81 protein-coding genes, 2 tRNA genes and 1 pseudogene (1 of these 84 running past the window's edge) are annotated in these 87,360 nt (G+C 67.6%); 53 read left to right on the top strand and 31 right to left on the bottom strand.

Annotated features, from left to right (window positions below; all coding sequences use genetic code 11):
* Window positions 1-90: 90 nt before the first annotated feature.
* A protein-coding gene (locus tag ASF22_RS22710) for an IS3 family transposase (protein WP_156647889.1) occupies window positions 91-1,271 on the top strand; the annotation gives its coding sequence in 2 pieces (ribosomal slippage) (window positions 91-352 and window positions 352-1,271; 1,182 coding nt in all).
* A 42-nt stretch (window positions 1,272-1,313) separates the two neighbouring features.
* Window positions 1,314-1,505: pseudogene (locus tag ASF22_RS23550) on the top strand (integrase core domain-containing protein); the annotation flags it as partial.
* A gap of 257 nt (window positions 1,506-1,762) precedes the next feature.
* Here ASF22_RS23550 and pqqA (ASF22_RS22705) read toward each other — a convergent pair.
* Window positions 1,763-1,852 carry a pyrroloquinoline quinone precursor peptide PqqA gene (gene pqqA, locus ASF22_RS22705; RefSeq protein ID WP_056092902.1) on the bottom strand — a complete coding sequence of 30 codons (90 nt, stop codon included), beginning with the start codon at window positions 1,850-1,852 and terminating at the stop codon, window positions 1,763-1,765.
* Between the two features lie 59 nt (window positions 1,853-1,911).
* Window positions 1,912-2,001, bottom strand: a complete 90-nt coding sequence (gene pqqA / locus ASF22_RS22700) for a pyrroloquinoline quinone precursor peptide PqqA (protein ID WP_055952695.1) — start codon at window positions 1,999-2,001, stop codon at window positions 1,912-1,914.
* A gap of 523 nt (window positions 2,002-2,524) precedes the next feature.
* Between pqqA (ASF22_RS22700) and mgtE the strand changes: the two genes are divergently transcribed.
* From mgtE to ASF22_RS22635, 13 genes are all read left to right on the top strand, one after another.
* On the top strand, window positions 2,525-3,895 hold the full coding sequence (mgtE, locus tag ASF22_RS22695; protein WP_056268569.1) for a magnesium transporter: 1,371 nt from the start codon (window positions 2,525-2,527) through the stop codon (window positions 3,893-3,895).
* Window positions 3,896-4,136: 241 nt separating this feature from the next.
* Entirely contained in the window at window positions 4,137-4,679 is a 543-nt protein-coding gene (gene petA / locus ASF22_RS22690) for a ubiquinol-cytochrome c reductase iron-sulfur subunit (RefSeq protein WP_056174967.1), read from the top strand.
* 48 nt (window positions 4,680-4,727) lie between these two features.
* Window positions 4,728-6,014: a cytochrome b N-terminal domain-containing protein gene (locus ASF22_RS22685; RefSeq protein WP_056174369.1), complete on the top strand. Its 1,287-nt coding sequence runs from the start codon at window positions 4,728-4,730 to the stop codon at window positions 6,012-6,014.
* A gap of 22 nt (window positions 6,015-6,036) precedes the next feature.
* On the top strand, window positions 6,037-6,933 hold the full coding sequence (locus ASF22_RS22680; RefSeq protein ID WP_056268566.1) for a cytochrome c1: 897 nt from the start codon (window positions 6,037-6,039) through the stop codon (window positions 6,931-6,933).
* Between the two features lie 107 nt (window positions 6,934-7,040).
* Window positions 7,041-7,916: an S-methyl-5'-thioadenosine phosphorylase gene (locus ASF22_RS22675; protein WP_056268563.1), complete on the top strand. Its 876-nt coding sequence runs from the start codon at window positions 7,041-7,043 to the stop codon at window positions 7,914-7,916.
* A gap of 137 nt (window positions 7,917-8,053) precedes the next feature.
* A complete protein-coding gene (hisB, locus tag ASF22_RS22670) occupies window positions 8,054-8,641 on the top strand; it encodes an imidazoleglycerol-phosphate dehydratase HisB (protein ID WP_056174374.1) in 588 nt (195 codons plus the stop codon).
* A gap of 28 nt (window positions 8,642-8,669) precedes the next feature.
* On the top strand, window positions 8,670-9,155 hold the full coding sequence (locus tag ASF22_RS22665) for a DUF2628 domain-containing protein (protein ID WP_056268560.1): 486 nt from the start codon (window positions 8,670-8,672) through the stop codon (window positions 9,153-9,155).
* A complete protein-coding gene (gene hisH, locus ASF22_RS22660) occupies window positions 9,152-9,814 on the top strand; it encodes an imidazole glycerol phosphate synthase subunit HisH (RefSeq protein ID WP_056174379.1) in 663 nt (220 codons plus the stop codon). Before ASF22_RS22665 ends, hisH begins: the two co-directional genes overlap by 4 nt.
* A 47-nt stretch (window positions 9,815-9,861) precedes the next feature.
* Window positions 9,862-10,608, top strand: coding sequence for a 1-(5-phosphoribosyl)-5-[(5-phosphoribosylamino)methylideneamino]imidazole-4-carboxamide isomerase (gene hisA, locus ASF22_RS22655; RefSeq protein WP_056174970.1), 747 nt, complete (start codon window positions 9,862-9,864; stop codon window positions 10,606-10,608).
* Window positions 10,609-10,631: 23 nt separating this feature from the next.
* Window positions 10,632-11,408 carry an imidazole glycerol phosphate synthase subunit HisF gene (hisF, locus tag ASF22_RS22650; protein WP_056174381.1) on the top strand — a complete coding sequence of 259 codons (777 nt, stop codon included), beginning with the start codon at window positions 10,632-10,634 and terminating at the stop codon, window positions 11,406-11,408.
* 97 nt (window positions 11,409-11,505) lie between these two features.
* Entirely contained in the window at window positions 11,506-11,829 is a 324-nt protein-coding gene (locus ASF22_RS22645) for a phosphoribosyl-ATP diphosphatase (protein ID WP_056268557.1), read from the top strand.
* Window positions 11,826-12,845 carry a type I pantothenate kinase gene (gene coaA / locus ASF22_RS22640; protein WP_056174385.1) on the top strand — a complete coding sequence of 340 codons (1,020 nt, stop codon included), beginning with the start codon at window positions 11,826-11,828 and terminating at the stop codon, window positions 12,843-12,845. Before ASF22_RS22645 ends, coaA begins: the two co-directional genes overlap by 4 nt.
* Window positions 12,846-13,020: 175 nt before the next feature.
* On the top strand, window positions 13,021-14,280 hold the full coding sequence (locus ASF22_RS22635; protein WP_056268637.1) for a hemolysin family protein: 1,260 nt from the start codon (window positions 13,021-13,023) through the stop codon (window positions 14,278-14,280).
* A 12-nt stretch (window positions 14,281-14,292) separates the two neighbouring features.
* Here the strand turns inward: ASF22_RS22635 and thpR are convergent, their stop codons facing one another.
* Window positions 14,293-14,835, bottom strand: coding sequence for an RNA 2',3'-cyclic phosphodiesterase (gene thpR / locus ASF22_RS22630; protein ID WP_056174387.1), 543 nt, complete (start codon window positions 14,833-14,835; stop codon window positions 14,293-14,295).
* Complete coding sequence (locus ASF22_RS22625; protein ID WP_056268634.1) at window positions 14,835-15,464, bottom strand: arylesterase; 630 nt, start codon at window positions 15,462-15,464, stop codon at window positions 14,835-14,837. The genes thpR and ASF22_RS22625 overlap by 1 nt, the downstream gene beginning before the upstream one ends.
* A 182-nt stretch (window positions 15,465-15,646) precedes the next feature.
* Between ASF22_RS22625 and ASF22_RS22620 the strand changes: the two genes are divergently transcribed.
* The 3 genes from ASF22_RS22620 to ASF22_RS22610 all read left to right on the top strand — a co-directional run bounded on the left by ASF22_RS22620 (window position 15,647) and on the right by ASF22_RS22610 (window position 19,923).
* Window positions 15,647-16,366 carry an ABC transporter ATP-binding protein gene (locus ASF22_RS22620; RefSeq protein ID WP_056268631.1) on the top strand — a complete coding sequence of 240 codons (720 nt, stop codon included), beginning with the start codon at window positions 15,647-15,649 and terminating at the stop codon, window positions 16,364-16,366.
* A 2-nt stretch (window positions 16,367-16,368) separates the two neighbouring features.
* The gene (locus ASF22_RS22615; RefSeq protein ID WP_056268556.1) at window positions 16,369-18,951 is read left to right on the top strand and encodes an FtsX-like permease family protein; all 2,583 of its coding nucleotides are present in this window, start codon (window positions 16,369-16,371) and stop codon (window positions 18,949-18,951) included.
* Between the two features lie 204 nt (window positions 18,952-19,155).
* Entirely contained in the window at window positions 19,156-19,923 is a 768-nt protein-coding gene (locus tag ASF22_RS22610) for a Bax inhibitor-1/YccA family protein (RefSeq protein ID WP_056268553.1), read from the top strand.
* A gap of 74 nt (window positions 19,924-19,997) precedes the next feature.
* On the opposite strand, the gene ASF22_RS22605 is transcribed toward ASF22_RS22610, so the two are convergent.
* Window positions 19,998-20,372 carry a DUF2794 domain-containing protein gene (locus tag ASF22_RS22605; protein WP_056268551.1) on the bottom strand — a complete coding sequence of 125 codons (375 nt, stop codon included), beginning with the start codon at window positions 20,370-20,372 and terminating at the stop codon, window positions 19,998-20,000.
* A 441-nt stretch (window positions 20,373-20,813) separates the two neighbouring features.
* Here ASF22_RS22605 and bluB point away from each other — a divergent pair, with 441 nt between their 5' ends.
* Complete coding sequence (gene bluB / locus ASF22_RS22600; protein WP_244474401.1) at window positions 20,814-21,446, top strand: 5,6-dimethylbenzimidazole synthase; 633 nt, start codon at window positions 20,814-20,816, stop codon at window positions 21,444-21,446.
* Window positions 21,447-21,632: 186 nt separating this feature from the next.
* Complete coding sequence (locus tag ASF22_RS22595) at window positions 21,633-22,142, top strand: L,D-transpeptidase (protein ID WP_056268547.1); 510 nt, start codon at window positions 21,633-21,635, stop codon at window positions 22,140-22,142.
* A gap of 18 nt (window positions 22,143-22,160) precedes the next feature.
* On the opposite strand, the gene ASF22_RS22590 is transcribed toward ASF22_RS22595, so the two are convergent.
* Complete coding sequence (locus tag ASF22_RS22590) at window positions 22,161-22,388, bottom strand: DUF1674 domain-containing protein (protein WP_244474402.1); 228 nt, start codon at window positions 22,386-22,388, stop codon at window positions 22,161-22,163.
* Between the two features lie 88 nt (window positions 22,389-22,476).
* Between ASF22_RS22590 and ASF22_RS22585 the strand changes: the two genes are divergently transcribed.
* The 4 genes from ASF22_RS22585 to ASF22_RS22570 all read left to right on the top strand — a co-directional run bounded on the left by ASF22_RS22585 (window position 22,477) and on the right by ASF22_RS22570 (window position 27,987).
* Window positions 22,477-23,847 carry an RsmB/NOP family class I SAM-dependent RNA methyltransferase gene (locus ASF22_RS22585; protein WP_056268541.1) on the top strand — a complete coding sequence of 457 codons (1,371 nt, stop codon included), beginning with the start codon at window positions 22,477-22,479 and terminating at the stop codon, window positions 23,845-23,847.
* 254 nt (window positions 23,848-24,101) lie between these two features.
* The gene (locus ASF22_RS22580; protein ID WP_056268538.1) at window positions 24,102-25,640 is read left to right on the top strand and encodes a DUF4173 domain-containing protein; all 1,539 of its coding nucleotides are present in this window, start codon (window positions 24,102-24,104) and stop codon (window positions 25,638-25,640) included.
* A 38-nt stretch (window positions 25,641-25,678) separates the two neighbouring features.
* Complete coding sequence (locus tag ASF22_RS22575; protein WP_056268628.1) at window positions 25,679-26,380, top strand: response regulator transcription factor; 702 nt, start codon at window positions 25,679-25,681, stop codon at window positions 26,378-26,380.
* On the top strand, window positions 26,377-27,987 hold the full coding sequence (locus tag ASF22_RS22570) for a HAMP domain-containing sensor histidine kinase (protein WP_244474400.1): 1,611 nt from the start codon (window positions 26,377-26,379) through the stop codon (window positions 27,985-27,987). Before ASF22_RS22575 ends, ASF22_RS22570 begins: the two co-directional genes overlap by 4 nt.
* A 125-nt stretch (window positions 27,988-28,112) precedes the next feature.
* Here the strand turns inward: ASF22_RS22570 and ASF22_RS22565 are convergent.
* Window positions 28,113-28,188 (bottom strand) — tRNA-Ala (locus ASF22_RS22565).
* 122 nt (window positions 28,189-28,310) lie between these two features.
* Here ASF22_RS22565 and ASF22_RS22560 point away from each other — a divergent pair.
* Complete coding sequence (locus tag ASF22_RS22560; protein ID WP_056174402.1) at window positions 28,311-28,613, top strand: YggT family protein; 303 nt, start codon at window positions 28,311-28,313, stop codon at window positions 28,611-28,613.
* A gap of 133 nt (window positions 28,614-28,746) precedes the next feature.
* Entirely contained in the window at window positions 28,747-29,793 is a 1,047-nt protein-coding gene (locus ASF22_RS22555) for a MaoC family dehydratase (protein WP_056268533.1), read from the top strand.
* Window positions 29,794-29,808: 15 nt separating this feature from the next.
* Here the strand turns inward: ASF22_RS22555 and ASF22_RS22550 are convergent, their stop codons facing one another.
* Window positions 29,809-30,612: a TSUP family transporter gene (locus ASF22_RS22550; protein ID WP_056268531.1), complete on the bottom strand. Its 804-nt coding sequence runs from the start codon at window positions 30,610-30,612 to the stop codon at window positions 29,809-29,811.
* 99 nt (window positions 30,613-30,711) lie between these two features.
* On the bottom strand, window positions 30,712-31,281 hold the full coding sequence (locus ASF22_RS22545) for a L,D-transpeptidase (protein WP_056174407.1): 570 nt from the start codon (window positions 31,279-31,281) through the stop codon (window positions 30,712-30,714).
* A 326-nt stretch (window positions 31,282-31,607) separates the two neighbouring features.
* Between ASF22_RS22545 and ASF22_RS22540 the strand changes: the two genes are divergently transcribed.
* From ASF22_RS22540 to ASF22_RS22530, 3 genes are all read left to right on the top strand, one after another.
* A complete protein-coding gene (locus ASF22_RS22540) occupies window positions 31,608-31,997 on the top strand; it encodes a hypothetical protein (protein WP_056268529.1) in 390 nt (129 codons plus the stop codon).
* Between the two features lie 405 nt (window positions 31,998-32,402).
* Window positions 32,403-33,689, top strand: a complete 1,287-nt coding sequence (locus ASF22_RS22535; RefSeq protein WP_244474399.1) for an efflux RND transporter periplasmic adaptor subunit — start codon at window positions 32,403-32,405, stop codon at window positions 33,687-33,689.
* Between the two features lie 3 nt (window positions 33,690-33,692).
* The gene (locus ASF22_RS22530; protein WP_056268526.1) at window positions 33,693-36,857 is read left to right on the top strand and encodes a multidrug efflux RND transporter permease subunit; all 3,165 of its coding nucleotides are present in this window, start codon (window positions 33,693-33,695) and stop codon (window positions 36,855-36,857) included.
* A gap of 75 nt (window positions 36,858-36,932) precedes the next feature.
* On the opposite strand, the gene ASF22_RS22525 is transcribed toward ASF22_RS22530, so the two are convergent.
* The 7 genes from ASF22_RS22525 to ASF22_RS22495 all read right to left on the bottom strand — a co-directional run bounded on the left by ASF22_RS22525 (window position 36,933) and on the right by ASF22_RS22495 (window position 44,874).
* Window positions 36,933-37,736: a succinate dehydrogenase iron-sulfur subunit gene (locus ASF22_RS22525; RefSeq protein WP_056268524.1), complete on the bottom strand. Its 804-nt coding sequence runs from the start codon at window positions 37,734-37,736 to the stop codon at window positions 36,933-36,935.
* Window positions 37,737-37,800: 64 nt separating this feature from the next.
* On the bottom strand, window positions 37,801-39,615 hold the full coding sequence (gene sdhA / locus ASF22_RS22520) for a succinate dehydrogenase flavoprotein subunit (protein WP_056268521.1): 1,815 nt from the start codon (window positions 39,613-39,615) through the stop codon (window positions 37,801-37,803).
* 31 nt (window positions 39,616-39,646) lie between these two features.
* Complete coding sequence (gene sdhD / locus ASF22_RS22515) at window positions 39,647-40,051, bottom strand: succinate dehydrogenase, hydrophobic membrane anchor protein (RefSeq protein WP_056268519.1); 405 nt, start codon at window positions 40,049-40,051, stop codon at window positions 39,647-39,649.
* Window positions 40,052-40,062: 11 nt separating this feature from the next.
* On the bottom strand, window positions 40,063-40,464 hold the full coding sequence (gene sdhC, locus ASF22_RS22510; RefSeq protein ID WP_056268517.1) for a succinate dehydrogenase, cytochrome b556 subunit: 402 nt from the start codon (window positions 40,462-40,464) through the stop codon (window positions 40,063-40,065).
* Between the two features lie 169 nt (window positions 40,465-40,633).
* On the bottom strand, window positions 40,634-41,953 hold the full coding sequence (locus ASF22_RS22505) for an SLC13 family permease (protein ID WP_056268515.1): 1,320 nt from the start codon (window positions 41,951-41,953) through the stop codon (window positions 40,634-40,636).
* 126 nt (window positions 41,954-42,079) lie between these two features.
* Window positions 42,080-44,302 carry a glycosyltransferase family 2 protein gene (locus tag ASF22_RS22500; RefSeq protein WP_244474398.1) on the bottom strand — a complete coding sequence of 741 codons (2,223 nt, stop codon included), beginning with the start codon at window positions 44,300-44,302 and terminating at the stop codon, window positions 42,080-42,082.
* A 71-nt stretch (window positions 44,303-44,373) separates the two neighbouring features.
* Window positions 44,374-44,874: a hypothetical protein gene (locus tag ASF22_RS22495; protein WP_056268512.1), complete on the bottom strand. Its 501-nt coding sequence runs from the start codon at window positions 44,872-44,874 to the stop codon at window positions 44,374-44,376.
* Window positions 44,875-45,069: 195 nt separating this feature from the next.
* Between ASF22_RS22495 and argC the strand changes: the two genes are divergently transcribed.
* Both argC and ASF22_RS22485 read left to right on the top strand, forming a co-directional pair.
* Window positions 45,070-46,008, top strand: coding sequence for an N-acetyl-gamma-glutamyl-phosphate reductase (gene argC, locus ASF22_RS22490; RefSeq protein ID WP_056268509.1), 939 nt, complete (start codon window positions 45,070-45,072; stop codon window positions 46,006-46,008).
* An 89-nt stretch (window positions 46,009-46,097) separates the two neighbouring features.
* Window positions 46,098-47,141 (top strand): cytochrome c peroxidase, encoded by a 1,044-nt coding sequence (locus ASF22_RS22485; RefSeq protein ID WP_056268507.1) that lies wholly within the window; start codon window positions 46,098-46,100, stop codon window positions 47,139-47,141.
* Window positions 47,142-47,243: 102 nt separating this feature from the next.
* On the opposite strand, the gene ASF22_RS24585 is transcribed toward ASF22_RS22485, so the two are convergent.
* On the bottom strand, window positions 47,244-47,405 hold the full coding sequence (locus ASF22_RS24585) for a hypothetical protein (RefSeq protein WP_200927171.1): 162 nt from the start codon (window positions 47,403-47,405) through the stop codon (window positions 47,244-47,246).
* 291 nt (window positions 47,406-47,696) lie between these two features.
* Between ASF22_RS24585 and ASF22_RS22480 the strand changes: the two genes are divergently transcribed.
* Complete coding sequence (locus tag ASF22_RS22480; RefSeq protein WP_056174427.1) at window positions 47,697-48,734, top strand: hypothetical protein; 1,038 nt, start codon at window positions 47,697-47,699, stop codon at window positions 48,732-48,734.
* Window positions 48,735-48,795: 61 nt separating this feature from the next.
* Here the strand turns inward: ASF22_RS22480 and ASF22_RS22475 are convergent, their stop codons facing one another.
* Complete coding sequence (locus tag ASF22_RS22475; RefSeq protein ID WP_056268505.1) at window positions 48,796-49,137, bottom strand: hypothetical protein; 342 nt, start codon at window positions 49,135-49,137, stop codon at window positions 48,796-48,798.
* A 282-nt stretch (window positions 49,138-49,419) separates the two neighbouring features.
* Between ASF22_RS22475 and ASF22_RS22470 the strand changes: the two genes are divergently transcribed.
* The 4 genes from ASF22_RS22470 (at window position 49,420) to ASF22_RS23540 (ending at window position 58,097) form a co-directional block, all read left to right on the top strand.
* The gene (locus ASF22_RS22470) at window positions 49,420-52,212 is read left to right on the top strand and encodes an EAL domain-containing protein (RefSeq protein ID WP_056174431.1); all 2,793 of its coding nucleotides are present in this window, start codon (window positions 49,420-49,422) and stop codon (window positions 52,210-52,212) included.
* 16 nt (window positions 52,213-52,228) lie between these two features.
* Window positions 52,229-54,229, top strand: a complete 2,001-nt coding sequence (locus ASF22_RS22465; protein ID WP_056268503.1) for a matrixin family metalloprotease — start codon at window positions 52,229-52,231, stop codon at window positions 54,227-54,229.
* A gap of 308 nt (window positions 54,230-54,537) precedes the next feature.
* Window positions 54,538-56,712 (top strand): glycosyltransferase 61 family protein, encoded by a 2,175-nt coding sequence (locus tag ASF22_RS23545; RefSeq protein WP_162239597.1) that lies wholly within the window; start codon window positions 54,538-54,540, stop codon window positions 56,710-56,712.
* Window positions 56,713-56,795: 83 nt separating this feature from the next.
* Complete coding sequence (locus ASF22_RS23540) at window positions 56,796-58,097, top strand: class I SAM-dependent methyltransferase (protein WP_156647888.1); 1,302 nt, start codon at window positions 56,796-56,798, stop codon at window positions 58,095-58,097.
* 277 nt (window positions 58,098-58,374) lie between these two features.
* On the opposite strand, the gene ASF22_RS22460 is transcribed toward ASF22_RS23540, so the two are convergent.
* Window positions 58,375-58,450: transfer RNA gene (locus tag ASF22_RS22460), tRNA-Thr, on the bottom strand.
* Between the two features lie 221 nt (window positions 58,451-58,671).
* Here ASF22_RS22460 and ASF22_RS22455 point away from each other — a divergent pair.
* The 3 genes from ASF22_RS22455 to ASF22_RS22445 are packed head-to-tail and all read left to right on the top strand — an operon-like array spanning window position 58,672 to window position 60,262.
* On the top strand, window positions 58,672-59,139 hold the full coding sequence (locus tag ASF22_RS22455) for a TerB family tellurite resistance protein (RefSeq protein ID WP_056268501.1): 468 nt from the start codon (window positions 58,672-58,674) through the stop codon (window positions 59,137-59,139).
* Between the two features lie 14 nt (window positions 59,140-59,153).
* Window positions 59,154-59,549 carry a CidA/LrgA family protein gene (locus tag ASF22_RS22450; protein WP_056268499.1) on the top strand — a complete coding sequence of 132 codons (396 nt, stop codon included), beginning with the start codon at window positions 59,154-59,156 and terminating at the stop codon, window positions 59,547-59,549.
* Window positions 59,546-60,262 carry an LrgB family protein gene (locus ASF22_RS22445; protein WP_056268496.1) on the top strand — a complete coding sequence of 239 codons (717 nt, stop codon included), beginning with the start codon at window positions 59,546-59,548 and terminating at the stop codon, window positions 60,260-60,262. The genes ASF22_RS22450 and ASF22_RS22445 overlap by 4 nt, the downstream gene beginning before the upstream one ends.
* A 7-nt stretch (window positions 60,263-60,269) precedes the next feature.
* Here the strand turns inward: ASF22_RS22445 and ASF22_RS22440 are convergent, their stop codons facing one another.
* Entirely contained in the window at window positions 60,270-62,372 is a 2,103-nt protein-coding gene (locus tag ASF22_RS22440) for an ABC transporter ATP-binding protein/permease (RefSeq protein ID WP_056268619.1), read from the bottom strand.
* 133 nt (window positions 62,373-62,505) lie between these two features.
* Window positions 62,506-62,844 carry a hypothetical protein gene (locus ASF22_RS22435; protein ID WP_056174442.1) on the bottom strand — a complete coding sequence of 113 codons (339 nt, stop codon included), beginning with the start codon at window positions 62,842-62,844 and terminating at the stop codon, window positions 62,506-62,508.
* A gap of 132 nt (window positions 62,845-62,976) precedes the next feature.
* On the opposite strand from ASF22_RS22435, the gene ASF22_RS22430 reads away from it, so the two are divergent.
* Entirely contained in the window at window positions 62,977-63,609 is a 633-nt protein-coding gene (locus ASF22_RS22430; RefSeq protein WP_056174444.1) for a 2OG-Fe(II) oxygenase, read from the top strand.
* A gap of 263 nt (window positions 63,610-63,872) precedes the next feature.
* On the opposite strand, the gene groL is transcribed toward ASF22_RS22430, so the two are convergent.
* The gene (groL, locus tag ASF22_RS22425; RefSeq protein WP_056174446.1) at window positions 63,873-65,528 is read right to left on the bottom strand and encodes a chaperonin GroEL; all 1,656 of its coding nucleotides are present in this window, start codon (window positions 65,526-65,528) and stop codon (window positions 63,873-63,875) included.
* A 99-nt stretch (window positions 65,529-65,627) separates the two neighbouring features.
* Window positions 65,628-65,915 (bottom strand): co-chaperone GroES, encoded by a 288-nt coding sequence (gene groES, locus ASF22_RS22420; RefSeq protein ID WP_056094907.1) that lies wholly within the window; start codon window positions 65,913-65,915, stop codon window positions 65,628-65,630.
* Between the two features lie 213 nt (window positions 65,916-66,128).
* Between groES and ASF22_RS22415 the strand changes: the two genes are divergently transcribed.
* From ASF22_RS22415 to ASF22_RS22400, 4 genes are all read left to right on the top strand, one after another.
* On the top strand, window positions 66,129-67,139 hold the full coding sequence (locus tag ASF22_RS22415; RefSeq protein ID WP_056174448.1) for a magnesium transporter CorA family protein: 1,011 nt from the start codon (window positions 66,129-66,131) through the stop codon (window positions 67,137-67,139).
* 103 nt (window positions 67,140-67,242) lie between these two features.
* A complete protein-coding gene (locus tag ASF22_RS22410; RefSeq protein ID WP_056268494.1) occupies window positions 67,243-68,733 on the top strand; it encodes a polysaccharide biosynthesis C-terminal domain-containing protein in 1,491 nt (496 codons plus the stop codon).
* Between the two features lie 59 nt (window positions 68,734-68,792).
* A complete protein-coding gene (locus ASF22_RS22405; RefSeq protein WP_056268491.1) occupies window positions 68,793-69,995 on the top strand; it encodes an FAD-binding protein in 1,203 nt (400 codons plus the stop codon).
* A 193-nt stretch (window positions 69,996-70,188) separates the two neighbouring features.
* Entirely contained in the window at window positions 70,189-71,544 is a 1,356-nt protein-coding gene (locus ASF22_RS22400; RefSeq protein ID WP_056268490.1) for a heterodisulfide reductase-related iron-sulfur binding cluster, read from the top strand.
* A gap of 9 nt (window positions 71,545-71,553) precedes the next feature.
* On the opposite strand, the gene ASF22_RS22395 is transcribed toward ASF22_RS22400, so the two are convergent.
* Window positions 71,554-72,522, bottom strand: coding sequence for an MBL fold metallo-hydrolase (locus tag ASF22_RS22395; protein WP_082483968.1), 969 nt, complete (start codon window positions 72,520-72,522; stop codon window positions 71,554-71,556).
* Between the two features lie 91 nt (window positions 72,523-72,613).
* Here ASF22_RS22395 and ASF22_RS22390 point away from each other — a divergent pair, with 91 nt between their 5' ends.
* Entirely contained in the window at window positions 72,614-73,372 is a 759-nt protein-coding gene (locus tag ASF22_RS22390; protein WP_056268487.1) for an AraC family transcriptional regulator, read from the top strand.
* Window positions 73,373-73,377: 5 nt separating this feature from the next.
* Here the strand turns inward: ASF22_RS22390 and ASF22_RS22385 are convergent, their stop codons facing one another.
* From ASF22_RS22385 to fumC, 3 genes are read right to left on the bottom strand one after another with little or no spacing between them, the layout of a single operon-like run.
* Window positions 73,378-73,602 carry a ribbon-helix-helix domain-containing protein gene (locus ASF22_RS22385; RefSeq protein ID WP_056174456.1) on the bottom strand — a complete coding sequence of 75 codons (225 nt, stop codon included), beginning with the start codon at window positions 73,600-73,602 and terminating at the stop codon, window positions 73,378-73,380.
* A gap of 13 nt (window positions 73,603-73,615) precedes the next feature.
* Window positions 73,616-73,804 carry a DUF4169 family protein gene (locus ASF22_RS22380; protein WP_056174459.1) on the bottom strand — a complete coding sequence of 63 codons (189 nt, stop codon included), beginning with the start codon at window positions 73,802-73,804 and terminating at the stop codon, window positions 73,616-73,618.
* 11 nt (window positions 73,805-73,815) lie between these two features.
* The gene (gene fumC / locus ASF22_RS22375) at window positions 73,816-75,243 is read right to left on the bottom strand and encodes a class II fumarate hydratase (RefSeq protein ID WP_056174461.1); all 1,428 of its coding nucleotides are present in this window, start codon (window positions 75,241-75,243) and stop codon (window positions 73,816-73,818) included.
* A 139-nt stretch (window positions 75,244-75,382) separates the two neighbouring features.
* Between fumC and ASF22_RS22370 the strand changes: the two genes are divergently transcribed.
* The gene (locus ASF22_RS22370) at window positions 75,383-76,780 is read left to right on the top strand and encodes a cytochrome P450 (protein ID WP_056268486.1); all 1,398 of its coding nucleotides are present in this window, start codon (window positions 75,383-75,385) and stop codon (window positions 76,778-76,780) included.
* 57 nt (window positions 76,781-76,837) lie between these two features.
* On the opposite strand, the gene ASF22_RS22365 is transcribed toward ASF22_RS22370, so the two are convergent.
* Window positions 76,838-77,512 (bottom strand): ClpXP protease specificity-enhancing factor SspB, encoded by a 675-nt coding sequence (locus ASF22_RS22365; RefSeq protein WP_056174465.1) that lies wholly within the window; start codon window positions 77,510-77,512, stop codon window positions 76,838-76,840.
* A gap of 300 nt (window positions 77,513-77,812) precedes the next feature.
* On the opposite strand from ASF22_RS22365, the gene ASF22_RS22360 reads away from it, so the two are divergent.
* The 6 genes from ASF22_RS22360 to ASF22_RS22335 all read left to right on the top strand — a co-directional run bounded on the left by ASF22_RS22360 (window position 77,813) and on the right by ASF22_RS22335 (window position 84,126).
* Window positions 77,813-78,622 (top strand): CPBP family intramembrane glutamic endopeptidase, encoded by an 810-nt coding sequence (locus ASF22_RS22360; protein ID WP_244474397.1) that lies wholly within the window; start codon window positions 77,813-77,815, stop codon window positions 78,620-78,622.
* A 90-nt stretch (window positions 78,623-78,712) separates the two neighbouring features.
* Complete coding sequence (locus ASF22_RS22355; protein ID WP_056268483.1) at window positions 78,713-79,507, top strand: thymidylate synthase; 795 nt, start codon at window positions 78,713-78,715, stop codon at window positions 79,505-79,507.
* Entirely contained in the window at window positions 79,507-80,004 is a 498-nt protein-coding gene (locus ASF22_RS22350) for a dihydrofolate reductase (RefSeq protein ID WP_056268480.1), read from the top strand. Before ASF22_RS22355 ends, ASF22_RS22350 begins: the two co-directional genes overlap by 1 nt.
* A gap of 345 nt (window positions 80,005-80,349) precedes the next feature.
* The gene (gene hflK / locus ASF22_RS22345) at window positions 80,350-81,510 is read left to right on the top strand and encodes an FtsH protease activity modulator HflK (protein ID WP_056174470.1); all 1,161 of its coding nucleotides are present in this window, start codon (window positions 80,350-80,352) and stop codon (window positions 81,508-81,510) included.
* Window positions 81,507-82,454: a protease modulator HflC gene (locus ASF22_RS22340; protein ID WP_056174472.1), complete on the top strand. Its 948-nt coding sequence runs from the start codon at window positions 81,507-81,509 to the stop codon at window positions 82,452-82,454. The genes hflK and ASF22_RS22340 overlap by 4 nt, the downstream gene beginning before the upstream one ends.
* A 136-nt stretch (window positions 82,455-82,590) precedes the next feature.
* Window positions 82,591-84,126: a DegQ family serine endoprotease gene (locus ASF22_RS22335; RefSeq protein ID WP_082483951.1), complete on the top strand. Its 1,536-nt coding sequence runs from the start codon at window positions 82,591-82,593 to the stop codon at window positions 84,124-84,126.
* A 58-nt stretch (window positions 84,127-84,184) separates the two neighbouring features.
* On the opposite strand, the gene serB is transcribed toward ASF22_RS22335, so the two are convergent.
* Window positions 84,185-85,081, bottom strand: a complete 897-nt coding sequence (gene serB, locus ASF22_RS22330) for a phosphoserine phosphatase SerB (protein WP_056268477.1) — start codon at window positions 85,079-85,081, stop codon at window positions 84,185-84,187.
* A 17-nt stretch (window positions 85,082-85,098) separates the two neighbouring features.
* On the opposite strand from serB, the gene miaA reads away from it, so the two are divergent.
* A complete protein-coding gene (gene miaA, locus ASF22_RS22325; protein ID WP_056268476.1) occupies window positions 85,099-86,061 on the top strand; it encodes a tRNA (adenosine(37)-N6)-dimethylallyltransferase MiaA in 963 nt (320 codons plus the stop codon).
* Here the strand turns inward: miaA and ASF22_RS22320 are convergent.
* Entirely contained in the window at window positions 86,039-86,905 is an 867-nt protein-coding gene (locus tag ASF22_RS22320) for an NAD(P)-dependent oxidoreductase (protein WP_056174477.1), read from the bottom strand. The two genes, miaA and ASF22_RS22320, sit on opposite strands and share 23 nt — an antisense overlap.
* A gap of 77 nt (window positions 86,906-86,982) precedes the next feature.
* On the bottom strand, window positions 86,983-87,360 hold the 3' end of the coding sequence (gene moaA, locus ASF22_RS22315; protein WP_244474396.1) for a GTP 3',8-cyclase MoaA. It continues 765 nt past the right edge of the window; only the last 378 of its 1,143 coding nucleotides appear in the window; its start codon lies beyond the right edge, outside the window; it ends in the stop codon at window positions 86,983-86,985.

Here is an 87,360-nt window from a genome sequence, read left to right as displayed (position 1 = left end):
CTTGCCCGCCTCACGGCCGAGGGCYGTGGTCCGCCCCCATTGAAGTGGTCCGCCCTTTGGTATGGCTTTTAAGCCTGGAGGACGGACAAGATGGCAAAGCACCCGAAGCCCGAGGAGATCGTTGCCAAGCTACGGCAGGCGGATGTGCTGATCTCACAGGGCCAGAGCGTGGCCGATGCGATCCGCGCGCTCGGCGTGAGTTCAGTGACATACTACCGGTGGCGGCGTGAGTTTGGCGGGCTGAAGTCAGATCAGGTTCGACGGATGAAGAGCCTTGAGACTGAGAATGCTCGGCTTCGAAAGGCAATCGCCGATTTGACGCTGGACAAGCTGATCCTGCAGGAGGCGTCCCGGGGAAACTTCTGAGCCCCGCGCGCCGACGCGCTTGTGTCGAGCATATCCTGCTGACGATGAACATCTCCGAGCGCCGCGCCTGCCGGGCGCTCGGTCAGCATCGCTCGACACAGCGCAAGGTGCCGCGGGGCCGCGACGACGAGGAGGCGCTGACAGCCGATCTCGTGGCATTGGCCGAGAAGTATGGACGCTATGGCTACCGCAAGATCAGCGCGTTGCTGAAGGCGGCCGGTTGGTTCGTCAACGACAAGCGCGTCGAGCGCATTTGGCGGCGTGAAGGTCTGAAGGTCCCAGCCAATCAGCCCAAGCGAGGGCGGATCTGGGACAACGACGGCTCCTGCGTCCGTCTTCGCCCGGAACACCGCAATCACGTGTGGTCGTATGACTTCGTCGAGGCACGCACGCATGACGGGCGCAAGATCCGGATGCTCAACGTCGTTGACGAGTTCACCCATGAATGCCTGACGATACGGGTCGCTCGTAAGCTCAAGGCGATCGACGTTATCGACGTGCTCTCGGACCTATTCATCCTACGTGGCGTACCTGGCCATATTCGTTCGGACAACGGGCCGGAGTTCGTTGCGAAGGCCGTCCAAGCTTGGATTACCGGCGTTGGAGCAAAGACGGCCTACATCACGCCAGGCTCACCATGGGAAAATGGCTACGTCGAAAGCTTCAATGCACGGCTTCGCGACGAACTTCTCAACGGCGAGATCTTCTACACACTCAGGGAAGCGCAGGTCGTCATCGAAAGCTGGCGACGTCACTACAACACCGTGCGCCCGCATGCCTCGCTGGGATACCGGCCGCCGGCACCGGAGGTGTTCATGCCAGCCTTCTCCGCTTGGCCGGCTGCGCTCGCCCGACCAGCTCCGCCGGCCAAGCTACCCGTGGCGGAACGGCCCACCGTGCACTAACTTTACCCTTGGACCACCTCGTGGGGGCCGATCAGCCCCGCGGCCCAGGCACAGGCGAGGGCCGTGGCCCGCTGGCGACGTCACTACAACACCGTGCGCCCGCATGCCTCGCTGGGATACCGGCCGCCGGCACCGGAGGGGTTCATGCCAGCCTTCTCCGCTTGGCCGGCTGCGCTCGCCCGACCAGCTCCGCCGGCCAAGCTACCCGTGGCGGAACGGCCCACCGTGCACTAACTTTACCCTTGGACCACCTCGTGGGGGCCGATCAAGTTGCGTTCCAAGGCGATACGCAAGCCCTTGATGCAGCCGAGTAGAGGATTTTTGGACCGACCAGATCCGCTACCGCCTCTAGGCGAGACCCCGCGGACGCTGCAAGAGACACGAAAAGGCCCGGACCGCATACGGTCCGGGCCTTTTCGTCATGGCATCCGACACAATGAAAAAGGGGTGCCGCTTTCTCGAGCGGCACCCCCTTCCAGGCGACGACCTTCTTAGTTGAAGGTGTCGATCTCGGCGGACTCGTAGCTGGTGACTTCCATGCCGACGCAGATTTCCTGGACGATGGGGGCAGACCACTTCATGGTGTTTCTCCTAGTTGAGGTTGGCGGGTTTAGCTGACACCCCGAGGGGCGCCGATCCCTCAGTTGAAGGGATCGATTTCTGCCGACTCGTAGCTGGTGACTTCCATGCCGACGCAGATCTCTTGAACGACGGGGGCGGACCACTTCATGGCTGAACTCCTTCGTGTTCGACGCCCTTGATATGCCGTTACATTGGGCGCAATACAAGTGGGCGCTACACTTATATTTCTCATAGATCGAGACCGGGAGCCCCGGGATCGCCCAGCCCGCCGGCCAAGCGGCAGCCCCGGTGATATGGTGCCACAATGATGCGCGTCCCTGTCCGCGATCCGCGGCCAAATCGCATCGCAACCGGTTCCGATGAGATTGTATCTCGGTCGAAAGTGTTGGAGCGCCTCGCATCTTCGGCTTGACGGCTGGGGCTCGCGGGCGCACTCACGCGCCGCCCACCGGTCGTGCCGGGACGCGCGACTCGTCGCATCCCGGCCGAGCCGATCGGGCACTCCTTCAAGCCAGCCAATGCCCAGCGACACTCCACGACGATCTTCCGCGCCCTGCGCGGCCGCGAGCGGGGTCTCCCCAGAATCCTGAACGGGATCCGGGGCGGCTCACCGACCCCGGTCGTCCAGGGCTGTGTGCCCTTGGCCGTGCGCCCCCGCGCGAGGTGAGCCCATGAACGCGATCCTTTTCGCTCCACCCAACGTCGACCCCTCGGTGCTCGCCGCCCGCCTGTCCGACGAGCGCGCGCCCGACATCGTAGAGGCCCTGAACGAAGAGGCGCCCGAAGTCGCCGCCGCGATTCTGTTGGGGCTGCCGCACGACCGCGCCGTCGAGGTTCTCGATCAACCCGAACTCGACTGCGCCGCCGACATCGTCGAGATGCTGCCGCGCGACCGCGTCGCCTCCTACCTCTCGGGCATGTCGGCCGACCGCATCACCGACATCTTCCGCGAGATCGAGGAGCCCGGACGCTCGGACCTGCGCGCGCGTCTCGACGCAGAGACGCGCGGCGCCGTCGACCGCCTCAGTGCCTACGGCGAGGAGAGCGTCGGCTCGCTGATGACCACCGAATTCGTCACCGTGCCGGGCGACTGGACGATCGGGCAGACCCTCGACCACGTCCGCCACGTCGAGAAGACCCGCGAGACCATCTACGCGATCTTCGTCCTCGATCCGCGCACCCGCGCCCTGACCAAAGCGGTGCCCCTGCGCCGTCTCATCTCGGGCGATCCGCAGGACAATGTGCTGTCCGTCGCCCCTGATCGGCGCCCACTCGCGGTCTCACCAACGGCAAGCCGCGAAGAGGCGGCCCGCCTGATCTCCAAATACGATCTGCTCGCGCTACCCGTCATCGACGCGGTGGGCCACCTTATCGGCATCGTCACCGTGGACGACATGATCGACGCCATGGTCGAGAAGCAGACACAGGACGTGCAGCGCTTCGGCGGCATGGAAGCCCTGCCCGAGCCCTACATGGATATCGGCTTCTTCACGATGATCCGGAAACGGGCCGGCTGGCTCTGTGCCCTGTTCCTCGGCGAGATGATGACCGCCACCGCCATGCAGGGCTTCGAGGGCGAACTCGAGAAGGCCATCGTCCTGACCCTGTTCATCCCCCTCATCATGAGTTCGGGCGGCAATTCGGGCAGTCAGGCGACATCGCTCCTCATCCGCGCGCTGGCTCTCCGTGAGATCCGCCTGCGCGACTGGCGGCGGGTGGCGGCCCGCGAGTTGCCGACGGGCCTCGTCCTCGGGGCGATCCTCGGCCTCATCGGTATCGTCCGAATCGTCGTGTGGCAGAAGACCGGCCTTTACGATTACGGCGTGCATTGGCCCCTCGTGGCCGCCACCGTCGGCGCGGCGCTGGTCGGCATCGTCACTTTCGGATCGCTGACGGGCTCGATGCTGCCGTTCCTGCTCCAGCGCCTCGGCTTCGACCCGGCGACGGCCTCCGCCCCCTTCGTCGCCACCCTCGTGGATGTGACCGGACTGGTCATCTACTTCTCGATGGCGATGCTGATCCTCAAGGGCACGCTTCTGTGACAAATCCCGTCCGGTGAACTTCCGGTGACGCGGGGTCGCATTGCAAAAAATTGCCGGAGGGTGCTTGCCTCCGGCGGGCTGACTTTCCTTCGAAAGCCTCTAATGTCCCGGCCGGCCAGGGTCCGCTCAACGGGCGGTGGCCGCACCCGTATCCTTGCTCGGAGTCCGACACTTGGCGAACCACTCGGCGACCCCCTTGGCGAACCCCTCGGCGAACCCGGTCGTCAATGCCGACGGGACCGTGCCGGGGACGGACGGCACGCGGCGCGACTTCATGTTCCTCGCCACCGGCGCGGCCCTTGCCGTCGGCGCCGGCGCCCTGGCCTGGCCCTTCGTCGCCTCCATGGCGCCCGATGCCGAGACCATCGCGGCCGGCGCCCCCCTCGAAGTCGACCTGTCGCCGATCCAGGAGGGCCAGATCGTCAACGTATTCTGGCGCGGCAAGCTCATCTTCGTGCGTCACCGGACGGAGAAGGAGATCAAGGAGGCCGCCGCCGTGCCGATGGCCGATCTCATCGATCCGCAGGCCGACGCCGCCCGAGTCAAGGAGGGTCACGCCAAGTGGCTCGTGGTCTACGGCAACTGCACTCATCTGGGTTGCGTGCCGATCGGCCATCAGGGCCAGTACGAGGGCTGGTCGTGCCCCTGCCACGGGTCCCTCTACGACACCTCCGGCCGCGTTCGCCGCGGTCCCGCTCCGACGAACCTGCCGGTCCCGCCCTACGCCTTCGAGACGGACGCAAAGATCCGGATCGGCGAAGAGGGTGGCAAGGCTGCGGCCTGAGGAAGGGCGACGGAATTTCATGCAACAGTTTTCGAAGCGGGTAGCCCCATGAGCGCACACGCCAACACCTACGTTCCGAAGAGCCGCGTGGCGAAGTGGTTCGAATCGCGGCTCCCCTTGGTCGGGCTGGTGCATTCGTCGTTCGTTGCCTTCCCGGTGCCGCGCAACCTCAACTATTTCTGGACCTTCGGCGCAATCCTCATCGCCATGCTGATGTCGCAGATCGTCACCGGCATCTGGCTGGCGATGCACTACGATCCGTCGGCCGCCAACGCCTTCAATTCCGTCGAGCACATCATGCGTGACGTGAATTACGGCTGGCTCCTGCGCTACATGCACGCCAACGGCGCGTCGATGTTCTTCGTCGCGGTCTACATCCACATGTTCCGGGCGCTGTACTACGGCTCGTACAAGGCCCCGCGCGAGATCCTCTACATCCTCGGCGTGATCATCTATCTGCTGATGATGGCCACCGCCTTCCTCGGCTACACCCTGCCGTGGGGCCAGATGAGCTTCTGGGGCGCCACCGTCATCACCAGCATCCTCGGCGCGATTCCGATCGTCGGCGAGACGGTGCAGAGCCTGCTCTGGGGCGGCTACTCGGTCGGTAGCCCGACCCTCAACCGCTTCTTCTCACTGCACTACCTGCTGCCGTTCATGATCCTCGGCGTCGTCGTGCTCCACGTCTGGGCGCTGCACGTCACCGGACAGAACAATCCCGCCGGCATCCCGATCAAGTCGAGCAAGGATGCGGTCCCGTTCACGCCCTACGCCACCGTAAAGGATGTGTTCGCCACCGTGGTGTTCGGCATCTTCTTCGCCTACTGGATCTTCTACCAGCCGAACTACCTCGGCCACGCCGACAACTACGTCCCGGCCAACGCCGCCGTGACCCCGGCCCACATCGTGCCGGAATGGTACTTCCTGCCGTTCTACGCGATCCTGCGCGCGGTGCCGGACAAGCTCGGCGGCGTGATCCTGATGTTCAGCGCGGTGATCATCCTGGCCTTCGCGCCGTGGCTCGACACCTCGCGGGTGCGCTCGGCCAATTACCGTCCGATCTACCGTCAGTTCTTCTGGCTGTTCGTGGTGGTCACGATCCTGCTCGGCTGGCTCGGCGCCAAGCCGCCGGAGGGTGGCTACGTCATCGCCGCACGCCTGTGTACGGCCTACTACTTCCTCCACTTTCTCGTCGTGATGCCCCTCGTCGGCCTCTTCGAGACACCCGACCGACTGCCGGACTCGATCCTCGAGAGCGTCACCGGTCCGGGCAAGCAGGTCTCCGGGTCCGGCATGCCGGCCGGGGCCACGGCCGCACCGTCGTCCAAGGGTTGAGGGCAGGGGACTTTTGAGAACCATGAAAACGACCCGCCTCCTCGCCGCGACCCTCGTCGCGGCCACCCTCGGCATCACCATGGCTTCGGCGGAAGAGGAGCATGGCGCTCCGCAGCCGCCGCGTCAGACGTGGAGCTTCGCCGGCATGTTCGGCCGGTTCGATCAGGCGCAGTTGCAGCGCGGCTTCCAGGTCTACCGTGAAGTCTGTTCGAGCTGCCACGGCATGAGCCTCGTACGGTTCCGCAACCTTGCGGAGCCGGGGGGACCGGGCTTCAGCGCCAGCCAGGTCAAGGCGCTGGCGGCTGAGTACAAGGTCAAGGAACAGAACGATTCCGGTGAGGATGCCGAGCGCCCCGCCCGGGCCGCCGATGCCTTCCCGTCGCCGTTCCCCAACGAGAAGGCGGCCGCGGCCGCCAATGGCGGCAAGGCGCCGCCGGATTTCTCGGTGCTCGCCAAGGCCCGCACCTTCGAGCGCGGCTTCCCGAAGTTCCTCACCGATGCTCTGCCCGTCGTCGGCTACACCGAACACGGCGTCGACTACATCCATGCCGTGCTCGACGGCTACGAGGACCCGCCGGCCGGCAAGGAAGTTCCGGCGGGCACGTACTACAACAAGTACTATCCCGGGCACCTCATCGCGATGCCGAAGCCATTGAGCGACGGGCAGGTCACCTACGCGAAGACCGACAAGGGCGAGCCGGTGGTACCCGAGACGGTCAGCCAGTACGCCACGGACGTCGCCGCGTTCATGGCCTGGACCGCCGAGCCGCACATGATGGCGCGCAAGGCACTGGGTCTACGGGTGATCCTGTTCCTTATCGTGCTTTCCGGCCTGCTCTACTACGTCAAAAAGAAGATCTGGGCGAAGGTCGGCGGCGAGGTTCACGGCCTCCAGCCGGAACTGCACAAGACCTACTAGCCACGCGCGCCGACCGGGGCTCGACACGAGCCTCGTTCCCACCGAAACACCACAGCGCCGGCGTCCCCCTGGGGGGCGACCGGCGCTCGCTGTATGGAGCCATGAGAATGTCGCAAGCGGTACTCGGCGTGATGGGCGGGTCCGGGGTCTATGATCTGCCGGGTCTGGAAGACGTGCGCGAAGAGGCGGTGCAATCCCCCTGGGGCGAGCCCTCTGATGCGCTCCGCATCGGCCGGATCGGCGAGACCCAGGTGGTGTTCCTCGCCCGCCACGGACGCGGCCACCGCCTGTCGCCCTCCGGCATCAACTACCGCGCCAACATCGACGCCATGAAGCGCGCCGGCGTCACCGACCTCGTGTCGCTCTCGGCCTGCGGCTCGTTCCGCAGCGAACTCCACCCGGGGTTGTTCGTCCTGGTCGACCAGTTCGTCGACCGTACCCATGGCCGCGCGTCCTCTTTCTTCGGTAACGGCTGCGTCGCCCACGTGTCCCTGGCCCACCCCGTCGGCCCGGCCTTGCAGAACCGCATCGCGGAGGCGGCGCAGGCGGAAGAGATCGCGGTCCATCGCGGCGGTATCTACGTCTGCATGGAAGGCCCGCAATTCTCGTCCTACGCCGAATCCACAACCTACAAGGCGCAGGGCTACGACGTGATCGGCATGACCAACATGCCGGAAGCCAAGCTCGCCCGTGAGGCGGAGATCACCTATGCGACCATCGCCATGGTGACGGATTTTGACTGCTGGCATCCGAGCCACGATGCCGTGGACGTCGCTGCCGTGGTCGCCGTCGCGCGTGCCAACGCGGACAAGGCCGCCCGCCTCGTCGCGCGGCTCGCCCGCGACTTTCCACAGGAGCGCGAGGCCTGCCCCATGGGCTCCGACCATGCCCTCGACGGCGCCATCATGACCGCACCGGCCCAGCGCGATCTGGCTCTGCTCGCCAAACTCGACGCCGTCGCGGGCCGGGTATTGAACGGCTGATCCGCCCTCGGGTCCGGGGCGCATTCGATCGAATCGCCCGATGAATCGCGAGCCCGCTCCCTTCACAGGCGGGCCTCGTTGGCTCTAGAAGGCGGGTTCGTTCCAAAGATCCAACGTCACAAGAGCAAATTTCAGGCATGCGCGCCGCCAGTATCGACCGCCGCACGGCGGAGACCGACGTCCACGTCGCGGTTAATCTCGACGGGACCGGCCGCGCCACCATCGCGACGGGCGTCGGCTTTCTCGATCACATGCTAGAATTGCTGGCGCGCCACGCCCTGTTCGACATCGAGGTCCGTGTGACGGGCGACCTCCATGTCGACCAGCACCACACCACCGAGGATGCCGGCATCGCCCTCGGACAGGCCTTCGCCCAGGCGCTCGCCGACAAGCGCGGCATCGCGCGCTACGCGGACATCCACTTGCCCATGGACGAAGCGCTGACACGGGTCGCCGTGGACATCTCCGGGCGGCCGTTCCTCGTCTTCCGCACCGCCTTCCGGGTCGAGAAGATCGGCCAGTTCGACACCGAACTCGTGCGTGAGTGGTTCCAGGCCTTCGCTATGAATGCCGGCATCACCCTCCACATCGAAACGCTGTACGGCGACAACGCCCATCACATCGCCGAAAGCTGCTTCAAGGGTCTGGCCCGCGCCTTGCGGCAGGCCGTCTCCATCGATCCGCGCGAGGGCGGCCGCGTCCCCTCGACCAAGGGCTCGCTCTGACCGGTCAGGTCGCAGGAGAGGACACGCCATGCGCACCTACACGCTGCACCTCGACCGGGACGCCCAGACGGGTGAGGCCCATGGTCTCGAGCGCGCGCATCTCGTGCCCGATGGCTTCTCGTGGACGGCCTTCGCCTTCGGACCGCTGTGGTTTCTGTTTCATCGGCTGTGGCTGGCGGCGCTCGGCGTCTTGGCCCTCCTCGTCGCCACGGCCTATCTCGGCCGCATGGCCGCCCTGAACCCATTCACCGGCCTGGTGGTCACCCTGCTGGTGCTGCTTCTGATCGGGCTGGAAGCCTCGTCCCTCCGTCGCTGGACCTACGCCCGCAGGGGCCGACCCGTGCGTGACGCCGTCCTGGCCGCAAGCTTGGAAGAGGCCGAGATGAAGGCCGCGAACCGTTGGTTCGACGGTGTCGTCCCGCCGCGTCCGGCGCCGGTCCCTTACGCGAACGCCACCTCCCGCCCGAGCGAGGTCGCCATCGGGATGTTCCCCACGAGTGAGGGCCGGCGGTGAGCGGACAAACCGTCGCGATCATCGATTACGGCTCGGGCAACCTGCATTCGGCGGCGAAGGCCTTCGAACGCGCCGCCCGAGAAGCTGGCCTCGACGACACCCGCATCGTGTTGACCTCGCAAGCCGAGATCGTCGCGGGCGCCGACCGCGTCGTGCTGCCGGGCGTGGGCGCCTATGCCGATTGCCGCGCCGGCCTCGACGCCGTGCCGGGCATGGTCGATGCCATGACACATGCGGCCAAGGTCCGCGCCCGACCGTTCCTCGGTATATGCGTCGGCATGCAGCTCTTGGCGACACGGGGGCTCGAATACGCCACCACGCCCGGGCTCGATTGGATCTCCGGCGATGTCGGCCCGATCCGCCCGTCCGATCCGGCGCTGAAGGTGCCGCACATGGGTTGGAACACCTTGGCGCCCGACCGCGACCACCCCCTGCTGTCCGGCATTCCCCTCGGCGAGAACGGTCTGCACGCCTATTTCGTCCACAGCTTCGCATTGCATCCGGCGCAGGCGTCCGACACCGTCGCCCACAGTGATTACGGCGGCCCGGTGACCGCCATGGTGGCACGGGACAACATCGCCGGCACCCAGTTCCATCCCGAGAAGAGCCAGCACCTCGGCCTTGCCCTGCTGGCGAACTTTCTGGCGTGGCGTCCCTGATCGGGGACCGCCCTCATCCACCGAACGATTCGAAAGCGAACCGACGCGTGATCCTGTTTCCGGCCATCGATCTCAAGGAAGGGCGCTGCGTTCGCCTCGTACAGGGCGACATGGCCCAGGCCATCGTGTTCAGCGACGATCCGGCCGCCCAGGCGGCCGTCTTCGAGGAGCAGGGTTTCCCATGGCTGCACGTGGTCGACCTCGACGGGGCGTTCGCCGGCGCGCCGATGAACGCCGACGCCGTGGATGCGATCCTCGCCCGGACGAAGCTGCCTGTGCAGCTCGGCGGCGGCATCCGCGAAATGAAGACCCTGGAGGCCTGGCTCGCCAAGGGCGTCAGCCGGGTCATCATCGGAACGGCAGCCGTGCGCGATCCCGCTTTCGTCCATGAGGCGGCCCGGCTCTATCCGGGCAGGATCGCCGTCGGCATCGACGCCAAGGACGGCCGCGTCGCCGTCGAGGGGTGGGCCACCACCTCCAGCATGACCGCGGAGGAACTCGGGCGCCGGTTCGAGGATGCCGGCGTCGCGGCGCTCATCTACACGGACATCGCCCGCGACGGCATCCTCAAGGGCCTCAACATCGAGATGACCCTCGGGCTTGCCCGCGCCGTGACGATTCCGGTGATCGCCTCCGGAGGCCTCGCCTCCATCGACGATGTCCACCGCATCCTCGAGCCGGATTGCGCCCTGCTCGCGGGGGCCATCACCGGCCGTGCGCTCTACGACGGCCGGATCGACCCGCGCGAGGCCCTGGCCGCCATCGCGAAGGCCAAGGGAAGATCGGCGGCCTGACCGCACCGTCAGGAGGGACGCCCATGCTCAAGACCCGCATCATCCCCTGCCTCGACGTCAAGGACGGCCGGGTGGTGAAGGGCGTCCAGTTCCTCGAACTGCGCGACGCCGGCGATCCCGTCGAAGCGGCGAAGGCCTATGATGCGGCCGGAGCCGACGAGCTCTGCTTCCTCGACATCACCGCGAGCCACGAGGATCGGGGCACGCTCCTCGACGTCGTCAGCCGCACGGCCGAAGCCTGCTTCATGCCCCTCACCGTCGGCGGCGGCATCCGCACGGTGACCGACATCCGCACCCTGCTGCTGGCCGGGGCCGACAAAGTCTCCATCAACACGGCCGCCGTCAACGACCCCGATTTCGTCGCACGCGGGGCGGAAAAATTCGGCAGCCAGTGCATCGTCGTCGCCATCGACGCCAAGCGTACGTCGGCTCCAGGCGAACCCGACGCCTGGCAGATCTTCACCCATGGCGGCCGCAAGCCCACGGGGCTCGACGCCATCGCGTTCGCCCGCACGGTGACGGCCCTCGGGGCCGGCGAACTCCTAGTCACCTCCATGGACCGCGATGGGATGCGCTCGGGCTACGATCTCGCCCTGACCCGTGCCATCGCGGATGCCGTGAGCGTGCCGGTGATCGCGTCCGGCGGCGTCGGCAGCCTCGATGACCTCGTGGCCGGAGTGCGCGACGGCCATGCCAGCGCGGTCCTGGCCGCTTCGATCTTCCATTTCGGGCAGCACAGCGTCGGTGAGGCCAAGGCCCATATGGCGGCGGCAGGTCTTTCCATGCGCCGCGACGCTTGACGCGAGGCCTGGAAGCGGCTCTTGCCGCATGATCAGGAATGCAACCGCCCGCCGTCGGGTGGAACGATAAGTCCGGCCCGCCGGAATCCAGGACCGTATGACCCAGTTCACCCTCGCCGATCTGGACGCCCTCGTCGCGGCCCGCGCCGCGGCCCCGGCCGACCAATCCTACACCGCCAAGCTCCTCGCCGGCGGGCCGGCCAAGCCCGCCAAGAAACTCGGTGAGGAAGCCGTCGAGGCGGCCATCGCTGCGGTGCAGGGCGACCACGCCGGTCTCGTGAGCGAGGCGGCGGACGTGCTCTATCACCTCGTCGTGCTGCTGCGGGCCGGTGGCGTCGCCCTCGAAGAAGTCATGGCCGAGCTGGAACGGCGCACCGCACAGAGCGGGATCGCCGAGAAGGCGGCCCGGAGGCACACGTGAGCGAGAATGCTGCCGTGGGGCCCTCGCCGGAGCGTGATCCGGCCGTTGGGCAGGACCCCGTCACCGGCTTCGGTCCCGAGCGGCTCTCGCCCTACCGCCTCTTCACCCGCGAGGAATGGGCGCAGCTGCGCGCCGACACGCCCCTCACACTCACCGCCGAGGACGTGACGCGCCTGCAATCCCTCAACGATCCGATCTCGGTGGAGGAGGTCGAGGCGATCTACCTGCCGCTGTCGCGCCTGCTCTCCCTCTACGTCGCGGCGACGCAAGGCCTGTTCAAGGCGACCCAGCGCTTCCTCATGGCCGAGCGCGAGGCCAAGGTCCCGTACATCATCGGGGTCGCCGGTTCGGTCGCGGTCGGCAAGTCCACCACCGCCCGGGTGCTGAAAGCCCTGCTGGCACGCTGGCCCAATACGCCGAAGGTCGACCTCATCACCACCGACGGCTTCCTGCTGCCCAACGCCGAGCTGAAGGCCATGGGCGCCATGGAGCGCAAGGGCTTCCCGGAGAGCTACGACACCGCAGCACTCCTGCGCTTCCTCACGGACATCAAGGCGGGCAAGAAACGTGTCGCCGCCCCGCTCTACTCGCACCTCGTCTATGACGTCGTACCGGGCGAGGAACGGGTTGTGGAATCCCCCGACATCCTCATCGTCGAGGGCCTCAACGTCCTCCAACCGGCGCGCCTGCCCCGCGACGGCACCGCGATTCCGTTCGTCTCCGACTTCTTCGACTTCTCGATCTACCTCGACGGCCACGAGGACGACCTCCACCGCTGGTACGTCAACCGCTTCCTGCGCCTACGCCAGACCGCGTTCCGCGATCCACTGTCCTACTTCCGGCGCTACGCCGAGGTTACGGAGGCCGAAGCCCTGGAGATCGCCGACAATCTCTGGACGACCATCAATTTGCCGAATCTCCGCGACAATATCCTTCCGACCCGCCAGCGTGCGAGCCTGATCCTCGCCAAGGGCGCCAGCCACCGCATCGAGACCGTGGCACTGCGCCGACTGTAGGGTCGGCACCCGGGGGGAACTACCGTGCCTCATATTGCTGCGGGTGGACTGTCCGGGGCGATTGGCCCCGTGCGGCACAACTGTTAGATCTCCCGCCACGACCCGAGCGGTGGAGACGACGATTTCCGATCAAGTGTGGGCAACCGGCCTCGGCCTTGTTGCCGTCCTCGTCCTCGTGCTGGCCAACGGGTTCTTCGTGGCCGCCGAGTTCGCCCTCGTTTCCGTCCGCAGGAGCAGGGTGACTGAACTGGTCACCGAGCGCCGGACCAACGCCACCGCCCTGCAGCGCGCCACCGATCAGCTCGATGCGCATCTGGCCGCGACGCAGCTCGGCATCACCATCTCGTCCCTGGCGCTCGGCTGGGTCGGCGAGCCGGCGTTGGCCCACCTCATCGAACCCGCTCTGTTCTGGCTGCCGGACTCCGTAAGCGCGGTGGCCGCCCACACCATCGCGGTCGCGATCTCGTTCGTCATCATCACCGCGCTGCACATCGTTCTCGGCGAACTCGCTCCGAAGAGCCTCGCCCTTCAGCGCAGCGAGCGCACGGCGCTGGCCGTGGTGCGGCCCCTCAGCCTGTTCCTGTTCATCTTCCGTCCGGCGATCCTGTTCCTCAACGGGCTCGGCAACGGCGTCGTGCGCCTGTGCGGCCTCAAGGCCGGGCATGGCGAGGGGTCGCTGCATTCGACGGCGGAACTGAACCTCCTGATCCAGGCGAGCCAGGAGGCGGGCCTCATCCGCGAGGCGCAGCAGGAGGCGGTGGAGCGTATCTTCTCCATCGGCGAGCGCAAGGTGCGGGACATCATCACCCCCCGTCACGAGGTCGAATGGGTCGATGCCGACGACGACCGCGAGGCGATCCTGAAGGCCGTGCGCGAGTGCGATCATGCCCAGATCGTGGTCAGCCGAACGCAGGTCGACGAGATCGTCGGTGTGGTGCGCAAGCAGGACCTCCTCAATCAGGTTCTCGATGGGAACGCCATCGACGTTCTGGCCGCGACCCAGGCGCCCATCGTGGTGCACGAGAGCCTGTCGATCCTGGCGGTCCTGGAGATCTTCCAGGCCCAGCCCGTCCGCATGGCCATCGTGGTGGACGAGTACGGCAGCCTGGAGGGCATCGTCACGCAGACCGACCTCCTGGAGGCCATCGCGGGCGACATCCCGGAGATCGGCGACGAGCCGGCGGTGGTCGAGCGCGAGGACGGCTCGCTCCTCATCGACGGGATGATGCCGGCAGGGCAGGCTTTCGAGCGGCTTGCCTTCGCCGAACACCCGGACACAGAGGATTTCGCCACCCTGGCGGGCTTCGTGATCTTCCAGCTCGGGCGCATTCCGTCGGCCGGCGATCATTTCGAAGCCCATGGCTGGCGATTCGAAGTGGTCGACATGGATGGCCGACGCATCGATAAGGTGCTGGCGACACCCCGCCCGGCCTGACCGGCCGGACGATCATCCGTCGAGGGGGTAGGCCGCCTCAACGAGGTAGGGTCCGCCGCCCTTGGAGGCGCGGGCCGAGAACAGAGCCACCCGCTTCACGGTGAAGCGAAGGGGCGGGAAACCGCCCGTTTCCGTCAGATACTGCGCCACCGCGAACGCATCCGCCTGCCGGTTGAGGCGAGCCAATGTCACGTGTGGCGTAAACCGCCGGGTGTCGGGCGCTGCATCCGCATCCCGGGCGATTCGTTCATGCTCGGCCTGAAGTTCAGCAAGGTCCGGATTCGCTGCGACATTCGCCAGGATCGAACGGGGTTTCGCGCCCCCGAACACCCCGAGCCCATCGAGGACGAGATCGAGGGGCGGGCGCGCCCGGGCTTCGACGAGGCCATCGTGGAAGGCTTCCGCCACGGTCTCGTCCACGTCGCCAAGGAACCGAAGGGTGATGTGATAGTCGCCCGGCTCGATCCAGCGTGAGCCCGGCAGGGCGGCGCGCCGCAGGGCCAGCGTTTCGGCGATGTCGGCCGGGATTTCCAGACCGGTGAACAGCCGCGGCATCAGCGGCCCGCGGCCTGTACCCGGTCGAGAAAGGTCTCGACGCTCGGCAGGATGCCGGTGACGATGGTCTCGACACCCTTCGCGTTGGGGTGGAGCTTGTCCTCAAGGTTGTAGGCCTTGTCGCCGGCGATGCCGGCAAGGAAGAACGGGTAAAGGACGAGACCGTGATCCCGGGCGAGGTCCAGATAGATCGCGTCGAAGCGCGCGACGTAGTCCGGCCCGAGATTCGGCGAGGCCCGCATGCCCGCGAGCATCACCGGAATGTTGCGCGCCCTCAGCCGCGTGATGATGGTCTCCAGGGCCTTGCGGGTCACGGCCGGGTCGGTGCCGCGCAGCATGTCGTTGGCGCCGAGCTCCAGGATCACCCCATCAGTTCCGTCGGGCACGGACCAGTCGAGGCGATCGAGACCGCCTGTGGTGGTGTCGCCGGAGACCCCTGCATTGGCGACGGTGACGGCGCGGCCCTTGGCCTGCAACGCCCGCTCCAGCACGGCGGGAAACGCGGCCGAGCCGGGCAGCCGGTAGCCTGCCGTGAGACTGTCGCCGAACGCCACGAGAGTGACGGGCCGCTCGGCCGGGGCGGTCCGTGCCGGGGCTCCAGCCAGTCCGAGTGCGGCAAAGAGTGTCATCAGGACGACCTGCAGAGGGCGGATGTGGCGCCGCGCGACCCAACGGACCATATCGGCGAAACGTGACCGCTCGGCTCCGGGAGCCATTTCGGTGGTACGTGACAATGAGCACCGACGCATTCCGGATGAACCTCGACCCTGACGCTTTCGACCCCAACTCCCTACAGATCGGTTTCCCATCGATGTCCGGCAAGGCCGACCCCGTCCGCGACCCGCACGCCATCGCCCATGCCATTTCACTGGCTGACCTCGATCTCAGCCTCGGACGCGGCGCGGCGCGCGTCCATGTCCTGCGCGGCATCTCCCTCGATGTCGCAAAGGGCGAGGCGGTGGGCCTCGTCGGTCCCTCGGGTTCCGGCAAGTCGACCCTTCTCATGGTGATGGCGGGCCTCGAACGGCCGGATTCCGGCTCCATCGTGGTGGAGGGCACCGATCTCGGACGGCTCGACGAGGACGCCCTGGCGCGGTTTCGCGGCCGGCGCATCGGCATCGTGTTCCAGGCCTTCCACCTCGTTCCCACGATGACGGCCCTGGAGAACGTGGCCCTGCCCCTCGAACTGGCCGACAAGCCGGACGCCCATGCACGCGCCAAGGCCGAACTCGAGGCGGTCGGCCTTGGCCACCGGCTTCACCATTACCCGGCGCAGCTCTCGGGCGGCGAGCAGCAGCGCGTCGCCATTGCCCGCGCCATCGCGCCGGACCCCGCGATCCTCGTCGCCGACGAACCCACGGGCAACCTCGACGAGGCGACCGGCCGCCAGATCGTCGACCTGCTGTTCGCCCTGAAGCGCGACCGGGGCGCCACCCTGGTCATCGTCACCCACGATCCGGGCCTGGCCCGACTGTGCGACCGGACCGTGAGCCTGCGCTCCGGCCGGGTCGAAGCGGCCCTGGCGGCCTGACCATGCACGGAACCCTCGTCCCCGCGCAGCCCGCGAAGCGCAATTCCGGCTTGGCCTTTCCTCTGACCCTGCGGCTCGCACTGCGCGAATTGCGTGGCGGTCTCGCGGGCTTTGCCGTGTTCCTCGCCTGTATCGCGCTCGGTGTCGCCGCCATCGCGGGCGTCGCCTCCATCGCCCGGTCTCTCACGGACGGGCTCGGGCGCGAGGGCGCGCGGATCCTCGGCGGGGATCTGACCTACAGCTTGATCAACCGCGAGGCGACGCCGGCCGAGCGCGACGCGTTGACAGCACAGGGCCGCGTCAGCGTGGTGACGACGCTGCGGGCCATGGCGCTCGCCGGCGACAAGGGCGCGGCGTTGGTCGAACTCAAGGCCGTCGACGACGACTACCCGGCCACCGGGGAACTCGTCACAGATCCAGTCGCTCCCCTGGCCAGCCTGGTGGCCCAGGGGGAGGGGGCCTACGGCGCCGTGGTCGATCCGGTGCTGCTCACCCGCCTCGACCTCAAGATCGGCGACCGTATCACCGTGGCGGGAACGCCCATCGTGCTCCGTGCGACCCTGATTTCCGAGCCGGACCGCATCGCCAACGGTATCGGCTTCGGCCCCCGGATGCTGGTCTCCCGCGCGGCCCTCGATGCCACGGGCCTGATCCAGCCAGGCAGCCTCAACCGGTGGAGCTACCGCCTTCAGTTGCCGGACGCGAGCGATGCCGACATCGAGCGCCGGGCCGCCGCCATCGCGGCCGCCGCGCCCGAGGCCGGCTGGGAGATGCGGGCGCGGTCCAACGCCGATCCGCGTTTCGCCAAGAGCATCGAGCGCTTCACCCAGTTCCTCACCCTGGTGGGTCTCACCGCCCTCATCGTCGGCGGTGTCGGTGTCGCCAACGCGGTGGCGGCCTTCGTCGAGCGCAAGCGCGGTTCCATCGCCACCCTCAAGAGCGTCGGTGCGCCGGGCGGGCAGGTGGTCGCCCTGTACCTGACCCAGGTGATGCTCATCGCCGGCCTCGGCACAGCCATCGGCCTCGGCCTCGGCGCGGGTCTTCCCTTCGTCATCGATGCCCTGTTCCACACGTCCTTGCCACTGCCCCTCAACCCCACTCTGGCGCCGGGCGAACTCGTGCTCGCGGCCGCCTATGGTCTGCTGACCGCACTCGCCTTCGCGATCCTGCCCCTGGGTCGCGCCCACGATATCCCGGTCTCCGGGCTGTTCCGCGACGTGGTCGATCCCGGCTCGGTGAAGACACGCCGGCGTTACAAGCTGATCCTCGCTGCGGCCCTCGCGGGACTCGTCGGGCTGGCACTCGCCACGGCCTTCGACCGGCGCCTCGCCCTCATCTTCATCGCCGCGGCCGCCATCGCGTTCGGCCTCCTGCGCATCGTCGCCTTCGGTCTGATGGCGCTGGCCCGGCGTTTGCCGCGCCCGCGCTCGGCCGCGCCCCGGATGGCGCTCGCCAACCTGCACCGGCCCGGCGCGCTCACGCCCGCCATCGTCCTGTCCCTCGGACTCGGGGTGACGCTGCTCGTCACCCTGAGCCTCATCGACGCCAATGTCCGCAACACCCTCAGCAACTCTTTGCCGGCGCGGGCCCCGAACCTGTTCTTCCTCGACATTCCAGCGGCCGATTCGGAGGGTTTCCACGCCTTCCTCGGAACCCAGGCACCGGGGGCCAAGATCGAGCGCGTGCCGATGATGCGCGGGCGCATCACCGCCATCGACGGCGTCCCCGCCGCATCGATCAAGCCGCCGGAGGACGCCGCCTGGGTTCTCGACGGCGACCGGGGCATCACCTACGCGGAGGATATCCCGGAAGGCTCCCGCCTCGTCGCCGGAACCTGGTGGAATGCCGAGGATGCCCGCACGCCGCTGGTCTCTTTCGACGCCGAACTCGCCCGCAGCCTCAACCTCGCCGTCGGCGGCACCGTCACGGTCAACGTGTTGGGCCGGACTCTGACGGCCAAGGTCGCGAACCTGCGCAAGGTCGAGTGGCGGTCCCTCGGCATCAACTTCGTCATGGTGTTCTCGCCCGGCACCTTCCGGGGCGCGCCGCACTCGGACCTCGCCACCCTCACCCTGGCGGGTGGTCCGGACATGAAGGCCGAGGCAATCATCCTGCGCGATGTCGCGCGCGCCTACCCGTCGGTGACCAGCATCCGGGTCAAGGAGGCCCTGGAGGCGGTCAACGATGTCGTGGGCAAGCTCGTGCTCGCCATTCGCGGCGCCAGCGGCATTGCCGTGGTGGCGAGCCTGTTCGTCCTCGCCGGCGCCCTCGCGGCCGGCCACCGCGCCCGGCTCTACGACGCCGTCGTCCTGAAGACCCTCGGTGCCACCCGCGGGCGCCTGCTCGCCGCCTACACTCTGGAATACGGAGCGCTCGGTTTCGCCACGGCGGTGTTCGGGCTGCTGGCCGGTACGCTCGCCGGTTGGGTCATCGTCACCCGGGTGATGAAGCTCGAATTCACCCTCGACCTTACGGGCGCGCTCGTCGCGGCCGCACTCGCCGTGGTGTTCGCCGTCGTGCTCGGGCTTGCCGGCACCTGGCGCATCCTCGGGCAGAAGCCGGCGCCCTACCTACGACAGTTCTGACGAGCTTGGTTTTAATCCCGAAAAACGCAAATAAAATCAGCCCCCCGGGGGTCGAGATTCCCATGGGTGAAGCTCAGCCGGCCTCTTGTGCGAAGCGGGAGGACGGAACATATTTGTGTCCGAGGCACTCATGGTGCCAGAGGTCCCGTGCGTGAGCCTCCTTCCTGAAATCACACGCTGAGAGAGCTTCCAAAGGAAACTCCCATGGCATTCGACAACAGCCCCTTTCGGGTCGGCGCCCAGCCGACAGGGTATGCCGGCACCCAGGTCGATATCGACCAGGGCCTGCGTACCTTCATGCTCGGCGTCTACAACAACATGGTCATCGGCCTCGGGATCTCCGGTCTCGTGGCGCTCGGCCTCAACATGGCCGCCGTCGCGCAGACGGCGACGGGCCGCGTAGCCCTGACCCCGTTCGGTCAGCTTCTCTACACGAGCCCGCTCAAGTGGGTGATCATGCTGGCGCCCCTTGCCTTCATCTTCATCTTCTCCATGCGTATGGACCGCATGTCGGCGGCCTCCGCCCGCATGACCTTCTTCGCCTTCGCGGCGGTGATGGGGGCGTCCATGTCGTCGCTGCTTCTCGTCTTCACGGGCGCCAGCGTGGTGCGGGTTTTCTTCATCACAGCGGCCACCTTCGGCGGACTCAGCCTCTACGGCTACACGACGAAGCGTAGCCTGTCGGGCATGGGCTCGTTCCTGATCATGGGCCTCATCGGCCTGATCATCGCGTCGGTGGTCAACATCTTCATGGCCTCGTCGGCCCTGCAGTTCGCGATCTCGGTGCTCGGTGTGCTGATCTTCGCAGGCCTCACCGCCTACGACACGCAGAAGCTCAAGGAGATGTTCCTTTACAGCGGCCTCGACGCCGAGGGTGCGGCCAAGATGTCCGTCAACGGCGCCCTGACCCTGTACCTGGACTTCATCAACATGTTCCAGATGCTGCTCTCGCTGCTCGGCGACCGCCGCTAAGTCGAATGGACCAAGCATAAGAAAGGCCCCGGCGGGTAACCGCCGGGGCCTTTTTGTTGCGGGCCTCCAGCCCCCTATACGGCGCGCAGGGGCGGTTCCAGCACGGCGAGCACGCGGGCGAGGTCCTGGCCGCGCTTCAACACCAGCCCGGACGCCGACAACACCGCGTAGGCGCCCTGGCGCCGGGTGAGCTTGGGGTCCTTCTCGACTCGATAGAGGGGCATCTCGGAGCTGCGCCGGTAGATCGAGAACACCGCCTTGTCGCGCCGGAAGTCGAGGGCGTAGTCGCGCCACTCGCCCGCCGACACCATGCGGCCGTAGAGATTGAACAGCACGCGCAACTCCGCCCGGTCGAACGCGATCTGAGGAGGGACGGGTGCCGAGGGAAAAGGGATGACCCGGGCCGCAGGCTCGGACGATCTGGGTTCGGCGCTTGTCCGCTCGCTCATCGTCGCTCCTGTTTCCGGCTGGCCCAAACCCCGATGATGGTCCTGCGTCGGTGCTTCCGCAAGAGTCGCGGCGCCATCATCGGAGTGCGGTAAACCAGCAGAGCGGACGGGACCCGACGTCACGCCCGATGCCATGCCGAACTTGCCGCAGTACGGTGCGCCGGCGCACCACCACCATTCCGCCGCGAAGATGCCCTGCCCATGCCGCGTTGGAAGGGCAGACCTGTTGCCGAACCTCGTCGCATCCGCCGGTCGACGCGGTACCCGAAACTTACGCTCCCCAGCGCTCGGGTACCGCCCGACCTCCGCGAATCGACACTCCAGAGGTTTCGAGACCCAAGGACTTCAGGCCGCCTCTCCGGAGCGCGGCCTTTTTTTCGCCCGTCCTCCCGTTGCCCGGTCTATGACGGACCCACGCACTCTGCCGTGGGACGATCGGTCGTGGTCCATTTCGATGCCGATTTCCGTCAGACCCTCGCGGACCTGTTCGCGTGGCGCCGCGACGTGCGCCGCTTCCGAACCGATCCGGTGGACGACGCCGTCCTGCGCCGCTGCCTCGATCTCGCGGCCCTGAGCCCGTCGGTTGGCAACAGTCAGCCTTGGCGGTTCGTCCGGGTGGCGGACCCGGCCCGGCGCGGAGCCGTTACGGCGAGCTTCGAGCGCTGCAACGCGGCGGCGGCGACGGACTACGCCGCCGAGCGGCGCGACGCCTATATCCGCCTCAAACTCGCCGGGCTCACCGAAGCACCGGTGCACCTCGCGGTATTCTGCGACGAGGGAACCGAGACAGGCCACGGCCTCGGCCGGGCCACCATGCCCGAGATGCTGCGCTACTCGGTGGTGAGCGCCGTGCAGACGTTCTGGCTCGCCGCTCGCGCCCACGGCCTCGGGGTGGGATGGGTGTCGATCCTGGAACCCGAAACCGTGTGTACGGTCCTCGACGTGCCCTGCGCCTGGCACCTCGTCGCCTACTTGTGCGTCGGGTTCCCCGTCGAAGAGCATGCCGATCCCGAACTCGTCCGCCACGGCTGGCAGGATCGGATCGCGACGGCGGCGGATCTTATCGAGCGCTGAATTCGTCAAGGTTGATCGAACCTTGCGAGAGCCCGTTGCTTCGCGTCGAAACGGCAGGAACGATCCTTTACCGTGACGGCAAGTCCTTCGCAGTTATCCCCCAGCGCTGGCAGGCGTTAAGCGGAACGGCAACCTTGGCCGTCGATTGTCGTCGTCAGCAAAGTCAAGCTGACGGGGACGAGATTCATGATCGGATTCGAAAAGGTTGTATTCGGTGTGCTGGCCGTGGCCGGTGCGCTCGCGGCGATGCCGGCCGCGGCACGGGAAGTCGTGGCGTTCGACCAAGGCATGAGTCCCGGCACCGTCGTGGTCCGCACGGCCGAGCGCCGGCTCTACCTCGTCAACGGCGACGGGACGGCGATCCGCTACCCCGTGGCCGTGGGCAAGCCGGGCAAGCAATGGACCGGCGCGCGCCAAATCGACGGCAAGTACGTGGAGCCGGCCTGGTCGCCGCCCCGCGAGGTCAAGCGCGACAACCCGCGCCTGCCCGACGTCATCGCCGGCGGCTCGCCCCACAACCCCATGGGTTCGGCGGCCCTGACCCTCTCGGGCGGGGAGTACGCCATCCACGGCACCAACCGGCCGAACTCCATCGGCTCCTACGCCTCGTATGGCTGCATCCGCATGTACAATCAGGACGTGGTCGATCTCTACAGCCGCGTTTCCGTCGGTACGCCGGTCTACGTGGTTCGCTGATCCGGCCTTCCGGATCGCTCAGAAGTCGACCGCGATGCCCTTGATTTCCCAATCGTCGTAGCGAACCGGCTCCAGACCGCCGCGGCCCTGGCGCTCGCGCGCGGCGGCGATCTCGGCGGCTCGCGCGTCGATGTCCTTCCGACGCGCTTCGGCCTCGGCCAGGGCCCGGCGAGCAGCGGGGGAGAGGGGCGGGCGCGGCGCCGGATTCGGGGTTTCCGGCTCTCCCTGCATCGGCAAAACTGGCATCACGACTTGCATCTCGGCGGTGAGGGGTGAAAGGGCTGTCTCGAAGATACCCGGCCGGGCCGGGCACCGTGTTGGGAAAGTGGGACTCATGGCGATACGCCGCAATGCGGAGGGGCCGACGACGGCCATCGATCGCACCGTCGCGGGCCTCGCCGCCCGGCAAGTCGCCCACGGCGCCGTGGCCGATCTCCTGGCGAACACCCACGCCTTCGCCCTCGAGGACGCCCTGGCCCAGGCCGGGCGACACGCCGAACTCGACGCCGCCGACACGGCCCTGGCCCGGGCCATCGCCACCGCCACCTTCCGTCGCCTCGGCTTCCTGCGGACGATCCTCGCCGCGCGTCTGTCGCAGGGCCTGCCGGAGGACCAGCCGCGCCTCGTTGCCCTGCTGGCGACGGGGGCGGCCCAGATCCTCGACCTCAACGTGCCGGACCACGCCGCCGTCGATCTGGGCGTCCGCATCGCCAAGGGCGACCCGCAACTCCTGCACCTGTCCGGCCTCGTGAACGCGGTCCTGCGCCGGATCGTGCGCGAGCGGGCCGAGATCCAGGCCGGGATGAGCGATCCCCTGGCGCAGAACACGCCGGCCTGGCTCGCCGGCCGTTGGCGGGACGCCTACGGCGAGGACACGGCGCGGGCCATCGCCGCCTCCCATCTGGCGGGCGCGTCCCTCGACATCACCCTGAAAGGCGCGGCGGCCGAATGGGCGGACCGCCTCGGCGGCGTCGTGCTGCCGACGGGCAGCGTGCGCCTGCATGATATCCGCTCCCCCGTCGCCGACCTGCCCGGCTACGCCGAGGGCGCGTGGTGGGTGCAGGATGCCGCGGCGGCGATTCCCGCTCGGCTCCTCGCCGTGAAATCCGGCGAGCGGGTGGCGGATCTCTGCGCCGCGCCGGGGGGCAAGACCGCGCAGCTCGCCGCAGCCGGTGCGGACGTGTTCGCCGTCGACCGGTCCGTCCCTCGCCTGGAACGCCTGCGCGAAAACCTCGGGCGCCTTGGCTTGGAGGCGGAGATTCGCGTCGGCAACGCCCTCGAAGTGGACGAGCCGGGTGGGTTCGACGCCGTGCTGCTCGACGCGCCGTGTTCGGCGACCGGCACCCTACGCCGGCACCCGGACGTGGCTTGGACCAAGGCCCGCAACGACATCCTGCGCCTTGCCGCCCTGCAGCGCCGCCTGTTCGACCGGGCCGCGATGCTGGTGAAGCCCGGCGGCCGGATCGTCTACTGCACCTGCTCCCTGGAGCCGGAGGAGGGTGAGCGCCAGGTACGGGATTTCCTCAGGCGCACCGACGAGTTCGAGCGCGTGCCTGTCACCCCTGAAGAACTCGGCGGCTTGTCCGAGCCCATCGACGCCCAGGGCGACCTGCGCACGCTGCCCTCGCACCTCGCTGGCACCACCCCCGAGCAGCGGGGGGGCCTCGACGGCTTTTTCGCGACACGTCTGCGCCGGAAGATCTGACGGAGGCCTACGGCGCTTGCGAAAGTGTGTCGTCGCGCCAGCGGGCCGGGCACGATCTGCAGAGATTCTGCACGCGATTCCTGATCGGCTGCACAGGCTGCCCCTCGGGGCTGCACCGTACCGGTTCAGCTTGCGCAGATGAGCACGAACGGGTCCGATCCCGGCGGCCCGGTCTTCCGGATCGCCGGGGCTGGCGCGGCGGCTCTGTCGTGGGTGCGCCAGCCCCGCGGCGGCTCCCACCGGGAATCCTGCCCATGGCTGAGATACGCTCGCCCGCCTCGTCCGTCCCCGACATCCTCTGGGCCGATGCACCCCCCGCCGTGGCGCATCCGGCCCCGAAGCTCCTCCTCGCCGCCCTCGTCGCAATCGTCGGCGACCAGCTGCTCTATGAGCGCAACCTCGGCATCTCCGTCGCGCTCTTTCTCGGACTCCTCGGCCTCGCCGTGGCGGTTGCCAATCCTTTGCGCGCCCCGCTGCGCGACCGGTGCGGCGCCATCCTGATCCTGCTTGCCGGGTTGCTGCCTCTCGTCGAGGGTGTCGGGCTCCTGTCGGTCACGTCCGGCATCTTCGGAACGGCGCTGTTCGCTGCGGGGATACGAGGCGCATTCAGCCAGGGCGTCCGATCCACAGGGCTGACGGTCGGGAATCTCCTCGTGGTCGGGCCGTTCCGCCTCATTCCGGATCTCGCCACGATTTCGCAGCGGATCCCGCTGCGGCGCCTGACGGAGCGCCTCCAGGCCTCGCTGTTGGGCTGGCTCGTGCCGCTGCTGCTCTGCTGCCTCTTCGCGAGCCTGTTCGCCTCGGCCAACCCGATCATCGACGCGTGGCTGGCGGACCTGGAATGGTCGATCCCCGCCGCCGACCTCGATACGCTGCGCCTGCTTGCCTGGGGTATCCTGCTCTCGGTGGCGTGGGCCTTCGTCACCGCCCGCCGCGTCATGGCTCGTGGACAGGGGCCTGGAAATTTCGTCCCTGCTTTGCCCCCGACGGTTGCGACGGGTCTGAACCGGTGGATCGACGCGTCCCTCGTCCTGCGCAGCCTGATCCTGTTCAACCTGCTGTTCGCCCTCCAGAGCGGCCTCGACCTCGCCTACCTCTGGGGCGGCGTCGCCCTACCGTCCGGCATCACCTACGCGTCCTATGCCCATCGCGGGGCCTACCCGCTGATTCTCACGGCGCTGCTCGCCGCCGGCTTCGTCCTCGTGGCCCTCCGTCCGGGCGGTCCCGGCGAGGGGTCCCGCACGATCCGCGGCCTGGTCTATCTCTGGATCGGACAGAACGTGCTGCTCGTGGTCTCGGCGCTCCTGCGCCTCGACCTCTACGTCGCGACCTACTCGCTCACCCTGCCGCGCGCCGCCGCCTTCGTGTGGATGGGGCTGGTCGGGGCCGGGCTGATCCTCATCCTCGCCCGCATCGCCCTGCGTCGCACGAACACCTGGCTGATCGCCGCCAATGGCCTGATCCTGGCCGCGACCCTCTACGCCTGCGCCTTCGTCAACGTCGCCGGGTTCGTCGCCGACTACAACCTCGCTCACAGCCGACGGGCGGGAACGCCGTTCGATGCGTACTACGCCTTGAGCCTCGGTCCCCAGGCGATCCCGGCCGTCGACCGCTGGCTCGTGGATGAGACAACGCGGCAGAACGGTGTGGTCGCCTGGCGCAACGAACTCGCAGCGGCACAGATCGGCCGGATGGCGGATTGGCGCGCCTGGACGTTCCGCGACGGACGCCTCCTGGGCTATCTACAGGGGCACCGGTACGCCCCCACCCCCGGGGGCGCCGGCACGCCGTGATACGCGACCGAAGCGACCCGGCTGAAATGAGCGAGGCGATGACCCCCAGTATTCTCGTCGTCGACGACGACCCCCACATCCGCGAGGTGATCTGCTTCGCCCTCGGCAAGGCGGGGCACGTGACGTGGGTCGCGGGCGACGGGGAGGAGGCCCTCGCCCGGATCGCCGAGGACGCGCCCCGCCTCGTCGTCCTCGATGTCGGGCTGCCTGGGATCGACGGCCTCGAAGTGTGCCGGCGCGTACGCCGAACCTCGGAGGTCCCGATCCTGTTCCTGTCATCCCGGGACGAAGAGATCGACCGGGTGCTCGGCCTCGAGATCGGGGGCGACGATTACGTCACCAAGCCCTTCAGCCCACGCGAACTCGTGGCCCGGGTCGGGATCATCCTGCGCCGGATGGAGCAGCGCCCGATCGCGGCAACGGAGTCGGACGTCCTACGGCGGGGCGGCCTCGTGCTGGACCCGCCGCGCCGCGCCGCCGCTTTCGCCGGAGCGGCCGTGCAGCTGACGGCGGTGGAATTCGCGATCCTGCGGGGTCTCGCGGTCCGGCCCGGCATCGTCCTCACCCGCGATCAGCTCATGGACGCGGCCCATGGCGGACGCGTCCACGTCTCGGACCGGACCATCGACAGCCACGTCCGCAACATCCGGGCGAAGCTCGCCGTCGCCGGATGCTCCGACGCCGTCGAGACCGTACACGGCGTCGGTTTCCGGCTCGGCCCGTGCAGGCCCCCGTCGTGAGCGCACGCCGTGGCTCCCGGAAATGGCGGCCGACCCTCGGCCTCGTCGTCCTGACGATGCTGGCGACCGTCGCGGCGCTGCCGCTCCTCGGCCTGTCTTTCGTGCGCCTCTACGAGAACCAACTGGTACGCCAGACCGAGGGCGAATTGATCGCCCAGAGCGCCGTGGTGGCCGCCCTCGTCGCCCGTGACCTCGAAACCGATCCGGCCCGGGCCGATCTGCTCGGCGCCGCGGCACCGGACGCATCGCTCCCGATCATCGAGCCGGCCCTCGACCTCACCGTCGACCACAGCCTCGACAAGCGGCCCGACGCCCAGGAGGCCGCGAAGGCCGCGAGTCCCACCGCCCTGGCCCTCGGCGAGCGGCTCGCCCCCGTGCTGGCGCGGGTGAAGGCGACAACCCTCGCGGGCTTCCGGATCGTCGACCGGGACGGGACGATCATCGCGGGCGGCGATGAAGTCGGCCGCTCCCTCGCCGGGGTCGAGGAAGTCGCCGATGCCCTGCGGGGCCGCTTCCGAGCCGTGTTGCGCGCCCGCGTCTCGAAGCACGCCGTGCCGCCGCTCTACTCCCTCAGCCGCGGCACCAGCGTGCGGGTGTTCACTGCGCTGCCGATCCTCGTGGATGGCCGCGTCGCCGGAGCCGTCTACGCCTCGCGGACGCCGAACAACGTCATGCGCCAGCTCTACGGAGAGGGGGGCAAGGTCGCGACGGCCGTGCTCGTGGTGCTGGTGGCCACCCTCGGCATCGCTCTCATCTTCACCCGCGCCATCGCCCGGCCGATCCACGCGCTGGTCGCCCGCGCCGTCGCGCTCGGTCAGGGAGCGCCCGTCGACCCGGAGCCCGATGCGCGGTTCGGGACGCGGGAGATCGCGCTCCTCGGACTCAGTCTCGACGCCATGGCCTTGCAGTTGCGGGAGCGATCCGACTACGTCGCGACCTTCGCGAGCCACGTCTCCCACGAATTGAAGACGCCGCTGACGGCGATCCGGGGAGCGGCCGAACTCCTGCGGGACGATGGCCTCGAGCCCGGCGCAGCCATGAGCGCGGCGGAGCGGAGGCGCTTCCTCGACAACATCGTCGCCGACACGGCGCGGCTATCCGCCCTGCTGGGGCGGCTGCGCGAACTCGCCCGCGCGGAGCGTCCGGGGGCCGTCGGCATCGCGTCGCTCGCCGCAATCGTGTCGGACCTTCGCCGCAGGTTTCCCGATCTCGATGTTCGAACCGAGAATGCCGACGCGTGGACTCTGGGCCTATCCGACGAGAAGGCCGGCATCGTGTTCGGGCATCTGGCCGACAACGCCACTCGTCACGGTGCGGCTGTGCTGCAGATCACCGCCAGGGCCACGGCCGGGCATCTGCACGTCCATGTCGTCGACGACGGCACGGGCATCGCCGAGCGGGATCGGGCGCGGGTGCTCGAGCCGTTCTTCACCACCCGCCGCGTGGAGGGCGGCACCGGCATGGGCCTGGGTATCGTCCAGGCGGTCCTGCGCGCCCAGGGCGGCACCCTCGAACTCGCGGCGGCCGGTGGCGTGTCGAGCCTCGGCGGCGCCCGGTTCGAGATCACCCTGCCCCTGGCGAGGGAGGGTGAAACGGAGCACGCGTGAGCGGCGACCATCACAGGATTGTTGGGGATCTGGTCCGGATACCACCCTGGTCCCGTCGGGACCCACTCAGGGCGATGGACCTGATAAACTCTTGACCTCACACACCAATTCCAAGCCGGAAGTGGTGGTGGAGCTGAGCGGGATCGAACCGCTGACCTCCGCAGTGCGATTGCGGCGCTCTCCCATCTGAGCTACAGCCCCGTTCCGGGGTGCGGGCCTTTTAGGCGTGCGCACGCCGGCCTGTCAATTCCGGAAATCCTGCTGCTTTGCGTGCGCGTGACCCGTGCCCGGGGCGCTGGACCACGAGGACATCGATCCCGCGCATGAATGCCTTCATCTGGCTCTTCGACACCGTCGTCCAGCTCTACATCTACGTGCTCATCGCCAGCGCCGTCCTGAGCTGGCTGGTGGCGTTCAACGTCGTGAACGTCCGCAATCCCATCGTCTCCCAGATCGGCGAAGTGCTCTACCGGCTCACCGAGCCGGTGCTGCGGCCGATCCGCAACATCCTGCCGAACCTCGGCGGCGTCGACCTGTCGCCCATCGTGCTGGTGCTGCTGCTTCTGTTCGCAAGCCGCCTGCTCCACGAATTCGTGCCGGTGCAGCCCACGGTCTACGTGCGCTGAGCGCTCCATATACCGGGCCGTCTCGTGTCGGTGAGCCGCCGTGGGACAGCCCGGATCTCCGATGCCTCGTGGAGGCGCGCGCGCCAACCTGCGCGCCCTCCCGCGAACCCCGATGCGAGGACGATTCGCGCCCATGAAGACCAATCCCGGCCGCTTCTTCGAGGATTATCGCCTCGGCGAGACCATCCGCCATGCCACCCCCCGCACGGTCACCACCGGCGACGTGGCCCTGTACACGGCGCTCTATGGACCGCGTTTCGCCGTGCAGGCGTCCGACGCCTTTGCCAAAGCGCTGGGCTATCCCCAGAGCCCGCTGGACGACCTGCTCACCTTCCACGTGGTGTTCGGCAAGACCGTCCCGGACATCTCGCTCAACGCGCTCGCGAACCTCGGCTACGCCGAGGGTGGCTTCCGCCGGCCGGTCTATCCGGGCGAGACCCTCTCGACGGTCTCGGAGGTGATCGGTCTCAAGGAGAGCTCCAACCGCCAGACGGGAGTCGTCTACGTCCGCTCCACCGGATCGGACGCCAACGGCGAGACCGTGCTGAGCTATTGCCGCTGGGTGCTCGTGAAGAAGCGCGACCCCGAGGCGAAGATCGAGCAGGAGCACGTGCCGACCTTCGCCAAGGTGGTGAACCCGGCCGACCTCGCCGGCGCCCTGCCGCTCCTCGATGTCGGCGCCTACGATCTCGAACTCGCCGGCTCGCCGCACCGCTTCGGCGACTACGTGGCGGGTGAGAAGATCGACCACGTCGACGGCATGACCGTGGAGGAGGCCGAGCACCAGATCGCCACGCGCCTCTACCAGAACACCGCCAAGGTGCATTTCGACGGGTACGCGGCGAAGGACACCCGCTTCGGCCGCCGGCTCATCTATGGCGGGGTGGTCATCTCGCTGGCCCGTGCGCTCAGCTTCAACGGCCTGGGCAACGCCTTCGCGCTCGCTGGCATCAATGCCGGACGCCACGTCGCTCCGCTGTTCGCCGGAGACACGGTCTACGCCTGGAGCGAGGTGCTGGAGACGGCCGAACTGCCGGGCCGGTCCGATGTCGGCCTCCTGCGCCTGCGCACGGTGGCGACGAAGAACCAGCCGTGCGGCGCACACCCGGACAAGACCGGCGAAGGCTACGATCCGTCGGTGATCCTCGACCTCGACTACTGGGCGTTCATGCCCCGCTGACTTTTGCCCCGGTGATCAGGGGCCGACGAAGAGACCGACCACGGCGTGCCGAAGCGGGTTCGCCGGGTCGGAGAGCAGGCGGATCGCCATGGCGCATGCGATGGTGACCAGCAGCGGGCGGATCAGGCGCGCCCCGAGGCGGATGGCGAGGCGAGCGCCGATCTGCGCCCCCAGGATCGCGCCCACGGCCATGACGAGGCCGATCGTCCAGACAACGTGCCCCCCGAGCGCGAACAGGGCGAGGCTGCCGAGGTTGCTCGCCGCGTTGGCGAGCTTGGTGTGGGCTGTCGCCCGCACCACGCCGAGCCCCAGCAGGGTCACGAACCCGATCATGTAGAACGCGCCGGCACCGGGCCCGAACACCCCGTCGTAGAAGCCCACCGCCGGCGCCCAGGTCAGGGCGAACAGTGCCGGCGTCATCCGTGCCGTGGCGTCCTCGGCACTCATGCGCCGGGCCGTGGCGAAGTACACGGCGATGCCGATGAGCAGGATCGGCACGCCGGCATCGAGGACGGGGCGGGGCAGCAGGCTGACGCACAGGGCACCGGCAATGGACGCGATCCCGGCCGAGACGGCGATCTTCCAGGCTGCCGGCCAATGGATCAGGCCGCGCCGCGCGAATGCCACGGTGGACGAAACCGCACCGGCCGAGCCCTGGAGCTTGTTCGTCGCGATGGCGCTCACCGGATCGAGGCCGGCCAGCAGAAGCGTCGGGAGGGTGAGAAGCCCGCCACCGCCCGCGATGGCGTCGACGCAGCCCGCCGCGACCGCCACGGCGAACAGGCCCGCAAGCAGGCCGGGATCGACACCGAAGATCATAGGCCCTCTGGCGGTTGGTTCAGATCAAGCCGACCAGAGGCGGGCAGGGGAAGTCGGGCGGTGCGCGCGAGCTCGCGGCGCGCAACGGCCCGGAGGGGGTCAGTTGCGGACGACGACCTTGGTGCCGACCTTCACCCGGTCGTAGAGGTCGACGACGTCCTTATTGGTCATGCGAATGCAGCCCGACGAGACCGCGGCGCCCATAGTCTCGGGTTCGTTCGATCCGTGGATGCGGTAGAGCGTGGAACCAAGATACATGGCGCGAGCCCCGAGGGGGTTGTCCTGGCCGCCGGCCATGAAGCGTGGCAGGTCCGGCCGGCGCGCCAGCATCTGGGCCGGGGGGCGCCAATCCGGCCATTCCTTCTTCGCGGTGACGGCCTTCTGGCCGGACCAGGAGAAGCCCTGGCGCCCGACGCCGACGCCGTAGCGCACGGCCTGCCCGCCGGGGAGCACGTAGAACAGGCGCCGCTGGCTCGTCGAGACCACGACCGTGCCGGGCTTCTCCGCGCCCTTCCACGCCACCGTCTCGCGCGGGATCGCCTGCTCGCGGAAGATGTTCATGAAATCGGCGATGGGGCCGCTGTCGAACGGGTTGCCGGCCTGTGCACCGGGCGCCGTCGCGAGGGTGAGGGCGATCGCGAAAGCGGATGCGGCGAAGCGCGTCTGCATGATGTGGTCCTTCAGCCGAGGCGAGCCCCGTGCCTGCGCGGCGCCGGGTCCGATGGGCAGTTGGTCGAACGGGGGCCGTGAATCCTCGGATTCGCGATCCCCGAAATCGAGGGGCCGAGCCTTGGCCGCCCGGGATGGACCGGTCAACGGGTGCGAGACCGATGGGGATACCCCTGTGTGATCCCGGCAACGTCCGAGGGACTGCCTCCACCGGGATGGTAGCGAAAGCGCGGAGGACGGCAGAATGCCGCAGGAACTTGTCACGCGCTCGCTGAAACACCAGTCTTGGTGGTGTGAGAGGTCCCGCACAGCACCCGAAGTCGCCCGTGGGCGCAGACGAGACGCGCTCCCTCGGGCGCGCCCTTGGGTCGCTGCCCGGTCGGAATTGTCTCTATGCCCTGCCGTGCCTTCTCCATCTCATCGTGATGCTCCTGATCTCCTGGCCGTCCGTGACGGACCCGGGACCGAAGATGCCGGCGGCGTCCTTCGCAGCGCACTCCGCGTACGATTCCGGCGACAGCGCGGCCTCCTCCGACGTTCCGAAGATGGTACGGGTCGGCAATGACGCCGACGACCTGCGCGAGGACCTTGTGGTGGCCGGCCCCCGGCTGCTGCCGATTTCGCACGCCTCGGCGGCCGTTGCTCTCACGTGCGCCGGCAAGCCGGATACCCGCGACGATCATCCACCGGACCGGCCTCCACGGCTTGGCGCCTGAGACTATCGCACGAAGCGATCGCCGCATCGGGGGCCGGTCGAAGAAGCCAGCGTCGATCGTGAGCTTCGTCGGGCACGTCGAGATGGTCACGCCTTCACGGTTTCTTGTGTCGTGTGCTCCAGGCTAGCGGCCGAGGCGAGGTCCGTCCCGATTGTTGGGTTGTCGTCGGATCGCCAAGATCGTCCGTCAGACAGCCCTGATGACAGCCAAGCCGTCCGGCCCTCCGCCGCTGTTCCCATCGATGCCCTGCGCATCTCTCCGTCCGGGCGTGCTCTCCGTGGCCCGGCGCTTGCCGCGCGATCCCTCCGTTCCACGGGGCGGGCCGGCGTGGTCCTTTGAACACAGCGAGAGCGGTCCGCCCCTGGCGGCCGCCCATCGACCGAATTCCGCAGGAGCGAAGTGATCGTGACGTCCCCCTCCCTACGCGTGTTCTGGGCTCGGCCGGCTTCCGTTGCCGTCGGCATCGTCCTCGTCACCCTGTCGGCTTGCAATCAGAAGCAGCAGGCGGCAGCGCCGGTGCCCGTCCCGCCGCCGGAGGTGAGCATCGTCACCGTGCGCGAGCAACCGATTCCCTACGTGCGGGATCTTCCCGGTCGCGTCGCGCCCATGCGGATCGCCGAGGTGCGCTCGCGGGTCTCGGGCCTCGTCATCAAGCGGACCTTCGAGCAGGGTAGCTTGGTCAAGGAAGGCGACATTCTCTACAAGATCGACCCGGCGCCGTTCGAGGTGGAATTGCAGAGTGCCGAGGCGGTGCTCGCGCGCACGGAGGCCGCTCAGGTCCTGGCCGGCCAGCAGGCCGACCGCCTGGAGCAGCTCCTGACGCGCCAGACCGCGAGCCAGGCCCAGTACGACAGCGCCTACGCGGCCCTGAAGCAGGCCGAGGCCGAAGTCGCAGGCGCCAAGGCCGCTCGCAACCGGGCACGGCTGAACCTCGGCTACACCGATGTCCGCGCTCCGATCTCGGGCCGCATCGGCCGGGCCCTCCTCACGGAAGGAACCCTGGTGGAGCAGGGTGCCACCTCGAACCTCGCCACCATCCAACAGCTCGATCCCATCTACGTCGACATCACCCAGTCGGTGGGCGAACTGAACAAGCTGCGCCGGGATCTCGCCAGCGGCGAGCTTTCGCGCCTGTCCGGCGATACCGCCAACGTGCACCTCATCATGGACGACGGGTCGCTCTACGGCTCGGCCGGCCGGCTCCTGTTCTCGGACGTCACCGCCGATCCGAGCACCGGGCAGGTGACCTTGCGCGTTCAGTTCCCCAACCCGCACGACGAGTTGTTCCCCGGCATGTACGTGCGCGCCCGCATCAAGCAGGGCATCGATTCCGACGCCCTGGCCGTTCCGCAGCAGGCGATCCAGCGCACCAGCGACGGCAAGCCCGAGGTCTGGGTCGTGCGCGAGGACGACAAGGTCATGCTCCAGCCCATCGAGGTCGGTCCCGTGGTCGACAGCCAGTGGATCGTCCGCGAGGGTCTGAAGGTCGGCGACCGCGTGGTCGTCGAGGGCGTGCAGAAGATCTCCGCCGGTCAGCAAGTGAAGACCGTCGAACTCCATCCGGTCTCGGCGGACACGACGCCGAAGCCCCGCGACACCGATGTGGTCGAGCCGGCTCCCAAGGTGGACGCGAGAGCGGAGGTGAAGCCGGAGGCCAAGCCCACGCCCCGCTCCGCCGCGCAGGTGCGCTGACCCATGGCTCGTTTCTTCATCGACCGGCCGGTCTTCGCCTGGGTCGTCGCCCTGTTCATCATCCTGGGCGGCGTGCTCTCGATTCCGATGCTGCCGGTGGCGCAGTATCCGGTGATCGCGCCCCCCTCCATCGCCCTGTCGACGGCCTTCCCGGGCGCGTCGGTGGAAAGCCTCTACACCGGCACGACGCGGCTCATCGAGGATGAGCTCAACGGCGCCGCCAACATCATGAGCTTCGAATCCACCACGGATTCGTTCGGCTCCATCAACATCACGGCGACCTTCCAGCCGGGCACGGACCCGGCGCTCGCCTCCGTCGAGGTGCAGAACCGCCTCAAGCGCGTGGAGGCGCGCCTGCCGGCGGAGGTGCGCCAGCAGGGCATCCTCGTCGAGGAAGCCTCGGCCGCGACCCTGAACATCATCACCCTCATCTCCACCGACGGGAAGATGGACGAGATCGGGCTCGGCGACTTCCTGATCCGCAACGTCATCAACGAGATCCGGCGCGTGCCGGGGGTCGGACGCGCGACGCTCTACTCGACGGAGCGGTCGCTTCGCGTCTGGGTCGATCCCGACAAGCTGCGCGGCCTGTCGCTCAGCCCCGACGACGTGGCAGACGCCATCCGCGCCCAGAACGTCCAGATCGCCTCGGGCGCCGTCGGCGCCCAGCCGAGCCCGGTGAAGAACGCCGTGTTCGCCCCGATCATCGTCAAGGGCCAGCTCAACACCGTCGAGGATTTCGGCGCCATCGTCCTGCGGGCGAATTCCGACGGCTCGAACGTGCGCCTGCGCGACGTCTCGCGGATCGAACTCGGCGGCGACGCCTACCAGTTCTCGACCCGGCTCAACGGCGGCGAGGCGGCCGGCATCTCGGTGACCCTGGCCCCCGACGGCAACGCCCTCGAGACCGCCCAGGCGATCCGCGCCAAGATGGAGGAGCTGTCGCAGTTCTTCCCGCCCGGCCTGAAGTGGGACATTCCCTACGACATCACCCCGGCGGTGCAGGCCTCGATCAAGAAGGTCCTGATGACCCTCGTGGAGGCGGTGATCCTCGTCTTCGTGGTGATGTTCCTGTTCCTGCAGAACATCCGCTACACCCTGATCCCCACCATCGTCGTGCCCATCGCCCTCCTGGGAACGGTGACGGTGATGCTACTCGCCGGCTTCTCCATCAACGTGCTGACCATGTTCGGCATGGTGCTGGCCATCGGCATCCTCGTCGACGACGCCATCGTGGTAGTGGAGAACGTCGAGCGCATCATGAACGAGGAGGGGCTGCCGCCGAAGGAAGCCACCGCCAAGGCCATGGAGCAGATCACCGGCGCCATCATCGGCATCACCCTGGTGCTGGTGGCCGTGTTCATCCCGATGGCGTTCTTCCCCGGTTCGGTCGGCATCATCTACCGGCAGTTCTCCATCGCCATGGTGACCTCCATCGGCTTTTCGGCGCTGCTCGCCCTGTCCCTGACCCCGGCCCTGTGCGCGACCCTGCTGAAGCCCGTCGAGAAGGGCCATGCCCACGCCAAGGGCGGGTTCTTCGGCTGGTTCAATCGCATCGTCGACCGGGAGACCGCCCGCTACGGACGCGGCGTCGCCTGGTTCATCAAGGCGTCCGGCCGGATCATGGTGGTCTACCTCGCCCTGCTGGCGGGCGTGGCCGTCGCCTTCATGCGCCTGCCCGAAGGCTTCCTGCCCATCGAGGATCAGGGCTTCTTCACCGTCGACATCCAGACGCCCCCGGGCGCTTCGTTCAACCGCACGCAGACCGCGGTCCGCAAGGTCGAGGAACATCTGCTGGCCCAGCCGGGCGTCGCCACGGTGACGATGCTCAACGGCTTTTCGTTCTCGGGCCAGGGTGCGAACCTGAGTCAGGCCTTCGTCACGCTGAAGCCGTGGAGCGAGCGCGACGCGTCGAGTTCCGCCGCTGCCCTCGTGGCGGGCACGAACACGGCGCTCGCCGGCTACCGCGACGCCATCGTCGACGCCCAGGAGCCGCCCCCGGTGGACAACCTCGGCAACGCGGCGGGCTTCTCGTTCCGCTTGCAGGACCGGGCGCAGCGGGGCTACTCCGCCCTCACGGCGGCGGAAGCCCAGCTCCTGTCGCTCGCCAGGAAGAGCCCGATCCTCCAGAAGATGAAGATCGAGGGTCTGCCGCCGGCGCCCCAGGCGGAACTGATCATCGACCGGGAGAAGGCCGCCGCCCTCGGAGTGAAGTTCGAGGACATCAATACGACGATCCAGGTCAACCTCGGTTCGGTCTACACCAACGACTTCCCGAACCAGGGCAAGATGCAGCGCGTCTACGTCCAGGCGGAGCAGCTCCAGCGCATGCAGGCCACCGACCTCCTGAGCTATGCCGTGAAGAACGCGCAGGGGGCGATGGTGCCGATGTCCTCCTTCGCCGATCTGAAGTGGGGCATGGGACCGAGCCAGATCGTCGGCTTCAACGGCTACCAGTCCGTGCGCATCACCGGCGAGCCGAACCCGGGCTACACCTCGGGCGACGCCATCGCCGAGATGGAACGCCTGATGCAGCAGCTGCCCAAGGGCTTCGGCTACACCTGGACCGGGCAATCGCTCCAGGAGAAGCTCGCCGGCAGCCAGGCGAGCCTGCTCCTCGCCCTGTCGGTGATCATCGTGTTCCTGTGCCTCGCCGCCCTGTACGAGAGCTGGACGATCCCGCTCTCCGTCCTCCTCGTGATCCCGCTTGGCGTGATCGGGTCCGTGGCGGCGGTGTATCTCCGGGGTCTCCCCAACGACGTCTACTTCAAGATCGGCCTCATCACGATCATCGGACTGTCCGCGAAGAACGCGATCCTCATCGTGGAATTCGCCAAAGACCTGTGGAAGCCTGGCAAGAGCCTCGTCGATGCCACCATCGAGGCTTCGACCCTGCGGTTCCGCCCCATCGTGATGACGTCGCTCGCTTTCATCCTCGGCGTGGTGCCGCTCGCCATCGCCACCGGTGCCGCCTCGAAGAGCCAGCAGGCCATCGGCACGGGCGTGCTGGGCGGCATGATCTCGGCGACCATCCTGGCGGTGCTGTTCGTGCCGGTGTTCTTCGTCGTCGTGATGCGCCTGTTCCGGCGCAAGGACGCGACGGAGGGCATCCAGCCCGAAAGCAAGGTCGCCTCCCCCGTGGCGCACCATCCCGCGCCGGCCGAATAGGCTGGCCGGCCCACGAAAAAGGGGCGCGCGGTTCACACCGCGCGCCCCTTTTTCGTTTGGTTCGGTCGGAAGTCCTCAGACTTCGCGGGCGACCATCATCTTCTTGATCTCGGCGATCGCCTTGGCCGGGTTCAGGCTCTTCGGGCAGGCGTTGGCGCAGTTCATGATCGTGTGGCAGCGGTACAGGCGGAACGGGTCGTGCAGAGCGTCGAGGCGCTCGCCGGTGTTCTCGTCACGGCTGTCGATCAGCCAGCGGTAGGCCTGGAGCAGGGCGGCCGGGCCGAGGAAGCGGTCGCCGTTCCACCAATAGCTCGGGCATGAGGTGGTGCAGCAGGCGCACAGGATGCACTCGTAGAGGCCATCGAGCTGGGCCCGGTCCTCCGGGGTCTGCTTCCACTCGCCTTCCGGCGCCGGGGTCTCGGTCTGAAGCCAGGGTTCGATGGAGGCGTGCTGGGCAAAAAAATTCGTCAGGTCGGGGACGAGGTCCTTCAGCACCGGCATGTGCGGCAGCGGGTAGATCCGCACCGCGCCGGTCTTCTTGCCCTTCGCGTTCTCCTGGCACTCGTCGATGCCCATGGTGCAGGCGAGCGCGTTCTGGCCCTCGATGTTCATGGCGCAGGAGCCGCAGATGCCCTCGCGGCAGGAGCGGCGGAACACCAGGGTCGAGTCGACCTTGCTCTTGATCCACAGCAGGGCGTCGAGGACCATCGGTCCGCAATCGTCGCGATCGACCTGATAGACGTCGACGCGCGGGTTCTTCCCGTCATCCGGGTTCCAGCGATAGATCCGGAATTCCTGTAGGTTGTTGGCGCCGACCGGACGGGGCCAAGTCTTGCCCTCGGTCATCTGAGAGTTCTTGGGAAGATTGAACTGAGCCATGATTTGGCGTGCCTAATTCCGTCTCAAGAGAATCATCATCGAAAGCAAGTCTGCGACTGCTTCCTCAATACACACGCGCTTTCGGCTCGATGTACTGGATCTCGTTCGACATGGTGTAGGTGTGGACCGGACGGTAATCGATGGTCACCTGTTTCGACGTATCGTCCATCCACGCGAGGGTGTGCTTCATCCACTCCTTGTCGTCGCGATCGGGGAAGTCCTCGCGGGCGTGGGCGCCGCGGCTCTCCTTGCGGTTGGCCGCCGATTCCATGGTGACGACGGCCTGGCCGATGAGGTTGTCGAATTCGAGGGTCTCGAGCAGATCGGTGTTCCAGATCAGCGAGCGATCGTTGACGTGAATGTCGGCGAGGCCCGAGGCGACCTTGTGGATGAAGGTCTTGCCCTCTTCCAAGACTTCGCCCGTGCGGAACACCGCGCAGTTGTTCTGCATAGTCTTCTGCATCTCGGCGCGCAGCTCCGAGGTCGGGGTCCCGCCGTCGGCATAACGGAATCGGTCGAGGCGGCTCAGGGCCTTGTCGGCGGAGTCCTTCGGCAGGTCCATCTGGCGGCGGCCCGGCTCGACGATCTCGGCGCAACGCAGGCCGGCGGCCCGGCCGAACACCACGAGGTCGATGAGCGAGTTCGAGCCCAGGCGGTTGGCACCGTGAACGGAGACGCAGGCCGCCTCGCCGAGCGCCATCAGGCCCGGCACCACCGTGTCGGGGTTGCCGTTCTTCAGAGTCAGCACCTCGCCATGATAGTTCGTCGGGATGCCGCCCATGTTGTAGTGCACCGTCGGCAGCACCGGGATCGGCTCCTTGGTGACATCGACGCCCGCGAAGATCTTGGCGGATTCCGAGATGCCCGGAAGGCGCTGGTGAAGGATCGCCGGGTCGAGGTGGTCGAGGTGCAGGTAGATGTGATCGTTGCCCTTGCCGACGCCGCGACCGGCCCGGATCTCCATGGTCATGGAGCGCGAGACCACGTCGCGGGAGGCCAGGTCCTTCGCCGAGGGGGCGTAGCGCTCCATGAAGCGCTCACCCTCGGAATTCGTCAGGTAGCCGCCCTCGCCGCGGGCCCCCTCGGTGATGAGGCAGCCGGCGCCGTAGATACCCGTGGGGTGGAACTGCACGAACTCCATGTCCTGCAGGGGCAGGCCGGCGCGCAGCACCATGGCGTTGCCATCGCCCGTGCAGGTGTGGGCGGAGGTGGCCGAGAAGTAGGAGCGGCCGTAGCCGCCCGTGGCCAGGATCGTCTGCTGGGCACGGAAGCGGTGAATCTCGCCGGTGGCCTGGTCGATGGCGATGACGCCGAGGCAGCGACCGTCCTCATCCATGATGAGATCGAGGGCGAAGTACTCGATGAAGAAGTTGGTGTTGTTCTTCACCGCCTGCCCGTAGAGCGTATGCAGCATGGCGTGGCCGGTGCGGTCGGCGGCGGCGCAGGTGCGCTGGGCGGTACCCTTGCCGTAATCGGTGGTCATGCCGCCGAAGGGCCGCTGGTAGATCTTGCCCTCTTCCGTCCGGGAGAAGGGCACGCCCCAGTGCTCGAGTTCGTAGACGGCGGCCGGCGCGTTGCGGACGAGGTACTCGATGGCGTCCTGGTCGCCGAGCCAGTCCGAGCCCTTCACGGTGTCGTACATGTGCCAGCGCCAGTCGTCGGGGCCCATGTTGCCGAGCGAGGCCGAGATGCCGCCCTGCGCCGCGACCGTGTGCGAGCGGGTCGGGAACACCTTCGAGATACAGGCGGTGCGCAGGCCCGCCTGGCTGCAGCCGACCGTGGCGCGCAGGCCCGCGCCGCCGGCTCCGACGATGACCACGTCGAAGGTGTGGTCGTTTATGGTGTAGGCGGGCGCGCCGTTCGATCCGTTGCTGGCCATGGACGATGTCCCTATCGGTTTGCGGATGCGGTCAGACGAGGCGGGCGAGGCTCACGCGCAGGATCGCGTAGAGACACGCCACCGCGACGGCGACGGCGTAGGTCGTGTTGGCGAACAGGGCCGCGAACTTCAGGCCCTTGTCGTGGACGTAATCCTCGATGACGACCTGCATCCCGATGCGCATGTGCAGCGTCACCGAGATCACGCCGCCGATGAGAATGAGGGCCGCGGCCGGATGCGACACGAGGGCGACGGCCTCGGGGTAGGGCCGCCCGGCCATCAGGGCGATGATGACGATGAAGCCGATCATCAGCGGCACGTTGGCGGCGGCGGTGACGCGCTGCTGCCACCAATGCCCGGCCCCGTGCCCGGAGGCGCCGAGTCCCTTCACGCGGGAGCGGGCGGTTCGGAGCGAAGTCTTTGCGGTCTCGGCCATGGGTTCGGTCCTCAGCGCACGAGAAGGGCGACGGCCCAGATCGCCACGGTGGCGATCACGGAAGCGATGAGGGTTCCGCGCGCCAGCCACATCCGCCGCTCGCGGTCGAACCCGTGGCCGACATCCCACACGAAGTGGCGCAGGCCCCCGAGCATGTGGTGCATCAGGATCCAGGTGTAGACGAACAGGACGAGCTTCCCGATGAGGGAGCCGAAGAACCACGCCACCCAGCCGTAAGCCGCCGGGCCGGACGCCAGGGCTACGAGCCAGATCGCCACGAGGGCGGTGCCGCCGTACAGCGCCGTGCCGGTGATGCGGTGGAACACCGACATCGCCATGGTCCAGGTCCACCGGTAGATCTGGAGATGGGGCGAGAGGGGTGCTGTGACCGTGGGTCGGACGGTGGGAGCCATCGTGTTCCGAATTCCTCGATGGTGGGTTGAGGCGCCGCCTTGGCGCTGCAGTGCAAAAAGATTTTGGATTGTCTCTAATCTGCCCGCGGCCCGGCGCCAATCCGCAACCCGCGACGGCGGAACGGGAGTGGCGACATTGTCCTCGGATCGTAAGTCGGGCGCGAAGCCCTCATGGCAACCTCCCGAGGGCCCGCCACCAGAGGTAATCCAGCGGTGCGACGATGAGCAGCGATACAACCCCGAGCGTAAGGGTCAGCTTCGTCGCGGCGCGCAGGGGCACCCGGCCGAGCTCCATCGCCACCACGATGGGCGGTGCCTGGTACGGCAGGAACAGGGTCGCGTAGCCGATCACCTGGATCATCACCACGCTGTAGAGATCGAGGCCGCTGACGCGCGACATCTCGCCGGCCAGAGCGGTGTAGAGGGCCGGTGCGCCGTTGGCCGTGACCACCAGGGCCAGAGCCGCGCTGATGCCGGTCAGGATGCCGAAATTGTAAGCGGGCGCGTCGGGCGCCAGGGGCGCCACGGCCAGGAGCGCGTGGCCGAGGCTGTCTCCGAGGCCGGTGGCGTTCACCGTGGCGACGAGACCGAGCAGCGCCGCGACGTAGAAGCAGGTGCGCAGGTTCACGGAAGCGAAGGCTTCGGCCGGCATCACGCCGATCCGCGGCATCAAGCAGATCACCGCCGCCGTGAGGCCGATCCAGGCCGGCGCGATGTGGTGCAGGCTGTCCGTGACCCAGAAGCCGAGGGTGGCGAGGAGAATGACGGCGAGGCGTCGCGCCTCCGGCGTCATCGGTGCGACGGCGAGGGCACCGGCATCCACGGCGGTGAGCCGATCCGGAAACAGCCGAACGATGCAGGCGACCAGGATCGCGCCCTTTACCAGGGCCAGCACCGGGGCGTGCAGGAGGAGGTAGGGCAGGTAGGCGAGGTGCAGGCCGTATTGGGCCTCGGCCGTCCCGGCCATGACGAGGTTCGGCACGTTGGCCGGCAGGATCGCGGCGGACAGGATCGGCGTCGCGACGCCGACGGCCAGAACCGCGCCGTGGCGTCCGGGCCGCCCGGGACCGAGGCCGTAGGCATCGCACAGCGCGAGCACCACCGGGACCAGCAGGGCGACGCGTCCGAGATTGGACGGCATGACGAACGCGATCCCGAAGGCGAGCGCCACGAGGCCTGCGATGAAGCCGGTGTAGGATCCCGACAGATGTCCCGAGAGGCTTCGCGCCAGACGATCCCCGAGGCCGGTACGGGTCATGGCGAGGCCCACCACCATGCCGCCAAGCACGAGCCAGAACGCGGAGGAGGCGAAGCCCGAGAACACCACGTTCGGGGGCGCCAGGCGGAACAGCATCGCCATGGCGAAGAACAGCAGGGCGGTGACGATCTCGGCCACGCGACCGGTGGCCCATAGGCCCATGCAGATCACGAGCAGGGCGCCGGTCAGCCAGACCGTCGCATCGCCCCCCAGGGTCTGAAGTATCTGCATGCCGAACTTCCGGTGGCGGGACGCACGCCACGCGTCGCCAGCCGGCGAACAGAACCGCGAATTAGACTGGTTCGCAATTCGGGAGTCCGGGACCGAGCCTTCGCGTCAGCCGAAGGCCAAACGCAGTCAGAACCGTGCCGGGTCGAGTTCGAAGGTCGGCGGCAGCGCCTCGAACCACGGGCTGTAGAACGGATCCTGCGGGATCTTTCTCGCCCAGCGGGTGCGAAACCGTTCGTGCTCGGCCGGATCGACGGTGCGGGCGCGATTGCGGCTCTCGTAATGGTAGAGTTCGGCCTGAGCGCAGTACACGATCCGCCGGCCCTGCTCCCACAGGCGAAGGCACAGATCGATGTCGTTGTAATTGACGGCGTAGGCCTCATCGAAGCCGCCGAGCCCCGCGAACGCATCCTGCCGCACCATCAGGCACGCGCCCGTCACCGCGAGGTAGTTGCGGTTGCCCACCGTCGAGAAGAAGTGCCCGGGATCGTCGCCGGGGTAACCGCGACGGACATGGTCGGGCGTGGCGTCGACGATGGAAACGCCGGCGTGCTGGATCTCGCCGGTCTCGAACAGCAGCTTCGGTCCCACCGCGCCGACGCCGTCGATCTGGAGCAGCGCCAGCATCGCTTCGATCCAGTCGGGGGTGATCACCGCGACGTCGTCGTTGAGAAACACGAGGATTTCCCCCGTGGCGACGCTGGCCCCGAGGTTCATCTTCGCCGCGACGTTGAAGCCGGGCTCCGCGTAGGTGATCCGCCGCGCGTCGTACCGCTGCAGGGCCGCCAGGGTCGCGGGGCGAAGGTCGCCGTTGTCCACGACCACGATTTCGATGTCGCCGTAGGTGCTCGTTCGGCGGATGCTGGCGAGACATTCGGCCAGGAGATCGACGCTGCGGCCGCCGACGGTACTGTCGCGCCCGGCGCTCGGGATCACGAGGGAGACGCGCGGCGCGCCGACGATCTTGCGGCGCAGGAAGAAGCAGCCGGCATAGGGGGAGGGGCGGACGTGATCGAGTGTGCCGGTGCGGCGCGCCCGGTCTTCGAGACCGCGCACGGCCGCCGCGATGACGTAGTCCTTGTTGTCCATGGTCTGGGCGGTGGAGCCCGGAATGGCGCGCCAATGGTAGAGCACCTTCGGCACATGACGGACGTTTCGGACGTGTTCGGTGTAGCGCAGTGCGAAGTCGTAATCCTGGGCTCCGTTGCACTCGTCGCGGAACCCGCCGATGCGCCCGACGATGTCCATGCGGTAGAGGGCGAGGTGTGCCGTGTACATGCACGCCTCCAGGGCCTCGGGCGACCAGTCGGGCTTGAAGAAGAAATCGTAGCGGACGCCCTCGACGGAGATCTTGTCCTCGTCGGAGTAGAGGAAGTCCACGCTCGGGTCCTCGTTGAGGACGCGGACGAACTCGTAGAGCGCGTTGTCGGGGATCGCGTCGTCGTGGTCCATGAGCGTCATGTACGCGCCCGTCGCCAGGGCCATGGCGTCGTTGGAGGCCGCCGCGATGCGCCCGTTGTGCCGGCGCCGGTGGAGCTTGATCCTGGGATCGGCGTCGGCGAAGGCCTGCAGCATCGGCCAGACGTGCGCGCTCGGCGAATTGTCGTCGCAGAGGCAGAGTTCCCAGTTCTCGTAGGCCTGCGCCCGCACGGAGGCGATGGCGGCCTCGAGCCAGACCTTCGGTGTGTCGTAGACCGGCATGACGATGGAGATGCGTGGTGCGAACCCGAACCCAGTGATGGCCGCCCGCATGGCGGGCACGGACAGGCGACTCGGCGTCTCGACCGCCTCGATCCAGGCGGCGTAGGAGGCCGGCACCGGGCGCGGCTTCGCGCTGTCAAGGAAATCGCGCCACAGGGCACGGGCCGGGCGGCGCCGGATCAGTTCCGCGACGCGGGCGACGAGGCGGGGGAGGGGACGCTCGGCGGCCGGCAGACGGGCCACGAGACGCCGGATGATCTCCGCGTAGGCGGCCGGCACGCCGAGGTGGTCGAAGGTCACATGGCCGAGGGTGAATCCGCCGGCCCCGCTCAGGGGGTCGAGACGCAGGCCGCGCACTCGGCGCGGCAGCCGCACGAGGTTGTCGATCCCGGCCTCGCCCCGCTCGAGAGGAATGGTCAGGCTTTCCCGAAATCCCTTGCCGTCGTCGACATAGAGGAGCGGCACGAGCTTGGTACGGCCCAGCGGAGCGAGGTCGGCCCGGATGCGGACCCAACCGCCGCGATGGCGACGCCGGCCGGCGGGGGGCAGGATGCGAAAGTAGGGGTCCGAGCCGACAGCACGCCACGCCCCGGCCGCGTCGGACACGATCTGATGGACGGGGTCGAGGCGGCAGCGCACCGGTCGCGACACGTGAGGAGCCTTTCCGCGGGCGATGAAATCGCCCGTGGTCTAGGCGCCGCATCCCGGTACGGCAATCGGGCTCAGGCGTGGAGCGCCCGCGCGAGTTCGTCCTTCGACATCTTGGAGCGACCGGGGATGTTCTTCTCCCGAGCCTTCGCGAGGAGATCGGCCTTGGTGTGCCCGCCCGCGTCACGCGCCGTCGCGGCCTTCTTCGCCACGTCGGCGGGCTGCTTCGAGTGCTGCCGGCCTTTCGCCGAGTCCGCGCGCTTCTTCTCCGTCGACCGGGCGTACTCGCCGTCCGACAGCTTTTCCCGGGCCGCCTTCGGCAAGTAGCGCTCGCCGGTCTCGCCGCTCTTCCTGCCGGATTTCGTGTCCCACTCCTCCTCGGTCCACTCCTTGAGATGGTTGTCCGACGATTTCTTGCCGGCATAGCCGCCGCCGGCGTCCTTGTAGGCTTTCGTTGCGGCCTGAGCCTTGCGGGCCGACCATTGGCCCGGCTTGCCGCCCTTGTCGGATTCGGTGACCTCTTTCTTCACCTTCTCCCACAGGGCGGGATCGGTCTTCTTGGCGGTGGCGGACATGGTCGCATTCCGAATGACTGGATTCCGAAAACCAACCGGATGGGCAGCCTTGCGTTCCGTGCAGGGCAGGGCATCCACAACTGTCATGAAACCGTCCTTTGGCCCGGCGATAGCATCGCCTCGACAAGGCGGCCGCCAAGTCGCATCACGCGTGGCGACGGACCGGACGGACCGACGGTGAGGAACGAGACGGCAATGAGCGAGCGCGGCGCGGAGCACAAACCCACGGTCTTCATCGACGGCGAGGCTGGCACCACCGGTCTCGGCATCCGCGAACGCCTGGAGCGCGAGGGCCGCGTCGCCCTGAAGAGCATTCCGCACGAGAGCCGGAAGGACATCGCCGTCAAGCGCGCGCTGATGGAAGCCGTCGACCTCGTCGTGCTGTGCCTGCCCGACGACGCCGCGCGCGAGACCGTGGCGCTGGCCGATGCCATGCCGAGCGGCGGACCGCGCATCCTCGATGCCAGTACCGCCCACCGGGTCGATCCGGCCTGGGCCTACGGGTTTGCCGAACTCATCCCCGACCAGCCTGCGCTGATCCGGCGATCCCGCCGGGTGGCGAATCCCGGCTGTTATCCCACGGGCGCCATCGCGCTGATCCGGCCCCTGGTGGAAGCCGGACTGATTCCCTCCGACACGCCCCTGAGCATCAATGCGGTCAGCGGCTACAGCGGCGGCGGCAAGGGCATGATCGAGACCTACGAGGCGGGGGAGGGCGCGCCGTTCCAGCTCTACGGACTCGGCTTCGCGCACAAGCACCTGCCGGAGACGCAACGCTACGGTGGACTGACCCGGCGGCCGATCTTCATTCCGTCCGTCGGCAATTTCCGCCAGGGCATGCTGGTGAGCATCCCGCTCCACCTCGACACGATCCCCGGCAAGCCGCGGGCGGCTGCCCTCGAGGCGGCGCTTCAAACCTACTACGCCGGATCCGACTTGGTCACGGTGATCCCGGGGCCTCATGCCGAACGCCTGGAGCCGGAAGACCTCAACGACACCGATCGTCTCGAATTGCGAGTGTTCGGCGCCGAAGCCCATGGACACGCGGTCCTCGTCGCGCGCCTCGACAATCTCGGCAAGGGTGCGTCCGGTGCCGCGGTCCAGAACATCGGGCTGATGCTGGGGCTCGACTGAGATCGGCCCCCGATACAACGGCTGGCGGCCAACCGGAGACGTTTTGTTTACTTCCGCGCGGTAGCCTATCGCGGGCTCAGGAGATTCCAATGCGTTGGAAGGTCGGCGGTGCCTGCGCGGTCGCGGCGCTGGCCGCCTATATGGTGAATCAGGCGACGGGCACAATTCCCGTGCCGGCCCAGGCCGTTGCGGCCCCTGCGGATGCGCGCGCTGCGTTCCAGACCCGGGAGGCAGTGGTTTTCCCCGCCTTCAATCCGTACAGCCCCGAGAAGGCTGCCCTCGGCCAGCGCCTGTTCTTCGATCCGATGCTGTCCGGCGCCGGATCGATGTCCTGCGCCTCGTGTCACGATCCGCAGAAGGCGTGGGGCGAGAACCGGCCGCGCGGGATCGGCGAGGTCGGCATGCCGATGAAGCTGCGGACGCCGACCCTGCTGCACGTGGCGACGGCGCCAATTCTCGGTTGGGACGGAAAATTCCGCTCCCTGGAGAACGTCACGTTCACGCCGATCAGTTCGCCCGTGGTGATGAATTTGCCTGAAAGCGTCCTGATCCAGCGCCTGCGCGGCGACGCCGGTTACGTACAGGACTTCGCAGCGGCCTTCCCCAATGGGGCGATCACCCGCGCCACCATCGAGCAGGCCCTGGCCACCTACCAGCGCACGATCCAGCCCGGCCTCTCGGCCTTCGATCGCTGGATCGCCGGGGATGCGCGCGCGATCTCGCTCCGGGCCCAGGACGGGTTCCGGCTCTTCACCGGTAAGGCGCGCTGCGCCGAGTGCCATAGCGGGCCGGCCTTCACCGATGCATCGTTCCACGATATCGGCGTCGGTCAGGGTGAGGACATCGGACGCGGCGCCTTCTTTCCGTCGTCGCGCATGCTGCGCTACGCCTTCAAGACGCCGACCCTCCGGGATGTCGCCATCCGCGCGCCCTATATGCACGACGGCTCGGTGGCGACCCTCGAAGCTGTGATCGACCTCTACGACCGCGGCGGCATCGATCGGCCGAGCCGGGCGGCCGATGTCCGGCCCCTCAACCTGACGGCGTCCGAAAAGGCCGATCTGCTCGCCTTCCTCAAGACGCTGACGAGCACCGACCCGGCCCCGAAGTTCGAGCCTGCCCCCCGCAACTGATCCGCCCGCCGTGGATCGATCCCACGAGCCTCGCATCGGCCCATCGGGTACGACCATGCCTGTGTGAGCGCGCGCCGGCGGGAGAGCATGGGTGAGCGTACGTCAGCGCGCGAGCGGCAGACCCGATCCGATCAGAACGAGGCCCGCGAGCAACAAGCGACCGCTCCACAGTTCGTAATGGTCCGTCCGGTCGGGCGTCCGGGTGGACGCGTAGGACAGGGCTCCCCCGGCGAACAGGCTCGCGGCACTCAGGATGGCGATCATCGGCAGGGGTCTCCGGCTGTCACGACCCCGACACGCTGAACCAGGGCCGGTTACCGAACCTTAACGGCCAAGCTCCGTTCCCAAAAGCATCGTCACGAATGGTTTCCGAGTCACCCCGGAACGTTTGCCAATTTTCCACCGAATACCGGCGGCGGCGTTAACCAATGGGTCATGTTTGTTAACAAGATCCTTCCACCCTCCATCGAAACTACGTAAGTTCGCTCTTGCCGGGGCCGACCTCCCCCGTGCCCTTCCTTCAACTTCCCATATTGTTCGCAAGGGTGTTCCTCCATGCGTATTGCGAGTGCACGGTTGCCGCGCCCGGCAGCCTGGACGGCTGCATTTTGTTTGAGTCTGACGGGCGTCGGCGCGGCCGAGGCGCACGTGAAGTGGTTCTGTGCCTACGACGTCGTCGGAGCACCGCGCGGTCTCGAGACGGTTCTGTGCGAGAATTTCGAGAAGCTCGCGGCTCTCTCCATCCTCGCCCTCGTGGTGGGGGGCCTGTTCGAGGGCACCGTTCTCGGCGCGGCCCTGACCCGTTCCCTCGACCGGGTCACGGCCTGGGCGCGAGCGAACACCGAATTGATGTTCCGGGCTGTGGGCGGTGGGTTCTTCGTCGCCCTCTGGGCCCTGGGCGGCATCATTCTGACGCCTGAACTCACGACCACGAATCCGATGCTGTCGTGGCTGCAACTAGCCATCGCGGTGGGTTTCCTGTGGCGCGCCACCCTGCCGTTCTCGGCCGCCGGCATCGTCGCCCTGTTCGTCATCGCGGCGAGCCAGTACGGCGCGTTCCACCTCGCCGATTATCCGGTCTTCCTCGGGTTCGCGGCCTATCTCGCCCTCACGGCCTTCCAGCGCGATCTGTTCGGCCTGCGCCCCCTCGACGTCCTGCGCTACGCCGCCGCCATCACCCTGATGTGGGCGTCCGTCGAGAAGTGGGCCTATCCCCACTGGACCTTCCCGCTCTTCATCGAGCACCCGGCCATGACCATGGGTTTCGACGGCGAGTTCTTCATGAAGGCCGCCGGCGCGGTGGAATTCGTCCTCGCCTTCGCGCTGATCTGCACACCCCTCGTGCGCCGGATTTCCGCGATCCTGCTGGCCGCAGCCTTCGTCTCGGCAATCTTCGAGTTCGGCAAGATCGACGCCATCGGGCACGCCCCGATCATCGTCGCCATGGTCGCCATCGCCGCCGACAACGTGACCGCCCCCCAACGCCTGCGCAACCTGGTGATCATGCCGGTGGGCTACGCCGCTGCCCTCGCGGGTTTCATCGGACTCTATTACGGCGCCCACGCCGTCCTCTACGGATCGACCATCCTCTGAAGCACTGACTCTGCCCGAACGACATCGTGCCGGCGCCTTTCCTCAGGCGTCGGCTTCGGCGTCAATCGACCTGCACCGTGAGTTTCATCTTCGGATGGATGCCGCATAGAACCGCAAAGGTTCCGGCGACGGGAAACACGATCCTGGCCTTCTCGCCGGGCTCCTGGTCGCCGGAGTCGAAGGTGAACTCGGGCGAATCGACATAAGCGTGATGGAGTAGGTCGGCGTCGTCGTTGAGGACTTGTACGGTCTCGCCGCGCTTGATCACGAGGGCGGCCGGCTGGAAGGCGCGCCCCTTCTGCGACACCTCATGGACGCGCGCACCGATGGCCGTGACCGCGATCGCAGTCGTCCCCACGCCGACCATGGCCGTTATTGCAGCCAAGCGAAGCAGTGCGTGCATAAGGTCTCCGATCAAGCAGGCGGCAAACCGCTAGAAAAAACGGGCATTGGGAAGTGGAAAATGAAGCAGCACACTCCCACGGGGGCGGTAAAAACGCGGTTAAGAATTTAAGCGAAACGGATCTTCGCAAGGTGACCTTAACCTGTGGCTGCCAGACCTTCAGTCTCCATGCCGAGACTCGTAACTTCGGCGACCGGAAACCTGTCGATGAGTCCCCCTCCGAACGCTTCTGCTCACCGGCGCGTCCGGTCGCCCCGAGCCGCATTCGAACGCGTCGGGCAGATGCTCGGGACCATCCGTGGCCGCATCACCGTCGCGTTCATCATCACCAGTACGATCACGGCGGTCCTCGGCCTGTCCGCCGCGTCCAGTATCCGGCGCGCGGACGAACTGGTCACCCGGACCTTCGACAACTCGCTCATGTCGATCAACTATGCACGCGCCGCCGCCGCGGACTTCGCCGGGATGCGTGCTGCGGATGCGCGCCGCTGGACGACAACCGATGTCGCCATGCGCAACGCCCTTAATCAGCGCGTCGCCGCCCTTCGACAATCCTACACGGAAAGCCTCGAGATCGCCGTGGACCGGGCCCAGTCGGTCCGCGCGAGCCGGGCCGCCGTCGCGGTGGCGGGCGCCGTCGAGGAATGGCTCGACGCGCGCCTGAAACTCTCGGACGGTCCGGGACAGACGATGGCTTGGGCGACCCTCGATCGGCACGCCGTGGCGGCGGAAGAGAACTTCGATCTCCTCATCAACTACACCGCCGGCGATGGCTTCACCTATCGGCAGGAGGCCCGGGCCGTCGTCGCGCGCGAGACGATGCTCAACCTCATCGGGACCTTCATCGCCATCCTGTTGTCCGGGACGGTCTCCTATGCCTTGGGCCGTCGCATCATCCGTCCCCTCGCCGACGCGTCTCAGGTCGCATCCCGCATCGCGGCGGGCGATCTCAGCGGTGCCATTCCCGCCGGCAGCGCCGACGAGGTCGGTCGTCTCCTCGCCTCCATGGGCGTGATGCGCGACAACATCCGAAGCGCCATGGAGCAGGAGGTCGCCCAGCGCCTGACTGCCGAAGCCCATCTCGCCGATGCGCTCGAAACCTCGAAGGAGGGGATCGTGGTGGTCGATGCGGACGGGCGCGTCACCCTCACCAACGGTCAAGCGGAATCGTATCTCGGCGTCGCGCCCGGTTCGCTCCCGCCCGGCACAACCGTGGCGCAGCTCGCCGCGGCATCCCCGGACCCGGCCAACCTCGCCCGCGCCTTGCTGCATCCCTCAGACGAGCACGGCGAGCACCGCCTCGGCGACGGCCGCTGGCTGCGGATCGGCCGAAGCCGGACCCTGGACGGCGGATTCATGGCCGTACTCAGCGACATCACCCTGCTCAAGGATCAGGAATCCCGCCTCGTCTCGACGAACCTACGCCTGGATACGGCTCTCGACAACATGTCGCATGGCCTGTGCATGTTCGACGCCGACGGGCGGCTGACGGTGGTCAACCGCCGCTATTGCGAGATCTTCGATCTGCCTCAGGATGCCGCGATCCTCGGCCTCCGGCACGAGGCCCTCGTCGCCCTGGGCGGCGTCGCCGCCCTCGGTCAGGAAAGCGCACTGAGCAGCGAGGTCGGGACGATCCGGGGGAGGGATCTGAAGCATCTCAAGAACGGCCGGATCATCGCGATCTCGCACAAGGCCGTCGCCGGCGGCGGGATCGTTGCGACCTACGAGGATGTGACCGAGCGTCGTCAGGCGGAAGCGCGCATCGCCTTCATGGCCCGTCACGATGTGCTAACAGGCCTGCCGAACCGTTCGGTCTTCGTCGAACGCATCGACGAAGCCCTGGCCCATCTCGGACGCGGCAGCCGATTCTCCGTGCTCTGCCTCGACCTCGACCGGTTCAAGGAGGTCAACGATACTCTCGGGCATCCGGTGGGCGACGCGCTTCTGCGTGCCGTCGCCGAGCGCTTGAGCGCCTGCGTGCGCGAGGTCGACACGGTGGCGCGCCTCGGCGGCGACGAGTTCGCCATCATCCTCTGCGACATCCGTCGCCCGGACGATGCGACGATCCTTGCCCGCCGCATCGTCGAGGTGCTCAGCGCACCCTACACCCTCGACGGGCATCAGGTCAGCGTCGGCGTCAGCATCGGCATCTGCTTCGCACCGGGCGACGGCACCACCTGCGACAAGCTCCTGAAGAACGCCGATGTCGCCCTGTACCGCGCCAAGGCCGATGGCCGGGGGACGTGGCGGTTCTTCGAGATCGACATGGACATCCGCCTCCAGGCGCGGCGGGCCCTCGAACTCGACCTACGCGAAGCCCTGGCCAACGGCGAGTTCCAGCTGCACTACCAGCCGATCTACGATTTCCGGGCCGGGCGCATCGGCGGGTTCGAAGCCCTGGTGCGCTGGATTCATCCGACGCGCGGCCTCGTCTCCCCGGGCGAATTCATCACGATCGCCGAGGAGATCGGTCTCATCGTGCCGCTCGGCGCCTGGTGCCTGAAGACCGCCTGCGAGGAGGCCATGCGCTGGCCCGACGGCATCAAGGTCGCGGTCAACGTCTCGGCGGTGCAGTTCCGCGACGAGATCGTCGTCGCCTCCGTGCGCGAGGCTCTGACCGCAAGCCGGCTTCCCCCGGCGCGCCTCGAACTCGAGATCACCGAATCGGTCCTGCTCAAGGACAACGTCGCGACGCTGGCGACCTTGCACGCCCTGCGCCGCCTCGGCGTGCGCATCGCCATGGACGATTTCGGGACCGGCTACTCGTCCCTGAGCTACCTGCGCAGTTTCCCCTTCGACAAGATCAAGATCGACCAGTCCTTCGTGCGCGACATCACGCCCGATTCCGATTCCGGCCTTATTGTGCGGGCAGTGATCGGGCTCGGCGCGAGTCTCGGCATGCGCACGACCGGCGAAGGCATCGAAACGCAGACGCAGTTCGATCGCCTCAAGGCTGAAGGGTGCGACGAGGGACAGGGTTACCTCATCGCCAAGCCCGGCCCGGCCGCCACCGTGCCCGAGGTGATTGCGCGATGGTCGGATACACGCTCGCGCTCCGCTCGGGCCGTGGCCTGAGGCGAGACGGGACGAGATGTCGAACTATGTGCTCGAAGGGCCGAAATTCGGCTCGCCCACCCTCGGGACGACGGGCGGGACGGTGACCTGGGCGGTGGATGCCACCGTGCCCGCCGCCTTCGTCGAGACGCTGACCCGGGCCTTCGCGGACTGGTCGGCCTACGCCAACATCCGGTTCACCCAAGTCGCCTCCGTGGCGAGCGCCACCATCGACGTCGGCTTTGCCGCCATCGACGGTCTGTCCAACGTTCTCGGCGACGCGAACTACAGCTTTCGCGGGCCCCAGATGCTCTCGGCCGCGATCCGCTTCGACAGCGGCGAGGGGTGGCACGCCAGCGGAAGCGGCGTCGTCAGTCAGAGCAACGTGAGCTTCTTCGTCGTCGCGGTCCACGAGATCGGCCACGCCATCGGGCTCGGCCACTCCGACGCGACGCCGTCGATCATGAACACCTACGTGAACCGCACGGTCGCCGACCTGCAGGCCTCCGACATCGAAGGCATTCGGGCACTCTACGGCCCGGCGGGCCGGGTCTTCGACGGGACCGCCTCCATGACGGTTGCCCGCGACGAGCCCGTCACCCTGGCGGTGAGCCCCGGAACCTTCGTCGCCGCCACGGAGGCGGGTGGCTCGGTGACCCTGACCTTCGCGGAGGGCCGAACCCTCACGGTGGGCGGCACGAGCCTCGTCCCGGCGGGCTTGGCCGGCCTCGCCTTCGCCGACGGCGACGTGCGCGTCGGCGGCGATGGGGTCGCGGTGAGCAGCGGCAAGGCGAATGCCCTGATCCTCGGTGGCGCCGGCGGCGGATCGATCAGCAACGTCGTCGATCCGGCCCTGGCGCCCGGCACGCACATCCTCTTCGGCGGCTTCGGCTTTGCCGACCCAAACGACGGGGCCGACACCATCACGTTCGGCGGCAAGGGCTCTTGGGGGGTCTTCGGAAATGCCGGGGCCGACAGCCTGCAGCAGGGCTCGGCCGCCTTCGATGCGCAGAGCTACGTCTCGGTCTTCGGCGGGCGCGACGACGACACCCTCCGCGTCGCCGACACCCGCAACCTCGACGCCAAGATGGCGATCTACGGCGGGGAGGGCACCGACACGATCCGGGTCTTCAACACCGGGGCCGACGCCGCCACCGCCATCTTCGGCGGGCAGGGCGCGGCCGACCCCACGGACGCGGCCGACACCATCGCGTTCGCGGGCGGCGGCCGCGTCACGATCTTCGGCAATGGCGGCGACGATTCCATCACCGTCGGGACGGGCGCCGACCTCGACACCACCACCGTGGCGGCGGTCTACGGCGGCGCCGGAACCGACACCCTCGTGTACGATGCCGGCCAGACCCGGACCGTGGCCTCCCTGTTCGGCGGTGAGGGCGGCGACGGGATCCGGGTTCACAACACCGGCACCACGGTGATCTACGGCGACACCGCCGCCGCCGACCCGGCCGGCGGCAACGACACCATCGCGTTCACGGGTTCGGGCGCCGTGACGGTCTACGCCACCGGCGGCGACGACACCGTGGCGGTTTCGGTGGAGCGCGCCGACGCGGCCAACGCCTTCGCCATCCATGGCGGCTCCGGCAACGACAGCCTCAGCCTCGCGGCCGCCGCGCCCGGCAGCCTCGCGCAGGGGAGCTTCACCCTCGCGACGGGGACGGGCTCCGACACGGTCACGCTGCGGATGGACACCGCTACGCCCACGCCCGTGACGATCACCGACTTCACCCTCGGCCAGGACCGTCTCGTCCTCACGACCACCGGCGCGAGCGGCTCCCTAGCCCTGGCGACGGGAACCCCAGGCACCCTCCAGGCCGCCCTCGACCTTGCCGCCACGGCTGCCTCAGCCAATGGTACCCGCCCAAACGGCACGGGCGCCGTGGTCTTTGCAGGCGACGCGTACGTCGTGCATAACGTAGCAGGGGATACGAGCTATACCGTAGCTACAGATGGAGTGATCCGGCTCGTTGGTGTGATCGATCTATCGGGATTGGCCAACGCAATGAGCGCTGAAGCTTGAAACGCCGCAAAAATGTGACGTATAATTTTTACCGATTTTTTATCGATCTTGACAATATCCGACGAATAGCTTGAACGTGTGATTATTTAAACTAAAAATACCTTTAGAAACCAATGATTTTGACAGTTACGTGCAATGAATTCAGCTGCATCACTATCACAATATTGTTTCGATAAGGCGCTGGCACGCATCGAAGAATGAGCGGCCGTGGAGAGGACGCCGCCGTGACGTGGCGGCTTTATTTCCAAATCGAGGCCGAACCGCTAAGTTCGCCTGGTATCCGATCTCAACACGAGCGGCCCAGAGTGATGACGAAGCCAGAACGTTACGGTGCGATCGAGACGGTACGCCGAAACGAACAGTCGTCCGAGAAGCATCGCGCCGTCAAGGTTGAGCTTCGACCGCCCGCACCAACCAAGCCGGCGGATTTTCATCGACTGGTCGGTGGTCCCGACCGGGAAGGCATGTTCGGGGGCTTCGCTGCGATGGCCCCGACCATCGGCTCTGTCGGCATTTATCTCATGAGCGACTGTGAGGTGAGAGGACTTGGGTTCGCTTACCTGGATGGTCGTCTTGTTGACGAGCCCGACCTGATTCCGGCATACGTTCGCCATGACGTGGATCGTGGGCAGCAACCGCAACTCGACGCCAACCTTTCCAAAAGAAAAATCGAAGGCCTCTCTGTCGCTTTCGTATCCAATGCCTACCAAATTTACGGACATTGGCTGCTTGATATACTTCCTCGACTTTGGATTGCCGTAGAAATCTACGGCGTGAATAAGTCGGCCAATTTCATTATACCAAACGGAACCCCGAAATTTGCTGCCGAGATCATGCGGGATTATTTTGAAATTCCGACAGTAGTCAATTTTGATCTTGACCGGGAAAATTTACTGCTTGAGAACGTAGTAATTCCGTCTCTGCCTCATAACGATCACTTCTTTCATTCAATCATGAATGAATTTGTGGATTGGCTGCTCGCACATCCTAAAGTGATTGCGGCAACGCAGAACCGGACAAACTCGCTTGAACTGGTCTACGTCACCCGAAAGAAGTTCCGTGGGGTGAGTACGAGCTACGCGCGGTCAATCGCAAACGAAGAACAAGTCCTCGAACTGGTCGAAGCAATGGGCTTCACCGTGTTAAGCCCTGAAGAATTGGCATGGCACGATCAAATCTCGATCTTCTCGCGGGCTCGGGTAATCGCCGGCGAAGATGGCTCCGGGCTACACAACGCGATATTCAGTTCTGCCGAGACTGCGGTGGTCTGCCTAAACCCCGTGAACCAAGTACAAGTGTCCATCGCAGCACTGAGAGGTCAGAATATTACCGTTCTTTGCTCATCCAATGCAGGAGGACCCGAAACGGGGCGCGAAATCGATCTTGATCGCCTACATCGTGCGCTTCAAATTGCGAAGAATTCGGCCGGTCTTCCGAGTCAACCGGAGCAGCTAGCGCGGGAGGATGTCGCTCCCACGGCGTTTCATTCCATGATGGCTAGCTCGGAACTCAACAAAAGACAGAACCGATTCAATCCGACGCAGAGATTATCGAATTCACGCCACGCCGTCTTATTGTCGTCATACGTTCCAGAGACAGACGTTGGCTTAGCTATTGGAGATTACTACATTGATCTTTTGTGGCGAAATTTTGCCGATTGCAAGGTCTACGTGGGCATAAATACTGGCTCATGCGAACGCTGGCGGCTGATGCTCGCACAATCTGGGCTTGACATCGTTGTATGCGAGGTCTCTGAGAAGCTCGCCGTAAATTCAGATGTCGCCGGTTTCCAAGCAATATTACGAACCCTACGAGCGACGCGTGCCAATCACGAATACTACTGGTTTGGTCATACAAAGGGGGCATCGCATCAACGTTTTGAGGACGCCGAAGCGCTCCGCGCCGTCATCGAGCAAGATTTCTGGTCGCGCAGAAACGAGGTAGAAACCCGATGTGAGCCTACACGCCATGGCTCTTTTCCCGCCCTCCCAATGCCGGCAGCCGGCCCCAACGCTGCTGTTGTCGCTTACCTCAAAAGCATTTTTCCGAGCCGTTACCAGCCGATCGGATACGTTGCGACTTATACCTTCTTCGGCCTCACCGGCATCGCCCTGAGAAACTTTCTCGGGAGCGCTGACAGCCGCTTTTTCGAGAACAATCTTCTCGATGGAACCGGAGTATCACGCTACTTCTTCGAGGGCGGCTTTTCTTGGATCGCCGACATGGCTGGCTTCGAACCCCTGCTTCTTCATAAAAATATCGATTCCTCTAGCGGCAACTCGCGGCTTAATGGCCCCTGCTCTCCGAATGAGTTCTCGGAAAACCAGCATCGAGTTGCTCAGATGATCGAAACTTGGCGATCAGATCGAGACAACTATGATTTCCAAGGCTGGCCTGTTTGGGTAGGCGATCGAATTCAATTGGGTGACAAGACTTACGAGGCTGAAACTTTTTTCCGGGGATATTCACAATACTCAAAATAGAACTTGAAAGCTCTCAAAGTGTCTATCCGGGACCATTTTACAGCCTGACATAGCTTTCGGACCATGAGGCGGACGGAGGCCTAGTGCAGGAAGGCGCGGGCCTTTCGACAACCTTCAAAGGGCATTCTACGAGTGATGGCGCACCAGTAGCCAAGACACTGATGGGGCGGTACAGTTCCTTCGCGCTACTGTTGCGTCGGCCTCAACCCTGGATCAAAAGATTAGATATGATAAATTCTGCACTCTGGGCCGAACTTTCGGCAATCACTCTGCCTTCGATGCGTCCATACGTGACAAGTGCATGGCATGGGCACCTTACCTTTGCTCATTGGTTGGTTCGGGCCACTAATCCGGCCGTGATTGTCGAGCTCGGCACGCACAACGGGCTTTCGTACAGCGCTTTTTGTAAGGCCATCTCTAAGTTCAGTTCAGGCGCAAGGTGCTATGCAATCGACACTTGGGAGGGCGATGTGCATGCCGGCGCATATTCTAATGCCGTCTACGAGGACCTTTCGCAGTTCACGGAAGAAAATTTTGCGAATATTGGCGTTATGATCCGCTCGTACTTCGACGATGCGCTCAATGAATTTAAGGACGGCTCAGTCGATATTCTTCATATCGATGGGCTTCATACATACGAAGCTGTTCGGCACGATTTCGAGACTTGGAAGCCGAAGCTATCAGATCGCGCGGTAGTCCTTTTCCACGATACAGAGGTTCGTGGAGGAAACTTCGGCGTATGGAAATTCTGGGAAGAGATTTCACCGCAGTATCCAAATTTTAATTTTCTGCATTCTGCAGGTCTAGGCGTTCTTGCGGTCGGCCCAATCCAGCCGCAGTCTGTTCTAGAATTCTGCTCTTCGAGCACCCAAGAGACTAAAATAGTTCGAGATTTATTTGAGGGAGCCTCCCATGCGGCTCGCATATTTGGACAACACTTGCTCTCTACAGAGTCGGGCGGTCTCATTCCCTCATCAAGCGAGAATTTTGCGCGAAACAGGCCGGTGATGCAGAGCAGCCGCCTCTACGAGGGCTCACTTAGGCGGAGCCCAACGGATGGCATCAAGGACGGAACATATGGATTCCATACGATCCAAGAAAATCAGCCGTGGGTCATCATCGATCTCCAGCAGATAAGAAATGTAGCGAAGATCGCCATCTACAATCGTCTCTCCGACGCTTGCGCCGAGCGTGCACGAAATATCTGTGCTTCCGTATCCATTGATGGGATGGACTGGACAAACATCTACAAGCATGATGGCAGCTTGTTCGGCGGCATAGATGGCAGGCCTTTACTGATATCCGTCGGGCGAGAGGCTCGCTTCGTCCGAATTTGGCTCGCCGATGCGAACTTTCTTCATTTGGATCAGATCGAGGTCTACTGATCTCCGTGCTCCGGCCGGCAACCTCCATGGTTCGCCGGCCCCTGGAAAGGACTCTTTTCGACTAGCGGTCGTTTTCACGCCAATGGTGAAAGAAAAGAAGGGATCCTCCTCAGAGAATACACCCGTGCTATTCGTAGCTCCGGTTACTGCTTCTTTGCCCCCCAGCAGCTTCCAACTTAAAAATTTGGCCTTAAAGTCAAGTCGGAGTGCATAGGCACCTTTCTAAACTCATCGGCGAGCCGGCGTTTCCCGGCGGTCTCAACAGTCGGGGGACCAGTGGTGCCGCAAGAGGGATTCGAACCCCCGACCCCCTCATTACGAATGAGGTGCTCTACCAGCTGAGCTATTGCGGCACGAGGCGGTGCGGACCTGAGGGCCGGCGCGGCGTCGTTGAGAGGGGTCATATCCGGCCGGTCCCGGATTGGCAAGACGCTCCGTCTCGCATGGCGCACGCCGCCGCGACGCGATGCAGGGGGGCCACGGTGGGGCGGCATCGTCGTCCGGGGGGAGCGGCGTTGCTTGACGGGGGCGGAGGCGACCTCGAAGGGTGGCGCATCGTGTCCGAAGGATCGTCATGTCGCTCATCGCCCGCCTGCGTGCCTATGCCGCCGACGCCTTCGGGCTCGGGCAGCCCGCCGATGCCGCGGAAGGGGCCGACGAGCGCCTCGCGGCCATCGCCCTCCTCGTCCACGTCGCGCGCGCCGACGGGATCCTGGCCCCGGAGGAAACCGAGCGCCTCGCGCGTCTCGTCGAGGGGCGCTTCGCGCAGACGCGGGCCGAGGCACAAGCCCTGATCGCGCGGGCGGCCGCCTTCGACGCCCAGACCCGGGACATGGCGGCCCTGGTGGAGATGATCGGCCACGAGGCCGGTCGGGAACAGAAGGCGCGCCTCCTCGCCATGGCGTGGTCGGTGGCCGGGGCGGATGGCGACGTCCACGAGTTCGAGGAGGCCCTGGTCTGGCGTCTCGGCGGGCTCCTCGGGATCGACGAGGCCGGCATCGTCCTCGCCCGCGCCGGCGATCCCCTGGCGACCGTTCCGTAGCACCGGGTCCGCCCATGATCATCGGTCTGACGCTGATCCTCGCGGCGCAGCTTCTCGGCGAGGCCCTTGCCCGCGCCTCCGGAATCCCGGTGCCGGGGCCGGTGATCGGGATGGCGCTGCTCCTGGTGTTCCTCGTGGTGCGCGACCGCTACGCCCGTGCCGCCGCCCGCATCCTGCCGCCGCCCCTCGTGAACGGGCAACTCGAGGGGGCCGGGCGCGGCCTTCTCGCTAACCTCTCCCTCATGTTCGTGCCGGCGGGTGCCGGCATCGTCGGGCGGCTCGATGTGCTCGCGGTGCACGGGGCGGCGCTCGCCGTCATCGTGGTGGTCTCGACCGTGACGACGCTCGCGGCGACGGCCCTCACCTTCGTCGCCGTGTCGCGCTGGCTGCGCGCGGGCGAGGGGGCATGACCGGCGATTTCGCCGTCTGGGTCTACCTGTCGCGCACCCCGCTCCTGTGGCTCACCGTGACCCTGGTCGCCTACGCGGTCGCCGACCGGATCGCCACGGCGACGAACCGCCACCCGCTGGCGAACCCGGTGCTCGTGGCCATCGCGATCACGGCCGCGGTGCTGGAGGTGACGCGCACGCCCTACGCGACGTACTTCGAGGGCGCGCAGTTCGTGCATTTCCTGCTCGGGCCGGCCACCGTCGCACTGGCGTTCCCGCTCTACGAGTACCGCGCCACGGTCCTGCGGGCGCTCGCGCCGATGCTGGCCGCCCTCGTCGTCGGCTCCGTGGTCGCCCTGTCGTCGGCCCTCACCCTTGGGCATCTGCTCGGGGTGCCGCGCGACGTCATCGTGTCCCTGGCGCCGAAATCCGTGACCACCGGCGTCGCCATGGGTATCGCCCAGACCCTCGGCGGCGACCCGACGCTCGCCGCCGTCATCGTCATGCTCACCGGCATGACGGGGGGCATCCTGGTCACGCCCCTCATGAACATCCTGCGCATCCGCGACATGCGGGCGCGGGGCTTCGCCGCCGGCCTCGCCGCCCACGGCGTCGGCACGGCCCGCGCTTTCCAGGTCGATGTGGTTGCGGGCGCCTTCGCGGGCATCGCGCTTGGGCTCAACGCCTTCCTCACGGCGATGCTCGCGCCCATCGCCGTGAGTTTCCTGCGGTAGGTTCGACTTACCCGGCCGCCACGGGCGTCGGTACGAAGCGTCCGTCGGGGCCGGGCTTCATGTCGATGCGCCGGTCGTGCAGGACGTGCAGGGTCGAGCGGTGGCCAATCGAGACGATGGTGGTTTCCGGCAGGCGCTCGCGCAGCATGCGGTACAGGGCGGCCTCGCTCGGCTCGTCGAGGGCGGCGGTGGATTCGTCGAGGAACAGCCACTGGGGTTTCGCCAGCACCGCGCGGGCGATGGCCAGGCGCTGCTGCTCGCCGCCCGAAAGGCGCTGATCCCAGGCATCGACCTCGTCGAGGCGGTCGGCCAGCTGCGGCAGCTGCGCCGCCACCAGGGCCTCGCGGATCGCCTCGTCCGAGAACTGGTCGGTGGTGGCCGGATAGACCACTGCGCCCCGCAGGGTACCGAGCGGAATGTAGGGCCGCTGCGGCAGCACCAGGGCCGACTGACCCGGCGGCACCGCGATGCGCCCCTTGCCGAACGGCCAGATGCCGGCGATGGCCCGGAACAGGGTGGACTTGCCGGAGCCCGACGGGCCGGTGACCAGAGTGGCGCCGCCGCGCGTGAGGGTGAACCGGTCGGCACTGACGATCTCGCGGCCGTCCGGCAGGGCGAGGGTGATGTTCTCGGCGGTGACGTCGCGGCCCGGCGCATCGGACTGGGCGAGGCCGTAGCCGGCGCCCGCCATGGCCTCGGCCTTGGTCATCGCCCGCTTGAACGACGACAGGCGGTTGGTGTTGGCCTTGTAGGCCGCGATGGTGGTGTAGGCGCTGATGAAGAACGACAGCGACGACTGCACGTTGCTGAAGGCGTTCACGGTCTGCTGCAGGGCGCCGAAGCTGAGCTTCTTCGCGAAGTACGAGGGTGCGGCGATGACGAGCGGCACCATGGTGCTCGCCTGGGAATAGCCGAACGAGAAGGCGATGAGCTTGATGCGCCGGAAGATGATCTGCACATAGTTCGCGATGATCTCGTCGAACAGCGACCGGAGGCGCACGGTCTCGGCACGCTCGCCGCGCAGGAGCGCGATCTGCTCGCCGTAGATGCGGCTGCGGGCGAGCGAGAACCGGAAATCCGCCTCCACCCGCTCCTGGCGGAAATCGAGGCCGATGAGCGGGCGGCCGATGAGGTGGGCGAGCCAGGTGCCGACGACCGCGTAGGTGATCACGGCCCAGACGAGGAAGCCCGGCACCACCGTGTCGGTGAACGGCAGCACGAAATCCCGCGACAGGGTCCACAGGATGACCATGAACGAGACGAGCTGGGCCGCCTGCGACAGCAGCCGGATCGACAGGCTCGCCGTCTGCGAGATGAAGGCGTTGACGTCGGCCTGGATGCGCTGATCCGGGTTGTCGGCGTGCTCGTCCGTGAAGGGAATGCGGTAATGCGTGCCGTCCCCGAGCCAGCGCTGGTAGAAGCTCCGGGTCAGCCACGTGCGCCAGCGGATGTGCAGGGACTGGTCGACGAACAGGTCGAACATGCCGATGCAGACGTTGAGGATCGCGAGGGGCACGAAGACCCAAAGGATCTGGTACCAGAATACATCGAGATTGTATTCCTGGATCGCGTTGTAGAGATCGCGGTACCAGAAGTTGAACCGTAAGGTCAGGGCGACATCGGCGAAGCTGACGAAGATCGACAGCGCGACGAGGCGCTGACCGATCTTGCCCTCCGTCCGGCCGAACCAGCGGAACAGGCCGATCTCGCGGGTCGGCTCGTCACGGTTCGCGAAGTAGGGATCGGCGATGAGGGTGATCGCCCGAATCGGCTTCAGGTGCGAAATGCCGAGCACGATGGCGGCGAACACCACGGCACCCGTGGCGGCGAAGGCCGGCGGCAGCAGGGCGGCGAGCGTCGGGGGCAGCGCGCCCAAGGCCGCCAGCAGCTTGGCCCCGGAGAACAGGAGATAGCCGACGCCGTAGACCGAGATGAAGATCTTCAGGTAGGCCGAGATCTTGCCGGAGGCGAGCAGGATGCCCGCCATGGCGAGCCCGCTCAGGGACACGTAGAGGGGCGGTGCGGCCTCGCCGGGAAATGCCAGCAGGACGAGGGCGAACAGCGCCGTCACGGCGGCTTGCAGGCCGAGGCCCGTCCTCAATACGGCCACGTGCGTCTTCTCCCCGTGCTGATCGTCGAGGCACCGCTTCCGCGGCATGCCGGAGCCCGGGAGTGACGGCGGGTCGTGGCGAGATCGTGGCCGGACGGGTGCCTGAGCGGACGAAAATCCTGGCCCGCGTGTTCTACTGCCAATCCCAGTCGCCGTAGCCCGGCTCGCGGCAGCGATAGCCGATGGGGCATTCCGGGTTGTCGCGGGTCGGCACGAAACGCAGGTCGGCGATCTCCGAGAGCTCGCAGAAGCTGCGGTCGCGCACGAAGCGCTGGAAGGTCTGGTTGCCGGTGTCGAGGAGGATCGCCCCCTGGCGCTTCACCAGCGCCATGGCGTCGGCGCAGGCCATGCGGGCGGTCGTCCCGGTGGTCTGGGCGCTCGCCGGCGTCGCCAGGACGACGCAGAGGGCGAGGGCGAAACATCTCGTCACGATGGCGGGGCGCCGTTCCGGTGATTTGCTGAGCCCAAGCATGGCAGTTTCCGCCGGGCGCGAAAAGGGCCGCGCCCCGCCTTGCCGTCCGGTTGCCGCAATCGGGCGCTCTATCCACCGCTGTTGCGCCGGAGCGCGCGCCGATCATCGGACGGAACGGGTACAGAGGCAGCCATGTCGGGACTTTCGATCCTCAACCTCGAAGCCGTGCGCGCCGCGCCCGTGTCGCGCGAGCCCTACACGTTCTTCCTCGGCAACGACGTCCTCGACCGCGCGGCCATCGACGAAATCCGGCAGGACTTCCCGGCGATTGCCAAGCCGGGTTACCTCACCGTGGACGAGGTGGCGCTCAAGGGCCGGTTCAAGGCGCTCATCGACGAATTGGAGAGCGACGAGTTCTCCCGCATCATGGGCGAGAAGTTCGGCATCGACCTCGTCTCGTGCCCGCGCCTCACCACCATCATGAAGAAGAGCCAGCCGAAATACGGATCGATCCACACCGACGGGCCGTCGAAGGTGATGACGATGCTGATCTACATGAACGATGCCTGGGACGCGCCCGCCGCCGGGCGCCTGCGGGTGCTCTACGACGGCCGGAACTACGAACCCTTCGCCGTCGAGGTGCCGCCCACCATGGGCACGATGTTCGCCTTCCTCCGGTCCGACAATTCCTGGCACGGCCACGAGCCGTTCGAGGGCGAACGCCGGGTGGTACAAGTCGCCTGGGTCAAGGACGCGGCCGAACTCGAGCGCAAGAAGAAGCGCAACCGGACGGCGCAGTTCCTGAAGGGCATCTTCGGGCGCTGAAACCCGGGCGGCCGGACACCGGTCGCATCGGACATCGTCTTCCTGGCTCGGACCGCTTCAGGGCGATCCGGGCCATTTTCATGGGTAGGGGGGGATCGGCGATACGACAGCCGACGTCGCCCCGCGATCACCATGCTCCCAGCGTGGGGGCGGAGTGGCGACGCCCGAGACTGCCAAGGGTGTGTCCCACGCTCTCGGCCACGAAAAAGGGGCCGCCTCTCGGCGACCCCCTCTATCAAGTTCGGCTCAAAAGGCTCGGACTTTTAGAAGTCCATGCCGCCCATGCCGCCGCCCATGCCGCCGCCGCCCGGCATACCGCCGCCGGCGCTGTCCTTCTTCGGAGCATCGGCGATCATGGCTTCCGTGGTCACCAGCAGGCCGGCGATGGAGGAGGCATCCTGCAGGGCGGTCCGCACGACCTTGGCCGGGTCGACGATGCCGGCCTGGATCATGTCCACGTACTCTTCGGTCTGGGCGTTGAAGCCGTAGGTGATCGAAGAGGTGTTGTCGGTGATCTTGCCGACTACGATGGAGCCTTCGACGCCGGAGTTGGCGGCGATCTGACGGATCGGCGCCTCGAGGGCCTTCAGCACGATCTTGATGCCGGCCTGGACGTCCGGGTTGTCGCTCTTGAGGGCGCGGACGGCCTCGCGGGCGCGGAGGAGGGCGGTGCCGCCGCCGGGGACGATGCCCTCTTCCACCGCAGCGCGGGTGGCGTTGAGCGCGTCGTCGACGCGGTCCTTCTTCTCCTTGACCTCGACCTCGGTCGCGCCGCCGACGCGGATGACCGCGACGCCGCCGGCGAGCTTGGCCAGACGCTCCTGGAGCTTCTCACGGTCGTAGTCCGAGGTGGTCTCCTCGATCTGCGCCTTGATCTGGGCGACGCGGGCCTCGATGTCCGACTTCTCGCCGAGACCGTCGATGATCGTGGTGGTCTCCTTCTCGATGCGGATGCGCTTGGCGCGGCCGAGCATCGGCAGGGTGACGTTCTCGAGCTTGATGCCGAGGTCCTCGGCGATCATCTGACCCTGGGTCAGGATCGCGATGTCCTCGAGCATGGCCTTGCGGCGATCGCCGAAGCCCGGAGCCTTGACGGCCGCGACCTTGAGGCCGCCGCGCAGCTTGTTCACCACGAGGGTGGCGAGCGCCTCGCCCTCGATGTCCTCGGCGATGATGACGAGGGGCTTGCCCGTCTGCACCACGGCCTCGAGCACCGGCAGCATCGCCTGGAGCGACGAGAGCTTCTTCTCGTGGATGAGGATGTAGGGGTCCTCGAGCTCGGCGACCATCTTCTCCGCGTTGGTGATGAAGTACGGGGAGAGGTAGCCGCGGTCGAACTGCATGCCCTCGACGACGTCGAGCTCGGTCTCGGCGGTCTTGGCCTCCTCGACGGTGATGACACCCTCGTTGCCGACCTTCTGCATGGCATGGGCGATCATCTCGCCGATTTCCTTGTCGCCATTGGCCGAGATGGTGCCGACCTGGGCGACTTCCTCGGACGAGGCGACCTTCTTGGCGCGGCTCGTGATGTCCTCGACGGCGGCCTTCGTCGCGAGGTCGATGCCGCGCTTGAGGTCCATCGGGTTCATGCCGGCGGCGACGTACTTGGCGCCTTCCCGGACGATGGCCTGGGCCAGGACGGTGGCGGTGGTGGTGCCGTCGCCCGCGATGTCGTTGGTCTTCGAGGCCACTTCGCGCACCATCTGGGCGCCCATGTTCTCGAACTTGTCGGAAAGCTCGATCTCCTTGGCGACGGTGACGCCGTCCTTGGTGATGCGCGGCGCGCCGAAGCTCTTCTCGATGACGACGTTACGACCCTTGGGGCCGAGGGTCACCTTCACTGCGTCGGCCAGGATATCGACGCCGCGCAGCATCTTCTCGCGGGCGTCGGAGCCGAAACGGACTTCTTTCGCTGCCATGTTCAAATCCTCATGCGGTGGGAAGCCCCGAGGCGCTCAGAGTTGAAGCGCGCTCAAAGGGCTCGGGTAGGGAGACGAAGGAAGAGGGCAGATCGCCGTTCAGGCGACGACGCCCATGATGTCGGATTCCTTCATGATCAGGAGATCCTGACCGTCGATCTTGACCTCGGTGCCGGACCACTTGCCGAACAGCACGCGATCGCCGGCCTTGACGTCGAGGGGATTGATGCGGCCGGCCTCGTCGCGGGCGCCGGGGCCGACGGCGACGATCTCGCCCTCTTGCGGCTTCTCCTTGGCGGTGTCGGGGATGATGATGCCCCCCTTGGTCTTCTCTTCGCCTTCGATACGGCGAACGACGACACGGTCGTGCAGCGGACGGAACTTCATGAGCTGCCCTCTTGCTCTAAATTCATGGATGGCGTTGATGCGGCGCGGCAGCGCGCTCAACCCAGGCCGTTAGCACTCTCGATCGGTGAGTGCCAACGATGCCGCGGAGGTAGGCGCATGCCTTGCGTGAGTCAAGACTGTCGCAGGTCGGCACGACGGTTGCGCGACGGCAATTCTCTCTCGATCCGCTCCGCCACGGACCAATCATCCCCGATGATCAGCCTTCATGGACCACAGGGTGCGGTCGGGTCCCCCGCCACCGACGGCGCCGGACCGATGCCTGCCGCCACGGTGTGGATCGACCTCGACGACCCGAGTGCCGAGGAGGCGCAGCGCATCGAGGACGCGACGGGCATCCGCGTCCCATCGCGAAAAGCCCTCAGCGAGGTGGAGAATTCGAGCCGGCTGCGGCGTCTCAAGAACGGCTTCTCGCTGTCGACGCCGATGATCACCTTCGACAAGGTCGATTCGTTGTTGAAGCCCCTGGGGTTCGTCCTGACCAAGGACCACCTCGTCACCGTGCGGTTCCACGATCTGCGCGCGTTCGCGGAGGTGAAGAAGCGCATCGCCGAGGGCGACGGCCCGTCCACCACGAGCACGGAGATTTTCCTCCTGCTCATGGAGGAGTTGGTCGACAGCCTCGCCGATTCCCTGGAGGACATGGGCGCCGATCTCGATGCCCTCTCGACCCGGATCTTCGACTTCGACGTGCGGGGCGGCGCGCCCGCCAGCGACGACAAGCTCAAGACCCAGACGCCGCGACGGCGCGATCTGGCGCTCCGCCGGATCCTGCGCGGCATCGGCCGGCGCGGCAAGGCGCTCGGCAAGATCCGGTCCAGCCTGCTGGGTCTCGAACGCATCGTCCCCTTCGTCGCCAACGAGTGCGAGCATCTGCTCGGCGCCGAGCAGGTACCGCGCTTCGAGGCCGTGCGACGGGACATCGCCTCCCTCGACGAGTTCGAGATCCGTCAATCGGAGAACGTCCAGTTCCTCCTCGACGCCACCCTCGGCCTCATCAACATGGAGCAGAACAACACCTTCCGGGTGCTGACCGTGGTCTCGGTCGTGGGCATTCCGCCGACCCTCGTGACCTCACTCTACGGCATGAATTTCAAGCACATGCCCGAACTCGATTGGGCCTACGGCTATCCCTACGGCCTCGCCCTCGTGGTTCTCAGCGCCCTCGTGCCGATCGTGTTCTTCCGCATGCGGGGGTGGTTCTGAGGATCGTCACGCCGGGCGGTTGACGGATTCTTTGCGCACCTCCGCTTAGGGTCCAGCCAAAGGCGCGAGCGCCCCGCTCGGCGCAAGGCTGCCCGTTCCCGCCATGGCCGTGATCTGCGCCTTCGTCCTCAACGCCGGGCTGAACTTCGTGCTCGGCCTGCTCATCGCGAAGCTGCTGGGCCCGGCGGATTTCGGTCTGTTCGCGCTGGCCACCGCCGGCGCCATCGTGGCCAACACGGTGCTGTTCGAGTGGCTGCGCCTGTCGGCGACGCGATTCTACTCGGCCCGCGTCCGCGATCAGGAGCCGTGGATCCGCCAGGGTCTCGACCGGGCCTACGCCGTACTCGGCGCCGGGCTCCTCGCCGCCGCCCTGGTCTGCGCCGGATTCGGCATGGAGGCGGGGCCCGAGAGCCGCGCGGCCATCACGGCGGGCGCGGGCGTGGCCGCCTTCGGGATCGGAGTGTTCGACTACCACGCGGCGCTCGCCCGCGCCCGCTTCGACGGTGGCCTCTATTTCCGGCTGGTGGCGATCAAAAACGCCTTGGCCTTCGTGCTCATGGCCGGCACGGCGTGGCTCCTGCCCCAGCCGGCCTGGGTGCTCGCCGCGGCGGGCCTGAGCCAGTTCCTCGCCGCCGCGATCCTATGGCGGCCCATGCGCGATCCCGTGAGCCCGCGCCTGCGCGTGCGCCTCGCCGAGACCTGGCGGCTGTTCCTCGCCTACGGCCTGCCCTTGATCGCCGCCAACGCCATCTATCAGCTGCTGCCGTTCCTCAATCGCGGCACCATCGCGGCCCAGGCCGGGCTGGCCGAGGCCGGCTACTTCGCCCTCGCGGCCGACGTCACCACGCGCAGCATCGGCACGCTGGGCACCGCCCTCGACCTCCTGCTGTTCCAGCTCGCCGTGCGCGTCGAGGAGGAGGAGGGCCGCGCGGCCGCCGAGGCCCAGGTCGGGCGCAATGTCGGCGTGGTGGTCGCCCTGCTGCTGCCCTGCGCCGTCGGGTTCTGGGCGATCCTTCCCGCCCTCCAGGCCCTGGTGGTGCCGGAGGCCTATCGCGGCCCATTCGCGAGCTATGCCGGGCTGATGATCCCGGGCTTCTTCTGCCTCGCCATGATGAACTTCGCCCTCAATCCGATCTTCCAGATCCGCCGCAGGACCCTGCCGGTGATCGCCGCCGCCCTGGTGGGCCTCGCCGTCGACGCCCTCGGCCTGTGGCTGCTGCCGCCGCTCATGGGACCGGAAGGCATCGCGGCGGCGCAGACGGCGGGTCTCGCCGCCGCCACCGGGTTCCTGGCGCTCCGGGCGCTCACGGGGCCGCAGCGCCTGCGCCTGCCGTGGCGCGATCTCCTGATGGCCGGTATCGCCTGTGCGGCCATGGCCCTGTGCCTCGTACCCCTGCGCCATCTCGAGCCCGTGCGGGCCCTCGCGGTCAGCCTGACCCTCGGCTTCCTCATCATGGGAGGGTTCACCTGGGTCCTGGACATCGCCGGCCTGCGCACCCTCATCGCAGCCCGCCTGGCGGCGCGGCGCGCAAGGCCGTCGAAGGCGGGGACCGGACGCACCGGACCGGATGCAATCGCGAACGATTATCATTAGGATCGGACCACAAAACACGAAGACGGACCGGGCACGCCGCCCGGCCAGGGCGGGAAACGATGCGGTCATACGAGCCTCACGACGCGGATGCGGCGGCGGACATCGTCCGCGCGGCCGCCGACCGGGCGGAGCGCCTGCGCCTCGTCGGCGGCGGCACCAAGGCGGGGATCGGCCGCCCGGCCGGGAATCCCGCATCCGAGGACGAGGCGACGCTGTCCACCGCCGGATTGTCGGGCATCACCCTCTACGAACCGGCCGAGATGGTGGTCTCGGCGCTCGCCGGCACACCGCTCGCCGAGGTGCAGGCCCTGCTCGCCGGGCGCGGCCAGATGCTGCCCTTCGAGCCCATGGACCATCGCGGCCTGATGGGGACGCACGGCACGCCGACCTTCGGCGCGGTGGCCTCCACGAACAATTCCGGCCCCCGCCGGATCAATGCCGGGGCGGCCCGCGACAGCCTCATCGGCGTGCGCTTCGTCAACGGACGCGGCGAACAGATCAAATCCGGCGGTCGGGTGATGAAGAACGTCACCGGCCTCGATCTCGTGAAGCTCATGGCCGGCGCCTGGGGCACCCTCGGGCTGCTCACGGAGGTGACCTTCAAGGTGCTGCCGGTGCAGGAGCGAGTGTCGACCCTGGTGTTCTCAGGCCTCGACGATGACCGGGCCGTCGCCGCCCTCTCGGCCGCCCTCGGCTCGCCTTTCGAGCTCACCGGCGCCGCCCACCTGCCGGCCGGGATCGGCGGCCCCGAAGCCCGCACCGCCATGCGGGTCGAGGGGTTTTCGGATTCGGTCGCCTATCGGCTCGGTGAACTGACGAAGCTACTCAAGCGCTTCGGTGCGCCCGAGATCGTCGAGGGCGACACCGGCACCGCCCTGTGGACAGGCATCCGCGACGCCGCCCCCCTGGCCGAGTCGGCGGATGCCGCCATCTGGCGTCTCTCCACGGCTGCGACCCACGGCCCCGCCCTGGCAGCCGCCATCGCGGCGGAGCGCGACGCGCGGTGGTTCTACGATTGGGGCGGCGGCCTAATCTGGCTCGCGACCGCGGCCGAGGGCGATGCCGGGGCCGCGACCGTGCGGGCGGCGGTGAAGGCGCAGGGCGGCCACGCCACCCTGGTACGCGCGCCCGACGCCGTGCGCGCCGCCGTGCCGGTGTTCGAGCCCCTGTCCGAGCCGCTGATGCGGATCACGGCGGGTCTCAAGGCGGCGCACGACCCAATGAGCGTGTTCAATCCGGGCCGGATGTACGCGGGGATCTGACGTCGCCGCGACATTCTTACCCGCAGGCATCGGCCTTGGGTTCCGACTATCAAGAACCCGCCTGCCAGTGTTTGGAGCAGTTCCAAAGGCTCGGCAGACCCTCCGTTCCGCTCTAAGGTACGGGCGAAGACGACGGGGCCGCCATGCCGATGGTGTGAAGCGGCACCGCGATGGGTGGATTCAGGAACACGCCGTGCAGACCAGTTTCAGCCTGACGCAGCTCGCCGATCCCGCCATGGCGGCCTCGGAAAAGATCCTGCGGACCTGCGTCCATTGCGGTTTCTGCACCGCTACCTGCCCGACGTACCTGCTGCTGGGCGACGAACTCGACAGCCCGCGTGGCCGCATCTACCTCATCAAGGACATGCTGGAGGGCAACAAGCCCGCCGTGCCCGAGGTGGTCAAGCACATCGACCGCTGCCTGTCGTGCCTGTCCTGCATGACGACATGCCCCTCGGGCGTGCACTACATGCACCTCGTCGATCACGCCCGCGCGCATATCGAGGAAACCTATACGCGGCCCTTCGGGGACCGGGCGCTCCGGGCGGTGCTGGCCTTCGTGCTGCCCTATCCCAACCGTTTCCGACTGGCTTTGCTCGGCGCCAAGCTCGGGAGCCCGTTCCGCCCCCTGGTGGCGCGGGTGCCCGGCCTCGGCAACCGGCTCGCCGCCATGCTGGATCTCGCCCCGGCCGAATTGCCGAACCGCAACCGCACCGACCGACCCGGCACCTTTCCGGCCGAGACCCGTGCGCTGGAGGCCAGCGCCGCCCTTCAGGGCACCACGGCCCCGGCCCGCACGGGCCGCGTCGCGCTGCTGCGCGGCTGCGCCCAGAGCGTCCTGCGGCCTGACTTCAACGAGGCGGCGATCCGGCTGCTGACCCGCCACGGCGTCGAGGTGGTGCAGGCCAGGGGGGAGGGCTGCTGCGGCGCGCTCACCCACCACATGGGCAAGGCGGACGCGTCCCATGCCCAGGCGAAACGCACCATCGACGCCTGGATCGCCGAGATGGACGGCGAAGGCCTCGACGCCATCGTGGTCACGGCGTCGGGCTGCGGCACCACCATCAAAGATTACGGCTTCATGTTCCGCGACGACCCGGCCTATGCCGAGAAGGCCGCGCGGGTTTCGGGGATCGCCAAGGACGTGACCGAGTACATGGCCGGTCTCGGCCTGATGCCGACGCTCATCGAGAGCGACCTCGTGGTCGCCTACCACTCCGCCTGCTCGATGCAGCACGGCCAGGGCATCCGCACGGAGCCGAAGAACCTCCTGAAGCGTGCGGGCTTCGCCGTGAAGGACGTGCCCGAGGGGCATATCTGCTGCGGCTCGGCCGGCACCTACAACATCCTCCAGCCCGCGATCGCCGGCCGCCTCCGGGACCGCAAGGTCGCCAACATCGAGCGGATGCGCCCCGACGTCATCGCCACGGGCAACATCGGCTGTGCGACGCAGATCGGGAAGGGCACCGCCATCCCCATCGTCCACACGGTGGAGTTGCTCGACTGGGCCACGGGGGGCCCGAAGCCGGCGGCGCTGGCGTCGGCCTGACGCCCCGGCTCACGGATCGAGTTGGTCGGTGAGGGGGATCCAGCGATAGCCGCTCCCCTGCCGCACCACGTAGCCGAGCGACGGGAAGGCGGCGTGATAGGCCGACACGAGGATCCCGTCCGTGGCGGCCATGTCGTAGATGTGCCGGCGCGTGGCGGCCCCTTGCGCCTTGTCCATGTCGAAGACGGCGTGCCACTCCGGGTGGGCCAGGGACGCGACCTCGTGGTGGGCGCAATCCCCCCAGACCAGCATGCGCTGGCCGGCGCTCTCCAGATGGAAGGCGAGATGTCCCGGTGTATGCCCGAAGGCCGCGAGGGCGGTGATCCCAGGCGCCACCGCATCGCCGGGTTTCACGAAGCGGGTGCGGTCGGCGAGGGGAAGCAGGTGGCTGCGAAACACCCGGGCCGATCGGGCCTCGTTGCTCTCCATCGGCGCCGATAGGCGCGACCCGTCGCGCCAGAACGAATCTTCGGTGACACCGACCACGTAGCGCGCCCGCGTGAAGACCGGTCGCCCGTCCTCCATGAGGCCACCGATGTGGTCGGTGTGGCAGTGGGTCAGCACGACGACGTCGATGGTGTCCGGTGCGAGGCCGGCGCGGGCCAGAAGGTGGGCGAGTTGCCCGCCGGCGGGCCTGGGCACGAACCCGACCGCGCCATTGCCGGTATCGAAAAGGATGGTTTCACGGCCGGTCTGCACCAGGGTGGGGGTGAAGCCGGGCTTGAACCGGTTCGGACGCAGGCGATTCTCCCGCATCAGGGCTTCGACCGCGGCTTGCGGGCGATCCTCCCCGACGATGGGCCAGGGGCCGTCGATCGTCGCGCTCGCATCGAGCAGTGTCGTCACCGTGAAATGCCCGAGCCGGATCCGGTGAATCACGGACTGGGCATCCTCCGGGCAAACCTGCGCTGTGGCGGAGCCGGGCAGCGCCAACGCGAGGGTGGCGGCCGCGAGACTGCGGCGGGTGAGATCGGTCATGATGGGCATTCCCCCGCCGGGCCCAATGCGCCAGGATGTTCCCGGGTCGCCGGCTGCAGGGCAGGGCTAGCATCGTGACGGAGGGCGGCGCTTGAACGAACCTGCTACGCTCGGCCCGCTCTGGCACGTGGAGGGCCCGCAGACGTTCTTCGCCGGGCCGCTCGCCTACAATGCCAGCCACCAGCACGGCGCGCCGGTCTATCTCGCGGGGCTCTACGGTCGCTTCCGGATCCGCTTCCCGGACACGGACTGGATCACCTGCCGAACCGCCTTCGTGCCGGCCGGCCTGGCGCACGAACTCGATTGCGGCGGCGACCCCCTGGCGATGCTCTACCTCGAACCCGAGGTGTCGCCGCAGGCCCTGACGGGTCTAATGCGGGGCGCATGCTCCATCGTGGGCGCTCGCGTCGGGGCAGGCGGCGAGATCAACGCCCTGCGGGCCCTCTACGAGGATCGCGAAGCCTGCGCCTGGGCCGGCGCGGCGCTGGCCGATCTCGCACGGTTCTCCCTCCGGCGTGCCGACGAGACGCTGGACCGCCGCATCGCCGCAATCGTCTCGCGCCTCGGGACCCACCCGCATCCCGAGCTGTCGGCCGGCACGCTGGCGTGCTCCGTGGGCCTGTCCTCGTCGCGGCTGCAGCACCTGTTCACCCAAGAGATCGGCGTGCCGTTCCGGCGCTACCGCGCCTGGCTCCGCATGCGGCGGGCCATCGCCACCATCGTGGCGGGTGCGAACTTCACGGGCGCCGCCCACGCGGCGGGCTTCGCCGATCAGGCCCACTTCGCCAATGCCTTTCGCCGAACGTTCGGGGCGCCGGCCTCGCGCAGCCTCCTGGGCGTTCGCCGCTGAGCGGCTCAGGTGGGCGCGGACGGACGCAATGCCGCCAGCACGAACACCCGGATCGCGGACGACAGGTTCTGCCCGTCCCGGCCCGCATCGATGTCACCGATCAGCGCCTGCACCGACTTGCCACGCGCTTCTGCGATCTCCCGTAGGGCGTCCCAGAACGGGTCCTCCAGGGACACGCTGGTGCGGTGCCCGGCGATCATCACCGAGCGCTTGGTGATGCCGCCGGTCACGGGTTGCGCCCCTTCACTCCGAGTCCGGCCCCATGAGCTTGTGGCCCTCGTGGCGCGAGACCTCGATGGCCTTCTTGGCGTCCGCCAGGGTCCTGGCCTTCTTCGGGCGGCCGAAGGCGATGCGGTTGTCCGCCGCCTTCGCCTCCTTCTCGGACCGCGCCTTCGCCTTGCGGGCGTCGCGCAGGTTGATGATCTCCGCCATGCGCGTCCCCGTCAGTCGGCGCTGGGCGCCAGCATGGTCTCCGGGCGCACCACGCGCTCGAACTCCTCTTGCGTGACGTAGCCGAGTCGCAGGGCCTCCACCTTCAGGGTGGTGCCGTTCTTGTGCGCGGTCTTCGCGATCTCGGCGGCCTTGTCGTAGCCGATGGAGGGGGCGAGCGCCGTCACCAGCATCAGCGACCGGCTCATGAGGTCGGCGATGCGGTCCTCGTTGGCCTTGATGCCCACCACGCAATTGTCGGCGAAGCTCACGGCCGCGTCGGCGAGGAGCCGGACCGATTGCAGCACCGCGTTGGCGATGACGGGCTTGAACACGTTCAACTCGAAATGGCCCTGGCTGCCGGCGAAGCTCACGGTGGTGCCGTTGCCGATCACCTGGGCGCAGACCATGGTCAGCGCCTCGCACTGGGTCGGATTGACCTTGCCAGGCATGATCGAGGAGCCGGGCTCGTTCTCGGGCAGCGACAGCTCACCGAGGCCGGAGCGCGGTCCGGACGCCAGCAGGCGGATGTCCTGCGCGATCTTGAACAGGCCGGCGGCGAGCGCCGACAGCGCCCCTTGGGTGAACACCAGGGCGTCGTGGGTGGCCAACGCCTCGAACTTGTTCTCGGCCGAGGTGAACGGCAGGCCCGTCAGCTCGGCGACCTTGGCGGCGAACTTCTCCGCGAAATCCGGGTGCGCGTTGAGGCCGGTGCCGACCGCGGTGCCGCCCTGGGCCAGGGCCAGCACGCCCGGTACGGTCGCCTGGACGCGGGCGCTGCCCAAAGCCACCTGCGCGACGTACCCCGAAAATTCCTGACCGAGGGACACCGGCGTCGCGTCCTGCAGGTGGGTGCGGCCGATCTTGACGATGTCGGCGAAGGCCGTCGCCTTGGCGTCGAGGGCGTCGTGCAGGTGCTTCAGGGCCGGCATCAGCCGGTCGTTGATCTCGCGCGACACCGCGATGTGCATGGCGGTGGGGAACACGTCGTTGGACGACTGGCCCCGGTTGCAATGGTCGTTGGGGTGCACCGGCGACTTGCCGCCGCGCTTAGCCCCCAGCAACTCGTTGGCGAGGCTGGCGATCACCTCGTTGGCATTCATGTTGGACTGGGTGCCGGACCCCGTCTGCCACACCACCAGGGGGAATTCCTGGTCGTGCTCGCCCGCGACGACCTCGGCGGCCGACGCCGCGATGGCCTGGGCGACCTTCGGGTCGAGGCCGCCGAGATCCTGGTTCACCAGGGCGGCGGCCTGCTTGACGAGGCCGAGCGCGTGGACGAGGGGCGCCGGCATCCGCTCGGTGCCGATCTTGAAGTTCTGGATCGAGCGCTGGGTCTGAGCCCCCCAGTAGCGATGCGCCGGAACCTCGATGGGGCCGAACGTGTCGGATTCCGTGCGGGTGGCGGGGGTCTCTTCGCTGTGCGTCTCGGTCGGCGACATCGTGGCCTCTTCGTGTGGCTGCGGCGCACCCTACTTAGACCGGGCGGGTCGAAACCGCGATGGTGCCGCGTGACGGTGCCGTGGATGTCTCAACGCTTTTCGAGCGACCGGCCCCAGACCGAGGATCGATGACACGCCGATGATGGATGCCGCCGCCCCGTGCCCGCCCGACGCCCCCGCGCGCTTCCGCCCGACCGTGCCGCGCCCCCTGCGCCGGCCCATGGGCCTCCTCGCCTTCCTGAAGGCGGCGCGGGCCAACCCGATCACCACCTGGCTCGACGACCATTTCGAGAAGCCCGTGATGGCCGGCGAGGGCGCCATGGGCCGCGTCACCGTGGTGAGCGACCCCGCGTTGATCCGCTATCTCTACGTCGAGAACGCCGCCAACTACCGCAAGGACGACCTGCAGCGCCGGGTGCTGGCGCCGGGCCTCGGCAACGGCCTGCTGACGGCGGAGGACGAGGAGTGGAAGCTTCAGCGCCGCACCCTGGCGCCGATCTTCTCCGCCCGCCACGTGCTGGGCTTCGCCGAACCCATGAACGCGGCCGGCGCTCGCATCGCCCGGCGGCTCGCGCGCCGGGACGGGACCACCATCGACGCCGCCCTGGAGATGACCCGCGTCACCCTCGACGTGCTTGAGCGGACGATCTTCACCCAAGGCCTCGCGAGCGACCCGGATGCGTTGGGCCGGGCGATAACGCGGTTTCTCGAAGCCGTCGGGCCCATCGATCCCCTCGACGTGTTCGGGATCCCGAGCTTCGTGCCGCGCATCGGGCGCCTGAGGGCACGCCCCGCCGTGCGGTTCTTCGCCGAGGTGGTGGACGCGCTCATCGACAAGCGCCGCGCCCTCATCGCGGCCGATCGTGCGCCGGCGGACCTCCTGACCCTGCTGCTGAAGGCGCAGGACCCGGAGACCGGTAAGGGCCTGACGGACCTCGAAGTGAAGGCCAACATCGTCACGTTCATCGCGGCCGGCCACGAAACCACCGCCAATGCCCTGACCTGGGCCCTCTACTGCCTGTCACAGGACGACGGTGCGCGGGCGCGAATCGAGGCCGAGGTCGATGCCGTGCCGGCGGGCGAGGGGTTCGATGCCGAGGCGCTACCCTTCACCAAGGCCGTCATAGAGGAGACCATGCGGCTGTTCCCGCCGGTGCCGTTCCTCAGCCGCCAGGCCATCGCGGAGGATCGTATCGGCCGGGTGAAGATCCCCCGGGGCTCCCTCGTGATGGTGGCACCCTACGTGCTTCACCGTCACCGCACCTTGTGGGACGATCCCGCCGCGTTCGTGCCGGATCGGTTCCTTGGCGAGGCCCGCAAGGACATCCCGCGCTTCGCCTACCTGCCGTTCGGGGCCGGGCCGCGCGTGTGCATCGGCCAGAGCTTCTCCGTGCAGGAAGCGGTGATCGTCCTCGCCCACATCGTCCGGGCCGTGCGCCTGCGGATGGCGGCGGATCACCCGCCGGTCACGCCTCTGCATCGGGTCACCCTGCGGCCGGAGCATGGCCTTCGCATGGGCGTGGAACGGCGAGCCTGAACGCGGCACCGACAGAGGGGAAAACACCGGCCTCCGAAAGGCCGGTGTTCCGGTGGTTCAGCTCTTCTTACGGAACGCGTCGAGGCTGACGACCTCGGCGCTGGCCTCGGTGCCCTCACCCTCGGCCTTCTTCGAAGCGGACGCCTTGCCGACGGACAGCTTGGCGGCGGGCTTGTCGGCTTCGTCCGCGTCCTTGTCGCTCTGCGCCGGCGCGGTGGCGGGACCGATCTTCGGCACGCTGGAGCCGATGGCCGCCAAACCCGTGCCCTTGGGCTTCAGCTCGCTCGGCTCGGAAGCGGCGCCGCGCGGGGCGGTCTTGCCGGTGGCGAGCGGTGTGACGTCGTCGTCGACGGCCTCGACGGCCTCCTCCATGCCCTCGGTGAGGTCGAACTTCAGGCCGAACTGGACGGAGGGGTCGAAGAAGCCCGAGAGCGCGTCGAACGGCACCAGCAGACGCTCGGGCACGCCCGAGAACGACAGCCCGACCTCGAAGGTGTGCTCGTTGACGCCCAGATCCCAGAACTGGTGCTGGAGCACGATGGTCATGTCCTGCGGGTACTTCTCGCGCAGGCGCTGCGACATCCGCACGCCGGGCGCTTCCGTCCGGAAGGACACGTAGAAATGATGCTCGCCCGCGAGCCCGTCCCGGGCCGCGTCGGTGAGCACCTTGCGCACGACGCCGCGCAGGGCGTCCTGCACCAGAAGATCGTAACGGATCAGATCGTCTGCCATCTGCGGTCGCTTATACCCGGTGCCTGGCCGCCGTCGCGCGCCCAAGGGCACACCGGGGTCGGATGAAAATCGAGCGGAGCGCCGTTGCCGGGCCACTCCGATAATGCCTGTCCGGCCTCGACCTTCCGCTGGAACCCGGAGCCTGTCCAGACCGCATGCGATGCGTCCAAAGGCCCATGGTTCTGATGGAAGGTGCCGGGTACCGTCGCGCGGTCGGAACGCCCCTCCGACACGGGGACCACGCCGCGCCATCGCTGACGCGTCGTCTGTCGCCTGAACATAGAGAGAGTCAGGCCGCTTTTGAAGCCCGATCCGCGCGTCCTCGCCGAACCCGACGACCCGGCCGCCATCGGGCGGTGGCCGGCGATCGGGCGGGCCGGGCTCGCGATCGCCACCATGGTGCTGTGGGTCGCCTTCCTCCTCGGCGCCGCGAGCGTGATCGCCCTGGTGATCGTCCGGGTCGGCGCCGATTGGATCGACGGGCTCGATCCGTTCTCGGCCGCCGGACGCGGTCCCCTGCGCCCGCGCCAGTTCGCCGTCCGGGCCCTCGCCCTCGATGCGGTCCGCCAGGGCATCCTCGCCCTCCTCGTCCTGGCCGCCGCCCGCTGGGCAGCCGGCCCCGACTGGCGCCGGATCCTGGCCCTGTCGGCCCCGCGCGATGCGCGCCTGCCGCGGCGGACCTTCGGGTGGCTCCTCGTCGCCTGGCCCATCGTCCATATCACCTGGGTCACGGGGACCGGGGCGATGTTCGGCGCGCCGGTGGCCCGCCACGCCACCCTGTCGCCGTCCCTGCTCGCCGTGGGCATCGTCCTGTGGCTCGCCACCGTGGTGGTGTTGGCGCCCGTGGCGGAGGAACTGCTGATGCGGGGCTTCGTCTTCGCCCGCGGTCTGACCCGCGCCGGTCCGGTCGTCACCATCCTCACCACCGCCGGGCTGTTCGCGGGTGCGCACGTCAACGCCTTCGGCCTCGCCCGGCCGGTCTCGCTCCTGCCGCTGGCGTTGATGCTCGGCTGGCTGCGCTGGCGTGGCGGCCGGCTGTGGCCGTGCATCCTCCTCCACGCCTGGAGCAACCTCGCCATGATCGCCTGGGTGCTCTGGCCCGAGGGATGAGGATCGTTAGGGACAATCCGCGCGGACGGCGCGGATGATCTCGCCTCGACGACCGGGACCCGTTATTCGAGAACCACAGTCGGAGCCGCGATGCACGCCTATCACCAGCTTCTCCAGCGCATCCTCGACGAGGGCGTCCGCAAGGACGACCGCACGGGCACCGGAACCCTTTCGGTGTTCGGCCACCAGATGCGGTTCGCTCTCGCGGACGGCTTCCCCCTGGTGACGACGAAGCAGCTGCACCTGCGCTCCATCATCCACGAATTGCTGTGGTTCCTCACGGGCGACACCAACGTGCGGGCGCTCCAGGCCAATGGCGTCACCATCTGGGACGAGTGGGCCGATGCGCAGGGCGACCTCGGTCCCGTCTACGGCCGGCAATGGCGCTCCTGGGCCAAACCCGACGGTGGCGGCGTCGACCAGATCGCCTGGGTGCTCGACGAAATCCGCCGCAACCCGGATTCGCGCCGCCTCGTCGTCTCGGCCTGGAACCCGGCGGACCTCGACCGGATGGCGCTGGCGCCCTGCCACTGCCTGTTCCAGTTCTACGTCGCCGAGGGGCGGCTGTCGTGCCAGCTCTATCAGCGCTCGGCCGACGTGTTCCTCGGTGTCCCGTTCAACATCGCCAGCTACGCCCTGCTGACCGCGATGATCGCCCGGGTCACGGGATTGGAGCCCGGCGACTTCATCCATACACTGGGCGACGCCCACCTCTACGTGAACCACCTCGATCAGGCCCGCCTGCAGCTCACCCGCGAGGAACGCCCACTGCCGCGCCTTGAGCTGAACCCAGCGGTGACCAGCCTGTTCGATTTCCGTTTCGAGGACATCGCCATCGAAGGCTATGCGCCGCACCCCGCCATTCGTGCGCCGGTAGCGGTCTGATGGCGCAGCCCCGCATCACCCTACTGGCCGCGGTCGCGGAGAACGGTGTCATCGGCCGCGACAACGGCTTAATCTGGCGCCTGCGCAGCGACCTTCAGCGGTTCAAGGCGCTCACCCTCGGCAAGCCAGTGGTGATGGGCCGCAAGACCTACGAGTCCATCGGCCGCCCCCTGCCGGGCCGGCGCATCCTGGTGCTCACCCGCGATCCGGGCTTCACCGCACCCGGTATTGAAACCGTGGGGAGCTGGAAGGAGGCCGTGGACGCCGCCGTCCCGGCCGGGGAACTGATGGTGGCCGGGGGCGGCGAGATCTACCGGCTCGCCCTGCCGCAGGCCGACCGCATCCACCTGACGGAAGTCGCCCTGGCGCCGGAGGGCGACACGGTGTTTCCGCCCTTCGACCGCGCCGCCTTTCGCGAGACCCTGCGCGAGGCGCATCCGACGGGCACGCACGACGCTTGCGCCTTCAGCTTCGTCGATCTGGAACGGATCGCGTGAGGCCGGCGGACCGGATCTCGCCCCGCAAAGGCCCGCGATCCCAGACCCCGAGCCCCGCGACCCAATGCGCAAAGGTTCCCCCGGCGGTTGTCTTTCGGATCGGCGATGCCCAAATGCCGTAGAGGTCCGTAACGGCATCGTTCGGCCGCCTTCGGTCCAACCTTGACAGGACGGCGGGCGGGCTCGCAGGTGGTGCGGGTCGATCGGGGCCGTCCGACACTCCTGTCCACGCGATGGAGTAGAGTTCGCGCTGGGTGACAGTGTGAACGAACGGCGCGAGTGGGCTTCGTGCCCGGTGAGCTTTGTGCGGCGAACACGCTGCTGGAACGGGAGATATCGGCGAGCATGCCTTGGAGCAATCAGAGCGGCGGCGGTAGCGGCAACGGGGGAGGGCCCTGGGGCCGGGGCAGCGGCGGCAATGGCGGCGGGGGTGGCCCGTGGGGAAGCGGCGGCGGGGGCGGCGGCGGCAAGACGCCCCAGGACCTCGAGGAGTTGCTCCGGCGCGGCCAGGATCGCCTGCGTGGCGTGTTGCCGGGTGGTTCGATGGGTGGCGGACGCGGCATTCTCATCGCGGCCGGACTCGTTGCAGCGGCATGGCTCGTCACGGGCTTTTACACGGTGGCCCCACAGCAGGTCGGCATCGAAACCATGTTCGGGCGCTATACCGGCACCACCGGTCAGGGCCTGAACTACGTATTTCCCTATCCCATCGGGGCCGTGACCAAGCCGAATGTCGGACAGGTCAACAGCATTCAGATCGGTTACCGGGCCGGCCCGCAGGGTCGCAGCACCGATAAGGCCGACGAGAGCCTGATGCTCACCGGCGACGAGAACATCGTCGACCTCGACTTCGAGGTGCAGTGGCGGATCAATCCGCTGAAAGCGTCGGACTTCGTGTTCAATCTCGAAAACCCCGAAGGCACCATCAAGGCCATCGCGGAAAGCGCCATGCGCGAAGTCATCGGCCGCCGCAACATCCAGGCGATCCTGACGAACGAGCAGTCGAGCGTCGCCCAGGAGGTCAAGGAGCTGACCCAGAAGGCGCTGGACGAGTACGGCGCCGGCGTCCGCATCGAAGTGGTCCAGCTCGTCGCCGTGAACCCACCGCCGGAAGTGCGTCCCGCCTTCATCGACGTCAACGCCGCCCAGCAGGACGCCGAGCGCGCCCAGAACGAGGCCCGCACCTACGCGAGCCGCGAGTTGCCGCAGGCCAAGGGTAAGGCCGCGCAGATCGTACAGGCCGCCGAGGCCTACAAGACCCAGGCCACCGCCGAGGCGACCGGTCAGGCCGCCCGCTTCCAGCAGGTCTACGATTCCTACAAGGTCGCCCCGGTTATCAGCCGCGAGCGCATCTTCCTCGAAACGATGGAGCGGGTCCTGGGCTCGGTGAACAAGGTGATCATCGATCAGAACGGCACCGGCGTGAACAATGCCGGCGCCGGCGTCGTCCCCGTCCTGCCGCTCACCGAGTTCGGCGCCCGCAGCACCGGTGGAGCCGCACGATGAACAACCCCGCAATCCGCACCGGCCTCATGATCGCGGCGGCGGCCGTCTTCGTTCTGCTCTACGCCTCGGTCTTCACCGTGGGCCAGATGCAGCAGGCTCTCGTGCTTCAGTTCGGCCGCGTGCGCGCCGTCCTGAACCAGACCGGCACCGACAAGCCGGGCCTGTATTTCAAGGTGCCGTTCTTCGACAACGTCGTCCTGTTCGACAAGCGGGTCCTCGACCTCGACCTGCCCGTGCAGACCCTCCTGACGGCCGATCGCCAGAACCTCGAAGTGGACGCCTTCGCCCGCTACCGGATCATCGATCCGCTGAAGTTCTACCAGTCGGCCAACAACATCCTGCGCGCCAACACCCTGCTCGCCAGCTTCACCAACTCGGCCCTGCGCAACGTGCTCGCCCGCTCGACCCGGGACGCCATCGTGCGGACCCAGCGTTCGGACCTGATGAACCAGATCCAGGGCGACGTGAACCGGCAGGCCAAGGAGCTGGGCGTCGAGATCGTGGATCTGCGCATGACCCGCGTCGATCTGCCGGCGCAGAACAGCACGGCCGTCTATCGGCGCATGACGACGGAGCGCAACCGCGAGGCCGCCGACATCCGCGCCAACGGCGACCAGATCGCTGCGACCATCAAAGCCAAGGCCGACCGCGACGTGACCGTGCTGATCTCCGAAGCCAACCAGACTTCCGAGACCCTGCGCGGCCAGGGCGACGCCGACAAGAACCGCATCCTCGCCGCCGCCTACGGCAAGGACGCCGACTTCTTCAGCTTCTACCGGTCGATGCAGGCCTACGAGACCGGGCTGAAGGGCTCCGACACCCGCCTCGTGATCTCGCCGTCCTCGGACTTCTTCCGCTACTTCAGCGATCCGCAGGGGCGGTCCCCGGCCACCGCCGCGCGTGGTGCGACCGATGCGGGCGCGACGGGTTCGGTCGGGCGCTGAGCCTGCCGATCTCTCGTCGAAGAACGATCAAGCGGCCGGCACCTCAGTGCCGGCCGTTTTCGCAAGGGCACAAGCCCCCTTGATCGTCGGGCCTGGGGGACGATCTAAGAGCAACGTTTCAGCCAAGAGGTCGATCATGGATTCCGTCGCGCGCGCTGCTCCCGCGCCCCGCCTGCGAGCGCTGCGCCGCTCCCTGTGCTCGGTCCTCGTCGCCGTCAGCCTGGCGACCCCGCTCGGCGTCACCGGCCTGTCCCAACCCGCCTATGCCAAGGGCCCCGAATCCCTGGCCGACCTCGCCGACCAGGTGACGGACGCCGTGGTGAACATTTCGGCCTCCACCACCGTCGAGGCCCGGCCCAACACCCGCAGCGGCCCGCAACTCCCGCCCGGAACCCCGTTCGAGGATCTGTTCGAGGAGTTCTTCAGCAAGCGCGGCGGTCGCGGTGGCGGCGGTGGTGACGGAGAGGCGCCGCGCCAGCAATCGCGCAAGTCGAACTCGCTCGGCTCCGGCTTCATAATCGACGCGTCCGGCATCGTGGTGACGAACAACCACGTCATCGGCGACGCCAACGACATCCAGGTGATCCTGCACAACGGCACCAAGTTGAAGGCCGAGATCATCGGCAAGGACCCGAAGATCGATCTCGCGGTACTCCGGGTGAAGCCCGATGCCGACAAGCCCCTGAAGGCCGTGCCTTTCGGTGATTCCGAGAAGATGCGGCCGGGCGACTGGGTCATCGCCATCGGCAACCCGTTCGGCCTCGGCGGCTCGGTCTCGGCCGGCATCGTCTCGGCACGCGGACGCAACATCGAGTCCGGTCCGTACGACAATTACATCCAGACCGACGCCGCCATCAACAAGGGCAATTCCGGCGGACCGCTGTTCAACATGAACGGCGAGGTCATCGGCATCAACACGGCGATCCTGTCGCCCACGGGCGGCTCCGTCGGCATCGGCTTCGCCGTGCCCTCGGCCACGGCGTCCCAGGTCATCGATCAGCTGCGGGAGTTCGGCGAGGTCCGGCGCGGCTGGCTCGGGGTGCGCATCCAGAACGTGGACGACGCCACCGCGGAGGCCCTCGGCCTCAAGGGCGGCGCCCGCGGCGCCCTCATCGCCGGCGTCGACGAGAAGGGACCGGCGAAGGTCTCGGGCCTCGAAGTCGGCGACGTGATCACCAAGTTCAACGGCACGGCGGTGAAGTCGTCGAGCGATCTGCCGCGCATCGTCGCCGCGACCCCCGTCGGCAAGATCGTCGAGGTGATCGTGGTGCGCAAGGGCGCCGAGACGACGAAGTCCGTCACCCTCGGCCGCCTGGAGGACAACGAGAAGCCGCAGCTCGCCAATGCCCGCCAGCCCGAGGCCGAGAGCGCCGTGCGTCAGGCGCTCGGACTGAACCTCTCGAACCTCACCGACGATCTGCGCCGCCGCTACGGCATCAAGGACAGCCTCAAGGGCGTCGTCGTGATGCGGGTCGATCCGAATTCGACCGCCGCCGACAAGCAGATCAAGCCCGGCGAACTCATCGTCGAGGTCGGTCAGGAGCCGGTGAACAGTCCGGCCGAGGTGACGAAGCGCGTCGAGCAGCTGCGCAAGGAGAACCGCAAGTCGGTCCTCCTCATGGTGGCGAGCGCGTCCGGCGACGTTCGCTTCGTGGCCCTCGGCCTCGAATAACCCTCGACGCGGCAAGCCCTCCGAGAGAGGCCGTCGTCCCCCCGGACGGCGGCCTTTTTCAGTTCACGAACTCGCTCGCACCATACCCTTGCAGGTACAGGAGGGCGGTGAGATCGCCGTGGTCGATGCGGACATGAGCCGCGGCCGCGACGGCGGGCTTCGCCCGGAACGCGACCCCGAGCCCCGCCTCGCCGAGCATGTCGAGGTCGTTTGCGCCGTCCCCCACGACCAGGGTTTCGGCCGGGTCGAGGCCGAAGCGGCTGCGCAGGTTGATGAGGGTGGCCCGCTTCGTCGCCTTGTCGACGATGGGCTCCTGGACGGTACCCGTGAGCCGGCCGTCCGCGACACCGAGCGTCGTCGCATGGGCCTCGTCGAACCCGATTTTTTCCGAGACCGGCCCGGTGAACAGGGTGAAGCCGCCGGAGACGAGGCAGGTGTGGGTGCCGTGCGCCTTGCACGTCTGCACCAGGGTCCGGGCGCCCGGCATGAGGGTGATGCGTTCGGCGATCAGGCTGTCGATGACACCGACCGGCAGATCCCGCAGGAGCGCGACCCGCTCGCGCAGGGCCGGAGCGAAGTCGATCTCCCCACGCATGGCCCGTTCGGTGATGGCCGACACCTGATCCCGCAGGCCCACGGTGTCGGCGAGTTCGTCGATGCATTCCTGCTGGATCATGGTCGAATCCATGTCGGCGAGGAACAGGCGCTTGCGCCGGTGCGGGCCCGCGGGCAGCACCGCGACGTCGAAGGGCTCGCACGCGAAGGCCGCACGCAGGCGCCGGGCGAGGGTGGGCGCATCGGCGGCGGCGCCCGGCACCAGCACCTCGGCGGCGACCTCGCCGTGGAGGATGCGCGGCTGATGTTCCGTGCGCAGCACCCGGCGGGTCTCGGCCAGGACCGCATCGGTGATGGCGGGACGCGCCGCGTTTGCTATCAGGATCGCGACGAGGGACATCCGGGAGCTTCCACGCCTTGCCGCCGGTCACGGACACAACACACGCGCACGGCCGGCCGGCGGCCATCCTCATCGCAGGGCCGACCGCCTCCGGCAAGTCGGGCCTCGCCACCGCCCTGGCGCGCCGGTTCCGGGGCGTGGTGATCAACACCGATTCCATGCAGGTCTACGGCGATCTCAGGCGCCTCTCGGCCCGGCCGAGCGAGACGGAGGCGGCCCTCGCGCCCCACCGCCTCTACGGCCATGTCGATGGCGCGACCAACTATTCGGCCGGACATTTCGCCCGGGAGGCGGCCGCGCTTTTCCGTGCGGTGCGGGCGGAGGGCCGCCTGCCGATCTTCGTCGGCGGCACCGGACTGTACTTCCGCGCCCTGGAAGAGGGGCTGTCGGAGTTGCCGGCCGTGCCCGACGCCGTGCGGACCGCGATCCGGGCCGAAGCCGAGGGCAGGGCGACCGAGGCCCTGCATGCGGACCTCGCCCTCCGCGATCCCGGCGGCGCCGAGGCCCTGCGGCCGAGCGACCGGGCCCGGATCATGCGGGCCCTCGAGATCCTCGCCGCCACGGGAAAACCCATCGCCAGCTTCCAGGGTAGCCGGACGCCCGGTCCCCTCGCGGGGCTGCCGCTGCTGAAGCTGTTCCTCGCCCCCGAACGCGCGGCGCTCCGCGCGGCCATCGACGCCCGGTTCGCCGCGATGCTCGCGGACGGCGCCCTCGACGAGGTCGCGGCCCTGCGAGAACGCCGCCTCGACCCGCTCCTACCGATCATGCGTGCCCACGGCGTACCGGGCCTGATCGCCCACCTCGACGGGGTCATCGACCGGGCCGAGGCGATCCGGCGCGGACAAGCCGACACGAGGCGCTACGCCAAGCGTCAGTTCACCTGGTTCCGCCACCAGATGGGACCGGACTGGGAATGGACCGCCCCGGAGGCGGCCCAAACCCACGCCGAGGCGCGGCTTACTTTTCCAGACGGGCGATGAGGCTCGACGTGTCCCAACGGTTGCCGCCCATGCCCTGGACGTCGGCGTAGAACTGGTCCACCAGGGCCGTCACCGGCAGCTTCGCGCCGTTGCGGCGCGCCTCGGCCAGCAGGATGCCGAGATCCTTGCGCATCCAGTCCACGGCGAAGCCGAAATCGAATTTCTCCGCGTTCATGGTCCGGCCGCGATTCTCCATCTGCCAAGAGCCGGCGGCGCCCTTGGAGATCACGTCGAGGACGGCGTCGACGTCGAGTTCGGCGCGCTTGGCGAAGTGGATCGCCTCCGACAGCCCCTGCACCACGCCCGCGATGGCGATCTGATTGACCATCTTGGTGAGTTGGCCCGAGCCCGACGGGCCCATGAGGCGGCTCGCCTTGGCAAAGCACAGGATCGCGGCCTCGACGCGGGCGTAGGTCGCGGCGTCGCCGCCGCACATCACCGTGAGGGCCGCGTTCTCGGCTCCCGCCTGACCGCCGGACACGGGAGCGTCGATGAAATGAAGGCCGGCGGCGCTGGCGATCTCGGCGAGTTCACGGGCGACTTCGGCGGAGGCCGTGGTGTGGTCGACGAAGACCGCGCCCTTCGTCATGCCGGCGAACGCGCCGTCGTTCCCGAGGGTCACGCCGCGCAGGTCGTCGTCGTTGCCGACGCAGGCGAAGACCACCTCCTGGCCCTCGGCAGCCTGACGCGGGGTCGGCGCCGCCGCGCCGCCATGGGCCTTCACCCAGGCTTCCGCCTTCGATGCCGTCCGGTTGTAGACGGTGACGTGATGGCCGTGCCGGGCGAGGTGCCCCGCCATCGGGCCACCCATCACACCGAGGCCCAGGAACGCGACCTTCGCCATCAACCGTCTCCACCGTTCGAACGCACGCTGGACGGGGGTCTAAGTGGGCGGGGGCGAGGGGTCAAACCCCTCTGTCTTCAGCCGCCGGTGACGCTCATGTGGCGCGGCACCGCCGCCGGGCGGGCCCGCTCGATGACGAAGTCATGGCCCTTCGGCTTGCGTGCGATGGCATCCACCACAGCCTGCGTGACGAGGGCATCGTCCGGAGAGGCGCGGAGCGCCGCGCGGAGATCCGCCGCGTCCTCCTGGCCGAGACACATATAGAGCTGACCGGTGCAGGTCAGGCGTACGCGGTTGCAGCTCTCGCAGAAATTATGGGTGAGGGGCGTGATGAAGCCGAGGCGCCCACCGGTCTCCTCCACGCGCACGTAGCGCGCCGGACCACCGGTGCGGTCCGGAAGGGGGGTCAGGGTGTAGCGATTCTCGAGGCGCGCGCGGGCCACCGACAGGGGCAG

This window comes from Methylobacterium sp. Leaf87, assembly GCF_001422775.1.
In the GTDB taxonomy this organism is placed as follows: Bacteria; Pseudomonadota; Alphaproteobacteria; order Rhizobiales; family Beijerinckiaceae; genus Methylobacterium.
The sequence above is the reverse complement of the archived record's forward strand: the minus strand, read 5'-3'. Positions and strand labels throughout refer to the sequence as shown.

Coding starts and splice junctions, on each gene's coding strand:
- pqqA (WP_056092902.1), bottom strand. CDS start 1,852: ATGAAGTGGTCTGCCCCCATCGTCCAGGAAATCTGCGTCGGCATGGAA.
- pqqA (WP_055952695.1), bottom strand. CDS start 2,001: ATGAAGTGGTCCGCCCCCGTCGTTCAAGAGATCTGCGTCGGCATGGAA.
- mgtE (WP_056268569.1), top strand. CDS start 2,525: ATGAACGCGATCCTTTTCGCTCCACCCAACGTCGACCCCTCGGTGCTC.
- ASF22_RS22685 (WP_056174369.1), top strand. CDS start 4,728: ATGAGCGCACACGCCAACACCTACGTTCCGAAGAGCCGCGTGGCGAAG.
- ASF22_RS22680 (WP_056268566.1), top strand. CDS start 6,037: ATGAAAACGACCCGCCTCCTCGCCGCGACCCTCGTCGCGGCCACCCTC.
- ASF22_RS22675 (WP_056268563.1), top strand. CDS start 7,041: ATGTCGCAAGCGGTACTCGGCGTGATGGGCGGGTCCGGGGTCTATGAT.
- hisB (WP_056174374.1), top strand. CDS start 8,054: ATGCGCGCCGCCAGTATCGACCGCCGCACGGCGGAGACCGACGTCCAC.
- ASF22_RS22665 (WP_056268560.1), top strand. CDS start 8,670: ATGCGCACCTACACGCTGCACCTCGACCGGGACGCCCAGACGGGTGAG.
- hisF (WP_056174381.1), top strand. CDS start 10,632: ATGCTCAAGACCCGCATCATCCCCTGCCTCGACGTCAAGGACGGCCGG.
- ASF22_RS22645 (WP_056268557.1), top strand. CDS start 11,506: ATGACCCAGTTCACCCTCGCCGATCTGGACGCCCTCGTCGCGGCCCGC.
- thpR (WP_056174387.1), bottom strand. CDS start 14,835: ATGCCGCGGCTGTTCACCGGTCTGGAAATCCCGGCCGACATCGCCGAA.
- ASF22_RS22625 (WP_056268634.1), bottom strand. CDS start 15,464: ATGACACTCTTTGCCGCACTCGGACTGGCTGGAGCCCCGGCACGGACC.
- ASF22_RS22620 (WP_056268631.1), top strand. CDS start 15,647: ATGTCCGGCAAGGCCGACCCCGTCCGCGACCCGCACGCCATCGCCCAT.
- ASF22_RS22615 (WP_056268556.1), top strand. CDS start 16,369: ATGCACGGAACCCTCGTCCCCGCGCAGCCCGCGAAGCGCAATTCCGGC.
- ASF22_RS22610 (WP_056268553.1), top strand. CDS start 19,156: ATGGCATTCGACAACAGCCCCTTTCGGGTCGGCGCCCAGCCGACAGGG.
- ASF22_RS22605 (WP_056268551.1), bottom strand. CDS start 20,372: ATGAGCGAGCGGACAAGCGCCGAACCCAGATCGTCCGAGCCTGCGGCC.
- ASF22_RS22595 (WP_056268547.1), top strand. CDS start 21,633: ATGATCGGATTCGAAAAGGTTGTATTCGGTGTGCTGGCCGTGGCCGGT.
- ASF22_RS22590 (WP_244474402.1), bottom strand. CDS start 22,388: ATGCCAGTTTTGCCGATGCAGGGAGAGCCGGAAACCCCGAATCCGGCG.
- ASF22_RS22585 (WP_056268541.1), top strand. CDS start 22,477: ATGGCGATACGCCGCAATGCGGAGGGGCCGACGACGGCCATCGATCGC.
- ASF22_RS22580 (WP_056268538.1), top strand. CDS start 24,102: ATGGCTGAGATACGCTCGCCCGCCTCGTCCGTCCCCGACATCCTCTGG.
- ASF22_RS22575 (WP_056268628.1), top strand. CDS start 25,679: ATGACCCCCAGTATTCTCGTCGTCGACGACGACCCCCACATCCGCGAG.
- ASF22_RS22560 (WP_056174402.1), top strand. CDS start 28,311: ATGAATGCCTTCATCTGGCTCTTCGACACCGTCGTCCAGCTCTACATC.
- ASF22_RS22555 (WP_056268533.1), top strand. CDS start 28,747: ATGAAGACCAATCCCGGCCGCTTCTTCGAGGATTATCGCCTCGGCGAG.
- ASF22_RS22550 (WP_056268531.1), bottom strand. CDS start 30,612: ATGATCTTCGGTGTCGATCCCGGCCTGCTTGCGGGCCTGTTCGCCGTG.
- ASF22_RS22545 (WP_056174407.1), bottom strand. CDS start 31,281: ATGCAGACGCGCTTCGCCGCATCCGCTTTCGCGATCGCCCTCACCCTC.
- ASF22_RS22530 (WP_056268526.1), top strand. CDS start 33,693: ATGGCTCGTTTCTTCATCGACCGGCCGGTCTTCGCCTGGGTCGTCGCC.
- ASF22_RS22525 (WP_056268524.1), bottom strand. CDS start 37,736: ATGGCTCAGTTCAATCTTCCCAAGAACTCTCAGATGACCGAGGGCAAG.
- sdhA (WP_056268521.1), bottom strand. CDS start 39,615: ATGGCCAGCAACGGATCGAACGGCGCGCCCGCCTACACCATAAACGAC.
- sdhD (WP_056268519.1), bottom strand. CDS start 40,051: ATGGCCGAGACCGCAAAGACTTCGCTCCGAACCGCCCGCTCCCGCGTG.
- sdhC (WP_056268517.1), bottom strand. CDS start 40,464: ATGGCTCCCACCGTCCGACCCACGGTCACAGCACCCCTCTCGCCCCAT.
- ASF22_RS22505 (WP_056268515.1), bottom strand. CDS start 41,953: ATGCAGATACTTCAGACCCTGGGGGGCGATGCGACGGTCTGGCTGACC.
- ASF22_RS22495 (WP_056268512.1), bottom strand. CDS start 44,874: ATGTCCGCCACCGCCAAGAAGACCGATCCCGCCCTGTGGGAGAAGGTG.
- argC (WP_056268509.1), top strand. CDS start 45,070: ATGAGCGAGCGCGGCGCGGAGCACAAACCCACGGTCTTCATCGACGGC.
- ASF22_RS22485 (WP_056268507.1), top strand. CDS start 46,098: ATGCGTTGGAAGGTCGGCGGTGCCTGCGCGGTCGCGGCGCTGGCCGCC.
- ASF22_RS24585 (WP_200927171.1), bottom strand. CDS start 47,405: ATGATCGCCATCCTGAGTGCCGCGAGCCTGTTCGCCGGGGGAGCCCTG.
- ASF22_RS22480 (WP_056174427.1), top strand. CDS start 47,697: ATGCGTATTGCGAGTGCACGGTTGCCGCGCCCGGCAGCCTGGACGGCT.
- ASF22_RS22475 (WP_056268505.1), bottom strand. CDS start 49,137: ATGCACGCACTGCTTCGCTTGGCTGCAATAACGGCCATGGTCGGCGTG.
- ASF22_RS22470 (WP_056174431.1), top strand. CDS start 49,420: ATGCTCGGGACCATCCGTGGCCGCATCACCGTCGCGTTCATCATCACC.
- ASF22_RS22465 (WP_056268503.1), top strand. CDS start 52,229: ATGTCGAACTATGTGCTCGAAGGGCCGAAATTCGGCTCGCCCACCCTC.
- ASF22_RS23545 (WP_162239597.1), top strand. CDS start 54,538: ATGACGAAGCCAGAACGTTACGGTGCGATCGAGACGGTACGCCGAAAC.
- ASF22_RS22455 (WP_056268501.1), top strand. CDS start 58,672: ATGTCGCTCATCGCCCGCCTGCGTGCCTATGCCGCCGACGCCTTCGGG.
- ASF22_RS22450 (WP_056268499.1), top strand. CDS start 59,154: ATGATCATCGGTCTGACGCTGATCCTCGCGGCGCAGCTTCTCGGCGAG.
- ASF22_RS22445 (WP_056268496.1), top strand. CDS start 59,546: ATGACCGGCGATTTCGCCGTCTGGGTCTACCTGTCGCGCACCCCGCTC.
- ASF22_RS22435 (WP_056174442.1), bottom strand. CDS start 62,844: ATGCTTGGGCTCAGCAAATCACCGGAACGGCGCCCCGCCATCGTGACG.
- ASF22_RS22430 (WP_056174444.1), top strand. CDS start 62,977: ATGTCGGGACTTTCGATCCTCAACCTCGAAGCCGTGCGCGCCGCGCCC.
- groL (WP_056174446.1), bottom strand. CDS start 65,528: ATGGCAGCGAAAGAAGTCCGTTTCGGCTCCGACGCCCGCGAGAAGATG.
- groES (WP_056094907.1), bottom strand. CDS start 65,915: ATGAAGTTCCGTCCGCTGCACGACCGTGTCGTCGTTCGCCGTATCGAA.
- ASF22_RS22415 (WP_056174448.1), top strand. CDS start 66,129: ATGATCAGCCTTCATGGACCACAGGGTGCGGTCGGGTCCCCCGCCACC.
- ASF22_RS22410 (WP_056268494.1), top strand. CDS start 67,243: ATGGCCGTGATCTGCGCCTTCGTCCTCAACGCCGGGCTGAACTTCGTG.
- ASF22_RS22405 (WP_056268491.1), top strand. CDS start 68,793: ATGCGGTCATACGAGCCTCACGACGCGGATGCGGCGGCGGACATCGTC.
- ASF22_RS22395 (WP_082483968.1), bottom strand. CDS start 72,522: ATGACCGATCTCACCCGCCGCAGTCTCGCGGCCGCCACCCTCGCGTTG.
- ASF22_RS22380 (WP_056174459.1), bottom strand. CDS start 73,804: ATGGCGGAGATCATCAACCTGCGCGACGCCCGCAAGGCGAAGGCGCGG.
- fumC (WP_056174461.1), bottom strand. CDS start 75,243: ATGTCGCCGACCGAGACGCACAGCGAAGAGACCCCCGCCACCCGCACG.
- ASF22_RS22370 (WP_056268486.1), top strand. CDS start 75,383: ATGATGGATGCCGCCGCCCCGTGCCCGCCCGACGCCCCCGCGCGCTTC.
- ASF22_RS22365 (WP_056174465.1), bottom strand. CDS start 77,512: ATGGCAGACGATCTGATCCGTTACGATCTTCTGGTGCAGGACGCCCTG.
- ASF22_RS22355 (WP_056268483.1), top strand. CDS start 78,713: ATGCACGCCTATCACCAGCTTCTCCAGCGCATCCTCGACGAGGGCGTC.
- ASF22_RS22350 (WP_056268480.1), top strand. CDS start 79,507: ATGGCGCAGCCCCGCATCACCCTACTGGCCGCGGTCGCGGAGAACGGT.
- hflK (WP_056174470.1), top strand. CDS start 80,350: ATGCCTTGGAGCAATCAGAGCGGCGGCGGTAGCGGCAACGGGGGAGGG.
- ASF22_RS22340 (WP_056174472.1), top strand. CDS start 81,507: ATGAACAACCCCGCAATCCGCACCGGCCTCATGATCGCGGCGGCGGCC.
- ASF22_RS22335 (WP_082483951.1), top strand. CDS start 82,591: ATGGATTCCGTCGCGCGCGCTGCTCCCGCGCCCCGCCTGCGAGCGCTG.
- serB (WP_056268477.1), bottom strand. CDS start 85,081: ATGTCCCTCGTCGCGATCCTGATAGCAAACGCGGCGCGTCCCGCCATC.
- ASF22_RS22320 (WP_056174477.1), bottom strand. CDS start 86,905: ATGGCGAAGGTCGCGTTCCTGGGCCTCGGTGTGATGGGTGGCCCGATG.